At 72.8% G+C, this 115,343-nt stretch carries 93 protein-coding genes and 5 pseudogenes; 47 read left to right on the forward strand and 51 right to left on the reverse strand.

Annotated elements, in window-relative coordinates:
- On the forward strand, positions 1 to 943 hold a 943-nt coding region (locus FYW95_RS27630), incomplete at its 5' end, for a peptidoglycan-binding protein (protein ID WP_201294762.1).
- Between the two features lie 528 nt (positions 944 to 1,471).
- Here the strand turns inward: FYW95_RS27630 and FYW95_RS08045 are convergent.
- Both FYW95_RS08045 and FYW95_RS08050 read right to left on the reverse strand, forming a co-directional pair.
- Positions 1,472 to 1,726 carry a DUF397 domain-containing protein gene (locus FYW95_RS08045; RefSeq protein WP_159942914.1) on the reverse strand — a complete coding sequence of 85 codons (255 nt, stop codon included), beginning with the start codon at positions 1,724 to 1,726 and terminating at the stop codon, positions 1,472 to 1,474.
- Positions 1,723 to 2,583: a helix-turn-helix domain-containing protein gene (locus FYW95_RS08050; RefSeq protein WP_201294763.1), complete on the reverse strand. Its 861-nt coding sequence runs from the start codon at positions 2,581 to 2,583 to the stop codon at positions 1,723 to 1,725. Before FYW95_RS08050 ends, FYW95_RS08045 begins: the two co-directional genes overlap by 4 nt.
- A 223-nt stretch (positions 2,584 to 2,806) precedes the next feature.
- On the opposite strand from FYW95_RS08050, the gene FYW95_RS08055 reads away from it, so the two are divergent.
- Positions 2,807 to 3,361 carry an ATP-binding protein gene (locus FYW95_RS08055; RefSeq protein WP_236567812.1) on the forward strand — a complete coding sequence of 185 codons (555 nt, stop codon included), beginning with the start codon at positions 2,807 to 2,809 and terminating at the stop codon, positions 3,359 to 3,361.
- 131 nt (positions 3,362 to 3,492) lie between these two features.
- Entirely contained in the window at positions 3,493 to 3,789 is a 297-nt protein-coding gene (locus FYW95_RS08060) for a hypothetical protein (protein WP_370462992.1), read from the forward strand.
- A gap of 107 nt (positions 3,790 to 3,896) precedes the next feature.
- On the opposite strand, the gene FYW95_RS08065 is transcribed toward FYW95_RS08060, so the two are convergent.
- Positions 3,897 to 4,817 (reverse strand): ketopantoate reductase family protein, encoded by a 921-nt coding sequence (locus FYW95_RS08065; RefSeq protein ID WP_201294764.1) that lies wholly within the window; start codon positions 4,815 to 4,817, stop codon positions 3,897 to 3,899.
- Between the two features lie 139 nt (positions 4,818 to 4,956).
- Between FYW95_RS08065 and FYW95_RS08070 the strand changes: the two genes are divergently transcribed.
- A complete protein-coding gene (locus FYW95_RS08070) occupies positions 4,957 to 6,486 on the forward strand; it encodes an acyl-CoA synthetase (RefSeq protein ID WP_160050232.1) in 1,530 nt (509 codons plus the stop codon).
- A gap of 54 nt (positions 6,487 to 6,540) precedes the next feature.
- Here FYW95_RS08070 and FYW95_RS08075 read toward each other — a convergent pair whose 3' ends face one another.
- Positions 6,541 to 7,713: an MFS transporter gene (locus FYW95_RS08075; RefSeq protein ID WP_159942912.1), complete on the reverse strand. Its 1,173-nt coding sequence runs from the start codon at positions 7,711 to 7,713 to the stop codon at positions 6,541 to 6,543.
- Between the two features lie 151 nt (positions 7,714 to 7,864).
- Between FYW95_RS08075 and FYW95_RS08080 the strand changes: the two genes are divergently transcribed.
- Entirely contained in the window at positions 7,865 to 8,605 is a 741-nt protein-coding gene (locus tag FYW95_RS08080) for a class I SAM-dependent DNA methyltransferase (RefSeq protein WP_159942911.1), read from the forward strand.
- A gap of 19 nt (positions 8,606 to 8,624) precedes the next feature.
- Here FYW95_RS08080 and FYW95_RS08085 read toward each other — a convergent pair whose 3' ends face one another.
- Both FYW95_RS08085 and FYW95_RS08090 read right to left on the reverse strand, forming a co-directional pair.
- On the reverse strand, positions 8,625 to 8,855 hold the full coding sequence (locus FYW95_RS08085) for a hypothetical protein (RefSeq protein ID WP_159942910.1): 231 nt from the start codon (positions 8,853 to 8,855) through the stop codon (positions 8,625 to 8,627).
- 23 nt (positions 8,856 to 8,878) lie between these two features.
- Positions 8,879 to 9,013, reverse strand: a pseudogene (locus FYW95_RS08090) (RNA ligase (ATP)); the annotation flags it as partial.
- A gap of 257 nt (positions 9,014 to 9,270) precedes the next feature.
- On the opposite strand from FYW95_RS08090, the gene FYW95_RS08095 reads away from it, so the two are divergent.
- Together FYW95_RS08095 and FYW95_RS08100 are read left to right on the forward strand one after the other, a co-directional pair.
- Entirely contained in the window at positions 9,271 to 10,449 is a 1,179-nt protein-coding gene (locus tag FYW95_RS08095) for an anhydro-N-acetylmuramic acid kinase (RefSeq protein WP_159942909.1), read from the forward strand.
- 36 nt (positions 10,450 to 10,485) lie between these two features.
- On the forward strand, positions 10,486 to 11,988 hold the full coding sequence (locus tag FYW95_RS08100; protein ID WP_159942908.1) for a sodium:solute symporter: 1,503 nt from the start codon (positions 10,486 to 10,488) through the stop codon (positions 11,986 to 11,988).
- Positions 11,989 to 12,006: 18 nt separating this feature from the next.
- On the opposite strand, the gene FYW95_RS08105 is transcribed toward FYW95_RS08100, so the two are convergent.
- Both FYW95_RS08105 and FYW95_RS08110 read right to left on the reverse strand, forming a co-directional pair.
- Entirely contained in the window at positions 12,007 to 12,483 is a 477-nt protein-coding gene (locus tag FYW95_RS08105) for a VOC family protein (protein ID WP_159942907.1), read from the reverse strand.
- A 35-nt stretch (positions 12,484 to 12,518) separates the two neighbouring features.
- Positions 12,519 to 12,917, reverse strand: coding sequence for a helix-turn-helix domain-containing protein (locus tag FYW95_RS08110; RefSeq protein ID WP_159942906.1), 399 nt, complete (start codon positions 12,915 to 12,917; stop codon positions 12,519 to 12,521).
- A gap of 205 nt (positions 12,918 to 13,122) precedes the next feature.
- Between FYW95_RS08110 and FYW95_RS08115 the strand changes: the two genes are divergently transcribed.
- Positions 13,123 to 13,773, forward strand: coding sequence for a response regulator transcription factor (locus tag FYW95_RS08115; protein ID WP_201294779.1), 651 nt, complete (start codon positions 13,123 to 13,125; stop codon positions 13,771 to 13,773).
- A 20-nt stretch (positions 13,774 to 13,793) separates the two neighbouring features.
- Here FYW95_RS08115 and FYW95_RS08120 read toward each other — a convergent pair whose 3' ends face one another.
- Positions 13,794 to 14,657 (reverse strand): universal stress protein, encoded by an 864-nt coding sequence (locus FYW95_RS08120; RefSeq protein ID WP_159942904.1) that lies wholly within the window; start codon positions 14,655 to 14,657, stop codon positions 13,794 to 13,796.
- A 299-nt stretch (positions 14,658 to 14,956) separates the two neighbouring features.
- Between FYW95_RS08120 and FYW95_RS08125 the strand changes: the two genes are divergently transcribed.
- Complete coding sequence (locus FYW95_RS08125) at positions 14,957 to 16,684, forward strand: sensor histidine kinase (RefSeq protein WP_160050233.1); 1,728 nt, start codon at positions 14,957 to 14,959, stop codon at positions 16,682 to 16,684.
- A 114-nt stretch (positions 16,685 to 16,798) separates the two neighbouring features.
- Positions 16,799 to 17,175, forward strand: a pseudogene (locus FYW95_RS08130) (pyridoxamine 5'-phosphate oxidase family protein).
- 24 nt (positions 17,176 to 17,199) lie between these two features.
- Here FYW95_RS08130 and FYW95_RS08135 read toward each other — a convergent pair.
- The 3 genes from FYW95_RS08135 to FYW95_RS08145 form a co-directional block, all read right to left on the reverse strand.
- Positions 17,200 to 17,379: a hypothetical protein gene (locus FYW95_RS08135; protein ID WP_159942901.1), complete on the reverse strand. Its 180-nt coding sequence runs from the start codon at positions 17,377 to 17,379 to the stop codon at positions 17,200 to 17,202.
- A 331-nt stretch (positions 17,380 to 17,710) separates the two neighbouring features.
- Positions 17,711 to 17,929 (reverse strand): hypothetical protein, encoded by a 219-nt coding sequence (locus tag FYW95_RS08140; protein WP_159942900.1) that lies wholly within the window; start codon positions 17,927 to 17,929, stop codon positions 17,711 to 17,713.
- A gap of 276 nt (positions 17,930 to 18,205) precedes the next feature.
- The gene (locus FYW95_RS08145) at positions 18,206 to 19,594 is read right to left on the reverse strand and encodes an MFS transporter (protein ID WP_236567811.1); all 1,389 of its coding nucleotides are present in this window, start codon (positions 19,592 to 19,594) and stop codon (positions 18,206 to 18,208) included.
- 103 nt (positions 19,595 to 19,697) lie between these two features.
- Here FYW95_RS08145 and FYW95_RS08150 point away from each other — a divergent pair, with 103 nt between their 5' ends.
- The gene (locus FYW95_RS08150) at positions 19,698 to 20,357 is read left to right on the forward strand and encodes a TetR/AcrR family transcriptional regulator (RefSeq protein ID WP_159942899.1); all 660 of its coding nucleotides are present in this window, start codon (positions 19,698 to 19,700) and stop codon (positions 20,355 to 20,357) included.
- Here the strand turns inward: FYW95_RS08150 and FYW95_RS08155 are convergent.
- A complete protein-coding gene (locus FYW95_RS08155) occupies positions 20,276 to 21,097 on the reverse strand; it encodes a helix-turn-helix transcriptional regulator (RefSeq protein ID WP_159942898.1) in 822 nt (273 codons plus the stop codon). The genes FYW95_RS08150 and FYW95_RS08155 overlap by 82 nt on opposite strands.
- Positions 21,098 to 21,225: 128 nt before the next feature.
- Here FYW95_RS08155 and FYW95_RS08160 point away from each other — a divergent pair, with 128 nt between their 5' ends.
- Positions 21,226 to 21,972: an SDR family oxidoreductase gene (locus FYW95_RS08160; RefSeq protein ID WP_159942897.1), complete on the forward strand. Its 747-nt coding sequence runs from the start codon at positions 21,226 to 21,228 to the stop codon at positions 21,970 to 21,972.
- A 12-nt stretch (positions 21,973 to 21,984) separates the two neighbouring features.
- On the opposite strand, the gene FYW95_RS08165 is transcribed toward FYW95_RS08160, so the two are convergent.
- The 4 genes from FYW95_RS08165 to FYW95_RS08180 form a co-directional block, all read right to left on the reverse strand.
- On the reverse strand, positions 21,985 to 22,911 hold the full coding sequence (locus FYW95_RS08165) for an MSMEG_6728 family protein (protein WP_160050234.1): 927 nt from the start codon (positions 22,909 to 22,911) through the stop codon (positions 21,985 to 21,987).
- A gap of 113 nt (positions 22,912 to 23,024) precedes the next feature.
- Positions 23,025 to 23,243 carry a hypothetical protein gene (locus FYW95_RS08170; protein WP_159942895.1) on the reverse strand — a complete coding sequence of 73 codons (219 nt, stop codon included), beginning with the start codon at positions 23,241 to 23,243 and terminating at the stop codon, positions 23,025 to 23,027.
- A gap of 105 nt (positions 23,244 to 23,348) precedes the next feature.
- On the reverse strand, positions 23,349 to 23,861 hold the full coding sequence (locus FYW95_RS08175) for a pyridoxamine 5'-phosphate oxidase family protein (protein ID WP_159942894.1): 513 nt from the start codon (positions 23,859 to 23,861) through the stop codon (positions 23,349 to 23,351).
- A gap of 89 nt (positions 23,862 to 23,950) precedes the next feature.
- A complete protein-coding gene (locus tag FYW95_RS08180) occupies positions 23,951 to 25,333 on the reverse strand; it encodes a multidrug effflux MFS transporter (protein WP_159942893.1) in 1,383 nt (460 codons plus the stop codon).
- 963 nt (positions 25,334 to 26,296) lie between these two features.
- Between FYW95_RS08180 and FYW95_RS08185 the strand changes: the two genes are divergently transcribed.
- The 3 genes from FYW95_RS08185 to FYW95_RS08195 all read left to right on the forward strand — a co-directional run bounded on the left by FYW95_RS08185 (position 26,297) and on the right by FYW95_RS08195 (position 28,618).
- Positions 26,297 to 26,800, forward strand: a complete 504-nt coding sequence (locus FYW95_RS08185; RefSeq protein ID WP_236567819.1) for an MFS transporter — start codon at positions 26,297 to 26,299, stop codon at positions 26,798 to 26,800.
- Entirely contained in the window at positions 26,779 to 27,360 is a 582-nt protein-coding gene (locus FYW95_RS08190) for an MFS transporter (RefSeq protein ID WP_159942892.1), read from the forward strand. The genes FYW95_RS08185 and FYW95_RS08190 overlap by 22 nt, the downstream gene beginning before the upstream one ends.
- Before the next feature lie 229 nt (positions 27,361 to 27,589).
- The gene (locus FYW95_RS08195) at positions 27,590 to 28,618 is read left to right on the forward strand and encodes a hypothetical protein (protein WP_236572143.1); all 1,029 of its coding nucleotides are present in this window, start codon (positions 27,590 to 27,592) and stop codon (positions 28,616 to 28,618) included.
- Between the two features lie 12 nt (positions 28,619 to 28,630).
- Here FYW95_RS08195 and FYW95_RS08200 read toward each other — a convergent pair whose 3' ends face one another.
- From FYW95_RS08200 to FYW95_RS08210, 3 genes are all read right to left on the reverse strand, one after another.
- A complete protein-coding gene (locus FYW95_RS08200; RefSeq protein ID WP_159942890.1) occupies positions 28,631 to 29,263 on the reverse strand; it encodes an MBL fold metallo-hydrolase in 633 nt (210 codons plus the stop codon).
- Positions 29,260 to 30,345, reverse strand: a complete 1,086-nt coding sequence (locus tag FYW95_RS08205) for an S-(hydroxymethyl)mycothiol dehydrogenase (RefSeq protein WP_159942889.1) — start codon at positions 30,343 to 30,345, stop codon at positions 29,260 to 29,262. The genes FYW95_RS08200 and FYW95_RS08205 overlap by 4 nt, the downstream gene beginning before the upstream one ends.
- A 106-nt stretch (positions 30,346 to 30,451) precedes the next feature.
- Positions 30,452 to 31,213: an SDR family oxidoreductase gene (locus FYW95_RS08210; RefSeq protein WP_159942888.1), complete on the reverse strand. Its 762-nt coding sequence runs from the start codon at positions 31,211 to 31,213 to the stop codon at positions 30,452 to 30,454.
- Between the two features lie 105 nt (positions 31,214 to 31,318).
- Here FYW95_RS08210 and FYW95_RS08215 point away from each other — a divergent pair, with 105 nt between their 5' ends.
- Complete coding sequence (locus FYW95_RS08215) at positions 31,319 to 34,402, forward strand: ATP-binding protein (RefSeq protein WP_159942887.1); 3,084 nt, start codon at positions 31,319 to 31,321, stop codon at positions 34,400 to 34,402.
- A gap of 207 nt (positions 34,403 to 34,609) precedes the next feature.
- On the opposite strand, the gene FYW95_RS08220 is transcribed toward FYW95_RS08215, so the two are convergent.
- The 4 genes from FYW95_RS08220 to bla all read right to left on the reverse strand — a co-directional run bounded on the left by FYW95_RS08220 (position 34,610) and on the right by bla (position 38,270).
- Positions 34,610 to 35,419, reverse strand: coding sequence for a peptidoglycan recognition protein family protein (locus FYW95_RS08220; RefSeq protein WP_159942886.1), 810 nt, complete (start codon positions 35,417 to 35,419; stop codon positions 34,610 to 34,612).
- Positions 35,420 to 35,692: 273 nt separating this feature from the next.
- Complete coding sequence (locus FYW95_RS08225; RefSeq protein WP_159942885.1) at positions 35,693 to 36,724, reverse strand: phosphatidylinositol-specific phospholipase C domain-containing protein; 1,032 nt, start codon at positions 36,722 to 36,724, stop codon at positions 35,693 to 35,695.
- Between the two features lie 134 nt (positions 36,725 to 36,858).
- Positions 36,859 to 37,209 carry a DUF3817 domain-containing protein gene (locus tag FYW95_RS08230; protein WP_159942884.1) on the reverse strand — a complete coding sequence of 117 codons (351 nt, stop codon included), beginning with the start codon at positions 37,207 to 37,209 and terminating at the stop codon, positions 36,859 to 36,861.
- 143 nt (positions 37,210 to 37,352) lie between these two features.
- Positions 37,353 to 38,270 (reverse strand): class A beta-lactamase, encoded by a 918-nt coding sequence (bla, locus tag FYW95_RS08235; protein WP_159942883.1) that lies wholly within the window; start codon positions 38,268 to 38,270, stop codon positions 37,353 to 37,355.
- A gap of 135 nt (positions 38,271 to 38,405) precedes the next feature.
- On the opposite strand from bla, the gene FYW95_RS08240 reads away from it, so the two are divergent.
- Both FYW95_RS08240 and FYW95_RS08245 read left to right on the forward strand, forming a co-directional pair.
- Complete coding sequence (locus FYW95_RS08240; protein ID WP_159942882.1) at positions 38,406 to 39,296, forward strand: LysR family transcriptional regulator; 891 nt, start codon at positions 38,406 to 38,408, stop codon at positions 39,294 to 39,296.
- Positions 39,293 to 40,195 carry a serine hydrolase gene (locus FYW95_RS08245; protein ID WP_159942881.1) on the forward strand — a complete coding sequence of 301 codons (903 nt, stop codon included), beginning with the start codon at positions 39,293 to 39,295 and terminating at the stop codon, positions 40,193 to 40,195. The genes FYW95_RS08240 and FYW95_RS08245 overlap by 4 nt, the downstream gene beginning before the upstream one ends.
- Before the next feature lie 34 nt (positions 40,196 to 40,229).
- On the opposite strand, the gene FYW95_RS08250 is transcribed toward FYW95_RS08245, so the two are convergent.
- Entirely contained in the window at positions 40,230 to 41,126 is an 897-nt protein-coding gene (locus FYW95_RS08250; RefSeq protein ID WP_159942880.1) for a LysR family transcriptional regulator ArgP, read from the reverse strand.
- A 73-nt stretch (positions 41,127 to 41,199) separates the two neighbouring features.
- On the opposite strand from FYW95_RS08250, the gene FYW95_RS08255 reads away from it, so the two are divergent.
- From FYW95_RS08255 to FYW95_RS08280, 6 genes are all read left to right on the forward strand, one after another.
- A complete protein-coding gene (locus FYW95_RS08255) occupies positions 41,200 to 41,817 on the forward strand; it encodes a LysE/ArgO family amino acid transporter (RefSeq protein ID WP_201294765.1) in 618 nt (205 codons plus the stop codon).
- 251 nt (positions 41,818 to 42,068) lie between these two features.
- Positions 42,069 to 43,247 (forward strand): L-rhamnose isomerase, encoded by a 1,179-nt coding sequence (rhaI, locus tag FYW95_RS08260; protein WP_159942879.1) that lies wholly within the window; start codon positions 42,069 to 42,071, stop codon positions 43,245 to 43,247.
- Positions 43,235 to 45,334 carry a bifunctional aldolase/short-chain dehydrogenase gene (locus FYW95_RS08265; RefSeq protein WP_201294766.1) on the forward strand — a complete coding sequence of 700 codons (2,100 nt, stop codon included), beginning with the start codon at positions 43,235 to 43,237 and terminating at the stop codon, positions 45,332 to 45,334. The genes rhaI and FYW95_RS08265 overlap by 13 nt, the downstream gene beginning before the upstream one ends.
- Positions 45,331 to 46,824, forward strand: a complete 1,494-nt coding sequence (locus FYW95_RS08270; protein WP_159942878.1) for a rhamnulokinase — start codon at positions 45,331 to 45,333, stop codon at positions 46,822 to 46,824. Before FYW95_RS08265 ends, FYW95_RS08270 begins: the two co-directional genes overlap by 4 nt.
- A 201-nt stretch (positions 46,825 to 47,025) precedes the next feature.
- On the forward strand, positions 47,026 to 48,654 hold the full coding sequence (locus FYW95_RS08275) for a LuxR C-terminal-related transcriptional regulator (RefSeq protein WP_159942877.1): 1,629 nt from the start codon (positions 47,026 to 47,028) through the stop codon (positions 48,652 to 48,654).
- A 146-nt stretch (positions 48,655 to 48,800) separates the two neighbouring features.
- Positions 48,801 to 49,511 (forward strand): hypothetical protein, encoded by a 711-nt coding sequence (locus FYW95_RS08280; protein WP_159942876.1) that lies wholly within the window; start codon positions 48,801 to 48,803, stop codon positions 49,509 to 49,511.
- A 45-nt stretch (positions 49,512 to 49,556) separates the two neighbouring features.
- On the opposite strand, the gene FYW95_RS08285 is transcribed toward FYW95_RS08280, so the two are convergent.
- Positions 49,557 to 50,360: an SAM-dependent methyltransferase gene (locus FYW95_RS08285; RefSeq protein ID WP_159942875.1), complete on the reverse strand. Its 804-nt coding sequence runs from the start codon at positions 50,358 to 50,360 to the stop codon at positions 49,557 to 49,559.
- A gap of 243 nt (positions 50,361 to 50,603) precedes the next feature.
- Positions 50,604 to 52,133 carry an MFS transporter gene (locus FYW95_RS08290; protein ID WP_236567817.1) on the reverse strand — a complete coding sequence of 510 codons (1,530 nt, stop codon included), beginning with the start codon at positions 52,131 to 52,133 and terminating at the stop codon, positions 50,604 to 50,606.
- A 319-nt stretch (positions 52,134 to 52,452) separates the two neighbouring features.
- Here FYW95_RS08290 and FYW95_RS08295 point away from each other — a divergent pair.
- Positions 52,453 to 53,156: pseudogene (locus FYW95_RS08295) on the forward strand (creatininase family protein); the annotation flags it as partial.
- Here the strand turns inward: FYW95_RS08295 and FYW95_RS08300 are convergent.
- From FYW95_RS08300 to FYW95_RS08345, 10 genes and pseudogenes are all read right to left on the reverse strand, one after another.
- Positions 53,039 to 54,199: a lysylphosphatidylglycerol synthase domain-containing protein gene (locus FYW95_RS08300; protein ID WP_236567810.1), complete on the reverse strand. Its 1,161-nt coding sequence runs from the start codon at positions 54,197 to 54,199 to the stop codon at positions 53,039 to 53,041. The pseudogene FYW95_RS08295 and the gene FYW95_RS08300 sit on opposite strands and share 118 nt — an antisense overlap.
- Positions 54,196 to 55,140 (reverse strand): class I SAM-dependent methyltransferase, encoded by a 945-nt coding sequence (locus FYW95_RS08305; RefSeq protein WP_370462388.1) that lies wholly within the window; start codon positions 55,138 to 55,140, stop codon positions 54,196 to 54,198. The genes FYW95_RS08300 and FYW95_RS08305 overlap by 4 nt, the downstream gene beginning before the upstream one ends.
- Entirely contained in the window at positions 55,137 to 56,210 is a 1,074-nt protein-coding gene (locus tag FYW95_RS08310) for a glycosyltransferase family 4 protein (RefSeq protein WP_159942872.1), read from the reverse strand. The genes FYW95_RS08305 and FYW95_RS08310 overlap by 4 nt, the downstream gene beginning before the upstream one ends.
- Before the next feature lie 43 nt (positions 56,211 to 56,253).
- Entirely contained in the window at positions 56,254 to 56,637 is a 384-nt protein-coding gene (locus FYW95_RS08315) for a 6-pyruvoyl trahydropterin synthase family protein (RefSeq protein ID WP_159942871.1), read from the reverse strand.
- Positions 56,638 to 56,689: 52 nt separating this feature from the next.
- Positions 56,690 to 57,670: a zinc-dependent alcohol dehydrogenase gene (locus FYW95_RS08320; RefSeq protein WP_159942870.1), complete on the reverse strand. Its 981-nt coding sequence runs from the start codon at positions 57,668 to 57,670 to the stop codon at positions 56,690 to 56,692.
- Between the two features lie 15 nt (positions 57,671 to 57,685).
- Positions 57,686 to 58,417: a CDP-alcohol phosphatidyltransferase family protein gene (locus FYW95_RS08325; protein WP_236567809.1), complete on the reverse strand. Its 732-nt coding sequence runs from the start codon at positions 58,415 to 58,417 to the stop codon at positions 57,686 to 57,688.
- Positions 58,401 to 59,043: pseudogene (locus FYW95_RS08330) on the reverse strand (GTP cyclohydrolase II). The gene FYW95_RS08325 and the pseudogene FYW95_RS08330 overlap by 17 nt, the downstream one beginning before the upstream one ends.
- Positions 59,044 to 59,170: 127 nt before the next feature.
- Positions 59,171 to 60,082, reverse strand: a complete 912-nt coding sequence (locus FYW95_RS08335; RefSeq protein WP_370462387.1) for a carbohydrate ABC transporter permease — start codon at positions 60,080 to 60,082, stop codon at positions 59,171 to 59,173.
- Positions 60,079 to 61,095, reverse strand: a complete 1,017-nt coding sequence (locus FYW95_RS08340) for a carbohydrate ABC transporter permease (RefSeq protein WP_159942869.1) — start codon at positions 61,093 to 61,095, stop codon at positions 60,079 to 60,081. The genes FYW95_RS08335 and FYW95_RS08340 overlap by 4 nt, the downstream gene beginning before the upstream one ends.
- Entirely contained in the window at positions 61,092 to 62,378 is a 1,287-nt protein-coding gene (locus FYW95_RS08345) for an extracellular solute-binding protein (RefSeq protein WP_159942868.1), read from the reverse strand. Before FYW95_RS08345 ends, FYW95_RS08340 begins: the two co-directional genes overlap by 4 nt.
- 175 nt (positions 62,379 to 62,553) lie before the next feature.
- On the opposite strand from FYW95_RS08345, the gene FYW95_RS08350 reads away from it, so the two are divergent.
- Together FYW95_RS08350 and FYW95_RS08355 are read left to right on the forward strand one after the other, a co-directional pair.
- Entirely contained in the window at positions 62,554 to 63,570 is a 1,017-nt protein-coding gene (locus FYW95_RS08350) for a LacI family DNA-binding transcriptional regulator (RefSeq protein ID WP_255459399.1), read from the forward strand.
- Positions 63,571 to 63,738: 168 nt separating this feature from the next.
- On the forward strand, positions 63,739 to 65,964 hold the full coding sequence (locus FYW95_RS08355) for a rhamnogalacturonan lyase (protein ID WP_236567816.1): 2,226 nt from the start codon (positions 63,739 to 63,741) through the stop codon (positions 65,962 to 65,964).
- 35 nt (positions 65,965 to 65,999) lie between these two features.
- On the opposite strand, the gene FYW95_RS28860 is transcribed toward FYW95_RS08355, so the two are convergent.
- Both FYW95_RS28860 and FYW95_RS08365 read right to left on the reverse strand, forming a co-directional pair.
- The gene (locus tag FYW95_RS28860) at positions 66,000 to 66,308 is read right to left on the reverse strand and encodes a VOC family protein (RefSeq protein ID WP_201294780.1); all 309 of its coding nucleotides are present in this window, start codon (positions 66,306 to 66,308) and stop codon (positions 66,000 to 66,002) included.
- A gap of 52 nt (positions 66,309 to 66,360) precedes the next feature.
- The gene (locus FYW95_RS08365) at positions 66,361 to 67,251 is read right to left on the reverse strand and encodes an NAD(P)H-binding protein (RefSeq protein WP_159942866.1); all 891 of its coding nucleotides are present in this window, start codon (positions 67,249 to 67,251) and stop codon (positions 66,361 to 66,363) included.
- Positions 67,252 to 67,344: 93 nt separating this feature from the next.
- Here FYW95_RS08365 and FYW95_RS08370 point away from each other — a divergent pair, with 93 nt between their 5' ends.
- Positions 67,345 to 67,938, forward strand: coding sequence for a TetR/AcrR family transcriptional regulator (locus FYW95_RS08370; protein ID WP_159942865.1), 594 nt, complete (start codon positions 67,345 to 67,347; stop codon positions 67,936 to 67,938).
- A 116-nt stretch (positions 67,939 to 68,054) separates the two neighbouring features.
- Entirely contained in the window at positions 68,055 to 68,681 is a 627-nt protein-coding gene (locus FYW95_RS08375) for a hypothetical protein (protein ID WP_201294768.1), read from the forward strand.
- On the opposite strand, the gene FYW95_RS08380 is transcribed toward FYW95_RS08375, so the two are convergent.
- On the reverse strand, positions 68,651 to 69,862 hold the full coding sequence (locus tag FYW95_RS08380; RefSeq protein ID WP_159942864.1) for a cation:proton antiporter domain-containing protein: 1,212 nt from the start codon (positions 69,860 to 69,862) through the stop codon (positions 68,651 to 68,653). The genes FYW95_RS08375 and FYW95_RS08380 overlap by 31 nt on opposite strands.
- A gap of 398 nt (positions 69,863 to 70,260) precedes the next feature.
- Positions 70,261 to 70,932 (reverse strand): zinc ABC transporter ATP-binding protein AztA, encoded by a 672-nt coding sequence (gene aztA / locus FYW95_RS08385; RefSeq protein ID WP_160050235.1) that lies wholly within the window; start codon positions 70,930 to 70,932, stop codon positions 70,261 to 70,263.
- Between the two features lie 64 nt (positions 70,933 to 70,996).
- Here aztA and aztB point away from each other — a divergent pair, with 64 nt between their 5' ends.
- From aztB to FYW95_RS08440, 11 genes are all read left to right on the forward strand, one after another.
- Complete coding sequence (gene aztB, locus FYW95_RS08390; RefSeq protein WP_159942863.1) at positions 70,997 to 71,884, forward strand: zinc ABC transporter permease AztB; 888 nt, start codon at positions 70,997 to 70,999, stop codon at positions 71,882 to 71,884.
- Complete coding sequence (locus tag FYW95_RS08395; protein WP_159942862.1) at positions 71,881 to 73,071, forward strand: ABC transporter; 1,191 nt, start codon at positions 71,881 to 71,883, stop codon at positions 73,069 to 73,071. Before aztB ends, FYW95_RS08395 begins: the two co-directional genes overlap by 4 nt.
- A 5-nt stretch (positions 73,072 to 73,076) precedes the next feature.
- The gene (aztC, locus tag FYW95_RS08400) at positions 73,077 to 74,207 is read left to right on the forward strand and encodes a zinc ABC transporter substrate-binding protein AztC (RefSeq protein WP_159942861.1); all 1,131 of its coding nucleotides are present in this window, start codon (positions 73,077 to 73,079) and stop codon (positions 74,205 to 74,207) included.
- Positions 74,174 to 75,463, forward strand: a complete 1,290-nt coding sequence (gene aztD, locus FYW95_RS08405) for a zinc metallochaperone AztD (protein ID WP_236567815.1) — start codon at positions 74,174 to 74,176, stop codon at positions 75,461 to 75,463. Before aztC ends, aztD begins: the two co-directional genes overlap by 34 nt.
- A gap of 57 nt (positions 75,464 to 75,520) precedes the next feature.
- Entirely contained in the window at positions 75,521 to 76,072 is a 552-nt protein-coding gene (locus FYW95_RS08410) for a hypothetical protein (protein WP_159942860.1), read from the forward strand.
- Between the two features lie 756 nt (positions 76,073 to 76,828).
- A complete protein-coding gene (locus tag FYW95_RS08415) occupies positions 76,829 to 77,293 on the forward strand; it encodes a hypothetical protein (protein ID WP_160050236.1) in 465 nt (154 codons plus the stop codon).
- On the forward strand, positions 77,260 to 78,099 hold the full coding sequence (locus tag FYW95_RS08420) for an ATP-binding cassette domain-containing protein (protein ID WP_159942858.1): 840 nt from the start codon (positions 77,260 to 77,262) through the stop codon (positions 78,097 to 78,099). The genes FYW95_RS08415 and FYW95_RS08420 overlap by 34 nt, the downstream gene beginning before the upstream one ends.
- Positions 78,096 to 79,376: a DUF7224 domain-containing protein gene (locus tag FYW95_RS08425; RefSeq protein WP_159942857.1), complete on the forward strand. Its 1,281-nt coding sequence runs from the start codon at positions 78,096 to 78,098 to the stop codon at positions 79,374 to 79,376. The genes FYW95_RS08420 and FYW95_RS08425 overlap by 4 nt, the downstream gene beginning before the upstream one ends.
- Entirely contained in the window at positions 79,373 to 79,969 is a 597-nt protein-coding gene (locus FYW95_RS08430) for a hypothetical protein (RefSeq protein WP_159942856.1), read from the forward strand. Before FYW95_RS08425 ends, FYW95_RS08430 begins: the two co-directional genes overlap by 4 nt.
- Positions 79,970 to 80,240: 271 nt before the next feature.
- Complete coding sequence (locus FYW95_RS08435) at positions 80,241 to 82,208, forward strand: M3 family metallopeptidase (RefSeq protein WP_160050237.1); 1,968 nt, start codon at positions 80,241 to 80,243, stop codon at positions 82,206 to 82,208.
- Between the two features lie 295 nt (positions 82,209 to 82,503).
- The gene (locus tag FYW95_RS08440) at positions 82,504 to 84,360 is read left to right on the forward strand and encodes a DNA/RNA non-specific endonuclease (protein ID WP_159942854.1); all 1,857 of its coding nucleotides are present in this window, start codon (positions 82,504 to 82,506) and stop codon (positions 84,358 to 84,360) included.
- A 119-nt stretch (positions 84,361 to 84,479) separates the two neighbouring features.
- Here FYW95_RS08440 and FYW95_RS08445 read toward each other — a convergent pair whose 3' ends face one another.
- The 10 genes from FYW95_RS08445 to FYW95_RS08490 form a co-directional block, all read right to left on the reverse strand.
- Positions 84,480 to 85,010, reverse strand: a complete 531-nt coding sequence (locus FYW95_RS08445) for a hypothetical protein (RefSeq protein WP_159942853.1) — start codon at positions 85,008 to 85,010, stop codon at positions 84,480 to 84,482.
- Positions 85,011 to 85,167: 157 nt separating this feature from the next.
- Positions 85,168 to 86,580, reverse strand: a complete 1,413-nt coding sequence (locus tag FYW95_RS08450; RefSeq protein ID WP_159942852.1) for an alkaline phosphatase family protein — start codon at positions 86,578 to 86,580, stop codon at positions 85,168 to 85,170.
- A 29-nt stretch (positions 86,581 to 86,609) separates the two neighbouring features.
- The gene (eboE, locus tag FYW95_RS08455) at positions 86,610 to 87,776 is read right to left on the reverse strand and encodes a metabolite traffic protein EboE (RefSeq protein ID WP_159942851.1); all 1,167 of its coding nucleotides are present in this window, start codon (positions 87,774 to 87,776) and stop codon (positions 86,610 to 86,612) included.
- On the reverse strand, positions 87,773 to 88,648 hold the full coding sequence (locus FYW95_RS08460) for a TatD family hydrolase (RefSeq protein ID WP_159942850.1): 876 nt from the start codon (positions 88,646 to 88,648) through the stop codon (positions 87,773 to 87,775). The genes eboE and FYW95_RS08460 overlap by 4 nt, the downstream gene beginning before the upstream one ends.
- Positions 88,649 to 89,317, reverse strand: a complete 669-nt coding sequence (locus tag FYW95_RS08465) for an EboA domain-containing protein (RefSeq protein ID WP_159942849.1) — start codon at positions 89,315 to 89,317, stop codon at positions 88,649 to 88,651.
- Entirely contained in the window at positions 89,314 to 90,168 is an 855-nt protein-coding gene (locus FYW95_RS08470) for a sugar phosphate isomerase/epimerase family protein (protein ID WP_159942848.1), read from the reverse strand. Before FYW95_RS08470 ends, FYW95_RS08465 begins: the two co-directional genes overlap by 4 nt.
- On the reverse strand, positions 90,165 to 91,043 hold the full coding sequence (locus tag FYW95_RS08475; RefSeq protein ID WP_159942847.1) for an SCO3242 family prenyltransferase: 879 nt from the start codon (positions 91,041 to 91,043) through the stop codon (positions 90,165 to 90,167). The genes FYW95_RS08470 and FYW95_RS08475 overlap by 4 nt, the downstream gene beginning before the upstream one ends.
- Entirely contained in the window at positions 91,040 to 92,197 is a 1,158-nt protein-coding gene (locus tag FYW95_RS08480; RefSeq protein ID WP_159942846.1) for an inositol-3-phosphate synthase, read from the reverse strand. The genes FYW95_RS08475 and FYW95_RS08480 overlap by 4 nt, the downstream gene beginning before the upstream one ends.
- A 46-nt stretch (positions 92,198 to 92,243) precedes the next feature.
- Positions 92,244 to 92,966: a hypothetical protein gene (locus FYW95_RS08485; protein WP_159942845.1), complete on the reverse strand. Its 723-nt coding sequence runs from the start codon at positions 92,964 to 92,966 to the stop codon at positions 92,244 to 92,246.
- Positions 92,967 to 93,135: 169 nt separating this feature from the next.
- Complete coding sequence (locus FYW95_RS08490; RefSeq protein ID WP_159942844.1) at positions 93,136 to 97,467, reverse strand: ThuA domain-containing protein; 4,332 nt, start codon at positions 97,465 to 97,467, stop codon at positions 93,136 to 93,138.
- A gap of 1,644 nt (positions 97,468 to 99,111) precedes the next feature.
- On the opposite strand from FYW95_RS08490, the gene FYW95_RS08495 reads away from it, so the two are divergent.
- From FYW95_RS08495 to FYW95_RS08525, 7 genes and pseudogenes are all read left to right on the forward strand, one after another.
- Entirely contained in the window at positions 99,112 to 100,917 is a 1,806-nt protein-coding gene (locus tag FYW95_RS08495; RefSeq protein WP_160050238.1) for a LamG domain-containing protein, read from the forward strand.
- Positions 100,918 to 101,195: 278 nt separating this feature from the next.
- Positions 101,196 to 101,633 (forward strand): annotated as a pseudogene (locus FYW95_RS08500) (ATP-binding cassette domain-containing protein); the annotation flags it as partial.
- A 92-nt stretch (positions 101,634 to 101,725) separates the two neighbouring features.
- Positions 101,726 to 102,166, forward strand: a complete 441-nt coding sequence (locus FYW95_RS08505) for a hypothetical protein (RefSeq protein WP_160050239.1) — start codon at positions 101,726 to 101,728, stop codon at positions 102,164 to 102,166.
- 507 nt (positions 102,167 to 102,673) lie between these two features.
- Positions 102,674 to 106,189 carry a LamG-like jellyroll fold domain-containing protein gene (locus tag FYW95_RS08510; protein ID WP_160050240.1) on the forward strand — a complete coding sequence of 1,172 codons (3,516 nt, stop codon included), beginning with the start codon at positions 102,674 to 102,676 and terminating at the stop codon, positions 106,187 to 106,189.
- Positions 106,190 to 106,267: 78 nt separating this feature from the next.
- Positions 106,268 to 113,383, forward strand: coding sequence for an RHS repeat-associated core domain-containing protein (locus FYW95_RS08515; RefSeq protein ID WP_160050241.1), 7,116 nt, complete (start codon positions 106,268 to 106,270; stop codon positions 113,381 to 113,383).
- Positions 113,349 to 113,972, forward strand: coding sequence for a hypothetical protein (locus FYW95_RS08520; RefSeq protein WP_160050242.1), 624 nt, complete (start codon positions 113,349 to 113,351; stop codon positions 113,970 to 113,972). The genes FYW95_RS08515 and FYW95_RS08520 overlap by 35 nt, the downstream gene beginning before the upstream one ends.
- Before the next feature lie 288 nt (positions 113,973 to 114,260).
- Positions 114,261 to 115,057 (forward strand): IS5 family transposase gene (locus FYW95_RS08525; RefSeq protein ID WP_160050268.1). Its coding sequence is split into 2 segments (ribosomal slippage): positions 114,261 to 114,603 and positions 114,603 to 115,057, totalling 798 coding nucleotides; the frame shifts between segments, so codons are not numbered across the junction.
- The last annotated feature ends 286 nt before the right edge of the window (positions 115,058 to 115,343 follow it).

The raw sequence follows: 115,343 nt of genomic DNA on the forward strand, positions 1-115,343 counted from the left end.
GCCCGGCGACCAGTGGTCGGACGTCGACCAGGACGCGTACGCGATGTGGCAGAGGAAGCTGGGCTTCACCGGCGCGGACGCCGACGGCTGGCCCGGGCGCACGACCTGGGACCGGCTCCGCGTCCCCGCCGAGGGCGGCGTCTCGGCCGGCGCGACCAGCTACGAGCCCTTCCCCGGAGCCGACTGGTTCCGGTCCAACCCGGACAGCCCGATCGTGACGGCGATGGGCGTACGCCTGGTCGCCGAGGGATGCAGCGCCTACCTGTCGGGGCCGGGTCCGCGGTGGAGCGAGGCGGACCGGCAGTCGTACGCGAACTGGCAGCGCAAGCTGGGGTTCGGCGGCGCGGACGCCGACGGCTGGCCCGGCAAGACCTCCTGGGACCGGCTGAAGGTCCCGCGCCAGGGCTCCGGCCCCTACGAGCAGGGAGGCGCCTCCGGCGGTACCTACGAGACCTTCCCCGGTGCCGACTGGTTCAAGACGAGCCCCAACAGCTCGATCGTCACCGAGATGGGCCGCCGCCTCATCACGGAGGGCTGCGGCAGGTACACCTCCGGCGCCGGACCCCAGTGGACGGAAGCGGACCGCGCCTCCTACGCCGCCTGGCAGGAGAAGCTCGGCTTCACCGGGGCGGACGCCGACGGCTGGCCGGGCCAGTCCTCCTGGGACCAGCTCAGGGTGCCGAGGTACTCGGCCGAGTACGAGCCGTACCCGGGGCTGGCCTGGTTCCAGAACAACCCCGACAGCCCGATCGTGACCAACATGGGCCGACGCCTGGTGGCCGAGGGCTGCGGGCTGTACCAGGTGGGGCCGGGCCCGCAGTGGTCAAATGTGGACCAGCGGTCCTACGCCAAGTGGCAGGAGAAGCTGGGCTACTCCGGCTCGGACGCCGACGGCTGGCCCGGCAAGACCTCCTGGGACCGGCTCCGCGTTCCCAAGAGCTAGGCCGGGGCGGCACAGGACGCTGTGACGGTCACACACGGCGAGCTGCCGCGTGTGACCGTCACGGGTCTCGACACCTGGTCCTTGGCGGGTTCATCCCCTGCGCCTGGTTCTTCGACAGGACCGGCTGATGGGGAGACACGGGTGGGGTATGAAGGACCCAGTTGGCCCAGTCTGGATTCGCGGGTGAAACGTCCGTTTCTCAAGAAGTTGGAAAAATGACTGCTTGCCGCTGGTAAGTTCCCAGGTCAGTGACTGTGCTCCCCGCGCACGCGGGATGGTCCCGGTGGGGATGGCGGACCTGGCCAACAAGATGTGCTCCCCGCGTACGCGGGGATGGTCTCAGCGCAGCGGTTGTTGAGGTCTGGTTGGTTTATGGTGAGTCCACTGTGGTTCAGCGGCCGGAAATTGCGCCTGACGAATTCATGAGGGATGGGCGAGGCCTGAGCTGGACCCCCATCCCGCAAGGAAAGCCGAGTGCCCGGGCGCTGGCGTAAGGAAGCAGCGGCCGGGCACCTGCGTTTGCTGGGGCTACTGGGAGAGGGCCGTTCTCAGGAAGCCGCTCCACTCGGTGGCGGGGAAGGGGAGGTGTCCGGCGTCGGGGTGCTTGGAGTCGCGGATGGCCGCGCCGTTGTCGCTGCTGGTGAGGAGGCGAGCCACCTCTATGCAGTTCTGGCCCCGGCCACTGTAGCTGCTCTTCCGGAATCTCGCGGGGAATTGAGCAACTTCGACGCAGTCTTCACCGGTGCCGCTGTAACTGCTCTTCTTGAAGCTGAGAACGGTCATGTAGTGCCCTTCAGCGATGCGATCACGTCTCTGATGAAGCTCACGCTCTGAGCTGCGGTGAGTGCGGCATTGTGGGCCTCGCGCCACAAGGTCTCATAGCGACGTATCTCTCCATCCTCTTCTGAGAAGATTTTACAGGTTGGTGTCTCCATGTAGCCAATGGTGGGGTCCGTTGGTTCTGGGAAATCCAGGATCTGGAAGCTTCCAAGGTTTGCTGCATGCATCCCTGAAGAGAAGGGCAAGACGTGGATGGACATCTTTGGGCGCTTCGCCATGTCTATGAGATGGTCCAGCTGCTCTCTCATGACCTCCTCTCCTCCTGCGGACCGGCGCAGTGCGGCTTCGTCGATGATCGCTACGTACTCCGGCGGGTGGAGACGTTCGAGGATCTCCTGCCGTTTCATGCGGCCATCGACATGGCGTTGGATCTGCTCCTCTTGGACCATGCTGGTGCCCGTGAAGACGGCTCGTGTGTAGGCGGTGGTTTGGAGAAGGCCAGGGATCACCTGAGTCTGATAGGTCCGAATGCATGAGGCCTCAACCTCGAAGGATGGCAAGCCATCGGCGCTGAAGACATCCTTGTACTTGGACCACCAGCCTCGCTCTCCCGCGTCCTTGGCCAGCTGGTGAAGGCTCTTCCAGGACGCTTCATCCATGTTGTACAGCCTGGCCAATGCGTCCAGGTGAGCTGTCTGGATGCGTTTGCCTTCGGGGCCCTCAAGTCTCCCGATGGTGCTTCTGGGGACGCCTGACTCCTTTGATGCTGTATCTAGCGTATGTCCGGATTCTTCGCGGAATTCACGAAGTATGCGCGCAAGGCGTCGTCGGCGGATTGTGGGGCTGAAGCTGGGTTTCATGGGGCAAGTCTAGCAAAAACTCTGGGATTCTAAGGAAGCGCTTGACTTTTGGGATTCTAAGAATTCACCATGGAGGCGTGGCCAGTGATCGATTGATCACGGAAGGTTCATGCCGGTCAGGCTACGTCGTGCCCGTTCCGCGCATCACGTCAACCGTGAACCTCTCCCAACGGGACCACGTCACCCCTGTTCTCGTCCTGCTCATGCAAGGAGTGTGTCCGTCATGCCCGCAACCGCCGCTGTCCCGCTGTCCGCGTTGGGTGAGGCCACGATGCCGCTGTCCAGCTTCGTCCGGCCGGTGCACCGCCACTACTTCACCCGCTGTGCCGAGCGTCCGAACTACCGGCTGCGCCGTTACGACTTCGCCGGAACCCTGGCCGTCATGCCGCTGGTCCGGGCGTTCCTGGACACCTGCGCGGCCACCCAGTCCGCCGACTACCGCTACCTGTTCACCCTGCTGGGCAGCGAGCTGGCGAACAACGCCCTCCGCCACTCGCTGTCGGGCCAGCCAGGGGGCACCTACACCCTGCTGGTGCACCGCCACCGCACCGGGCTGCACCTGACCTGCCGCGACTGGGGCGGCCTGCGCGAGAGGGACGGCCGCCTCAAGCCCAGGGCGGACGGGCTCAACCTGGCCGCCGAGTCCGGGCGGGGTCTGGCGATGGTGGACGCCTTCGCCACCGAGTGGGGCGACAACGGCCAGGCGGAGTTCCGCAGCGTGTGGTTCTTCCTGTCCTGCGACCTGGCCGGAAGCCGCTGGAACACCACCGGCGACTGATGCTCACGCGCTGACATGTCCGTGACATGAGACGGGCCCAGGAGGCGCTGCGACGCCTTCCGGGTCCTGAATCCCCAGAAACCAAACAGCTCATATGTAAGGAAAGAGGATCTGATGCCAAACCTATCCCCTTGCCCCGTCGCGCTGACGACGTTCGCCCCAATCACCCGCTGCTGCCCCGCCGCACCCCGCTCATCGGCTCCGTTTGCCCGGTGTGCGACCACCCCTCCTGCCGGGCCCGCCGCGCCCAGCGGCTGCCCCGCCTGGGCGGGCACCGCTCGGAGCTCGCCCGGGAACACGCCCAGGCCGCCGCGATCCAGGCCCGGCACCGCCACCTGACCGTCTACTTCGGCGAGGCCACGCAGTCGTTCTGGATCGTCACCCGACCGGACTGGTCGAGGCCCCCGACGTCGACACCCTGCTGCTGAGGTTGTGGCCACACGCAGACCTGCCCGCCGCCCGGCCCCGGAACCTCGTCGCGGCCTGACCGCGCGGGAGCGGATGCTCTCCGGGCGCACCCGGAGAGCGCCCGGCCCTACTCCCGGCTGGCCTCGTACACGCACAGGTGGGTGTACGCCAGCGAGAACAGCGGGGTGGGCACGCCCAGCTCCCGGCCGCGGGCGACCAGGTCACCGATGATGTGTTCGGCCTCCACCGGGTTGCCGTGGGTCAGGTCCCAGTACATCGAGGTCGTCGTCGAGGCCGTGGTGTTGGCGATGACGGCGTCGGCCCGCTCCCGGGTCGCCTGGTCCGGCGGGAAACCGGAGGCGGCGGCCACCGCGATGGCCTCCTCGAACACGGCGGCGGTGAACTCCTGGCCGCCGGGAGCGCTGTTGACCCGTCCGATGGGGCCGCGCATCAGGCACGTGCACGCCCCCAGGGTGGCCAGGAACACCCACTTGTTCCACAGCTCCTGGCGGATGTCCTCACTGGGCGTGGCGGTGTGGCCTCCGCTGTCCAGCGCGGCGTGGACGTCGGCCAGGGGCAGCACCGGCTGTTCGGTCAGCGGACCGTAGACGAGCTGGCCCAGCTTGCCCACCTCGACGATCTCCCCCTGTTCGCCCAGCCGGGTCATCACCATGGCCACCCCGCCGTAGACCCGGTCGGCGCCGAACCGCTCGACCAGGGTGTCCACGTGCCGCATGCCGTTGAGGAAGGGCAGAACCACGGTCCGCGGCCCCACGGCGGAGGACAGGTCCTTGACCGCCGCCTCGAAGCCGTAGGACTTCACGGCCACGATCACCAGGTCGTAGTCGGCCCGCAGCTGGTCGGCGGTCACGGCCGACACCGGCACCGTTTCGGTCCGTCCCTCCACGTCCCGCAGTACCAGCCCGCGCTCGCGCAGCAGCTCGGCCCGCGCGGGGCGGACCAGGAAGTCGACGTTCCGTCCCGCCCGGGCCAGGTGCGCTCCGAAGTAGCCGCCGACGGCCCCGGCTCCCACGATGAGGATTCTCATGACTCTCCCGACCCGTAGTGCGTGAACACCGGACAAAGTAGGGCCACCGGATGACCGCCCGCAAGACCGGGGCGTTGCCAACGGGACCGCCCCGCAACAGGATGGGTGCCGGTAGCGGCGGACGGGAAGCAGGGAGAGCATGACCGGTTCGATCACATCCAGCACCGTCGACGGAGTCCTGCGGCGCAGCGCGGCGCGCACTCCCGGCCGTACCGCCCTGGTCTTCGGCGACCGCGGTTGGACCTACGCCGACCTGGACGCCGCCGTCACCCGGGCCGCCGCACGCCTGCTCGGCCTGGGGGCCGCTCCGGGAGACCGGGTGGCCGCCTACGGCCGCAACTCCGACGCCTACCTCATCGGCTTCCTGGCCTGCGCCCGCGCCGGCCTGGTGCACGTTCCCGTCAACTACGCCCTGCGCGGTGAGGAGCTGTCCTACCTGCTGGAGCAGTCCGGCAGCACACTGGTGCTGACCGACCCGGACCTGCGCCCGGCGGTGGACGCCCTGCGCGCAGAGGTCGGGGTGGAACAGGTCCTGGAACTGCGCGAGGGCCCCGGATCCCTGCTGGCCGACAGCCGCGAGGGGCCCGTGCCGGTGCTGGACGTCGCGGTGGCCGACACCGATCTGGTGCAGCTGCTGTACACCTCCGGAACCACATCCCGGCCCAAGGGCGCGATGATGACCCACCGCTCGCTCGTGCACGAGTACCTGTCCTGCGTGGTGGGCCTGGACCTGGCCGCCGACGACGAGCCGCTGCACGCCATGCCCCTGTACCACAGCGCGCAGATGCACGTCTTCCTCATGCCGTGGCTGGCGGTGGGCGCCCGCAACACCCTCGTGGAGGCGCCCGACCCCGCCGACCTGCTGGCCCGGATCGAGGGCGGACGGCACGGCGCCTTCTTCGCCGCGCCCACGCTGTGGGTGGCCATGACCCAGCACCCCGACTTCGCCCGGCGCGACCTGGGCAGCCTGCGCAAGGCCTACTACGGCGCCTCCGTCATGCCCGGACCCGTGCTGGAGCGGCTGGGCTCGGCCCTGCCCGACCTGGGCCTGTACAACTGCTTCGGGCAGAGCGAGATCGGTCCGCTGGCGACCGTGCTGCGCCCGGAGGAACACGCCGGGCGCCCGCGGTCGGCGGGCCGGGCCGCGCTGTTCGTGGAACTGCGGGTGGTCGACGAACAGGGGCAGGAGGTCGGCCCCGGCGGGCTGGGGGAGGTGGTCTACCGGTCGCCGCAGCTGTGCCAGGGTTACTGGGACAAGCCCGAGGAGACCGAGGAGGCCTTCCGGGGCGGTTGGTTCCACTCCGGGGACCTGGTGCGGATCGACGATGAGGGCTACATCGAGGTGGTCGACCGGATCAAGGACGCCATCAACACCGGGGGCGTGCTCGTGGCCTCCCGGGAGGTGGAGGACGTCCTGTACACCCATCCCGGGGTGGCCGAGGCGGCCGTGGTCGGGGTGCCCGACGAGCGGTGGATCGAGGCGGTGGCCGCCTTCGTGGTGCCCAGTGAGGAGGCCGATCCCGAGACCCTGCCGGATGACCTGCTCAAGCACGTGCGCGAACGCCTGGCGCCCTTCAAGGCGCCCAAGGAGGTACGGGTGGTCGCCGACCTGCCGCGCAACGCCTCGGGCAAGATCCTCAAGCGCGAACTGCGCGACCGCGCCTCCTGAACCGGCCCTGTGGAAGCCCGTCCCGGCCGTGTCTACGCGCCCGTCCGCGGGGTGCTACCGGGCGGTGAAGGACGCCGCCAGCAGCACCGCCGCGGAGAACAGCAGTGCCCCCGGGGCGCCGACGGCACCGGCCACGCCCGAGGCCGCCGCCGGGATGGCCACCTGGCCGAACCGGTTGCCCCAGATGCGCAGGGCCAGCGCGGCGCCGCGCGCCTCGCTCGGCGCCGCGGTCACCACCTCCGCCATGGTCAGGGGCTGGCCCAGGCCGAGCAGGAACCCTCCCGCGGTCAGCACCACCGCGAGCGCCACCGGGCCGCTCCAGGGCAGGGCCACCAGGGCCAGTGACAGTCCCGCCACCGCGGTGCTCGCCACGGTGAGCCTGCGGCGCGACCAGCGCCTGAGCAGCTGGGGCAGGACCAGGCGCGAGAGCAGGGAGCTGCCCGCGCGCAGGCTCAGCAGTACCCCGACGAGCATGGGTGAGATGCCGCGGTTCTCCGCGATCAGCGGCAGGTACGCGGTGAGGATGTCCACGGCCGACAACAGGGCGAGACTGGTCAGCAGCGCCGAGGGCATCCGGGGCCTGCGCAGCAGGTCCCAGGTCGGCACGGCGGGGGAGGAGCCGCGTCCGCCGGGCGCCGCGGAGCGCAGTCGCAGCAGCGGCAGGATCGGCAGCACCCCCAGCGCGCCGGTCAGGCAGGCGACCACCAGGGCCGTGGAGGTGGCCGTGACCAGCTGCGGACCGGAGGCGTGGGCGAGCATGGCACCGGAGACCAGCGGACCGGCGAGCTGGCCCAGGGAGGCGGCGGCGGTGAACCACCCGAAGTCGCGGTCCAGGTTCTCGGGCGGGGAGAAGCGGGCGATCAGGCCCTGCCCGGCGACCATGCACAGCAGGTGGCCCACGCCGACCACCGTGCTGGCCAGCGCGATGGCGGCCAGGCCGGTGGAGCCCGCCAGGAACAGGCACCCCGCCGCGAGCACCGCCGCGCCCAGCCCCACGATCCAGGCAGTGCGCCCGGAGCGGTCGGTGGCCCGGCCCAGCGGCACGGCGATGAGCAGGGGAAGCAGCGCGTAGGCGGCGGTGATCAGGCCGACCGCGACGGCGTCCCCGCCCACCGCGATGGTCCGGTAGGAGATGAGCGGCCGGGCGATGTTGAGGCAGGTGTGGGTGAGGACCACACTCAGCAGGAGCGTGCCCAACCATGCCCGTCCCGACGACCTGGCGCCCATGCCGACCCCCTCCGTTGACCGCCTACCCCGTGTCCGGCGGGCGACAGGGGATCATCCCATGACGGCGGTGGAGGCCCGTGTTCCGCCCCGTCCGTACGGGGCGGCCGGAAAACCAGAGGCGCGACGGCGGTCCCCGGGTTAGCGTCCCGCTATGGGAACCAAGGAGAACCATTTCGGAGAGAGCGTCGCGGCCACCTACGACGCCTCCTCGGCGGACATGTTCGCGCCGGAGGCGGTGGAGCCGGCCGTGGACCTCCTGGCGGAGCTGGCGGGCACCGGCCGGGCCCTGGAAATGGGGGTGGGAACGGGGCGCATCGCGCTGCCGCTGGCCCGCAGGGGGGTCCCGGTGCACGGCATCGACCTGTCCGAGGCGATGGTCGGCCGCATGCGCGCCAAACCGGGCGGCGACGCCGTCGGGGTGAGTATCGGCGACTTCGCCACGACCCGGGTGGAGGGCGCCTTCTCCGTCGTCTACCTGGTCTTCAACACCATCGGCAACCTGACCGCCCAGGACGAGCAGGTGGCCTGCTTCCAGAACGCCGCCGCCCACCTCGAACCGGGCGGGTGCTTCGTCATCGAGGTCGGCGTCCCCGAGCTGCGCAGGCTCCCCGAGGGACAGGAGGCCGTGCCCTTCCGCGTCGGCCCGAACGAGTGGGCCTACGACCTCTACGACGTCGCCACCCAGGCGATGAGCTCCAACTACGTCAGCGTGGTCGACGGGCGGGGAAGCCACCGGTCCATCCCCTTCCGGTACGTGTGGCCCGCCGAGCTCGACCTCATGGCCCGCATCGCCGGGATGCGTCTGCGGCACCGGTGGGAGGGCTGGACCCGGGAGCCCTTCACCAGCGCCAGCCGCCAGCACGTCTCGGTCTGGGAGAAACCCGCCGACTGAAGGTCCGGGGCGGGCGGGGTCAGCGACCGCGGTGGCGGGCCAGCGCGCCCGGCTCCAGCAGGTGCCCCAGTTGGGCCCGCGCCAGCCGGTCCCGCAGCTCCGCCTGGTCGGTCTCCAGCGCCCGGGCGGCCCGGTCCAGGTTCCACCCCGCGCCGCGCAGCGCCCGCAGCAGGCGCCCGCGGCGGACCTGGGCGGCGGAGAGCCGGAAGCTCTTGAGGTAGGCGACGTGTCCGGTGTCGGTGCTGATCACCTCGCCGACGTGGTTGTCCTCCCCGCGCTGTCGCCGGTGCGGTAGGCGCCCCTGGCCACGACGGCGTGGAACAGGCCGACCCGGGCCAGCTCCAGCGCGTCGGCGTCGGGGTGGGGGCGGACCGTCAGCCGCTCCGCGGTGACCCGGAGGGTGGACATGGAACGTCCTTCCTGGAGGGGAGGCGCTCTCGGACGGCGCCTCGGGGGCCGGTCCACTATGTCCGAACTCTCCCGGTGCCGCCAACGCCTTTTCCGCCGGGTGCCATGGGGCGGGGAGGCACCCGGGCGCGGAGGGTTGACCGGGCCGCCGCGCGCGGTGTACCGGTGTTGGGCGGCCGGAGAGCGGAGGTGCGGATGGGTGCCGTGTGCGTCGGCGGCGAGTGTTCCGCGGGCCCCGGACCGGGCCGGGACACGCCATGATCGTCCTGGGCCTGTCCTCGGGAACCTCGGCCGACGGGATCGACGTCGCCGCCGCCCGCCTGGACCTGGACGGCGACCTCGTGTACCTGGCCCCGCTGGGCCACCGCACCGTGCCCTACCCCGACGACCTGCGCCGGGAGCTCCGCGCCGCCCTGCCGCCCGCCGCCACCACCCTGGAGGCGGTGTGCCGCCTGGACACCGGTATCGGCCGCGCCTTCGCCGACGCGGCGCGGCGGGCCGACGAGGACCTGGCCGGGGGAGCGGCCGACCTGGTCGCCTCGCACGGCCAGACCCTCTTCCACTGGGTGGAGGGCGCCACCGCGCACGGCACCCTGCAACTGGGCCAGCCCGCCTGGATCGCCGAGGCCACCGGTCTGCCCGTGGTCTCCGACCCGCGCGCCGCCGACGTGGCCGCGGGCGGACACGGTGCGCCCCTGGCCAGCCTGTTGGACGCCCTCCTGCTCGCCGACCGCCCCGCACCGGTCGCGGCCCTCAACCTCGGCGGCATCGCCAACGCCACCGTCGTGCGCCCGGGCGCCGCGCCGGTGGCCTTCGACACCGGCCCGGGCAACGCGCTCCTGGACACGGCGGCGCGCCGGGTGAGCGGCGGCCGGGCGGACTTCGACGCCGACGGCGCGCTCGCCCGCTCCGGCCGTCCCGACCCCGTCCTCCTGGACCTCCTGCTGTCCGAGCCGTACTACCGCCTGGACCCGCCCAAGTCCACGGGACCGGAACTGTTCGGCCCCCGCCACCTCGACGCGGCCCTGGCCCGGGCGTCCGTCCCCGACCCCGCCGACCTTCTGGCCACCCTGACCGAGCTCACCGCCCTGACCGCCGCGCGGGCGCTGCGCCCGTACCGCGTGGCCGAGGTGTTCGCCTCCGGCGGCGGCACCCGCAACCCGGCCCTGATGGAACGCCTCGCCGCCCGCCTCCACCCGGCCCGCCTGGACACCGCCGACGCCCTCGGCCTGGACGGCGACGCCAAGGAGGCCTACCTGTTCGCCCTGATCGGCTTCTTCACCTGGCACGGCCTGCCCGCGACCCTGCCCGGGTGCACCGGCGCCCGCCGGGCGACGGTGTCCGGACGCCTCACCCCGGGAGCCGGGCCGCTCCGGCTGCCAGACCCGGCCCCCGCCGTCCCCCGGCGCCTGCTCGTACGGGCGCCGGAGCGGTGACCCCGCCCGCACACCCCCACCCCGGAAAGGCCCGCCGTGCAACCCATCGACCTCGTGGTCATCGCGGTGTACCTGCTGTGCTCCGCCTGGCTGGGCCTGCGGCTGTCCGGCCGCCAGCGCGACGCCAGGGACTACTTCGTCGGTAGCCGCCAGCTGCCCTGGTGGGCGGTGTGCCTGTCGGTGGTGGCCACCGAGACCAGCGCCCTGACGGTGATCAGCGTCCCGGGGGTGGCCTACCTGGGCGACGTCACGTTCCTCCAGGTGGCGGTCGGCTACCTCCTCGGGCGCGTGGTCGTCGCCTTCCTCCTGCTGCCCCGCTACTTCCGGGGCGGGATGACCACCGCCTACACCTACCTCGGGCTGCGCTTCGGCCGCGCCATGCAGGGCACCGCCTCGGTGGCCTTCCTGGGCACCCGGCTGCTCGCCGACGGGGTGCGCCTGTTCGCGGCGGCCATCCCGGTGAAGATCGTGCTGGGCGCCTACGGCCTGGACCTGTCCTACTTCGCGATCATCGCGGTGCTGGGCGCCGTGACGGCCCTGTACACCCTCGTCGGCGGCATCCGGGCCGTGGTCTGGGTGGACGTGCTCCAGATGGGCCTGTACGCGGTGGGCGGCGCGGTCGCGCTCGCGGTCCTCACCGCCGGCCTGGACGTGAACTTCCTGGCGGTGGCCGCGGAGGAGGGCAAGACCCGCTTCCTGGACCTGACCTCCGACCCGGTCTCCTCGCCCTACGCGACGGTGACCGCGGTGCTGGGCGGCGCCGTGCTCTCCACCGCCTCCCACGGAGCCGACCAGATCATCGTGCAGCGGCTGCTGGGCTGCCGCAGCCTGCGGGACGCGCAGAAGGCGGTGATCGGCAGCGCCGTGGTGGTCTTCCTCCAGTTCGCCCTCTTCCTCACCCTGGGGCTGGCCCTGTACTCCTACTTCGGCGGCGCACCGGTGGCGGAGCTGGGCCTGGACAGCTCCGACGAGCTCTTCCCGACCTTCGTGGTCGAGGGCCTGCCCGCCGGGCTGTCCGGTCTGCTGCTCGCCGGGGTGATGGCCAGCGCGATGAGCACCCTGTCGTCCTCGCTGTCGGCCCTGTCCTCCTCGACCATGACGGACCTGTACGAGCGCCTCACCCGCCGCCCGCCCGACCCCGCCCGGGGGCTGCGGCTCAGCCGCCTGTTCACCCTGGGCTGGGCGCTGGTGTTCGTGGGCGCGGCGGCGCTGTTCACCGGGACCGACAACCCCGTCGTCGAACTCGGGCTGTCCGTGGCGAGCCTGACCTACGGCGGCCTGCTCGGCGCCTTCCTCCTGGGCCTGTGGGTGCCCCGGGCCCGCCAGGCCGACGCCGTGCTGGCGTTCGCCGCCGCCGTGGCGACCATGGCCTGGCTGTTCCTCTTCCGACCCGGGCTGGTCGGGTTCACCTGGTACACCGCGATCGGCGCGTCGGTCGTGCTGGCACTGGGCTTCACGCTCTCGCTGCGCCACCGCGGGCCGGGCCCCGCAGCGGACACCGCCGCGGAGCCCTCACCCCGGGAGGGCGAGCGGACCTGAGGTCCGCCCGCGGGGATTTCAGCACCGGTCCTCCTCGGCCGCGCGCTTCCAGCGCTCCGCGTCCGCGTCGGAGACCTCGACGGGCACCTCGGCGGGCTGGGTGATCCGGATGTGGTTGCCGAACGGGTCGCGCAGCGCGCAGTCCACGCCGTAGGGCTGCTCCACCGGCTCCTGGGTGAACTCCACGCCCCGCGCGCGGAGCTTGTCGTAGGCGGCCCGGCAGTCATCCGTGGTGAGGATGCAGGCCACGCCCAGGGCGCCCTTGGTCAGCAGGTCGCGCAGCTGGGCCGCGGTCTCCTCGCTGTGCACGGGCGGCCCGGGGACCTCCAGGAGCAGCTGGCGCGCGGGGTCCTCGGGCAGCGCCACGGTCAGCCAGCGCATGAAGCCCATGTCGACGTCGTTGGTGACCTGGAAGCCGAGCTTGCCGACGTAGAAGTCGAGCGCCTCGTCCTGGTCCAGGACGGTGACCGAGGTGATGTTGATCGCGTTGAACATGGTGTCCACGCTAGTGCGCGGGTCTTCCGGCGGGCTTATCCGAAACTGCTCGGCCGCACCCAGGCCTTGACGAAGCACACCGGCGCCTCCGGTGCCCCGGCCGCCTCGGCGCGGTAGCGCGTGGGGGAGGAGCCCACCACCGACTGGAAGGTGCGGCTGAAGGTGCCGAAGCTGTCGTAGCCGACCGCGAGCGCGATCTCGGTGACGGTGCGGTCGGTCTGGCGCAGCAGCGCCATCGCCCGCTCGATCCGGCGGCGCTGGAGGTAGCGGTGGGGGGTCTCGCCGAACACGGCGCGGAAGGAACGGGTGAAGTGCGCGGGCGACATCAGCGCCACCCGCGCCAGCGCGGGGACGTCCAGCGGCTCGGCGAAGCTCCGGTCCATGGCGTCCCGGGCGCGCAGCAGCCGCCGGTTGCGGTCCTCGTTCGGTTCCATGACGTCAACCTAGGCCCCTGGTCGGACAGAGCGCCGGGGCCCGCCCGGGCCTTCCTGCGGGGACGGCGGACGGGACGCCGCTGCGAGGGGTGCCCGGTGTGGTGTATCCAGGAGGGAACCACCGGCTGACGGCGGTCCCCCGGCGCCCGGCACCGGCCGGCGGGGAGCGTAGGGGAGGAGGGCCGTGTCGGACAGGCAAGGTCGTATCCGTGTGTTCTTGCTCGACGACCACGACATCGTGCGCCGCGGTATCACGGCGCTGCTGTCGGAGGAGGAGGACATCGAGGTCGTCGGTGAGGCGGCGAGCGCGGGCGAGGCGGTCGCCCGCATCCGCGCCGTGCGCCCCGACGTGGCGGTCCTGGACGTGCGGCTGCCCGACGGCAGCGGCGTCGAGGTCTGCCGGGAGGTCCGTTCGCTCATGCCGGAGCTGCGCTGCCTCATGCTCACCTCCTACGCCGACGACGACGCCCTCTACGACGCGGTCATGGCCGGGGCGTCCGGGTACGTGCTCAAGCAGATCCACGGCTCGGATTTGGTGGGGGCCGTGCGCACCCTGCACGCGGGCGGCTCCCTGCTCGACCCGCGCAGCACCGACCTGATGATGCGGCGGATCCGCGAGCAGGCCACCCGCGAGGACCCCCTCTCCGCGCTCACCGAGAAGGAGCGGCGCGTCTTCGAGCTGATCGGCGAGGGGCTCACCAACCGGCAGATCGGCGAGCGCATGTACCTGGCCGAGAAGACGGTCAAGAACTACGTCTCCTCGGTGCCGTCCAAGCTGGAGATGCGGCGCCGCACCCAGGCGGCGGCCTTCGCCGCCCGGATCCGGGCCGAGTCGGCCCGCCCGCCCCGGGAGTGACGCCGCCTCCCGGGCCCCGCTCAGCCCGGGTGGACCACCATGACGGGGCAGTGCGCGTGGTGCAGCAGGCCGTGCGCCGTGGAGCCGAGGGCGAAGCGGGTCAGGCCGTGCAGGCCGCTCGCCCCGACCACGGCCAGGCGGGAGTTCCTCGTCGCCCCTTCCAGGACCTCGGCGGCGCGGCCCTCGACCACCTCGGTGTGCACGTGCACCGACGGGTACCGCCTCCGCCACGGAGCGAGCGCCTCCTCCAGGTCCCGCCCCTCGGCGGCGTTGGTCTCCTCGGGGGTGGCCGTCCTGGGGACCAGCGGCGACACCGCCGCCAGCGGCCACTCCCACACGCGTACGACCCGCAGCTGCTGCGAGCTGGCGGCGGCGGCCTCGAAGGCCTCGGCCAGCGGCCGCTCGCCGTGGACCGAGCCGCCCTGGCCCACGACCACCTCCGTGCGCTCCCGCGCCTGCGGTTCCCCGCCCATCACCACGACCGGCGTCGGAGAGTGCGCGGCCACCCGGTAGGCCACCGAACCCAGCTTCAGGCCCGGGAAGCCGCCGCGTCCGCGCGGGCCGACCACCACCAGGGCGGTCGACTCCTCCCTGGCCTTCTGGAGCAGGGCGTGCGTGGGCGCCTCCCTGACCACGAGCCTGTCCACGCCCAGGTCCGGGGCGGTGGCCGAGACCCGCTCCTCCGCCTGGTCCAGGGCCTGGAGCGCGATCTTGTCGATCTCCCGCTGGGACCAGACGAAGGCCGACTCCTCCGGCGAGGGGGCGGGGAAGGCCATGAGCAGGCACAGGCGCAGGCCCCGCCGCCGGGCCTCCGCCGCCGCCCACTCCGCCGCTCCGAGACTGGCCTCGGAACCGTCCACACCCGCGACGACCGATCGCTCCATCACGCCACCTCCGTTGCTGTCGGGTTCACCGTTCTGCCCACCATCGTGGCTGGCGGGCCACGAGGGGACGTCCCGCGCGGGTCCTCGATCCACCCGCCAAGGTCCCGTGGAACGCCCCTACCCGCGGGACGGAGGGCCCACCACGCCGCGGACCAAGGTCCTGTCCGACCCGGTGCTGACGCGGCCGTCGCGGCGGGGAGCACCGTCCGGGGACTGGGTCCCGGGGTCCCGTTACACTCGGTTCCGGGCGGTTTCGTTCCCACCCCGCAGCGGTGCACGCAGGAATGACGGAGATACCCATGTCCGAGACCGATCCCGCCGCCGCGTGTGAGCGCCCGCTGGTGCCCCGTATGCGGCTCGACGAACTCCTCCTGGAACTGCAGTCGCACATCGACACGGTCATGCTCACCAGGGACAGGATGCGCTCCCTGCTGGAGGCCGTGGTCACCATCGGCACGGGCCTGGACCTGGAGACCATGCTGCGCCGCGTCGTCGAGGCGGCGATGGCCCTGGTCGACGCGCGCTACGGGGCGCTCGGGATCCTCGACGACGCCGGGGGCCTACAGCAGTTCATCCCCGTCGGGCTGACCGAGGAGGAGGTCGCCGCGATCGAGCACTGGCCCGAGGGCAGGGGGCTGCTGGGCCTGCTGCTCAAGAACCCCCAGCCCCTGCGCCTGGCCGACCTGTCCGAGCACCCCGAGTCGCACGGCTTCCCCGCGGGCCACCCGCCCATGCGCGCCTTCCTCGGCGTGCCGATCCTGGTCCGCGACGAGGTGTTCGGCAACCTCTACCTGACCGAGAAGGTCGGGGGCGGAACCTTCGACGAGGACGACGAGACGGTCGTCACGGCCCTGGCCACCGCCGCCGGTGTGGCCATCGAGAACGCCCGGCTCTACGACGAGACCCGGCGCCGCGAGGTCTGGCTGGAGGCCTCCGACCAGATCACCACCCAGCTGCTCACCGGAAGCGACACCGCCGAGGTCCTGCACCTCATCGCGCGCCGGGCGCGCGACATGTCCGGCGCGGACCTGGCCGCCATCCTCACCGGGGAGGAAGGGAACCAGCGGCTGACCGTGCGGGTCGCCGACGGCGGCGGTGAGGAGGCGATCACGGGCCGGACGGTGCCCGTGGAGGGCTCGCTCACCGGCCGGGTCTTCCGGGACGGCGACCCCCTCATCACCGACATCGGCCGCTCCGGCGTGGAGGTCAGCCCCCCGCTGGACGGACTCGGCCTCGGACCGGTCCTGGCCGTACCGCTGGGAGCGCAGGGGAGCGCGCAGGGCGTCCTCCTGCTCGGCCGCAGAGTGGGCACACCCCCCTTCACCCCCGCCCACCTGCACCTGCTGCACACCTTCACCGGGCACGCGGCCGTGGCGCTGGAGCTGGCCGAGGCCCGGGTGGGCTCCGAGCGCCTGTCCCTGCTGGAGGACCGCGACCGCATCGCCAAGGACCTGCACGACGTGGTGATCCAGCGGCTCTTCAGCGTCGGGATGTCGCTGATGAGCTCCGTGCGCCAGGTGGGGGAACCGCGTTCGGCCCAGCGCATCCGCCAGGCCGTCGACGACATCGACGACACCATCCGCCAGATCCGGACCACCGTCTTCGCGCTCCAGGACCTGGGCGGGGAGGACTCCCCCTGGCTGCGCAACCAGGTCCTGGAGGTGGTCAACGCCGCGACCGGCTCCCTCGGCTTCAGCGCGGGACTGCGGCTGGACGGCCCCATCGACGGCCTGGTCCCCGACGAGGTCGCCGAGCACGTCCTCGCGGTTCTGCGTGAGGCCCTGTCCAACGCGGCCCGCCACGCGCGTGCCTCACGCGTGGACGTGCGCGTGGACGCGGGCGCGCGGGTGACGGTCGAGGTGGAGGACGACGGGACCGGCCTCCCCGAGGAGGGACGCCGCAGCGGTCTGCGCAACCTGGCCGACCGGGCCTCGGCTCTGGGCGGGACCTTCGAGGCCGGCCCGGGGCCGCTCGGCGGGACCAGGCTGCACTGGAGCGTGCCGTTGGAGCAGGAGCCGACCGGCTGAGCCGGGCCGTTCAGACCGCCGCGGCCGCGTGAGCCCACCACGATCAGGTCGGCGCCCCCCGCCTCCACCGCCGAGCCGGAACCGCGGGTGCGCGGACTCGACCCGGACGAGTGCATGGCGCCCATCAGGCCCGGGGGAGTGGGAAGGGCCGCCTTCGCGGAGGAGGGCCGGGCCCCGGTCGTCCTTCCGGTGAACTACGCCGTTCTCCGGGGGACGTCGTCATCCTGACCGCGCCCGGCGGACGGACCGCCGACCACACCGGCGGCCCCCTCGCCTTCGAGGTCGACCGGCTCGACGAAACCCTGAGCGAGGGGTGGAGCGTGCTGGTCTGCGGCCCCGCGAGCGTGGTGGACGACCCCGGGGAGGCCGAGGCCCTCAGGAACGCGGTTCCGCTGCGGCCCTGGGCGGGGGGAGCGCGGGGACTCCCCGTCCGCATCACGCCGACGAGTGTGGGCGGGCGCCGGGCCGAGTCCGGCAGACTCCTGCGTTGAGTCCTCCCCGGGGGCCGGGCCGCGTCAGCGCGGGAGCAGGTCCAGCAGGGCGGACAGCGAGGTGATCTCGGCGTCGGCCACCCGGCCGGGGCCCAGGGGAGTGCCGGTGCGGTTGAGGTAGACCGTGCGCATCCCGGCGCGGGCGGCCATGTAGGTGTCATAGACCCCCGCGACCAGGGCCTCCTCGCCTCCGCAGCGCCGCACGCGTGAACGACTCCAGGCGGATCCTTTCCGTGGAGGCGCACGCGAACCCGGGCTCGGCGGCGACCTCCTCCCGCAGCCGCGCCAGCCACGCGGGCGACACCCGCCCCGGTGGGGCGCCGGGTCGGTGGGCCCCTTCCGGCCGCCGGCGGGGGTGCACGGACGCGCGGCGGGGCGGTCCGTGCAGGTTGGAGCCCCGGACCGCGGGCGGTCGGTACGCTCCGCGGTCCGGGGCCTTGGTCGAGCTCGGGTACGGCCGCTCCGGTCTCCGCTCTCACCGCACCGGTGCGGCCGTACCGGCCCCGCGCGCCCCGCGGTCACCCGCGGGGCGCGCTCACAGACGCGGCTTGCGGGGCCGGGTCAGGGAGTCCAGCCAGTGCAGGGGGTTCCTGCGGGCCCCGGCTCCCCGGCCGGACGGGGAGGGGCGCCGGGCCGCGCGGCTCAGCGGGTTGCGCCCCTTGGACTGGCCGGCGGACCTGGCCAGCCCCTTGAGCCGGGCCAGGGGGTCGTGTCCTCCGGTCCGTCCGCCGGCGGCCGGGCTCCTCTTCGGCATCAGATGACGCTTGACGTTACTGAGGGGGTTCCTCATCTTCGTTCTCCTCCTCCCGCCCTGACCGACCCCGCCCCCGCGAAGGTCCGTCAGTACGAGATGGTCTAAACATTACGAATGGGGAACTTTTTTGCCTCTGCTCTTGTGCTACCCAGTCCGGAAGCGTTGATGCACTTTTCCCCGGCTATTCCTCGGGAGGGAACGCCTGGAACGGGGAAAGGAGCGGGTCAACGCAGGTCACCGGCTGCCCGGCCGATTCCCCGGCGGCCGGATCCGTACTCACGGGCGGCGCCGCGCGGAGGGGGGAAGGGCCATGGCCAGCGCGGCCATGGCCAGCTGGACGGCCGCGAGTCCCGCGAAGACCACCGCGTAGGGGTGGTCGGGCAGGGGGTGCTCGGAGGCCGCCGCGGTGCCGAGCAGGGCCAGGCCCAGCGCGCCGCCCGCCTGTTTGGCCGCGTTCATCAGCCCGGAGGCGGCCCCGGCGTCCCCGGCGGTCGCGGAGGAGGTCACCACGCTGGTCAGCGGGGTGGTGAGCAGGCCCGCGCCCACGGACAGGACCACGGCCGGCCCCAGGACGGCCGCGGCGTAGGAGTGCGCGGAGACCGCCGCCGCCTGCCACGCGAAGCCCGCGGCGGCGGTCAGGCAGCCCGCCGTGATCAGCGTCGCCGGAGCCCGGTGCCGTATGAGCCACGGGGTGAGGAGCCAGCCCACGGCCATGGTGACCAGGGTGTGCGGCAGGAACCCCAGCCCCGTCCGCAACGGGTCCAACCCCAGGTCGTCCTGCATGTACAGGGTCAGGAAGTACCACATGGGCACTTGGAAGCAGGCCCCGGCGAGCAGGGTCAGGGCGTTGCCCACCGAGACGGAGCGGTCGCGCAGCAGCCGGGGCGGGAGTAGGGGGACCGGAGCGCGCGACTCGACGAGGGCGAAGGCGGCCAGGGCCCCGGCGCCCCCGGCCAGCACCGCCGCCGTGACCGGGTCGCCCCAGCCGTGCTCCCGGACCCGGGTGAGGCCGTAGGCGAGCGCGACCAGCCCGGCGGTGGCCGTCGCGGCCCCGGGAAGGTCGAGCCGTCCGGCGTCCCCGCCCGCACGCCGCCGGTCCAGGGCGTACAGGCCCAGGACCAGCGCGGCCGCGCCCGGGGGCACGTTGACCAGCAGGACCGCGCGCCAGGACAGCGCCTCGGTGAGCAGGCCGCCGACGAGGTTGCCCGCGGCTCCTCCCGCCACGCTCACCGCGGTCCACGCGGCCAGGGCCCGGGTCCGGGCGGGGCCCTGGGGAAAGGCGGTGGTCAGGGCGGCCAGGGTCGCCGGGGCCAGGACCGCCGCGCCCGCGCCCTGGAGGGCGCGGGCGAGGACCAGAGCGGCGGGGGAGGCCGCCAGGCCGCCGAGCAGGCTGGCCCCGGAGAACAGGGCCAGGCCGAGCGCGAACGCCCTCCGGTGTCCGTGCACGTCCGCCAGCCGCCCGCCCAGCAGCAGGAGGCCGCCGAAGGCCAGGGTGTAGGCGTGGGCCACCCAGGGCAGCCCCGCGGCGGAGAACCCCAGCGACTCCCGGATCGACGGAAGCGCGACGTTGACCACCGACACGTCGAGCACCACCAGCAGCTGGGCCGCGCACACGGCGGGAAGCACCGTACGGGAGGCCGGGGCCCGGTGTCCGGTTCCGTGCACGTGTCCGCCTCTCTCCTCAAAGCAATGTGGTTACATTGCTCTGAGGGAACGGTAGCTTCTTCGCCCCCGCAAAGCAATGCGATCACATCGGAAAGGCGGCGGGATGGACACGCCGAAGCGCGGCCCCGGAGCCGAGCACGAACAGCGCCGTCAGCAGATCGCCGACGCGGTCCTGGCCGTCACGGCCGAGCACGGACTGGCCGCCGTGACGCAGACCAGCGTGGCCGCGCGCGCCGGGGTCTCCCCCGGCCGGGTCCAGCACTACTTCCCGGCCAAACGGCAGATGATCGAGGCCGCCTTCGACCGCGCCAACGCCCTCAGCTCCGCGCGCATCGCCTCCGCGACGGGCACCGGGGCCTCCCCGCGCCGGGTGCTGACCACGGTGCTCACCGAGCTCATCCCCTACGACACCGCCACCCGCGTCCACATGCGCGTCCGACAGGCCTTCACCGCGCTCGCCCTCTCCGACGAGGACATCGCCGAGCGGATGCGCCGCGAGTACGCGCGCTTCCACGGCCAGGTCGCCGACCTGCTGCCCGGCGGCGCCGACCGCCGGGACAGGGCGGTCGCGCTCGTGGCCCTGGCCGAGGGGCTGGCCTACTACGTGCTGGTGGGCGTCGACTCCGCCGCCGCGGCCCGCGAACGCGTGCTCGCCGCGATCGCCGCCGCCCACGGGGAGGCTCAGGAACCGGTCGGGTCCGCCGCCAGCGTGCCGAGGAGGGACAGCGACTCCGCGGACCGCGAACCCGGCTCGGCCAGGTAGACGACGAGCTCCTGCCCGGGGGCCGACCTGACGTCGAAGGCGTGCAGCCCCAGCTCCAGCGGGCCCACGTCCGGGTGGTCGAACCGCTTGGCCTCCAGACTCTTGCCGCGCACGCCGTTGCGCCGCCAGAGCCGCGCGAAGTCGGGGCTGCGCTCCTCCAGCTCCGCCACGACGGAGCGCAGCCGCGGGTGTTCCGGCCGGGCGCCCTCCGCCAGGCGCAGACCGTCCGCCGTGTTCGCGGCGACGGTCTCCCAGTCGGGGTAGAACGAGCGCGCGGCCGGGTCCAGGAACACCGCCAGCGCCAGGTTTCGGGAGAAGGGGAAGCGGCGGAAGAGCGCTTCGGCCAGCGGGTTGCACGCCAGCACGTCATAGGCGCGCCCCAGCACCAGGGCCGGGGTCTCGTGCCAGCGGCCCATCAGGTCCACGAGCGAGGGGTCGGCCCGCTCGGCGCGGACCTCCAGGGCCGGGGCCAGACCCGCCAGCCGGTACAGGTGGCGGCGGCCGTCGTCGTCCAGGCACAGCGCCCGGCCCAGCGCGTCCAGGACCTGCGAAGAGGGGCGGGTCTCCCTGCCCTGCTCAAGCCGCGTGTAGTAGTCGGCGCTCATCCCGGCCAGCATCGCCACCTCCTCGCGCCGCAGCCCGGCCACGCGGCGGCGCCCGTGCACGGGCAGGCCCAGCTCCCGAGGGGTGAGCCGCGCCCGCGCGGCGCGCAGGTAGTCGCCCAGTGATGGGGAAGTCATGGCCTCCAGCCTAGGGATCCCGCGCCCTCCTGTCCTGGGTGCGGTGCACCCAGGAAGGGCGCGTCCTTCCCGGGACCGCCCCGGTACCCGAGACTCGGACCCGTCCGACACCGGGGAAGGGAACGCCCATGAACGAACAGACCCAGCGCACCGACCGCAAGGTCGTCCTCGTCACCGGCGCCAGCAGCGGCATCGGCGCGGCCACGGCCCTGCGCTTGGCCCGGGAGGGCCACCACGTCGTCCTCGGCGCGCGGCGCGCGGACCGCATGGCGGACCTGGTCCGGCGCGTCCGCGAGGACGGGGGCAGCGCCGAACACCGCCGCCTCGACGTCACCGACCCCGGCGCCGTACGGGAGGCGGTCGACGGCACGGTGCGCGACCACGGGCGCCTGGACGCCCTGGTCAGCAACGCCGGGGTGATGCTGCTGTCCCGGATGGACGCGCTGCTGGCCGAGGAGTGGCACCGGATGGTCGACGTCAACGTCAAGGGCCTGCTCAACGGCGTGGCCGCCGCCCTCCCGCACTTCCGGCGCCAGGGAACGGGGCACTTCGTCACGGTCGCCTCGATCGGCGCCCACGAGGTCGTCCCCACCTCGGCGGTCTACTCCGGCACCAAGTACGCGGTGTGGGCGATCACCGAGGGCCTGCGGCTGGAGCTCGACCCCGGGATCAGGGTCACGACCGTTTCCCCGGGTGTGGTCGAGAGCGAACTCGCCGAGCACATCACCGACCCGTTCGCGCGGGAGACGATGGTCTCCTACCGCAGGCACGCGCTGTCCGCCGACGCCATCGCCCGAACGGTCTCCTTCGCCCTGGCCCAGCCTCCCGAGGTCGATGTCAACGAGGTCATCGTGCGCCCCGCGGCCCAGCGCTGAGCGCACACCCGTTCAGCCGTCCGGCAGCAGGCGCAGCACGGCCGGGGCGCCGGGCGGCTCGGGCAGATCCGGTCCCTCCAGCACGACCAGTCCCACCGAGGGCGGCACGTCCACGCGGCCCGGCCGGGCGGGGTCCACCCGGCGGAAGCGGAACTCCGGATCCCGGGCCTCCGCACGCATCGCCGCCTCGTCCTCGGGGCCGGGCGGGCGCGCGGTGGAGCGACCGGTCCGGCCCACCGACGCCACGGAACCGGGGGCGGCGACCGACTCCGGCCGCGGCGGCGGTGTACCCGGCACCAGCCACAGCGTCTCCCCGGGCGTGCACAGGCCCGCCGCCAGCGCGGGCAGGGTGTCGCCAGCCGTGTGCAGGACGGCGCTCCGACCGCCGCGCACGCGCTCGAACACCTCCACGCACCCCCCGTCGGCACCCGCCAGCCGACCGGCCTCCTCGGGGGTCAGGGGTTCGGGGCGCCCCCGGCGAAGCGGCCAGCGCGGGAAGGCCGGCCGGGGCCAGACGTAGGGCAGCCCGCCGGGCACGTCCGGGAAGAGCGGCCGGTAGTGCGCCCCGTCCTTGTCCACCAGGGACGACCGGTGCGAGGCGTGCAGGTCCTCGGCGCCCAGCCACGGCGGCAGCATGTCCCGTTCCCACAGCCACGCCTCCTCCGGGACCCGCCCCCCGGTGAAGGCCGTCAGCGAGGCCAGGACGGAGTCGGCGTACCCGCGTCGGCGCCACTCCCGGCACACCGCGACCCCGTACCCGGCGAGCGCGGGCACGAAGCCGCGCCACATCGCCACGGCGGGGTGGTTCTTCCACCCGTAGCGCGGCCACACCAGGGCCCGCAGGATCTGCAGTGTCTCCACCCGCTGCTTGCCCAGCCGACGGTCGTCCAGGGTCCGCGCGCACGCGGAGAACGCGGGGTACGGCAAGAAGGTCTGCATCGTCTCCCGTCCTGGTCGGCGGCGGTGTTCACCGGGTCATACCCGCGATCCGGCCCGAACGGCACCGAACACGCACCCCGCGGCACGGCCGCGCGGGCCGAGGCGGAGAACCGTCACTCGGAGGGCTCCGGCAACTCGGGCAGCTCCGGGCAGCCGATGGTCGGGTTCACCCCCATGTAGTTCAGCGGTCCGACCGCGACGGTGCCGAGGGTGTGCCACAGGGTCGAGCACGAGGTCTCGTCAGGGGTGAACAGGCCGCGCTGGAACGCGGCGACCAGTCCGATGATCAGCCACAGGGCGATGAGGCCCGACAGGATAGTCCCGAAACGCACTTTCGACCTCCAAGAGGTGGGACGTGCGGAGGTGGTGATTGCCCTCAGACCTACCCCCCGCACGCGGCCTCTCACCCGAACACGCGCCTTCGTGCGTCAGAGACCTCAGGGGCGGGGGCCGAACCGCCAGCGCGTGGGGCCGTGCGGCAGTTCGCCGACCGGGAAGGCGTACACCGTCGACGGCCGGACCGTGAAGACCCGGTACGGCGGGGGACCGGCGGTGGGAGCCCCATCGGGGCCGGTCAGCCCGCCCTCACCGGCGGTCGGGGCCCACCCGTGGCGCTCGGCGTAGGCCGCGGCGACCCGTTCCAGGCGCTCGGGATCGCGCACCCGCTCGACCGTGCCCTCCACCACCGCGTCCACGCGTCCGGTGGTGAACGCCAGGCTCACCCGGGGGTCGGCGGCCAGCAGGCGGGACTTGGCGGTGCCCTCACCCGAGGCGAAGCACGGCTGCTCGTCCACCCACACCGCCAGCAGCGGCCGGGTGTGCGGGCGGCCGTCCCCGTGGGTGGCGGTCAGCCAGCACGTCCCGCCCTCCTCGGCCAGGTGGGGGAGCACGTCCTCCCACGAGCCGGGGGGCTGGCTCGTCAGGGGGTCGGCCTGCGGATCCGCAACCACGTCACACTCCTCGGGCTCGCCGTCGCGGCCACCCTAGCGACGCGCGGGCCGGGGTTCAACGCCCCGCCCGGCGCCCCGTGCGGGGCGCCTCAGGCGGCGACGAGCGTGCGGCGCACCCGGGCGGTGAAGCCCACGAACACCACCGCGGCGGCGACGGCCGTGGCGAGCATGACCCCGGTCATGCTGGACAGGGTGACCGGACCGCTCAGGCCGGCGGTCGCGGCCAGGCCGGAGCCGATGCCGAACTGCAGGGTGCCCAGCAGGGCCGAGCCGCTTCCGGCGATCTTGGGCGGCTGCCCGTCCAGGGCCAGCGCGGTGGCGTTGGGCGAGACCAGGCCGGTGAAGACCATCATCGCGAACAGCGCGGCGGTCACCGTCACCAGGTCCGCTCCGCCGGAGGCGCCCAGCGCCGCCAGCACGGCCACGGACAGGATCGATCCGACCAGCCCCAGGAACAGGCGGCGGTGGATCTCCATGCGGCTGATGAGGAAGGCGTTGACCTGGTTGCCGATGATCATCCCGAGCGTGGTCACCGCGAACACCAGGCTGAACTCCTGGGCGCTGGCCCCGAAGCGGGACTGGGACACGAACGAGAAGGTCGAGATGTAGGTGAAGCTCATGCCGAAGCTCAGGGCGAGCGTGAGCGTGGGACCGATGAAGCGGACGTCGCGCAGCAGGCCGCCGAACACCCGCATCTGCTCACGGGGGCTGACCGGCTCGCGCTGCTCGGCCGGCAGGCTCTCGGGCAGGCCGAACAGGACCAGGGCGAAGGTCACCAGGCCCATCGCGCCGAGCACGGCGAAGAGCAGCTGCCAGGGACCGAGGAAGAGCAGCTGACCGCCCAGCACAGGGCCGAGCATGGGCGCCAGCCCGGACAGCAGTACCAGTCGGGAGAAGAACGTGGCCGCGGCGTCGCCGTCGAACACGTCGCGCACGATCGCGCGGGAGACCACCAGCCCGGCGGCGGCGGACAGCCCCTGCACGAAGCGCAGCAGGCTGAACATCTCCACGCTGGACGCCATCGCGATGCCCACGGTGGAGACCGTGAACACGCCGATGCCGGTGAGCAGCGGCAGGCGGCGCCCCCAGCGGTCGCTGAGCGGGCCGAGAACGAGCTGGCCCAGGGCCAGCCCGGCCATCACCGAGGTCAGGGTGAGCTTGACGCTGGCCTCGCTGGTGCCCAGGTCCGAGGCGATCTGGGGCAGCGCGGGCAGGTACAGGTCCGTGGCGAGCGGGCCGAGCGCGGAGAGTACGCCGAGCACGACCACCAGCAGCATGGCGCGGCGGCGCGTCCGGGACGCGTGCGCGCGGCCGGCGGCCGGGTTCTGCTCGGGAGCGTTCGCCTGCTGCGGTACGTCGCCGTTGCGGACCCGGGGGTTGTGGTCGGTCGCGGCGTTCGGGGCGTCCGGGACGGCCTGAACGCCGGCGATGGTCTGGGCACGACGATCCGGGCGTGCGAAGGCAAGGGTCACCTAGGGCTCCAACACAGGAGAGGTATCAACAAGAGGTGTGCGGGGGCGCCGTGAACCGCCTTCGGGCAGAGGCGCCTGCAGAAAGTCCCGTGCCGGGATCACATGGTCCGGTGTGGGGAACACTTCCGCCAACACGAGGCTAGGACCAGCCCATCCCCGCTTTACCCGTTTGTCCGCGTGATCCGAATTACGGTGCGGGATCGCCCTGCGCACAGGGACTTCGGCGGGCGTGTGACGACGCCCATGCGCGGAGCTCCCCGGCCCGGTCCGGGCGGGCTCGTAAACCGCGCGGCACGGGGCCGGCGCGCGGGTCCTCCCCGGTGACGGGGGCGCGAGGGCCGGGGCCGTCCCGGCGCCCGACCCCTCCCTCCGCGGGTGGTTGCCCCGGGCCGCGGGGGTTTCCCGGAAACGGAGGGTTCCCGGGCGTGTCCTTGCGCAACTGTTTGTCCGTCCCTGCCCCGCGCCCGCGCGTGTATGCGTGACCCTGGAAGACAGGAGCGGTACCGCGTTCCGCCGCGGGGACGGGGACAGGTGTGTCCCGGCCCCGGGAGGACCGGGAGCGGGCCGCTCGGACCGACGGCCCTCGGAAGCCTCAGGACGGGAGGCGTCCGGGGCCGTCTCCCGTGTCGCCGGGGCGACAGCCGTCCGGCGGCCCTCTCGCAGGCGGTCCGGCCCCGTTGACCGCTGGGGCGGGCCCGGCTCGGACGGAGGCGAACCCGGTTGCCCTGGGGCGTGGAAACCCGTGCCGCCGCCCGACCCCGGAGCAGAATTTCGCCACCGGTAGGTTAGTGCCTATGACTGGCACAATGGGCCCGCAGGGCCGGACCGCACTGGGAGTGCTCCTGCTCTCCTCGACCCTGGGGTGATGGCCGGAGCCACCGTCGCCCCCGTCCTGGCCCTCATCCAGAACACCTCGGCATCTCGGGTACGGCCGCCGGGTTCGTCATCACCACCACCCACGGCCTGACCATCGCCGTGGTCAGCCCCGTGGTCGGAAGAGCCATCGACCGCTGGGGCGTGCGTATCCCGCTCGCCGCCGGACTGGTGCTCTACGGCTTCGGCGGAGGCGCAGGGCTGGTGGTCCCCGGGTACGCATGGCTCATCGCCAGCCGCTTCGTTCTGGGACTGGGCGCGGCGGTGGTGTTCACCGGAACCACCGTCGCGGTGCTCACCCTCTACCAGGGACGGACGCGTGACCGGGTGATGGGCTGGCGCACCACGGCCGCCACCGTCGGCGGGGTGCTGTGGCCCCTGCTGGCGGGGGCACTCGGCGGGGTCTCCTGGCACGCCGCCTTCGGGGTCTACCTGATCGGAGTCCCGCTCGGCGCCGCGGTGCTGGTGGCGCTCCCGAAGGCCGCCACTCCCGGGTCCGGCACCGGTCGCGCCCAGGGCAGCCTCCTCCGGCTCCTACGTGCCAGCCCGGTCCTGTTCGTCTGGCGGGCATCGTGCTGGCCAGCGGCGCGATGATGTACGTGCCAGCCGTCTTCCTCCCCACACGGCTGGAGGAGATCGGCATCACCGCACCGCTGCTGGTCGCCGTCTACGGAGTCACCCTCGGAGCCGTCACCGCCAGTGCGGCCGGTCTCGCCTACGCCCGGCTGCGGGCCCGTTTCAGCCACGCCGCGATCCTGCGCTGCGCCGCCTCCTGCTGGCTGGTCGCCTACCTGGTCTACGGCACGGTGAGCCAACCGGTCGTGCTCCTGCTGGCACCTGCCCTCGTCGGAGTCGGCAACTCCCTGGCCATGCCCGCCCTGACCGTGCTGATCGCCGACCGCGCGCCCGAGCACCTGCGCGGGCGCGCCACCTCCCTGCAGGGCACCGCCATGTTCACCGGCCAGTTCGTCTCGCCCCTGTTGGCCGGTCCGCTCATCGCCGCGACCTCCCACACCGTGGGCTTCCTCGCGGCCAGCGGGGTGGCCGCCGCCGTGCTCGCCGCGGTGCTCCTCACCCGGGTCGCCGCAGAACCACCCGCACCCGCCGAGGCGGGCAGGTCCTCTGCCGCGCCGGACCGTGAAGACGAAGGCTGAGCGGACGACGGCCGTCCCGGGGCCCGGCTCCGGGCGGCGGGCCCCGGGCAGGGCGTCAACCGAGCATTCCGCCACCGCACCCCTTTTCTTTCTGGAAAATGGACCACGGAGGGGAAGCGTGTTATTCTGGCCGGGTGGGGATTTTTCTGGAATTGTTTTCCGAGCCTTTTCTGCCTAGGCTGCGGATATGCCAGACCCCCTTTCTCCCGTGGTGCTTTCCGCCTCCGTCATGACCCACCCCCGCCGGGGCGCGTCCGCCCGCCGGGTCCTGGACTCCCTGGGGATTCCCGGCGCCGCGCTGGCCGTGGACCCCGAGCCCGGCGGTCCGCCCAGCACCCTGCGCGCCTCGTGCCTGGCCTTCTCCCGGGCCGAACGCGCTGAATCCACCCACCACCTGGTCGTACAGGACGACGTGCGGGTGTGCGCGGACTTTCCCGCGTCGGTGCGCCGAATGGTGGAAAAACACCCCCGGGCCGCGATCGCCTTCTTCGTGGAATGGGGGTCGCGCACCGCCCACCTGGCCCGCTGGGCGGTCTTCACCGGACACGGCGCGGTACCGGTCGTCAACCCGTACATGCCGACCCTGGCGCTGGTGCTGCCGCGGGACCTGGCCGTCGGCATGGGCCGTTTCATGGCCTCGGCCGGGGGCCGCTCCGACGACCGAGCCGCACTGCGCTTCCTGCGCGCGCGGGGAGTGCCGACCCTGGCCGCGGTGCCCAACCTGGTCGAGCACGAGGACTCACCCAGCCTCAAGGGCAACGGCGACCACGGGATCCGGCGGTCGGTCTGCTTCGCCCCGACCGGGGCGGACTTCGGCGGAACGGTCCTCGACCCGCCCCCACTGCTGCCGTTCCTGCGTTGGAACACCGGTAGCGCCGTAGCCATCGACACCGACCACGACGTCCCCGAGGCGCACCGGCCCGTGCTGGAGGTCCTCAAGGAGTGGGGCGCCCGCCCGGAGTGGCTGCGCCGGGACTGCGCGGCGCACCTGGGCGCCGACTCCGGCCCGCTGTTCGCGCTCTGGCTCACCGCCGTCGCCCTGGGCGCCGTCCAGGAACGGCACTGGCCCGGGACCGTGGCCCCGCTGCGCCCGCGCCTGGACGACCCCCTGGTGTACACCGCGCTGGCCACCCTGGCCCCGGGCGCGCTGCGCCTGTTCCTGGACCCGGACCGGCTGGTCGCGCGCTCCGACCATCTGGTTCCGGTGCTGCTCACCGCCATGGAGCACGGTGCCGCGCTCGCGGGCGGGCGCGCCTGAGCGGGACGGCCGTCAGTACCCCCTGTCGATCCACTCCTGCAGGTGCGGCGCCTCGGCGCCGATCGTGGTCGACTCCCCGTGACCGGGGTGGACCACCGTCTCGTCCGGAAGGCCGAACAGCCGGTACCGGACGGAGTCGATGATGGTCGGGAAGTCGGAGTAGGACCGGCCCGTGGCGCCCGGCCCGCCCCGGAACAGGGTGTCGCCGCTGAACAGCGCGCCCAGCGAGGGCGCGTACAGGCACACCGCGCCCGGTGCGTGCCCCGGGGTGTGCAGCACGGTCAGCCCGGTCCCGGCGATCGGAACGGTCTGCCCCTGGGACAGTTCGGCGTCCGGCGCCCGGCCCGGATGGGTCATGTCCCACAGCACCCGGTCGGCCGGGTGCAGCAGGATCGGCGCGCCGGTGGCCTCGGCCAGCGCCGGGGCGGCGTTGACGTGGTCGTTGTGCCCGTGGGTGCACACCACCGCCACCAGTTCGCGGTCGCCCACCACGCCCAGGATCGCCTTCGGGTCGTGCGCCGCGTCGATCACCAGGGCCTGGTCGCGGTCGCCCACCACCCAGACGTTGTTGTCCACCTCCCACTCCCCGCCGTCCAGGGCGAAGGTGCCCGAGGTGGTCAGGTGCTCCACCTGTACACCGCTCACAGGATCACCACCGATCGCAGTACGTCGCCGCGTTCCATGCTGGCGAAGGCCTCCTCCACGTCGCCCAGGCCGATCTCCTCGCTGACGAACCCGTCCAGGTCCAGGCGTCCCCGCAGGTACAGGTCGATCAGCACGGGGAAGTCGCGGGAGGGCAGGCAGTCGCCGTACCAGGAGGACTTCAGGGCGCCGCCCCGGCCGAACACGTCCAGCAGGGGCAGGTCCAGGCGCATGTCGGGGGTGGGCACGCCCACCAGGACCACGGTCCCGGCCAGGTCGCGGGCGTAGAAGGCCTGCTCGTAGGTCTGCGGGGCCCCGACCGCGTCGATGACCACGTCCGCGCCGAAGCCGCCGGTGAGGTCGCGGATGGTCTCGACCGGGTCGGTGAAGGAGGAGTTGACGGTGTGGGTGGCGCCGAAGCCCAGCGCCCGCTCCAGCTTGCGGTCCTCCAGGTCCACCGCGATGATCCGGTTGGCCCCGGCCAGGCGGGCACCGGCCACCGCGGCGCAGCCCACGCCGCCGCAGCCGATCACGGCCACCGAGTCCCCCGGGCCCACGTTCCCGGTGTTGAGGGCCGCGCCGATCCCGGCCATGACACCGCAGCCGAGCAGTCCGGCCGCGGCGGGCGAGGCCTGCGGGTCGACCTTGGTGCACTGGCCGGCCGCCACCAGGGTCTTCTCGGCGAAGGCGCCGATGCCCAGTGCCGGGGTGAGCGCGGTGCCGTCCTCCAGGGTCATGGGCTGCTCGGCGTTGCGGGTGTCGAAACAGTACTGGGGGCGGCCCCGGCGGCAGGCGCGGCACCGCCCGCACACCGCCCGCCAGTTGAGGACCACGTGGTCCCCGGGTGCCACCTCCGTCACCCCGGGCCCGACCGACTCCACGATCCCGGCGGCCTCGTGGCCGAGCAGGAAGGGGAACTCGTCGTTGATGCCGCCCTCCCGGTAGTGCAGGTCGGTGTGGCACACCCCGCACGCCTGGACTCGCACCACGGCCTCTCCCGGCCCCGGATCGGGGACCACGACCGCGGCCAGTTCGACGGGTGCTCCCTTGGCCCGGGAGATCACCCCTTGTACCCGTTGAGACATCCTCGGCTCCCCACCCGTGACGGAGGCGGTGCCGCGCGGCACCGCCTCCGTCACCATGCCCCGTCGGGCGCGCGCCTATCCCTCACCCGCCCGCGCGGGACCCGGATCAGATGCTCGTGCTCAGGCCGATGCCCATGCCGCCGTCCACGAGCAACTCCGCGCCGGAGGTGAAGGTCGCCTCGAAGCCGAGGAAGAGCACGGCCCGGGCGACCTCGGCCACCGTGCCGTGGCGGCCCATCGGCGTGGCCTCGTTGCCGATCCGCATGAACTCCTCGCGCTGGCCCTGGGTGATCCCCGCGACCCCCATGCTGGGGGTTTCGACGAACCCCGGCGCGACCGTGTTCACCCGGATGCCGCGCGGCAGCAGCTCCGAGGCGAGCACCCGGCTGAAGCCGAGCACCGCCATCTTGGTGCCCGTGTACACGCTCATCCCCGGGGTCCCGGTCACGTTGGTGACGGCGGTGGTGAACACGACCGCTCCGCCGTCGGCCAGCAGCGGCGCCAGCCGCCGCACGGTGAAGAAGGCCCCCTTGGTGTTGACCGCGAACATCCGGTCGTAGGACTCCTCGGTGACCTCCTCGAACGGCGCGATCTCGGAGGTGCCCGCGTTGACGTGCAGCAGGTCGATTCCGCCCAGCTCCGCGCCCACCTCCTCGGCGAGCGCGTCGGTGTCGGCCGGGTCGGTCACGTCGGCGCGCACCGCGCGGACCGCCGTGCCCAGGCGCCCGCGCACCTCCTCCAGGTTCTTCTCGTTGCTCCCGGTCAGCACCACCCGGGCGCCCCCGTCCACCAGTGCCTCGACCACGCCCAGGCCCATGCCGTGCGTGCCGCCGACCACCACGGCCCGCTTTCCCTCGTACGCGCTCATGCCCGTCACCCCGTTCGGTCCCGGTGGGCGGCCCGTCGCCGCCCCGACTCCCTCACGGTGGCGGCTGCCGCCACGGGTGTCCTACGGGAGCGCTACGGTTGCGCCATGCGTTTCGGGGTGCTGGGTCCGCTGGCGGTGTGGACCGGGGGCGGTGCGCCCGTGCGGGTGCGCGACACCAAGGTCCGCGCCCTGCTGGCGTCGCTGCTCCTGGCCCGGGGGCGGGTGGTGCCCGCCGACCGGCTGGTGGAGGACCTGTGGGGGCAGGAGCCGCCCGCGCGTCCGGCCGCCGTCCTGCAGGCGCGGGTGTCCCAGCTGCGCGGTGACCTGGACCGGGCCGAACCCGGAGCCCGGGCCCTGGTCCGCCACCGCGCGCCCGGCTACCTGCTGGCGGCGGAGGACGTGGACGCCGTCCGGTTCGAGGACCTGCTGCGCCGAGCCGGTGCGGCGGCCGACCCGCGCGGACGCGCCGACCTGCTCGCCCGGGCCCTGGACCTGTGGCGCGGCCCCGTGCTGGCCGAGTTCGCCGACACCGAACCGGCGCGGTCCGCGGCGGCCCGCTGGGAGGAGCTGCGGGTGACCGCGGTCGAGGACCGGGCCGAGGCCCGCCTGGCCCTGGGCGAGCACGCCGCGCTCGCCGCCGACCTGGCCGAGGAGGCCGAGCGCCACCCCTACCGCGAGCGCCTGCACGCCGCCCGGATCCGCGCCCTGTACGGTGCGGGCCGCCAGCGGGAGGCGCTGGCCGCCTACGAGCGGCTGCGCTCCCGGCTGGCCGAGGAGATGGGCGTGGACCCCGGCCCCGCGCTGGCGGACCTGCACCGGAGGCTGTTGGCCCAGGACCCCTCCCTGGACCCGGTACCGGTCCCCGCGGCCGCGCCGGTCGGCCACCGGGGCCTGCCCGCGCCGGTCGGCGCTCTGGTCGGGCGCGAGGACCACCTGCGGGCGCTGCGCTCCCTGGCGGGCACGCGCCGTCTGGTCACCCTGACCGGACCGGGCGGGGTGGGCAAGACCCGCCTGGCCCTGGAAGCGGCCCGCGACCTGGCCGCTGACACCGCGCTGCTGGTGGAGCTGGCCGGGCTGGCCCCGGGCGGCGACCCCGGCCCCCTCCTGGCGGCCGCGGTCGGGGCCCGCGACGAGGGTCCCGACCGGGGGCCGCTCGCACGGGTGGCCGACCTGCTGCGCGGCCGGGGAGCCCTGTTGGTCCTGGACAACTGCGAACACGCGGTGGCCCCCGTGGCCGCGGCGGTCGCCGAACTGGTGCGGGAGGTGCCCGACCTGCGCGTGCTGGCCACCAGCCAGGTCCCCCTGGACGTGACCGGCGAGCACCTGTACGCGGTGCCGCCGCTGGACGTGCCCGGACCCGAGGACGCCGATCCCGCGCTGCTGGCCGGGATCGGGGCGGTCCGGCTCTTCACCGAGCGGGCCCGGGCGGCGTCGTCCGCCTTCGTCCTCGACGCCGCCACGGCCGGGCCCGTGGCCACGATCTGCCGACGCCTGGACGGCATCCCCCTCGCCCTGGAGCTGGCCGCCACCCGGCTGCGGCACATGGGGGCGGCCGACCTCGCCGCCCGCCTGGACGACCGCTTCGCCCTGCTCGGGGTCGGCCGCCGCGACGCCCCCGCCCGCCAGCGCACCCTGCGGGCGATGATCGACTGGAGCTGGGAGCCCCTCTCCGCCGCCGAGCGCGCGGTGCTCTGCCGCCTGGCGGTGCACGCGGGCGGCTGCGACCTGGCCACCGCCGAGGCGGTGTGCTCCGATCCCGGGTCGGTCCCCGCCGAGGAGGTCCTGGGCGTGGTCGCCGCGCTCGTGGACCGCTCCCTGGTCGTGGCCGCGGACCACCCCGACGGAACCCGGTACCACCTGCTGGAGTCGGTCGCCGCCTACGCCGTCGAACGCCTGGAGGAGAGCGGCCGGGCCCGTGCCGCCCGGGCCCGGCACGCCGCCCACTTCGCCGACCTGGCCGAGCGGGCCGACGCGCGGCTGCGCGGCCCCGGGCAGGGCCGCTGGCTGCGGCGCCTGGACGCCGAGGCGGCCAACCTGCGCGCGGCTCTGGACGCCGCGGTGCACGAGGGGGACGCCCGCCTGGCGCTGCGCCTGGCCCTGGCCACGACCTGGTACCGCTACCTGCGCGGGCACGCGGGCCAGGCGCGCGACGCGCTGGGGCGGGCGCTGTCGGTGCCGGGCGGCCCCGCCGGGGACGCGGCCCGGGCGCGGGTGTGGCGGGCCGCCCTGGCCGCGCCCGGGTCCGACGGTGGGGAGGCCGGCCCCGACGCGGACCTGGAGCGGGTGACCGACCCGGCGGTACGCGCCCGGCTGGCCTGGTTCGCCGAGTTCGCCCGGTGCGGCCTGGGTGACCCGCTCCGGGCGGTCGAGCGGGTCGAGCGCGCCCGCGAGGCCGCGCTGCGGGCCGGGGACGCCTGGGGGGCCGCGCTGGCCCTGGTCAGCCTGGCGCAGGCGGCGTTCACCCGGGGCGACCTGGCCGGGGCGCGCGAGCGGGCGCACGAGGCCGAACGGGCGCTGCGTGACATCGGCGACCGCTGGGCGCTCCTGCACGCCTCCGACATCCTGGCCCAGGTAGCGGAGGCGCGCGGCGACCTGGCGGAGACGGCCCGGCGCCACGAGGAGGGCCTGCGCATCGCCGAGGAGCTGAGGCTGTGGCGCACGGTCTCCCTGAAGCTGTCCGGTCTGGGGCGGGTGGCGCTGCTGCGCGGCGACCTGGACCGCGCCGACGCCCTGCACGAGCGGGCCCTGCGGGTGGCCGAGGAGCAGGCGGACGCGGTGGGGGAGCAGTTCGCCGACGCCGGGATCGCCCTGGCCGCCCGCCGCCGGGGCGACCTGGAGCGGGCCGAGCGGACGCTGTGCCGCCGCCTGGAGTGGAACCGGTGCGCGGACGGGCGGATCGGCACCGCTTTCATCCTCAGCCAGCTGGGGTTCGTCGCCGAGCAGCGCGGCCAGGCCGACCGGGCCCTGGAGCTGCACGGGCGGGCGCGGCGCGAGGCCGAGCGCGGCGGGGACCCCCGCGCGGTGGCCCTGGCCCTGGAGGGGATGGCCGGGGCCCACGCGCTGGCGGGGGAGCGCGACCGGGCGCGGGAGCTGCTGGAGCGGGCCGGAGGGCTGCGGGAGGAGGCGGGTGCGCCGCTGGTGGGGGCCGAACGCTGGGACCTGGAGCGGATCACCGCGAGACTGGGCTGAGCGGGGCGCGGCACCCGCCGGGGCGGGCACCGCGCCGGGAGGCCGTCCCCTCCGGTTCCCGGCTCGGGGGCCCCGAAGGGGTGCGCCGACTCGACGCGGTGTGCGCGACCACGCGGGGAGGGTTCCCCTTCCCGGCCGGGCCGACGGTGCGCGCCGGGCCTACGGGGACGGGGCCCGGCCCCCCGGGCGGTGTCCGCGACGGGTTCGCTAACGAGTCACGTCGTCCGGGCCCCGGGCGGGACCGTGGTAGAACTCCTCCTCCTTCTCGTCCTCGGGCACGGGCGGGTAGGTGGGGGCGAACTCGTCCGGTACGGGTTCGTCGGCCAGCGCCACGCGTTGGGCCAGCATCACCTCGGCCACCGCGGCGCGCAGGTCGGGCAGCATCTTGTACAGCGTCTCCCCGGGGCAGGCGGTGGCGTTGAAGTCCCGGTGGCCCTTGATCGCGGTGTCCGGGTTGAGCCCGTAGGCCTGGCACAGCCAGGCCAGGGTCGCCACCAGGGAGTCGACCAGGGCCTTGGGCGGTCGCTCGCTGGTGTACAGGCCCTCGTTCTCGATGCCGATACAGGTGCTGTTGTTGTTGGCGACGTGGGCGCCCAGGACGTGCTGGCCCGCCCGGATGGCTGCCAGGGAGCGGTCGCGCCCCTCCATGATGTGGCCGCCGCGGCTGATGGTCAGCTGCTGTCCGGTGTCGGACCAGCCGTTGTGGTCCATGTGGTAGTTCTGGATCCCCCGTGACAGGGAGAGGGCGTGGCTGAGCGAGTAGTCCGTGCTGTTGGCCGTCGCGGTGTGGTGGACGACGATGTGGCGCGGTGCGGAGCTCAGGACCTGGATGCGGTTCGCCGGCGGGCGCGCCCTCCAGTCGGCCCGCGTGTAGAGCTTCGGCTCGGCCGCCTGGGCCAGGGCGCCCGTGGGACCGAGCGTGCTGAGGGCCCCGCCGAGGATGAGGGCGCCCGAGGCCGTGGCCGTCGCGCGCAGAACGGTACGTCTGTCCGGACCCGACCGGTGGGTGTTGGTCATGGGACGTCCTTTGCGGCTCGCGTGTGACTCGCCGGTCCGCACGGGGACGCGGACCGCTCGCGGTGCGCGCGGGGCGCTGTGCGAGGCGGTCCGTGCCCGCTGCCGACGGGAAAGCCCGTCCCGGGCCCGCGAGGCGGGCCCGGTTGGTGGTTTATGGGCAGTCAGGAAACGATAGGAGCCGAAAGTCCGGATCGCGGGGTATTTGTCGGTCGTTCTTGTGGTGCCTTTCCACGGTCCTGGGGCATTTTTTCCCGTCTGCCCCCCGTGGGCGGCTCAGCCCAGGTCGGATCCGTGCGGAACGACCAGGGACAGCACCTCGGGAAGCCCAGCCCAGTCGCTGGTGACGGTGGTGGCGCCCGCTCCGGCGAGTTCGCGGACCCGGGCGGCGGCCGCCTCCGGGGAGGGCCGGCGGGAGTCGATGGCAGGGGAGACCGCGTGCGCGTCGGTCATCACCAGCAGGTAGTTGTTGCGGCCGTACCAGGAGGTGTCGATCCCCCCGGCGTAGGACGGGGCGCTGCCGTCGAAGACGACGAACCAGGGGCGCAGGTCCGCGGCGTAGCGCTCACGCGGGTCGCCGCCCCGGGCGCCGAGCACGGCCGGGAACGCGGCCGCCCGGTCCAGCTCGCCCCGGGCGGCCAGGTCGCGCAGGTGGGTGGCCTGTTCCCGGTCGGTCCACAGCGTGTCGAAGGGGTTGCCCTGCTCGAAGGTGCCCGGGATCAGGTAGACGATCACCTTTCCGGCCAGGGCGTCGCGGGAGGGCCAGCCGTCGGCGCGCACCGCCTCGTCCAGGGTGGCGTGCCCGCCGCCGAGCAGGTCCGCGGGCCGGAACAGGGCGTCGCCGAGGATGTCGGCGGTGAGCGCGTCGAAGTCGGCGGGACCCAGGCCCGAGACGGCGTGGTAGCCCTTCTTCAGCTCGACCTTGAGCAGCAGCGGCCGGTGGCCGGGGTTGGCCTCGTGCCACACGCGCACGTCGCGCAGGCAGGCGGCGAGGTTGCCGTTGCCGCCCCGGCGCAGCCCGTCGGGGCTGGTGGCTCCGGCGCAGTTGTTGCTCTGCCCGACGAGTTCGTGGTTGACCCGCCAGGAGCGGGTCCACTCGTCGGCCCACACGTCCAGCTCCAGGAGCCCGGCACCGGAGTCCAGGGCGTCGGCGAGGTAGGGGAACGTGCTCTTCTGGTAGGCGTTGTGCACGCCCACGGAGGTGGTCTGGGAGAGGGTCCCCTCGGCGGCGGAGGCGCTGGCGGGGACGGCGGCCAGGGCGAGGGCGAGCGCGGCGCAGGCGGCCGCGGCGGCGCGGGCGGGGAGCATGGGGGAGCCTTTCGCACGGGGGTTACTGACTGGTTGCAAACCAACCACAGGTCACCTTTCGTGCGCAAAGGGTGATATGACACGACATGGCGTACGGCCCAACGGGAGGGGAACTTCCGGCGGGCCGGGCGGGGTCAGGCCACGGGTTCGGTCGCGCGGTCCCGGTCGCCGGTACGCGGCCCGGTACGCCCGGTGCGGTACAGCCACCAGTCCGCCAGCAGCGTGCACAGGGGCGGCACGGACGCGGCCAGGGCCAGCAGCGTGGCCCGGGGGCCCCAGCGCAGGTGCAGCGCGGCGGCCACGGCGAGCGCCACGTAGACCAGGAACGCCCCGCCGTGCAGCGGGCCGAAGACCTGCACGCCCAGCTCGCTGCCGCTGCCCAGGTACTTGACGTACATGCCGCCCAGCAGGCCGACCCAGGTCAGGGCCTCCACGAACGCCACCAGACGGAAGGCGGCGGCGGTGACACGGGGACTGATGTTCACGTTGTTGTTCCTCGGGGTCGTTCCGGTCGAAGGACTGGCAGATACCGCTTTTCCGACACAGGCCGCCCCCAGGCTAGAAGACCTCTCCCGGTACCCGTGCCGAGGGGTGCGGGCGCGGCGGGGAGGACCGCGCCCGCCGACCCTCAGTCCAGCGCCGCCACGACCACCTCGGCGGCTCCGGCCACCAGCGCGTCGTCGTACTCGGCGTCCTCCCGATCGCGGCTGGACATGATCGCGATCACCAGGGGGTCCGCCTCCGGCGGCCAGACCACGGCGATGACGTTGCGCGTCCCGTAGCCCCCCGCGCCCGTGCGGTCGCCGACCTCCCAGCCCTCGGGGACCACGGCGCGCACCAGGGTGTCGCCCGTGGTGTTGCCCCTGAGCATGGTGGTGAACACGTCGCGCCGGTCCTCGGGCAGGACGTCGCCCAGCGCGAACTCCCGCAGGCTCGTGGCCATCGCCCGGGGCGTGCTCGTGTCCCGCGTGTCCCCGGGCACGCCCTCGTTCAGCTCGGTCTCCATCCGCTCCGGGTCGGTGACGTCGTCGCCGATCGCCTCCAGGGCCTCCTCGAACCCGTCCGGGCCGCCCAGTTCCTCCATGAGGAGGTTGGCGGCGGTGTTGTCGCTGTAGCGGACGGCGGCGTCGGCCACCTCCATCAGCGTCATACCGGTCTCCACGTGCCGCTCGGTGACGGGGGAGTGGCTGACCAGGTCGTCCTCGGTGTAGGCGACGACCTCCTCCATCTCCTCCAGGCTGTTGCGCCGCAGCACCGCCCCCGCGGAGAGGGCCTTGTGGGTGGAGGCGTAGGCGAAGCGCTCGTCGGGCCGGTGGGAGACCTCCTCGCCGGTGCCGGTGTCCACCGCGTAGACCCCCAGCCGCGCGTCGAACTCCTCCTCCAGCCGCTCGAAGTCGCGGAACGCCCCGGAGGGGGCCTCGGAGGCCGCCGACCCCTCCGCCGCCGGCTCCGCGCTCCCGGACGGGCCCGCGCATCCGACGACCGGGATGAGGGTGAGCGCCGCCAGGGCCGCGAGCCCCGTGCGCCGCGTGGGTGAGAGCACCATGGTGTTCCTGTTCCTTCTGTGTGGACGTGTGCCGCACCCCCGTCGGGTGGCACGCCCAGCAGTCTGGTCGCGCGCGATGATGCCGTCCAAGACGCGAAGGGACGCTTCCATGCGGAAACGGCATAGGATCCGGCCATGGACCTCGTCGGCGCCTGCCGGGCGTTCGTGTACGTCAGTGACCGCGGCAGCTTCACCCTCGGCGCCGCGGCGGCCCGCATCCCCCAACCGGTCGCCAGCAGGCGCGTCGCCGCCCTGGAACACCACCTGGGCGCGCGCCTGTTCGACCGCTCCACCCGCCGGGCCACGCTCACCCGGTTCGGCCGCGACATGCTGCCCTCGGCCCGGCGCCTGGTCCAGCTGGCCGAGGAGATGGAGCACGACGCCGAGCGCGCCGTGCTGCGCCCCCTGCTGCTGGCCGTCCCCGACACCTGCGCCGTGCGCGACCTGGCGCTGCTGTGCGCCGAGGCCCGTGAGGAGGGCCTGCGCCTGCAGACCCGGCCCGCCGCGCCCGCGGCGCGCGCCGAACTCCTCGCCCACCGGGAGGTGCGTGCCGCCCTGGTGGGCACGCCCCCGGACGAGGCGGCCTGGTCGGTCCCGCTGGGGCTGGCGGTCGCCGGGGAGCCCCCCGTCGGCACCGTCCACCTGGAGACACTGCGGGTGGGCCGCAGTGATCCGTCCGCGCGCGGGCGCCGGATCTGGATCCAGCCCGAGGACGACGTCCCGCACGTCCGCGACCGGCTGACCCGCCTGCGCGACGCCGTGGGCCTGCGGCCCGCGCAGGTCGCCGTGGCCCCCACCCTGGCCACGGCCGCCGCCGAGGTCCTCGGCTCCCGCGACCTGCTGCTGTGCTCACCCGCCCAGGCCGGTGAGCTGGGGCTGTCCTGGCGGCCCCTGGGCGGGATCCGCCTGGCCCGCGGGTACGCCGTCGCCGCCGACACCGGCGAGGAGGCCGAGCGTCTGCGCGCGCTCCTGGCCGGGGCGATCGCCCGCTGCCTGGGGGCTCGGGCCGAGGAGGGGGACGCGTGAGCACCACCGCGCTGCTGCGCGCGCTGCGCGAGGAACTGGAGGAGGCGGGCCTGCGCGGCGCCTTCCTGGTGCGGGACCTGGACACCGGTCGCGAGCTGGGCATCGAACCGGACCTGGCGTACCCCACCGCCTCGCTGGTCAAGGTCCCGCTCGCGGTGGCCACCCTGGAACGGATCCGCGCCGGGGAGCTCGACGGCGCCGAACGGCTGCTCGTGCCCCCGGGGGCGGAGGTCTCACCCGGTCCCACGGGGCTGAGCATGTTCCGCCACCCGGCCGCGGTGAGCCTGGAGGACCTGCTCTACCTGAGCCTGTGCCTGAGCGACAACGCGGCCACCGACACCCTGTTCGGCCTCACCCCGCCCGCCCGGGTGGCCGCGTCGCTGCGCGCCGCCGGGCTGCACGGCATCACCGTCCGGCACCTGATGCGCGATATCAACGAGACCCCCGCCGACCGGCTCGCCCCCGAGGAGGTCCACCTGGCGCACTCCCTGGCCATCGGCGCGGGCACCGCCGGGCGCGGGCACCCCGTGCGCCAGCTCGACGTCACCCGCGCCAACTCCGGTTCGGCCCGGGCCTTCGCCGACCTGCTGCGGGAGCTGTGGCGTCCCACCCGGATCCACTCGGACGTGGCGGCCCGGGTGCGCGAGCTCATGGGCGCCAACCAGGCGCGCCACCGCCTGGCCCCCGACTTCACCTCCGACCTGTCCCGGTGGTCCTCCAAGACCGGGACCATGCTCAACCTGCGCCACGAGGTCGGGGTGGTCGAGCACGACGACGGCCAGGCCTTCGCCGTGGCGGTCCTCACCGAGTCCCGCGTCGCGGCCCAGCACCAGCCGGGGGCCGAGGCGGTCATGGCCCGGGTGGCGCGCGCCCTGCGCGACCACCTGCGCTCGGGGTAGGGCAGTCTCCCCCTCCGGCACGCGGCGGTCCTGTTCAGAGCGGGTGCAGGGCGGCCGCGGCGCCCGCGCGCACGGCCTCGGAGACCGCGTCCAGCACCGGGGTGCGCAGGTTCCACCGCTGCCAGTGCAGGCGCACGTCCACCGGGCGGTCCGGGGCCAGCGCCACCAGCTCCCCGGAGGCGATCCGCTCCGCGCACTGCGTCTCGGGGACCACGCCCCAGCCCAGGCCGAGCAGCACCGCGCGGGCGAAGTCCTCCGAGGCCGGGACGTAGTGCCGCGGCCCCGAGGAGCCGGCGCCGAAGGTGTCGCGCAGGAAGCGGTCCTGGAGGTCGTCGCGGCGGTCGAAGTTGACCACGGGGGCCCGGGCCAGCAGCTCCGGGTCGGCCCGACCGCCCAGGTGGCGCCCGGCGAAGCCGGGGCTGCACACGGCGTGGTAGCGCATCGCGCCGAGACCGACCGCGGTGCATCCCTGCACCGCCTCGGGGGTGGAGGTGACGGCGGCCATCACCGTTCCCGAGCGCAGCAGGGAGGTGGTGTGCTCCTCGTCCTCGCGGTGGATCTCGAAGACCGGGCGCAGCTCCTCGGGCAGGTCGGCCAGGGCCTCCAGGAACCAGGTGGAGAGGCTGTCGGCGTTGACGGCCAGCGGTACCGACACCCGGCCCCGGTCCCGCTCGCCCAGGCGCAGCTCGGCGGCGGTGTCCTCGTCCAGGAGCAGGACCTGGCGGGCGTAGCGCAGCACGGTGTCCCCGGCGGCGGTGGTGCGCACGGGGTTGGTGCGCCGCACCAGGACCCTGCCCGCGGTCTGCTCCATCGCCCGGACCCGCTGCGAGACCGCCGATGCGGTCACGTGCAGGCGCCGCGCGGCGGCCTCGAAGGTGCCCTCGTCCACCAGGACGGTCAGGGTGCGCAGGTGGTCGAACTGGAAGGGCATCCTAAGCCTCTCTTAGGGGTTCTAAGAAAGTTTAGCTTTACTGCACGGAGGAGGCGGCCCTAGCGTTCGTCGGGTGAACACCACCCTTCTCCCCGCCCTGCTCGGCTTCGGTACCGGGCTGGCGCTCATCGTGGCCATCGGCGCCCAGAACGCCTACGTCCTGCGGATCGGGATCGAGGGCCGCACCGGCACCGTCCTGCCGGTGGTGCTGGTCTGCGCCCTGTCCGACGCCGTGCTCATCACGTGCGGTGTCCTGGGCGTGGGCGCCGTCGTCGAGGCCGCTCCACTGGCCGTGCACGCGGTCCGCCTGCTCGGCGCCGGGTTCCTCATCGTCTACGGCCTGCTCGCCGCGCGCCGGGTCCTGCGCCCGGGCGCGCTCGTGGTCTCCGGGCCCCTGCGCGACGGCCGCCGCACCGCCATGGTCACGGCGCTGGTGCTGACCTGGCTCAACCCGCACGTGTACCTGGACACCCTGGTCTTCCTCGGCTCACTGGCCAACCAGCAGGGCGACGCACGCTGGTGGTGGGCGTCGGGCGCGGTGGCGGCCAGCTTCACGTGGTTCGCGGGCCTGGGCTTCGGCGCCCGGCTGCTGCGCCCGTTCTTCGCCCGCCCCGGCGCCTGGCGGGTGCTGGACGCGCTCATCGCCCTGGTCATGCTCACCCTGGGCGTGCGCCTGGCCCTGGGCGCCTGACCTCCCGTCGCCGTCTCCGCCCCCGGGCCCGCGCCCGGGGGCGACGTGTGTGCTGTTTTTCTCCGGCTGTGTACGCACCGTTCATAAAACGATTCAAGATGGCAAATGTGCCCTGACCAGGGGGTTGCTTGAGTGAGCCTTGACACACGCGGCCCGGTGGCGGTAGTTTCACCGAAACTCTTGTGAAACGATTCAATCGCTCTTCCGCCGGTCCCGGCGGCACCCGCGCCCTCCCGAACGGAGCTACCACCGTGGCAGCATCGCCCGACCGCCGCGCGCAGGCCCTGGAGGTCCTGCGGCGCCAGCACATCGAACTCCCCTCCTGGGCCTTCGGCAACTCCGGCACCCGGTTCAAGGTTTTCGCGCAGCCCGGCGTCCCCCGCGACCCCTGGGAGAAGGTGGCCGACTCCGCCGAGGTCCACCGCCTCACCGGAGTGGCCCCCACGGTCGCCCTGCACATCCCCTGGGACCGGGTCGACGACTACGCCGCGCTGGCCGCGCACGCCCGCGACCTGGGCATCGGGATCGGCACCATCAACGCCAACGTCTTCCAGGACGACGACTACAAGCTCGGCAGCGTCACCAACCCCGACCCGGCCGTGCGCCGCAAGGCCCTGGACCACCTGCTGGAGTGCGTGGACGTCATGGACGCCACCGGCTCGCGCGACCTCAAGCTGTGGTTCGCCGACGGCACCAACTACCCCGGCCAGGACGACCTGCGCGCCCGCCAGGACCGCCTGGCCGAGGCCCTGGCCGCGGTCTACGAGCGCCTGGGCCCCGACCAGCGCCTGCTGCTGGAGTACAAGCTCTTCGAGCCCGCCTTCTACGCCACCGACGTCCCCGACTGGGGCACCGCCTACGCCCACTGCCTGGAACTGGGCGAGAAGGCCGTGGTGTGCGTGGACACCGGCCACCACGCGGCGCACACCAACATCGAGTTCATCGTCGCGTTCCTGCTGCGGGCCGGAAAGCTCGGCGCCTTCGACTTCAACTCGCGCTTCTACGCCGACGACGACCTCATGGTCGGCGCCGCCGACCCCTTCCAGCTCTTCCGCATCATGTACGAGGTCGTGCGCGGCGGCGGCCTGGCCGCCGACACCGAGGTCGCGTTCATGCTCGACCAGTGCCACAACATCGAGCCCAAGATCGCCGGACAGATCCGCTCGGTGATGAACGTGCAGGAGGCCACCGCCAAGGCCCTGCTCGTGGACGCCGACGCGCTCGCCGACGCCCAGCGCCAGGGCGACGTGCTGGCCGCCAACGCCGTGCTCATGGACGCCTACAACACCGACGTGCGCCCCCTGCTGGCCGACCTGCGCGCCGACCAGGGCCTGGACCCCGACCCCATGGCCGCGCACGCCCGCTCCGGCTACGTCGAGCGGGTCGTCGAGGAGCGCAAGGGCGGCACCCAGGCCGGGTGGGGCGCGTGAGCCAGACCCCGACCCCGCCCCAGGACCCCAGCAACGAACAGGGAGAGACCGTGTCCGACTCCGTCGTCGAGCAGCTCATCGCCCGCAGCAACACCCTCGGCGCCGACCCGCGCAACACCAACTTCGCCGGGGGCAACACCTCCGCCGCCGGAACCCGCACCGACCCCGTCACCGGCCAGCCCGTCGACCTGCTGTGGGTCAAGGGCTCCGGAGGTGACCTGGGCACCCTCACCGAGGACGGCCTGGCCGTGCTGCGCCTGGACCGCCTGCGCGCCCTGGTGGACGTCTACCCGGGCGAGGAGCGCGAGGACGAGATGGTCGCCGCCTTCGACCACTGCCTGTTCGGCAAGGGCGGCGCCGCACCCTCCATCGACACCGCCATGCACGGCCTGGTGCGCGCCGCGCACGTGGACCACCTGCACCCCGACTCCGGCATCGCCCTGGCCACCGCCGCCGACGGCGAACGCCTGACCCGCGAGTGCTTCGGCGACCGCGTGGTCTGGGTGCCCTGGCGCCGCCCCGGCTTCCAGCTCGGCCTGGACATCGCCAGGATCGCCGAGGAGAACCCGAACGCCATCGGTGCGATCCTGGGCGGCCACGGCATCACCGCCTGGGCCGAGACCAGCGAGCAGTGCCAGGCCAACTCGCTGGAGATCATCCGCACCGCCGAGCGCTTCCTGGAGGAGAGGGGCCGCCCCGAGCCCTTCGGCCCCGCCCTGGACGGCTACGGCGCCCTGCCCGAGGCCGAGCGCCGCGAGCGCGCCGCCGCCCTGGCCCCCGTCATCCGCGGCCTGGCCTCCACCGACCACCCGCAGGTCGGCCACTTCACCGACAGCGACGTGGTCCTGGACTTCCTCGCCGCCGCCGAGCACCCCCGCCTGGCCGCGCTGGGCACCTCCTGCCCCGACCACTTCCTGCGCACCAAGGTCCGCCCCATGGTGCTCGACCTGCCCGCCGACGCCCCGCTGGAGCGGGCCGTGGAGCGGCTGCGCGAGCTGCACGAGGAGTACCGGGCCGAGTACCGCGCCTACTACGAGCGCCACGCCCTGCCCGACAGCCCCGCCATGCGCGGCGCCGACCCGGCCATCGTCCTGGTCCCCGGCGTGGGCATGTTCTCCTTCGGCAAGGACGCCAAGACCGCGCGCGTGGCGGGCGAGTTCTACGTCAACGCCATCAACGTGATGCGCGGTGCCGAGGCGGTCTCCACCTACCGGCCCATCGAGGAGTCGGAGAAGTTCCGCATCGAGTACTGGGCGCTGGAGGAGGCCAAGCTCGCCCGCATGCCCAAGCCCAAGCCGCTCGCCACCCGCGTCGCCCTGGTCACCGGCGCCGCCAGCGGCATCGGCAAGGCCATCGCCGCCCGCCTGGCCGCCGAGGGCGCCTGCGTGGTCGTGGCCGACCTGGACGCGGAGAAGGCCGCCGAGGCCGCGGCCGAACTCGGCAACGCGGACGTGGCCGTGGGCGTGGCCTGCGACGTCAGCGACGGCGAGGCGGTCGCCCGGGCCTTCCGCGAGGCCGCCCTGGCCTTCGGCGGGGTGGACCTGGTGGTCAACAACGCCGGACTGTCCATCTCCAAGCCGCTGCTGGAGACCACCGAGCGCGACTGGGACCTGCAGCACGACGTCATGGCCAAGGGGTCCTTCCTGGTCTCCCGCGAGGGCGCCCGGGTGATGACCGCCCAGGGCATGGGCGGCGACATCGTCTACATCGCCTCCAAGAACGCCGTGTTCGCCGGGCCCAACAACGTCGCCTACTCCGCGGTCAAGGCCGACCAGGCCCACCAGGTGCGGCTGCTGGCAGCCGAGCTGGGCTCGGAGGGCATCCGGGTCAACGGCGTCAACCCCGACGGGGTCGTGCGCGGCTCGGGCATCTTCGCCGGCGGCTGGGGCGCCCAGCGCGCCAAGGTCTACGGGGTCAAGGAGGAGGAGCTGGGCGCGTTCTACGCCAAGCGCACCATCCTGGGCCGCGAGGTGCTGCCCGAGCACGTGGCCAACGCGGTGTTCGCGCTGACCGCCGGGGAGCTGTCGCACACCACCGGCCTGCACATCCCCGTGGACAGCGGCGTGGCCGCCGCGTTCCTGCGATGAGCGCCGCCGAGGCCCGGGTCCACGCCGCCGTGGACCTGGGCGCCTCCAGCGGACGGGTCATCACCGGCCGGGTCCGGGACGGGAGGCTGCGCACCGAGGAGGTCGCCCGCTTCCCCAACGGCCCGGTCACCGTGCCCGCGGGGGGCCGCGCCACCCTGCACTGGGACGTGCTCTCCCTGTACGCGGGCGTGCTGGGCGGCCTGCGCCGGGCCGCCGCCCACGACGGCCTGGCCTCGGTCGGCGTGGACTCCTGGGCGGTGGACTACGGGCTGCTGGACGCCGACGGCGGCCTGCTCGGCAACCCCGTCCACTACCGCGACGCGCGCACCGACGGGGTACCCGAGCGGGTGTTCGCGCACCTGCCCGCCGAGGAGATGTACGCGGTCAACGGCCTGCAGGTGCAGCCGTTCAACACGGTCTTCCAGCTCGCCGCCGCCTCCGGGAGCGCCCAGCTGGCGGCCGCCCGCGACCTGCTGCTGGTGCCCGACCTGCTCGGGTACTGGCTGACGGGGGAGCGGGTGGCCGAGCTGACCAACGCCTCCACCACCGGCCTGGTGGACGTGCGCTCGCGCCAGTGGGCCGGGGTCTGCCTGGACCTGCTGGAGAGGTGCTACGGCGTGGCCGCCCGGGAGCTGCTGCCCCCGCTGGTCGAGCCGGGGACCGTGGTGGGCGCCCTGCGCGGGGACGCCGGCCTCGGCCCGGCCGCCGGGGCGCCGCTGGTGGCGGTGGGCTCGCACGACACCGCATCGGCCGTGGTCGCCGTGCCCGCCGACACCCCCCGCTTCGCCTACGTCTCCTCGGGGACGTGGTCGCTGGTCGGTGTGGAGCTGACGGCGCCCGTGCGCACCGAGGCCGGTCGCGTGGCCAACTTCACCAACGAGCTGGGCGTGGACGGCACGGTCCGCTACCTGCGCAACGTCATGGGCCTGTGGCTGCTCCAGGAGTCGCTGCGCACCTGGCGTGAACAGGGGAGCGAGGTGGACCTGGCCGACCTGCTGGCGCGGGCCGCCCGCGTGCCCGCGCTCGGGTGCGTCGTGGACGTGGACGACCCCCGGTTCCTGCCCCCGGGCGACATGCCCGCGCGGATCGCCGCGTTCGCGGCCGAGACCGGCCAGCGCCCGCCCGAGGGCGAGGCGGAGGTGGCCCGCTGCGTCGTGGACTCCCTGGCCCTGGCCTACCGCCGCGCTGTCCGCCGGGCCGCCGAACTGGGCGGGACCGACGTGGACGTGGTGCACGTGGTCGGAGGCGGATCGCGCAACGCCCTGCTGTGCCAGCTCACCGCGGACGCCGTGGGCCTGCCGGTCGTGGCCGGGCCCGCCGAGGGCGCGGCCATGGGCAACCTGCTGGTGCAGGCCCGCGCGGTCGGCGCTGTGGAGGGGGAGCTGGCGGACCTGCGCCGGATCGTGGCCGCCTCCGCCGAGCTGCGCCGCTACGAGCCCGGGGGCGACCGGGCCCCGTGGGAGGCCGCCGAGCGCCGGCTGTGGGGCTGACCCGCCGCCGGAGCCGCTGAGGGCCCGGACCCGCCGGGTCCGGGCCCTTCGCGACCGCCGGCGTTCGGTGTCCGCGCGGGTGGATCTGCGGCGCCCCGGCCTCGCCGGAGCCTTTCCCGGGCGCGGGCCGCGGTGGATAATGGGACATGCGCCGGTCCCCGCTCACCCGGGGCGGTCGGCGCGCGCACCCCCGGGGGCCATATGACCGACGGCCACGCACCCGACCAGGAGACCTCCGCCTGGCGCGGCTGGGGCGAGACGTTCCAGCGGCTGCGCGAGGAGGACCGGCGCGCGCCCCTGGACGCGGCGGACCTGGAGGTCCTCGCGGTCTCCGCCTTCCTCACCGGCCGCGATGGCGCGTGCGCGGACCAGCTGGCCCGCGCGCACCGCGCCTTCCTGGACCGCTCCGAGGTCGCCCCGGCCGTCAGGTGCGCGTTCTGGCTCGCCATGGTGCTGATGAACCGGGGCGAGCAGGCCCAGGCCTCGGGATGGTTCTCCCGCGCGCACGCGCTCCTGGACCGGCACGGCCTGGACGTGGTGGAGCGGGGCTACCTGCTGGTCCCGGCGGCGATGCGCGCCCTGCGCGAGGGCGACCCGGCGGAGGCCGGCGCCCGCGGGGAGCGGGCGGCCGCGATCGCCGAGCGGTTCGGGGACACCGACCTGGCCGCGCTCGCCCTGCTGTGCCGGGGCACGGCGATGGTGCGCCTGAGCGGCACCGGGCGGGGCGCCGACCTGCTGGACCAGGCCATGGTCTCCGTTCTGGCGGGGGAGGTGTCCGCGGTGGTCACCGGCATCGTCTACTGCGGGGTCATCGACACCTGCCGACAGGTCTTCGACCTGGGCCGCGCCCGGGAGTGGACGGCCGAGCTCACCCGCTGGTGCGACTCCCAGCCCGGGCTGGTGACCTTCCACGACGAGTGCCTCGTGCACCGCTCCGCGGTCCTGCGGGAATCGGGGCACTGGCCGCAGGCGCTGGAGGCGGCCCGGCAGGCGTGCGAGCAGGGCCCCGGCCCCCGGCCGAAACTGCTCGGCATGGCCCGCTACCAGCAGGCCGAGCTGTACCGGCTGCTCGGTTCCTCCGCCCGCGCCGAGCGCGCCTACCTGGACGCCGACCGGGCCGGGCACTCCCCGCAGCCGGGGCTGGCGCTGCTGCGCACGGGCCAGGGACGGGTCGCCGAGGCCGCCGCCTCCCTCGGCCGGGCCCTGGCGGAGGAGCGCGATCCCCTGGCCCGGCTGGGCCTGCTGCCGCCGTACGTGGAGGTCATGCTCGCCGCCCGGGAGCACGGCCGGGCCCGGGAGGCGGCCGGGGAGCTGGCGCGGTCCGCCGCCGAACGGGGCACGCCCGTGCTGGCGGCCATGGCAGCCCGGGCACGCGGCTCGGTCCTGCTCGCCGAGGACGAGGCCGACGCCTGCCTGGTCCCGCTGCGCCTGGCCCGGGACGCCTGGCGCGAGGCCGGGCACCCCTACGAGGAGGCGCGGACCGCCGTCCTGCTGGGGCTGGCCTGCCGCCGCCTCGGGGACGAGGAGGGGGCGCGCATGTGCCTGTCCTCCGCGCGGACGGTCTTCACCGGCCTCGGGGCGGCGCCCGACCTGGAGCGCACGCGCGACCTCCTGCCCCCGCCGGAGCGCGCGGGGAGCACACGGCTCACCCCGCGCGAGGAGGAGGTGCTGCGCCTGGTGGCGGGAGGGCTGTCCAACCGGGCGATCGCCGGGGAGCTGGTGATCAGCGAGCGGACCGCCGCCCACCACGTGAGCAGCATCCTGGCCAAACTCGGCCTGCCCTCGCGCGCCGCGGCCACCGCCTACGCCCACCGGAGCGGCCGGGCCTGAGCCCATGGGCACGAATGCCCACGTCGGCCCGCCCGCGAACGGGAACTTCGGCCGATGCGGTGCGCGGCCCGCCGCCGTAGCGTCGAAGTGTCCCCGAAGAGCCCTCGGCGCGGCAGCGCCGGGGCCCCGTACCGGAGGTGGGCACGATGTCCGCTGTCACGCACGCCCGGATCCAGGCCGCCGTCATGGCCGTGGCCCCCGCGGTCCTGCTGGCCACGTTCCTGTACCACCCGCACCTGGAGGGGAGGATGCCCGACCCGGACGTGGTCACCGCCGCGGCGGAGGCCGACCCCGCCCACTGGGGCGCCGTGCACCTGCTGACGGTGTGGGCGTTCGCACTCCTGGTCCTGGCCTTCCTGGCCCTGCGCGCCCGGATGCGGGACGCGGGCGAGAACCGGTGGAGCGCCGCCGCCTTCCCGCTGGTGGTCCTGAGCGGGGTGCTGACCGGTGCCGTGGCCGCGCTCGAACTCGCGGTCTCGGCGGCGGCCACCGCGGGCCTGGACGTCAGGGCGCTGGTGGAGGCCGTCGACCCCTGGTTCCAGTCCCTGCTCATGAGCGGGTCGGTGGCCTTCCTCCTGGGGGCGCTGGCCTTCGCGGTGGGGGTCGCGCGGGCCCGGTTGCTCGGTCCGGCCATGACGGTACTGGTGGTGGCCGCGCTGGTGGTGATGGCCCTGTCCCGGATGGTCCCCGTGTTCTCGGCCTTCTACGTGGGCTCGGCCGCCGCCGTGCTCGTGTTCTGGCCGGTGGCCGCGGCGGCCCTGCGGCGCGGGGGCGGGACCGCGGCGCCGCGGCCACGGACCGCCCCGGACGCGTCCGGGCGACCGGCCGGACGGCGGGCCGCGCACGTGCACCGCTGAGGCCGTCGGAGCCCGGGGCGCGGGCCGCCGCTCCCCGGGCTCCGCTCAGAGCTTGCGGGCCAAGCCGCAGTACTGCGGGACGTCGACCAGGGGAACCGCGTCGTCGGGTTCGGGCCGCCAGCGGGTGACGGAGACGATCCCCGGCTCGGCCAGTTCCAGTCCGTCGAAGAACCGGCCGAACTCCCCGACCGAGCGCATGTGGTACGGCTGGGCGACCGCCTCCCGCCAGTGCCTGAGGGCCCGGGCCGTGCGCTCGTCGGCGATGTCCTCCATGTCGGCGTAGACGCCGTCGCACACGGCCAGGAAGCTGCCCGGCGCCAGGGCGTCCATGTACGCGCGCACGACGCCCATGGCCTCCTCGGCGTCGCCGATGTGGCCCAGGGTGCCCAGCAGTGTCAGGGCGACGGGCCGGTCCAGGTCCAGGGTCCTTCGGGCCGACGACAGAACCGCGCCGGTGTCGCGCAAATCCGCACCCACGAACCGGGTGCGGCCCCCGTCGGTGTCCCCGAGGAGCCGCCGCGCGTGCGCCAGCACCGAGGGGTCGTTGTCCACGTACACCACCCGCGCCTCCGGGGCGTGGGCCCGGGCCACCTCGTGGGTGTTGCCGGCGGTGGGCAGTCCCGCGCCGATGTCGAGGAACTGGCGGACCCCCTCCTCCCGGACCAGGTGGGTGACCACGCGGCGCAGGAAGCCGCGGTCGCCCCGGGCCACCTCGACGATCTGCGGCATCAGCTCCCGGATGGCGTCACCCACCTCGCGGTCGGCGGGGTAGTTGTCCGTGCCGCCGAGCCAGTAGTTCCACACCCGGGCGGTGTGCGCGACGCTGGTGTCGATGGGGGTGTCCGCCATGGGGCCTCTCGTTCGGGGACGATCCACGCAAAGCGTTAGGGGAAGTCTTGTGGGATCGCCAGCTGTCCCGCAAAGGCCGAAAGGCCTTTCTGTATGGGCTTTCGCGCACCTCGGGCCGGCAGTGCCCCGCTGGGGGAGGCCTCCCCCGCACCGGGAGTGCCCCCACGTGTCGTCCTCGGCGCACAGGGGGAGGGGCCCTCCCCGGGGGCGATGCCGGAGAGGGCCCCTCCCGTACGGGGCCGGTCAGTCGGCGGAGGATCCCGCCCCGCCGCTCGGGGACGGAGCGGGCCCCGCCCCGGAGGCCTCCGGGGCCCGGGTCCGCGCGGCCCCTTCGGGCAGGTCGATGCTGTCGCGCAGGCGTACCCGGGGCAGGAACAGCGCCACGAACAGGCCGAAGACGGCGATCCCGGTGGCGACGAGGAACAGGTCCCCGGTGGCCCCGCCGTAGGCGCCCTCGACGATCTCGCGCAGGAACGGCGGCATGGCCGCCAGGTCCAGGGTGCCGGCGTCACCGCCCCGCGCGGAGGGGTCGATCCCGGCCGCGGCCACGCCCTCGGTGATGTTGGCGGCGACCCGGTTGGCCAGGAAGGCGCCCAGCACGGAGACGCCGACGGTGCCGCCCAGGGTGCGGAAGAAGGTCACCGTCCCGCTGGCCGCGCCCAGCTCGCGCAGCGGCACGGAGTTCTGCACCATCAGGACCAGGTTCTGCATGGACATGCCGACCCCCAGGCCCATGAGGAGCATGCCCCCGCCGACGATGAGCAGGGACGTGTCCACGTCGATGACGGACAGCACGAGGAAGCCCAGCGTCAGCAGCACCATGCCGGTGACCACGTAGGACTTCACCCGCCCCGACCGCGACACCATGCGCCCGGACACGGTCGCGGAGACCATGGTGCCCAGCATGAGCGGCGTGGTCAGCAGGCCCGCCTCGGTGGGCGAGTACCCGCGGGCCAGCTGGAAGTACTGGCCGAGGAAGACCGCGCCGCCGAACATCGCCATGCCGACCGCCGAGCTGGCGAGGATGGCGATGGCCGTCTCGCGCCGCAGGACCAGGTGCAGCGGCACGACCGGCTGGGACACGCGCGACTCCACCCACACGGCCAGTGCAAGCAGGGCGGCGCTGCCGCCGACCATGGCGCCGGACTCCCACGAGACCCACGCGAAGTCACCGCCCACGAAGGTCACCCACAGCAGCAGCAGGCTCACGCCCGCCGCGATGAGCGCGGCGCCCGCGTAGTCCACCCTGGTCTCGGGCCGTCGCACGTCCACCAGCGTGAGCGTGCGGCTGAGCACCACCAGGGCCACGAGCATGAACGGCACCCCGACGAGGAAGCACCAGCGCCAGCCCAGGCCCGGCAGGTCGGTCAGCAGGCCGCCGATCAGCGGACCGCCCACGGTCGCCACGGCCATGACCGCCCCGAGGTAGCCGTTGAGGCGGCCGCGCTCCTTGGGGCTGACCATCGCGGCGATGGTGACCTGCACCAGCACCTGTGAGGCGCCCATGCCCAGCCCCTGCACGGCGCGGAACGCGATCAGCTGGCCCGTGGTCTGGGCGAACCCGCACAGCAGCGAGGAGACGACGAAAAGCACGATCGACAGCTGCAGCAGCCTCTTCTTGTCGAACAGGTCGGCGAGCCTGCCCCAGACGGGCGTGGAGGCGGTGGAGGCCAGCAGCGTCGCGGTCACCACCCAGGTGTACTGCGACTGCGTGCCCTCCAGGGCGCCCACGATCTGCGGCAGGGCCACGGACACGATCGTGCTGCTGAGCATGGTCACGCCGAGCACGGTGAGCAGCCCGGCCAGGGAGCGCGTGACGGGTGGTCGCTCAGTGTCGGGTAGGGCGCGCGAACTCACGTGATGACCTCTACGGGAAGAAGGGTGGCCCCGGCGGGCCGCTGGTCGGCCAGAAAAATGCAGTATCAGCATTTTTGCACTCACTGTAGAATAACACCGGGGGCACGACCCGGACGCCGGGCTTCCCCGAACACGGGGCGGGGCCGCTCCGCGCGCGGGCCCGAGCGCCCGGACCGGCGGGAAGGAGGTCCCCTCCCCCGGACCCGGCCCCGGGCAGGGTGGGGATACTGGCCCCATGGACGACCTCACACTGTCCCTGCTGCCCCTGACCACCAGCGCCGAGGAGGGGAGCGGGCACACCGGGTGGCGCTGCTGCCGGTCGGCAGCCTCGAACAGCACGGACCCCACCTTCCCCTGGTCACCGACACCGTCATCGCCTGCGACCTGGCCCGGGCCCTGGCCGGGGCCCACCCGCTGCGCCTGCTGCCCCCGGTCACCGTCGGCTGCTCCCACGAGCACGCCGCCTGGCCCGGCACGGTGAGCGTCTCCGCGCCCACCCTGTACGCCCTGGTCCGCGACATCGCCGCCTCCCTGGGCCAGACCAGGCTGGTGGTGGTCAGCGGCCACGGCGGCAACCACGTCCTGGCCAACCTCGTCCAGGAGTCCGGCGGGCGCATGGCCCTCTTCCCCGGCTTCCACGACTGGCAGGCGGCCAGGGCCGCCGCCGGAATGGCCACCGACAACGACGCGGACATGCACGCCGGGGAACTGGAGACCTCCGTGCTCCTGCACACCCACCCGGACCTGGTCCGGCCGGGGTACGCCGCCGCCGACCACACCACCGGCGGCCGCGACCACATGCTCACCGTGGGGCTGGCGCCCTACACCTCCTCGGGGGTGGTCGGCCGACCCTCCCTGGCCACGGCCGCCAAGGGGCGCGCCCTGCTCGCCGCGCTCGTGGACTCCTTCGCCGGGTACCTGGCAGCCCTGGGCGAACCCCACCGCCCCCGCTCCGGGTGACCGACCGCCCAGTTCCCGGACGGGCGCGATACGGCGAGGAACACCGACCACCAGCGCACCAGCAGCACCGCCCCGCCCGGCAGGGCGGCGACCAGGACGAGCAGGCCGTAGACCACCGAGACCGTCAGCCCGGCCTGTGCGCCCAGCCCCGCCGCCCCGAAGGCCAGGGCGGTGACCGCCTCGCGCGGCCCCCACCCGCCGACGCCGACCGGAACGCTCATCGCCAGCAGGGACAGCACCAGCAGCGGCACCAGCTGGAGCACGGGCGCGCCGACCCCGGCCGCGCGCGCGGCGACCAGGAACAGCGCCACGTGTCCGGTCAGCGCCGCCGCCGACAGCGCCAGCAGCAGGGGAGCGCGCGCCACCAGTCCGGCCCGCACCTCGGACCGGAACCCGGCCAGGGCCCGCCACCACCGGGGCCGCCGGGCCCGGCCCGCCCGCAGGGCGAGTGCGCAGCCCAGGCCGATCGCCGCGACCGCCCCGGCCGCGGTCCCGGCCGCGCGCAGACCGGGACCGAGCAGGGCGGCGGGCAGCGCGAACAGCAGCGCCGCCCCCGTGACGGCGAGCACCACCTGTCCGACCACCCGCTCCAGCACCACCGCGCGAACACCGCGCCCCGGGTCGCCGCAGGAGCGGCCGTGGTCGACCGCGCGGTGCGCGTCGCCCAGGACACCCGCCGGGAGCACCGCGTTGAGGAACAGCGCCAGGTAGTAGGCGGCGACCGCCCGCCCCCACGGCAACCGCAGCCCCACCCCGAGCGCCACCGCCCGCCAGCGGGCCGCCGACAGCACGGTGGTCACCGCGCCGATGCCCAGGGCGGCCAGCACGGCGGGGGCGTCGACCGCGGCCGCGGCCCCGGTGAGGGCCCCGGCCGGGGAGCACCACACGACCGACGCCAGGAGCGCGACCCCGGCCAGCGTGCGCGCCCACACCGACCAGGAGCGGTGCGGGCGCGTCCCGGGCGCGGCGTCCCCGGGAGCCCGCGTCCCGCCCCCGGCCAACCGCTCGCCGGCGGCGGTCACCGCCGGGACCCTCCGTCCCGGGGGTCGTGTTCCGTCCCGGGGCGGGACGCCGCCCGCGGGCGCGCTCCCGCGGCCGCCGTGCCCGCTGGTCCGCGGGTTCCGGTGCGTTCCGGGGGCGGGGGGCCGGTGCCCTCCTCGGCGGGGCGCCCGTGCGCGTGGTCCGGTACGGTCCGGGGCAGCGCCAGCAGGTCCGTGTGGTGCACCGTGATCCGCGCCCCCTCCCGCGCGCAGGCCCGCAGACGGCGCTCCAGGTAGTCCGCGCCGGGCAGAGACGGCTCCTGTTCCACGGCCGCGCCCACCCAGCCGCGCAGCCAGGTCCGCGCCAGCTCCGCGTCCTCCGGGCCCAGCAGCCACGGGCTCGGGTAGGTGCGCACCTCGTACCCCAGGTCCGCGAAGGCCGCGGCGGCCGCCCCGGCGGCGTCGGGGCCCAGACGCCCCTCCCGCCGCTGGTGGGCGTTGAAGGCCAAGGTGAAGGCGGCGTCGAGCGGGTCCGCGGGGAGGAACTCCACCCGGCCCGCCACCGACAGGGTCAGCAGCGCCGGACACCCCCGCGCGACCACCGCCCCCGCCAGCGTCTCCACCTCCGCCCGGGTGCACAGGTCCAGCAGCGCCGAGGCCGCCACCAGCGTGGCCCCGTCCAGGTCGGCGGCCCGCAGCGCGCCCAGGTCCACCCGCCGGGTGACCACCTCGGCGGCGGGCACCCCCTCGCGGGCCAGGGCCAGCAGCGCCGGATCGCGGTCCAGCAGCACCCACCGCTGCGGCCGGGGCAGGCGCGGCGCCAGCCAGCGCCCCAGCGAACCCGTCCCGCACCCCAGGTCGGCCACCACCCGCCCGTGCCCGTACAGCAGGGCGGGCGGCCGTGCGGCCCGGGCCCGGGCGTCGGCGCCCTCCCGCAGCGCCAGCCACTCCGGCGCGAAGGCCGGAACCCCGGTGGTACTCAACGCGGCCCCTCCCGGTCCAGCAGCGCGGCCGTCTCCCGCGCCGCGCTCTCCCATCCTCGCAGGTCCTCCCGCCGCAGGCGGGCCGCCTCCCGCAGCCGCGCGCGCAGGCCCGGCTCGGTCAGCCAGCGGCGCAGCGCCCCGCCCAGCGCCTCGGCGTCCCCCGGCGCCACCAGCAGCCCGGGCCGCTCCCCCCGCCGGTCGCGGCCCAGCGCCTCGGGCACCCCGCCCACCGCGCCGGCCACCACGGGGACGCCGCGCGCCAGCGCCTCGGTCACCACCATCCCGTAGGTCTCCGCGCGCGAGGGCAGCACCAGCAGGTCGGCGCGGGCGTAGGCGGCGGCCAGCTCCGCGCCCTCCACCGGACCGGGGAAGGACACCCGCCCCTCCAACCGGTGGTCGCGGCACAGGGCGCGCAGGCGTTCGGCGTAGGCGGCCGAGTCACCGGCCCGGGCCGACAGGTCGCCCAGCGGTCCCACGCACGCGCACTCCCAGTCCAGTGCGCGCAGACCGCCCAGGGCGGACAGCAGCAGGTCGTGCCCCTTCCTCGGGATCACCGACGCCACGCACAGCAGCCGCGTGCCGTCCCCGCCGGGGGCCGGGGGCGCCGCGTCCACCCCCGGTTCGACCACCTCCACCCGCGCCAGCCCGTGGCGCCCGGCCACCCGCCGCGCCGCCCACCGACTGGTGGCCACCACGGTCCCGGCCGCGTGCAGCACCCGGCGCTCCCGGGCGTCGAGGTCGCGCTCCTCCCCGGGGGTCAGGCCGCCGCCCTCGGCCAGCGGCAGGTGGACGACCACGACCAGCCGCAACCGGTCCGCGTGCGGCAGCACCGCCTCTGGCACCCCGCAGGCCACGAGGCCGTCCAGGACGGCCGTCGCGCCGTCGGGCAGGCGGGAGAGCACCCGCGCGAGCCCGGCCCGGGCCCCGGCGTCCGGGCGGGGCCACGCACCCGGAACGACCGTCCGGCGTACCGGCACGCCCAGGTCGGCGAGCGCCTCGGCCAGGCGCCGGTCGTAGGTGTTGCCTCCGCTGGGCACCGAGTCCGGCGGGACGACGAGGACCACGGGCACGCGGGTTCTCCTTCCTGGCGTCGCGCCGACGCGGTGTCCGCTGTCACAGTTCGCGCTCGTGGCTGGCCCAGGCCACGTGGGACTCGTGCAGGGTCACGGTGATCCCGTCCAGGCCGCGCGCGCGGGCGTCGAGCCGCTCCACCAGGCGGTCGGCGACCACCCCGGCCAGGAACTCGGTGCTGGTGTTGACCCCCGCGAACTCCGGCAGCTCGTCCAGGTTGCGGTAGTCCAGTTCGGCGAGCACGGCCTTGAGCTCACGCGCGGCCAGACCGATGTCCACCACGATGTCGTCCCCGTCCAGGGCACGGCGGCGGAAGGTGGCGTCCACGGTGAACGTGGCCCCGTGCAGCCGCTGGGCGGGGCCGAACACCTCGCCCCGGAAGCTGTGGGCGACCATCATGTGGTCCCGGACGGTGACGCTGTACACGGATCGTGCTCCTCTGTGGTCGACTGTCATGGCTGTCCCGCGCACCCGGCGCTCACGGCGGCGGGTAGGCGATCCGGTGGCACAGGGCGGGCAGGGTGCCCTCCGCCAGGCGCGGCAGCACCGACGGCATCTCCTCGAAGGGGCTCTCGCCGCTGACCAGCGCGTCGAAGGCGGGGTCGGCGAGCAGCCGCAGCGCCAGGCCGAGCCGCTCGGCGAGGGTGCGCCCCGCCCGCCGGGCGGGCGCGATCGCGCCGACCTGGCTGGAGCGCACGGTCAGCCGGCGCGAGTGGAAGTACTCGCCCAGCGGTACGCCGACCCGCCGGTCGCCGTACCAGCTCAGCTCCACCACCTCGCCCTCGGCCGCCACCAGCTCCAGCGACCGCTCCAGACCGGCCTCGGTGGCGCTGGTGTGGAAGACGCGGTCGCGACCGGCCTCGGCCTCCCCCGGGAGGGCGAAGCCCACCCCGAGCCGCTCGGCGACCCGCGCCCGCCCCGGGTCCACGTCCACCAGCTGCACCCGCGTGCCCGGGACCCCGGCGGCCAGCCGCGCCACGCAGCAGCCCACCATCCCCGCGCCGACCACCGTCAGGCGGTCGCCGAGCAGCGGCGGGGCGTCCCACAGCGCGTTCACCGCCGTCTCCACCGTCCCCGCCAGCACCGCGCGCCGCGCCGGAACCTCCTCGGGCACGCACCGCACCGCCTCCGCCGGGACCACGAACCGCGTCTGGTGCGGGTACAGCGTGAACACCGTGCGCCCCACCAGTTCCGCTGATCCCTGCTCCACCACACCGACGTTGAGGTAGCCGTACTTGACCGCGCCGTCGAAGTCCCCCTCCTGGAAGGGCGCCCGCATCAGGCCGTGCTGGCTCGGCGGCACCCCGCCCCGGAAGACCAGGGCCTCGGTGGCCCGGCTCACCCCCGAGTACAGCGTGCGCACCAGCACCTGCCCCGGTCCGGGCTCGGGCAGCGCCTCCTCGCGAATCTCCCCGTGCCCCGGACGGCTCACCCAGAACGCCCGTGCCGTAGCGGCCATGCTCCTCCTCGTCGCTCACCCTCGCGGATACGGCCCTACCCACGGCTCCTCCGGTGCACCGGTCCCCGCCCGGCGGCGCCACAGGCCGAGGACGTCACGGCCGAAGGACCAGACCAGCGCGGCCAGGGCGCCGACCGCCACGGCCGCCGCCACCTCGTGGGGGAGCACCCGCGCCGCGACCGCAACCAGGGCCGCGCCCTGGACGGCGGCCACCGCCTTGCGCGCCCGGCTCGGCGGCAGCGGGGCCCGCAGCCAGGGGAGCACCAGCCCTGCGAGCCAGAACGCGTACCGCATTCCACCCACGGCCACCACCCAGGGGCCCAGCAGCAGCGCCGCGTGCACGCTCAGCACCAGGATCAGGAACGCGTCGGCCTCCATGTCGAAGCGGGCCCCGAAGGCGGACTGCGTACCCGTGGCCCGGGCCACCGCCCCGTCCGCCAGGTCCAGCACCAGTGCCGCCGAGGCCAGAGCCACCACCGGCCACACGGGCCCGTCCACGGCCACCAGCGCGACCACCGCGCCGACGAGCACGCACCGGGTCAGCGTCACCAGCCCGGCGGGGCCCAGCGCCCGCCACCCCGACCGGTGCGCCGCCCGCGCCAGCACCGCGGTCCCCAGCACCAGGTAGGCGATCCCGGCCGCCCAACCCGCCGGGTCCAGGCCCACCGTCAGCGCGAGCGCCCCCAGCAGTGCCGCCTGCGCGCACGCCGCCGCGGCCAGGATCCACCGGTCATCCGCGACGGTCACGGGCCCACCCGTCCAGGTGCGGCAGGTCGTGGCCCAGGCGGTCGCGTTTGGCGGTCAGGTAGGCGGCGTTCTCGGCGCGGGCGGGCATGAGCAGCGGCACGCGTCCGGCGACCTCGATCCCGTGCTCCTCCAACGCACGCGCCTTGTCGGGGTTGTTGGGCATCAGCCGGACGGAGCGCACCCCCAGGCGCAGCAGCGCCCGCGCGGCGGGGCCGTAGTCGCGCACGTCCACCGGCAGGCCCAGCTCGGTGGCCGAGTCCACGGTGTCCAGGCCGAGCCGGTCCTGCAAAAGCCAGCGTGCGCACCTTGGCCATCAGTCCGATGCCCCGACCCTCGTGCCCGCGTAAGCAGACCAGCACGCCCCGGCCCTCGCGCGCGATCGCGTCCAGGGCGGCCTCCAGCTGGTCGCCGCACTCACAGCGCAGCGCGCCGAACACGTCTCCGGTCAGGCACTCCGAGTGGGTGCGTACCAGTACCTCCTCGGCTCCCCCGACCTCGCCCAGGGTGAGCGCCACGTGTTCCTGCGCGTCCACCGGGTCCCGGAAGGCCACGAGGCGGAACGTCCCCCGCCGCGTGGCCAGCTCCGACTCCGCGACGGCGGCCGGCTCCATGCTCTGTTCGCTCATACGTCCTCTCGCTTCGCCCCGTGGCCGGGACCATAGACGCCCGGTGCCCCGCCCTTCGGGGATCGAAACCGTGACGAAGGGTGAGCACCGGGCGGGAGGGGAAGCGGAGGTGCGGTCGGGTGAGCGGCTACTTGCCGCCCATCCCCATCATTCCGCGCACCAGCGAGCGGCGGGCGAACAGGTACACCAGGAACAGCGGCACGGTGGAGAGCACGACCGCGGCCAGCAGACCGGGCACGTTCACCCGGTACTCGCCCTGGAACTCGAACAGGCCCATGGTGATCAGCCGTTTGTCGGGCGACTGGGTCAGGATCAGCGGGAACAGGAAACCGTTCCAGGCCTGCAGCGCCGCGTACACGGCGATGGTGCTCAGTCCGGAGCGCGACATGGGCACCACCAGTTGCAGGAAGGTGCGCACCGAACCCGCGCCGTCCAGGGCCATGGCCTCGTACAGCTCCTCGGAGATGTCGCGCATCGACCCCACCAGGATCAGCACGCACACCGGCAGCGCGAAGGCGGCCGTGGGCAGCACGATCGCGGTCAGCGTGTCGTACAGCCCCAGCTCCACGATGATCAGGTACACCGGCACGATTACCGCCTGGGACGGGATCGCCAGCCCCAGCAGGAACATCCGGAACACACCCGTGGTCCAGCGGGTCCGCGAGCGCACGATGGCGAACCCCGTCATGGCGGCCAGCGTCACCACGATCGCTACCACGGCCGCGGTGACGACCGCGGTGTTGAGCACGAACCCCAGCAGCCCGTTCTCCACCGCCAGCCAGTAGTTGTACAGGGTGGGGTCGGTCGGCGGGGTGAGCGGGCCCGAGGCGGTGTAGTCCTCGGCGGGCTGGACGGTGGCCACCAGCAGCGCGTACAGCGGAAGGGCCACGATCGCCAGCCACAGCAGCGCGCCCAGTCCGCCCAGGACGTTGGGCCTGCGGCGCCCCGGCCGCACGTTCAGCAGCCGGACGCGGGACGCGCCCGCGGTCCGCCGCCGGGCGGGCGGTGCGGGGGCTTTCTCGGGGAGACGGACGGTCACAGGCCCTCCCGGGTGCTGCGCATGGAGCCGAAACCGGTGAAGCGCACCATGAGCAGGGCGATCAGCGTCGCCACCACGACCAGGGTGAACGCGACGGCGCTGGCGTAGCCCAGCTCCCAGCTGCGGAAACCGGCCCGGTACATCAGGAACGGGACGATCGTGGTGTCGGTGCCGGGACCGCCGCCGGTCAGGATCAGCACCGTCTCGAAGTAGGTCAGCGCGCCCACCACCATCAGCACCGAGGAGGTGGTGATGGTGTGCCGCAGCTGCGGCAGGGTGATGTGCCAGAAGGAGCGCAGCCGACCCGCGCCGTCGATCTCGGCGGCCTGGTAGAGCGAGGCCGGGATCTGCCGCGCGCCGCCCTGGTAGAGCAGCATGTGCAGCGGGATGAACTGCCAGGCGCTGACGAAGACGATCACCAGGAACGCGCTGGTCGACCCGCCCAGCAGGTTCACCGACCGCAGACCCAGGACGGGGCCCAGCCAGGCCAGCGGTCCGAAGTTGGGGTCCAGCAGGGCCCGCCAGATGATCGCCACGGCGGCCGAGGACAGCAGCAGCGGCAGGAAGAAGATCGCCGACAGCACCGCCCGGCTGCGCTGCGGTCCGGCCGCCCACACGCCCAGCAGCAGGCTGATGGGCGTCTGCACGGCCCAGGTCAGGACGGTCAGCAGCAGGCTCAGCCAGATGGCCTGGCGCATGAGCGGGTCTCCCGCCAGCCGCGTCCAGTTCTCCAGGCCGATGAACTCCGGTGTGCCCAGCCCGCCCCAGGAGGTCAGGGACAGGTAGGCCACCAGAACCATCGGCAGCGCGGCGAAGATACCGAAGTACAGCAGCCCGGGGACCGCCCACACCGCGCCGGGCCGCCCGGTGCGGGGGCCGGCGGCCCGCGCGGAGGAGCCTCCGCGCGAGCCGCCGGGGGTTCCGGTCGCGGAACCGCGGGTGGCGGCGCCCACGGCCGAGGGGCCGATGGGCGCGGTGCCCGCGGTGACCGGGTTGCCGGTGCCGCCGGTCACAGGGCCGCCAGCGCGTCGACGAACTGCTCGGGCGTGGTCTGACCGTTGAACAGCGACTCGATCTCGGTCACCATCGGCGTGGCCACGTCCGGCGGCAGCGCCTGGTCCCAGGACAGCTGGAAGTGCGGCGCGTCGCGGACCATCTCGTACTGGAAGGTGGCGAAGTCCGGGTTGGGACTGTCGGCCACGGCCTCCTCGGCGTTGGCGGTGGTGGGCACCTCGCCGTTCGCCACCATGTCGGCCACGTACTCCTCCTGGGCTGTGTACTTGAGGAACTCCAGCGCCGCGTCCAGGTGGTCGCTCTCCGCCGTCACCGAGAAGAAGTTGGTCGGGTTGCCGACCACGTTGGCGGGGTCGCCCTCACCGCCGGGCAGCGGCGGGAACTCCACGTAGCCCAGGTCGTTCTCGGCGAACTCGCGTGCCTGGTCCAGGTGCGTGGAGTACTCCCACGACCCCATCAGGTGCATGGCCGCCCTCCCCTCCGAGAGCAGGGTGGAGGCGCCGCCCTCGGTGTAGCTCACCGAGGCGTAGGAGTCGCCGAAGGCGCCCCGGTCCACCAGGTCCTGGACCATCTCGGCGGCCTCCAGGACGGCCGGGTCGCGCCAGCCCTCGGAGTCGCCCTGCTGGATGCGGGCGAACACCCCGGGCCCGCCGATGCGGTCCACCAGGTACTGCATCCACATCTGCTCGGTCCAGGGGTCGGCGCCCGCGAGCGCGAAGGGGATGATCCCCTCCTCGTTGAAGGCGTCGACCAGGTCCAGGACGTCCTCCCAGGTCTCGGGGGGCTCCACGCCGACGTCCTCGAAGACCGCCTCGTTGTAGAAGAGGATGACCGGCTGCGTGCCGCGCAGCGGGATGCCGTACTGGACGCCGTCCACCTTGCCGGCCTCCAGGATGGAGGGGATGAAGGACTCGGCGAACTCCGGGTCCTCGGCGAGCAGGTCGTCCAGCGGCTGGAGCATGTCCTGTTCGACGTAGGGTGCGATACTGCCCGCGCCCCAGTTGAAGAACACGTCGGGCTGCTGGCTGGAGCCCATCGCGGTGCGCAGGCGCTCCTCGTAGTTGTCGCCGGGGACCTCGTCGATGACGGCCTCGGTCTCGGAGTCCTCGTTGAACCGTTCGACGGCGCCTTCCTGCACCACGACCAGCGTGTCCTGGTACATCCACACGTGCATGCGGTCGTCTCCGCCGCCACCTCCGCCACCGCCGCCGGAACAGGCGGTGGCGGCGAGCAGGCAGAGCGCCGCTGCTCCGGCCAGGGAGCTCAGGCGGGGGGTTCTCATGGCGACTCCTCTTTCGAAACTATCGGGAGGTATTTCGAAATATTTGCGCCCGAATGTACGCGGCGTGACGTGGGGCGTCAATAGTCAAGTGAGAGCTGGCTCACCTCGATTGTCACAACATCGCCGTGACCGCGTAGGATCAGGCACCGTGAGTGCAGACCCGACCCCCGACTCCATGCGCCCGACCGTCTCGGAGCCGGTAACGATCTCGAAAATTGCGGAAGCCGCAGGCGTATCGGTGCCCACGGTCTCCAAGGTGCTCAACGGGCGGGCCGACGTGGCCAGCGAGACCCGGGCGCGTGTGGAGGAACTGATCCGCCGCCACGGCTACCGGCGGCGCCGCGGCCCCGGCGGGGGCCGCTCCTCCATGATCGACCTGGTCTTTCACGAGCTCGACAGCGCCTGGGCGGTCGAGGTCATCCGCGGCGTGGAGAGCGTGGCCCGCTCCGAGGGCCTCAGCGTCGTGCTCACCGAGTCCGGGGGCGCCCAGACCCCGCGCGACGACTGGGTCGACGCCGTGCTCGCCCGCCAGTCCACCGCCGCGATCCTGGTCTTCTCCGACCTGGCGCCCGAACAGCGCACCCGCCTTACCGCGCGCGGCATCCCCTTCGTCGTGGTCGACCCCGCGGGCGACCCGGGGCCCGACATGCCCTCGGTGGGCTCGGCCAACTGGAACGGCGGCCTGATCGCCACCCGCCACTTACTCGAACTCGGCCACCGGCGGATCGGGGTGATCGGCGGCCCCCGCCACGTGCTGTGCAGCAAGGCCCGCATCGACGGCTACGCCTCGGCCCTGGACTCCGCCGGTCTGAGCACCGACCCCGCCCTGGTCCGCTACGGCGACTTCCACGTGGAGAGCGGCCGCGACCGCGGCCTCGAACTGCTGCGCCTGCCCGATCCGCCCACCGCCGTCTTCGCGGGCAACGACCTACAGGCCATGGGCCTGTACGAGGCCGCCCGCGAGTCGGGGGTGCGCATCCCCGAGGACCTCAGCGTGGTCGGCTACGACGACCTGCCGGTGGCCCGGTGGATGGGTCCGCCGCTGACCACCGTGCGCCAGCCGCTCACCGAGATGGCCGAGGAGGCCACCCGGATGGCGCTCACGCTGGCCCGCGGCGGCACCCCCGCCAACCTGCGCCTGGACCTGGCCACCGACCTGGTGGTGCGCCGCAGCAGCGCCCCGCCGCCCTGAGCGCGGCCTCTTCCGGGGGGAGCTCCCGGAGCTTTGGGGGCCTTGGATGGAAAGCGCTTGCCTTGTAGGCTGGCCGCTCCCGCTCTACGAGGAGGCGTGTCCATGCCAACCCCCCGGCGTTCCGTCCCGCGCACAAGTCCGCTGCTCGCGGGCGCGTGCGCGCTGATGATGGCGGCGAGCACCCCCGCCCTGGCCGAGCCGCGGTCCGACTCCGGAGTCCAGCTGGAACGGCTGGACCGGGGCCTGGTCGCGGTCCAGGCCCAGGAAGGCGTTTTCCTGAGCTGGCGGCTGCTGGCCTCCGAGGTCGGCGGCCACACCGACTCCGGGCTCCGGGGCCCCGCGTTCCGCGTCCACCGCGACGGCAGGGTGGTCGCCGTCGTCCGGGACAGCACCAACTTCCTGGACACCGGGGGGAACGCGGACTCCGAGTACCGGGTCGTCCCCGTTCCCCGCGGCAGGCCCGGGGTCGGCCCCGAGGGCGAGGCCGCCGTGTGGTCCGAGGGCCACCACGACCTGCCCCTCCGCAAACCCGAGGGCGGTACCACCCCGGCCGGCGAGGACTACGGGTACACCGCCAACGACGTCAGCGTCGGCGACGTGGACGGAGACGGACAGTACGAGTTCGTGGTCAAGTGGGACCCCACCAACTCCAAGGACGTCTCCCAGAAGGGCTACACCGGCACCACCTACGTCGACACCTACACCCTGGACGGCGAGCTGCTGCACCGCATCGACCTGGGCGTGAACGTGCGCGCGGGCGCGCACTACACCCAGTTCCTCGTCTACGACTTCGACGGCGACGGCCGCTCGGAGATCATGCTCAAGACCGCTCCGGGCACCCGAACCCTCGCCGCCGACGGCACCGCGTCGCACGTGACCATGCCCGCCGAGGACGTCGAGGCCGGCTACACCCATGACGACGACTACCGGATGAGCTCGCAGGACTACTACGAGCACCTCGTGGAGGTCTTCCTGGGCTGGCACGGGCACCCCGAGGTCACGGCCGGGAACTGGCCCGTCACCCTGGAGGAGGCCCTGGGCGAGGAGCCGCGCTACGACTACCCTCTCACCCGCGCCGACGCCGAGGCCCTCGCCGACTTCTTCATCGACGAGTACGCCCCCGCGCGCAGTGCCCGCAACGACCTGCGCGACTTCGAGGGCTTCGTGGTCCACGGCCCCGAGTACCTCACCGTGTTCGACGGCCTGACCGGCGCCGAACTGGACACCGTCCGCTACGAGCCCGGGCGCGGCGACGACGGCCTTCTGTGGGGCGACTACGCGATGGCCCGCATCGAACCGGGCAACCGGGTGGACCGGTTCCTGGCGGGCGTGGCCTACCTGGACGGCGAGCGCCCCTCGGCGGTCTTCGCCCGCGGCTACTACACCCGCTCGGCCGTGGTGGCCTACGACTTCGACGGCGAGTCCCTCCACAAGCGCTGGACGGCCGACAGCGGGCACGTGCCCATGGACAACCCCTTCGACGCCGCACCGCACGGGGGAGCGGGGACCGACCCCGAGACGGGCACCCTCGCCGGACAGGGCTTCCACTCCCTGGCCGCCGCCGACGTGGACGGCGACGGGCGCCAGGAGATCGTCTACGGCGCCGCGACCCTGGACGACGACGGGTCCCTGCTGTACTCCTCGCACGACCACGGGCCGCCGCAGAGCGCCGTACCGGGGGAGTACGTCAAGCTGGGCCACGGCGACGCGATGCACGTGGGCGATCTGGACCCCGCCCGCGAGGGCCTGGAGATCTGGTCCGTGCACGAGGGCGGCCGGTACGCGCCCTACGGGTTCGCCATGCGCGACGCCGCCACCGGCGAGGTGCTCTTCGGCGGATACACCGGTGTGGACACCGGCCGCGGCATGGTCGGCGACATCGACCCCGACGTCCCGGGTCTGGAGGCGTGGTCCTCGATGCCGCCCGGCGACGAGGTCCGGGCGGGACTGTGGAGCGCCGACGGCGACCACCTCGGCAACCGCACCCCCGGCACGAACATGAGCATCCGCTGGTCGGCGGACATGACCACGCAGATCATCGAGGGCGCCTCGGACCCGCGGGTGCAGGACTGGACCCGCGGCACCCTGCTCACCGCCGAGGGCACCCTCACCAACAACGGGACCAAGGGCAACCCGGGCCTGGTCGCGGACGTGTTCGGCGACTGGCGCGAGGAGTTGCTGCTGCGCACCGAGGACAGCACGGCGCTGCGCATCCTCACCAGCACCGAGGTCACCGACCGCAGGCTCTACACCCTGATGCACGACCCGCAGTACCGGGTGGGCGTGGCCTGGCAGCAGACCGCGTACAACCAGCCGACCTACCCGGCCTTCCACCTGGGCTCGGACACCGACTGGGCGAGTGTCCCGGTCCCCGACGCCGTCTACCCGAGGTGACCCGGCGGGTCCCCGGGCGGCGCCCGGGGACCCGTTCAGCCCCGGCCTGTGTCGATGACGCAGAACACGTTGCCCTCGGTGTCGGCGAGGACCACGAAGTCGGGGTCCGGCGGGTAGGAGTCCCAGGCCACCCGGCGCGCGCCCAGCGCCACCAGGCGTTCCACCTCGGCGGTCTGCTCGGCCGCGTCGCGGGCGTACAGGTCAGGTGCGCCCGGGGCCGCTCCCGCGCCGGGCTCCGGCTCACCTGGGGCGCGACACCGGGCCCGCCGCCGGGCGGGCAGAGGACGGTGAAGCGCTCGTCGACGCGGCCGTCGCGGGGAGCGTAACCGAGGGCGCGGCTCCAGAACCCGGCGGCGCGGTGGATATCCTCCACGCCCAGTACCGCCGTTCCGAAAGTCAGCATCCGTACTGTCTGGCGTCCCGCCCCCGGGCTCCCGTCCGGCGGCACGACGTCTCCCGTTCCACGACCGAGCGGAAGTCGCGCGCCCGTCGGCCGGTGACGCGCTGGACGGTGTCGGTGACGCGGTCCTCGGCGCCCCCGGCGATGGCGCGGTCCATGCCGGCGAGCATCGCGGCGAACTCGGAGGGCACGTCGGCGGTCAGGTGGTCGCGCACCTGCTCGTAGGTCAGCCGGTCGTGGGTGACGGGCCGACCGGTGACCTCGGTGAGGACGGCCGCGACGTCGTCGTGGCTCAGGGCCTGCGGCCCGGTGAGGACCAGGGCTGTGTTCGGAGCCTGCGTCCGGGTCAGGGCGTGCACGGCGACGGAGGCGATGTCCTCGGCGTCGACGAACCCGACACGGCCCTCTCCGGCCGCGGTCCGAATGACGCCCTCCGCCCTGATGGTCCGGGCGTGCGTGTGGTCGCCGGTGAAGTTCTGCATGAACCACGAGGGCCGCAGGACCGCCCACTCGGGGAACAGTCCGGGCAGGGCTTGGTGGACCCGTCCCACGGCGGGGCCCCCGGAGGGGATGGCCGACGAGCTGAGCAGGACCACGCGGTGGACCCCCGCGGCGCGGGCCTGGCGGAGGAAGGGCAGCATGGCGGACGCCGGGTCCAGGGAGCCGGGCGGCGGGACGAGGTAGGCCCGGTCCACGCCTTCGAGCGCGCCCCCGAAGGATGTGGGATCGTTCCAGTCGAACCACACGGGGGAGGCCCCCTCCACGGGGGCGGCGCGCCGGCTCGCGGCCCTGACGCGCTGGCCTGCCGCGATGAGACCGGCGGTGACGCGACTGCCGGTGGTACCGGTGGCCCCGATGACCAGGGTGGACTTCTCGGATGGGCTCATGGGTTTCTCCTGCCCGTACGATACGGACCGGGGGTCCGTTTTGCGTGATCGACGATACGGACCCGTGGTCCGCTTCGCAACCGGAGGAGTAGCATGCCCGAACGCAAGCCACGCACGGACGCCACCCGCAACCGGGAGGCCGTCCTCGCCGCCGCCGACGCGCTCTTTGCCCGCTGCGAGAGCCCCGCGGCGGTCACCATGGCCGACATCGCGGCGGCGGCGGGCGTTGGCAAGGCGACGCTCTTCCGTGGCTTCGGCGACCGCACCGGTCTGATCCACGCCCTGTACGAGACACGTCTGGCGCCTGTCAGGCTCGCCACCGAGAACGGGCCGCCGCCGCTGGGCCCCGCCACCCCACCGCTCCAGCGCGTCCCCGCCCTCCTCGACGCCGTCCTGTGCTTCAAACTCGACAACCGCCACCTCGCCCTGGCACTGGAGGGGACCGGCGGCGACAGCCCCTACGAGACGGAGCACTACGAACAGTGGCACGGCGTGCTCCAGGCCATGCTGGAACGGATCCCCGGCCTCACCGACTGCGGTTTCACCGCTCACGTCCTGCTCGCCGCCACCCGCGCCGACCTCGTCGAGCACCTCGTCGGCCACAAGCGGATGACGCGTGAGCGGATACGGGCCCACCTGAGGGCCTTCACCGCCAGGGTCCTGGACCCCCACTCGTCAACGGCATGAGGTCCGGTCACTCCGCCGGGGGGCGCACCCCCGTCCGGCGGTGGTGCGACCACGCCCCCGGTTCCGCCCGTTCGCACGCCCGACGGCGCGCGGAGGCGCGGCCTACCGTCGAGGGCATGACGACATCCCTCCGCACCGCGCTCGTGTGCGCCGTCCCCCTCCTGCTCGCCGCCGTGGGCCTGCTGCACCCCCACCACCTCACCGAGGGCACCGCCGACCTGTGGACCTGGATCCACATCGGCCTGCTGCCGGTCTTCCCCCTGCTCACCGTCGGCCTGCTCCTGCCCGTGTGGGGGCGCCCCGGCCGCGACGCCTCCGGCCCGGCCGTGGTCCTCGTCTGGATCTGCTCCTTCGTCTACGCGGTCTTCTACACCGCGCTGGACACCATCGCGGGCATCGCCACCGGCGCCCTGGTGCGGGCGGTCGAGGGCGACCACGAGCCGCTCGTCCGCCCGCTGTACGGCATCGGCAACGAACTCGGCTACGTCGGCACCTACGCCCTCCTGCTCGGCGTCCTGGCCCTGGGCGCAGCCCTCTACCTGAGGCACGGGCCGCATACGCTCTACGGTTCGGCCGTGCTGCTGGCCTCGGCGGTGTCCTTCCTGGACAGCCACATCTACTGGCCGCGCGGGGGGATCACCATGCTCGGCTTCGCCGCGGGCTTCGCCCTGCTCGTGTGGGCGGTGGACCGCCGCTCCCGGGTGCCCGCCGCTCAGGACCCCGGCTCCGCGGCGCGTGCGTAGAGCCGCCGGAAGGGCGAGGAGGTGACTCCGTGCGCCACCACGCTCGCCGCCACCGCCAGACTCACCGCGGCGAACAGGCGCGGATCGCGCACACCCTCGTGGGCGGAGTGCGCCGCGTAGAACAGGGCGCTGACCCCCATCGGGCCGAACCAGCCGAGGAAGGCGCCGCCGCGCGGCCGCAGGCCCAGGGGGCGGGTGAACGCCGCGGCCAGGGGCGGGCGGCGCAGCAGCAGGACGGCGAGCGCGAAGGCGGGCGCGGCCCACCCGAAGGCGACCCACTCCTCCCAGGGCAGGGTCGCGCCCAGCAGGACGAACACGGGCAGGGCCAGGTAGCGGTTGACCGCCTCGTCGACGTTCTGCTGGGGGGTGCGCTCCCCCTTGGCGACCGTCGCGTTGTAGGCCACCCCCGCCGTGAAGACGGCGAGCACCCCGCCCGCGCCGATCAGCCGCGCCGCACCGAGCACGGACACGGCGAGGAGCAGGGTGAACAGCAGGGAGGGCCCCTCCTCCAGTTCCCGCTCGCGGGTGGCCGCCTCCATGGCCTTGCCCGCCGCCGCGCCCAGGACCGCGCCCAGGGCCACGCCGCCCAGCACCTCCCACAGGATGCGCCCCACCGCGTCACCGGGTCCCGTGAGCGGCAGCGCGACGGCCACCGCGATCCCGACCAGGGGCAGGGCGAGCCCGTCGTTGGCCCCGCTCTCCCCGGTGAGCAGCGCCCGCACGCGTTCGGGCAGGTCGCGCTGGGCGGGCTTGCCGGTCACCACCGACGCGGCCAGCACCGGGTCCGTGGGGCACAGGCAGGCGCCCACCACCGCCGCCAGGGCCAGGGGCAGGCCCAGCAGGAGGGCGGCGGCGCCGCTCACCGCGGCCGCCAGCGGCATGACCACGCACAACAGGAGTACGAACTGGGGCACCAGCGCGCGCAGGTGGGTCGCGGGGAAGCGCAGGGCCGCCGTCATCACCGAGGCCGCCAGGAGGATGCGTGTGCCCTCCAACAGGAGGGAGTCGCGTGTGTCGACCGACATCGGGAGCAGGTCGAGGGCGAGGGGGCCCAGGGCCACGCCGAGCAGGAGGGCCACGAGCGGTTCGCTCAGCGGCAGGGTCCGGGTCCGGTTGCTGAACAGCGCCAGGAGCACGCTGAGAATGCCGATGGCCGCGTAGGCCAGGTGGAGGGAGTTCATGGCGGGTCCGCCTCCGCTGCCTCGGGTCCGTTGGGTCCGTCGGAGCAGGGTAGTCTTCCCGGCTTCGGCCGTCCCGTAGGCCGCCCGGCGGGCCGCGAACGGAGCCGGCTCAGGACCCGCCGACGGAGCCGCGCCGGCGGAGGAACCGTCCGGCCGGGCCGCTCTCTCCTCCGGCCCGGCGGGAGCGGGGCACCCGTCGCCGGGAACGCCCTGAGCTGCGGGAAGGCGCCATTCGGTGGTTTTTCCGTTTCGTCGGGAATCTTCCGCCGAGAAGACCGCGCGTCGCTTTCCCCGGAGAGCGCGTCCCACGTGTGACACTCCTCTCTCCGCGTCGGGAGGGCCGCCCCGCGGTCTCCGGTGCCGGGTTGGAACCAGCGGTGGCCTCCGCCGTCCCGCCCTCACACCGGGGACACGGTCCCGGCCGCGGACGCGGGCGTGCCCGAGGCGGCCACGCGGCCCGCCGCCAGGACGAGGCAGTGGTCGGCGTCGGCGGCCTCCCGCGGGTCATGGGTGGCGTGCACGACCGTCCTCCCCCCGGCCCGGAGGTCCTCCAGGGCCGCGCGGACGCGCAGCCGGGAGCGGTGGTCCAGGCCCGCGGAGGGCTCGTCGAGCAGGACCAGGTCCGCCTCCTGCGCCAGCCCCCGGGCCACCAGGGCGCGTTGGCGCTGACCCCCGGAGAGCTCTCCCAGGCGCCGGTCCGCCAGGGCCGTCACCTCCATCCGCTCCATGCACTCCGCGACGACCGCACGGTCCCGCCGGGTGAGGGGGCGCCACGCGCCCCGGTGTGACCACCGTCCCATCGCGACCGTCTCGCGCACGGTGACGGGCAGGGCGTCGGAGACCGCGCTGCGCTGGACCACGAAGGCCACCCTCCCGCTCCCGGGCAGGACCACGGATCCACGGCGCGGCCTGACCGTACGCGCCAGAACCCCCAGGAGCGTGGACTTCCCGGAGCCGTTGGGGCCCACGAGCGCGGTGACCGCGCCCGCCGGGATCCGGGCGTCGACGGCCCTGAGGACGTCCCGCCCCCGGTAACCCGCGTACACGCCGTCCAGCTCCGCGCCGTCCATACCCGCTCCTCTGCCAGCACCCCGGTGTGAAAACGATAATGATTATCATTATAGAGTGCTTCCCGTGGAAGCTCTGTTCGATCCGTTCGGGGTCGTGTTCGTGCAGCGCGCGCTGTGGGGCGGGGTCCTGGTCTCGCTCATCTGCGCGATCGCGGGCACCTGGGTGGTGCTGCGCGGCATGGCCTTCCTCGGTGACGCCATGTCGCACGGCATGCTGCCCGGGGTGGCGCTGGCCTCGCTACTCGGTCAGAGCCTGTTCCTCGGCGCGGCCCTGGCCGCGGCCGCGATGGCCGCGGGGGTGACCGCCCTGGGACGCTCCCGACGGCTCTCGCGGGACACCGGCATCGGCCTGCTCTTCGTGGGGATGCTGGCCGCGGGCGTGATCATCGTGTCCCACTCCGCCTCCTTCGCGGTGGACCTGACGGGCTTCCTCTTCGGGGACGTCCTGGCGGTGCGCGAGCGCGACCTGGTCCAGCTCGGACCCGCCCTGGCGGTGGCGGCGGCCGTGGCGCTCACCGGCCACCGCGCCTTCGTCGCGCTGGCCTTCGACCCGCGCAAGGCCCACACCCTGGGCCTGGCGCCCCGGCTGGCCCACGCGGCGCTGCTCGGCCTGGTCACGCTGGCCGTCGTGGCCTCGTTCCACGTCGTCGGCACCCTGCTGGTGTTCGGACTGCTCATCGCCCCGCCCGCGGCGGCGGCCCTGTGGGCCCGCAGCATCCCGGGGATCATGCTGGGCGCGGCACTGCTGGGCAGCGCGGCCACGTTCCTCGGCCTGCTCGTGTCCTGGCACTGGGAGACGGCGGCCGGAGCCACCATCGCGGCGGTGGCCGTGACCTCCTTCTTCGCCTCGGCGGCCGCGTCCGCGCTCACCCCACACGGTGGCTGGCGCCGGACCGCCGAGGACGACGCACCAGACCAGACCCCGTCCCCGGAGAGGCCGACGACGACATGAGATCCCCACGGCACGCCCCTCCCGGAGCGCTCGGCCTGTGCGCCGTGCTCCTGGCGGCCGGCTGCGCCACCGCCCCCGCGACCGAGGAGGGACAAGAGGAGGAGGTCCCGCACGGCTACGTCGAGGGCGCGGAGGAGACGGCCGAACCCCAGGCGCGCCTGGTCGTCGCGGACGCCGACAGCGGCGAGGTCCGGGTGCTCGACCCCATCACCGGGGAGGTCACCGACCTGGAACCCGTGGAGGGCGTCGACGGGATCGCCGGCGACGGCCGGTTCGCCTACCTCAGGTCATCCGGTCACCGGAAGACCCTCGTGGTGGACAGCGGCGTGTGGACCGCCGACCACGGCGACCACGACCACTACTACCGGACCGGTGTCCGCACGGTGGGCGCGGTCGACGGCCTGGCGGCCGGGCGGGCGGCCACGGACAGGGCGCTGACCGCGCCCACCGGCCCCGGCGGCACCGCGCTCCTGGACCGGGCCGCTCTGGAGGACGGCTCGGTCCAGGCCGCCGACGTACCCGGCGGCACCGGGGTGATCGTCCCCTTCGCGGGCCGCCTGGTCACGGCCGGAAGCGGACCCGGGCGAGCCGTCCGCGTCCACGACCGCGACGGGGGCCCGGGGGAGGCCCTCGACGCCACCTGCGCCGAACCCCGGGGCCAGGCCGTCACGCGGCGGGGACTGGTCATCGGCTGCGAGGACGGAGCCCTCCTGGTCACCGAGGACGACGGCGACCTCACCGGCGAGGCCATCCCTTACCCCGAGGGCACGGACGGCCGCGTCGAGGAGTTCCACCACCGCCCCGGCTCCGCCCCGCTGGCCTCCGTCTCCACCGAGGGGGACGTCTGGCTCCTCGACCTGGCCGAGGGCGGGTGGGCGCGCCTCGGCCTCCCCGGCGCCGTCGCGGTGTCGGCGGTCGGCGAGGGCGCCTCCGTCCTGGCCCTGGACTCCGACGGGACCCTGTACGCCCTGGACCCGGAGACGGGCGAGCCGAACTCCTCCCGCGAACTCCTGGACGGGGTGGACGCCGAGCGCGCCCCCGTCATCCAGGTGGACACCGGCCGCGCCTACGTCAACGACGCCGGGGCGGGCCTCATCCACGAGATCGACTACAACGACGACCTGCGCGTGGCCCGGACCTTCGATCCCGGGATCACCCCCCACCACATGGTCGAGACAGGACGGTGAACGACATGGCCACCCGTCCGCTGGATCCCACCAGGGCGGTCGCGCTCGCGCTCGCCTGCGCCACCGCCCTGGGCGCGGCGGCCTGCGCCCCCGGCGACGACGCACGCGAGGGCGTCGTGGTGACGACCAACATCCTGGGCGACCTGACCCGGGAGGTCGTCGGTGACCAGGCCGAGGTCACCGTCCTGATGAAACCCAACGCCGACCCCCACTCCTTCGGCCTCTCGGCACCGCAGGCCGCCGCCCTGGAGAACGCCGAACTCGTGGTCTACAACGGCCTGGGCCTGGAGGAGGGCGTGCTGCGCAACGTCACGGCGGCCGAGGAGGCGGGCGCGCCCGTCCTCGAGGTCGGCGCCGGGGTCGACCCGCGCGTCTACTCGTCCGGGCACGACCACGGACACGGGGAGGGGCGCGCGGAGGAGGCCGGGCACGGTGATGAGGGCGGGCCGGCCGGGAACGACAGCGCGGGCGAGCCCGACCCCCACTTCTGGACCGACCCCCGGCGGGCCGTCCTCGCGGTCGACCTCATCGCCGAGCACGTCATCGAGCACGTCGAGGGCGTGGACGCCGACGCGGTCCGGGCCAACGCCGAGGCCTACACGGCCGAGGTGGAGGCACTCGACGCGTGGATGGCCGAGGAGTTCGGGACGATCCCCGAGCGGCACCGCAAGCTGGTCACCAACCACCACGTCTTCGGCTACCTCGCCGAGCGCTACGGGTTCGAGGTCGTCGGAACGGTGATCCCCAGCGGCACCACGCTGGCCTCGCCGAGCACCTCGGACCTGAAGTCCCTGTCCGACGCGGTGCGCGACGCGGGCGTCGGCGCCGTGTTCGCCGACTCCTCCCAGCCCGACCGCCTCGCCACCGTCATGGCCGAGGAGGCGGGGGTGGACATCGAGGTCATCCCCCTGTTCTCCGAGTCCCTGAGTGAGGAGGGCGGGGGCGCCGCCACCTACCTGGAGATGATGCGCGCCAACACCGAGGCCGTCACGGACGGCCTCGACGGCGACTGGCCCCCTTGCCGCCCCGGGACGGAACCCCGACAAGAGAGCAGAGAAGACATCCCACGAGCACACCACGCAGACTCCCGGCCCGTGCGGCGCTGCCCGCCCTGCTGTCCGCCGGACTGCTCCTGACCGCATGCGGAACCGCGCCGCAGGAGGCCGTTGCCCCCGAGGACGCGGAGGAACGGCGGGAGGAGGCCGTCTCCGTCGCCAATCCCCTCGTGACCACCTACGACGGCGGCCTGTACGTCCTGGACGGCGACACCCTGGAGGTCGTCCGCGACATCGGGCTGGAGGGGTTCAACCGGGTCGACCCCGCCGGCGACGACCGGCACGTGTTCGTGGCCACCTCGGAGGGCTTCCGGCTCCTGGACGCCGCCGCGGGCGAGCTGACCGACGGCCTCGTCGCCGCCGACACCCCCGGGCACGTGGTCCGCCACGCGGGCCGGACCGTCCTGTTCGCCGACGGCAGCGGCGAGGTCACCCTGCTGGACGGCGACGCCCTCGCCGGGGGCCTGCCGGAGGACCCCGAGCGGTACACCGCCGAGGAGGCCCACCACGGTGTGGCCGTCGAGCTCAGTACCGGGGAGCTGCTGGTCACCCCCGGGAACGAGGAGGAGCGCGTCGGCGCGCTCGCGCTGGACGCCGACCGCGAGGAGACCGCGCGCAACGAGGACTGCCCCGGGGTCCACGGGGAGACCGTCGCGGCCGACGAGACCATCGTCATCGGCTGCCAGGACGGCGTGCTCCTCTACCGGGACGGCGGGTTCACCAAGGTCGAGAGCCCCGACGACTACGGGCGCATCGGCAACCAGGCCGGGACCGAGGAGTCCCCGATCGTCCTCGGCGACTACGAGACCGACCCCGACGCCGAACTGGAGCGTCCCGAGCGGGTCGCCCTCGTCGACACCGAGGACGCCGACCTGACCCTGGTGGAGCTGCCGAGCAGCTACACGTTCCGCTCCCTGGGACGCGGGCCGGAGGGCGAGGCCCTGGTCCTGGGCACCGACGGGAGCCTGCACGTGATCGACCCGGAGGCGGCGGAGGTCGTGGACAGCACCGAGCTGATGGACGCGTGGGAGGAGCCCCTGGAGTGGCAGCAGCCCCGCCCGGCGCTCTTCGTCCGCGGCACCACCGCCTACGTGAGCGACACCGCCACGAAGCAGGTCCACGCCGTGGACCTGGAGACCGGTGAGGTCACCGCCTCCGTCACCCTGGAGGAGACCCCCAACGAGCTCAGCGGGGTCGCGCACCAGGCGTATCGAGCGGCGGGGCCGGTGACACCGGCCCCGCCGGGAGAACACGCGGGAGCCTCCGGTGTGATCTCTGTGTGTGGGCGCGAGGGAGCTAAACGCAAATTTGTGGCTTTATGTGGCCGAAGCAACTGAAATTCTCCTGATTCGCGTGTTTCTGCATGTTGCACCCATGTGACGTCCAGTCCGTTGTTGTCCGCCCTGTCGTCACCCGCCCGCGCTGTGGAGGAGCCCCAGGTCACCTCCACCGGCTACCCTGCCTGGGACGATTTCCACGGTTCCCCCGGCCGGCCCGGCGAGTTCACCTTTCCCAGCAACGGGGTCGAGGACGTCCAGAGCTACTTCTACGCCCTCAACGACGACCCCTGCGTTCACCACGAGATCACACCCGAGGAGCCGGGCGAACCGGTGACGGCGACCCTCGCGCCGTGCCTGACGGGCCCCGACGGGGTCTACGCTCGCACCGTCGACACCTCCGGCAACTCCTCCGACTGCGTGCTCGTCCGCTCCTTCCTCATCGCCCCACCCGGCAAACCGGTGGTCCATCTCACCTTCGACGAGGGTCAGGGAAGCCGTGCCGCCGACACCGCCGAGGTCGGGGTGTGGACCCACCCGCCGGGCACCCACGACGAGCAAACGGGCGAGACCGCTCTCTGTGCCGCAGGGAACCGCCACCCACCCGGGTCCGTGGAACGCCCGGGAACCCCTCGCGGTCGGACCCGCCCCGGCCCAGGGCACGAGTGACGCCTACCGGTCCGGCGCGATCGACGACGTCCACGTCTGCCAGGGCGTCCTCAGCGAGACCCCGATCTCCCAGGTTGACACGGGGGTGCTCCCCGCCGCCCAGCGCTGACCGTGCTTTTCGGCTCTCCGCACGCCGCCCCTCCTGTTTCTCCGCGCGCACGCCAGGAACCTGAGGGGCGGCTGTGTCATCCCGGCCGCCTCAAACCGGGACACCCCCGCCAACTGCGGTGGCGGTCTGGTACGCGCCGTACGGCGATCAGTTCGCCCGGCCCCCCGGCCCACGGTAGGCAGGAGAGCTCTCCACCGAAACACGCGACCAACGCGGAGTCCGTGAGCGCGGGAGTCGCCGAGTTCCGTCCGGTTCGCCGGGTGAACATTCCTCTGACGGCGGGTGAACAGATCCAGCGGATGGCGGGGTTCCGGTCTCGGGCCCAGATGAAATCCAGTTCCTGAAATCGCTGGTCATAACGCCGGAGCACTTTGACGCGACCGTTGGAAAGCCAATCCGACTGTTGCCCGTATTCTTTACTCCCCCGGAAAACCACGGGATCTTCCCAGTTCAATCGGGTTGGAGTGGGTGGGGTTCTCGCCTGCTCGGTGGATGGGCTGTTTCGTTGACATCCCCCGTGGGTGTCTGTAGCGTTCCAGGCGCTTGGAGTTATTGGGATCGAATAAACCCCCTGTGGGGACGAGTTACTCCCCGGCTCCATGTATTCGTATTGACCCAATGCAGGCCTCTGTGAAACGGGTATGACCATGCTCAGGAAGAAGCACACCCAACTCGGACGCGCCGCTCTCGTGGGAGCGTTGGCCACCGCCCTGTTCGGCCTCTCCCCGGCCCCCGTCAGCGCCGCCGAGGCCGATCCCGTTATCGACATCACCGCTCTCGGTGGTAGCTTCAGCAGCTATATCAGCGGCTGGGCGCCGTCGTCCTCCCCGCAGTCCCGGGTTTGGTACGACTCGGACACCGGTAGCACCTCGGTCCGGCTCACCGGTTGCAGCACCAACGGCCCCGGCGGTTTCCAGAACGTCACCCTCCAGTTGGTGCGCACCACCGGAATCAATACCGTCATCGGCGAGAGAACCAACAGGTGCGCGCCGTCCACGAGTACGTGGCAGATCAGCCGGTCGGGTGACTACGCTTTCGGCAGTACCGAGATCAACGGATACAACTACTACAATGGTACATGGTCGGCGAACGCCGTCGTGGTGACCTACTAGAAGATAAGGATTCCCGCGGTGGGAAGCCCCCACCGCGGGATTCGAAGGCAGAGAAATTGAACCTCAGCGCAGACGGTGTCGTCTTCTCCTACGGGTGGTTCTCACCACCTGTGTTCGACGGCCTCTCCCTTGGCATTCCGGACGGTTGCACCGTCCTCCTGGGACCCAACGGGGCGGGAAAGAGCACCCTGATGTGCCTGCTCGCCTCTGTCAGTCCACCCAGACGCGGACATGTTCGGGTGGGCTCATGGCGCAGCGACCGCCGACGCGATCTCACGCCGATACGCAGGGCCGTGGGTTGGATGCCCCAGTCGATCGTTCCGGTCACCGGCCTGACCGTCCGTGAACAGGTCGCCTACCACGGCTGGCTCAAGGGCATGAGCCGTGCCCAGGCGTGGAAGGACTCCGGGGAGGCCCTGCGTCAGGCCAACCTGACCGACCTCGCCGACCGTCCCTCCGGCAAGCTCTCCGGAGGGCAACTGCGCAGGGTCGGACTGGCGCAGACCATCGTGCACCGACCCTCGGTCCTGCTGCTGGACGAACCGACCGCCGGGCTGGACCCCGCGCAACGATCGGCCTTCCGCGAGATCCTGAACGGCCTGGCCGTGGGCGACACCGTGCTGGTCTCCACGCACCAGACCAGCGACCTGTCCGGCCTCTTCGACTCCGTGGTGGTGCTGAACGAGGGGCGCAGCCCCTTCACCGGTTCCGCCGACGCCTTCCTCGCCCGCGCCACCGGCGGAGGGGACAGCCTCGAGCGGCGCGCCGAGTCCGCCTACGCCTCCGTGCTCGGGGAGGCGGCATGACCACGCGGAAACGCTGGATCACCAGCTTGTCCCTGTGGCTCGCGTTGCCGATGATCGCCTTCGTCGTCTCCATCAACATGGAGGACGGCCTACAGTTCGCCACACGCGGGTACTGGCTGACCGCCACGACCGTGGCGTCGGAGGCCGTGTCCGTCACCGGGGTGGTCGCCGCGCTCGGTGCCACCTGGGAGGCCTCGAGGCTGCGTCGGGCACGCGTACTCGCCATCACCTCCAGGAACCGTCTTCTGGTGGTGGCGGAGACGCTGGTCCCCACGGTCGTGGTCGTACTCATGGGGACCCTCGTCTCCTACGCGATGATGGCCACCATCGCCCTCGGCGCTCCCGGGGGGCCCGCCTGGCATGTCATCGCGGTCAACCTCGCCGCCCTGACGGGAATCCTCGGCTGGGGCCTCTTCCTCGGCTTCGCACTGCCACCGACCCTGGCCCTGGCCGTGTGCCTGGCCAGCACATACGTGTGGTACTTCGTTACCGCGGGCAGCGGTTCCTTCCCCCTGTGGGCGCGGTACCTGTCCGGCGGCTTCCTCGGCGATCCCTCGGTCTGGGGGGCCGTGGATCCGCGTGCCCTGGGCGCGGCACTGGTCAGTGCCCTCGGTCTGGCGGCCGCAGGGCTGTGCGCGGTCCTGCTCCGGGACCGGGGACGCGCTCTCCTCGCCGGTCCCCTCGCCGTCGTCATGGCCGTCGGTGTCGGCTGCTGGGTGGCGCGTCCTCTGGACCACCATCCCGTGGTGCCGCGTACCGGTATCGAGTGCGACGCTCCGGTGGGCGGGGTCACGGTCTGCCTGTGGCCCGAGCTGGCCGCGGACCACGAGGCGCTGGTCTCCGAGGTCGTGCGTCAGCACCGGACGTTCTCCGCGCTCGGCCTCGAACCACCCTCGACCGTCTCGGCGGCGATGGAGGAACCCGAGGGCAGCATGTGGATTCCGCTGGTCCCCAGGGCCGACCCGCGTCCGGTCGTCGCCGCCGGTTTCGTGGAGGCGTTCATGCCCGCCGCGCTTCCCGACTCCTGCGAGGATTTCCCGGAGAACACCGTTGTGACCGTCCTCGCCTGGTTGCGTACCGTGGCCCAGACCCCCGACCACGAGGAGTACCGCGCGTCCATCCCGGCTGAACCGGCCCGTTACCTGGACGGGGTGCTCGACCTCCCCCCGCGGGCACAGGGGGAGTGGTATCTGGCCAACCGGCCGGTCCTGGAGACCTGCTCTCCCGACCCCGACACCCTCGACCCCCGGCACTTCGAGGCCGGGGCCACGTCATGAGATGGTGGATGCGCGCCCGGGCCGTCCTTCCCGGACTCGCGGCCCTGGCGCTGGCGTGGACCGTGGGCCTCGCGTTCCAGGAACGGTTCTTCGCGTTCCCCACCGTGTTCGGGACCCGCGCTCCCGTGCCCACCTCACTCCTGGCGGTGACCGTCGGGTTGATCCTGATCAACCACGGTCTGGACCGTTCCCGTACGTCGGTGGAGCTCACCGCGAACCGTCCCGTGCGGATGTGGGACGCCGCCTGGACGGCGGCGACCGCCCTGGTCTCGGTCGGGGCGGGGCTCACCGCCGCCGTCACGGGCAATCCCGAGGGCCTGCTCATGGCACGTGCCGTCGTCGCCGGTCTCGGAGGGTACCTGATCGCCAGGTTGGTTCTGCGGACGGACCTCGCCTCACTGGCTCCCCTCGCGGTGCTGACCGCCAACATCGTCCTGTGGGATGTTCAGACCTTTCCGGAGTCGGGTCCGTGGCTGCTGTCCGATCCCGACAACGCCGTGGCCTGGGGGGCTAGTGTGCTCCTCCTCGTTGTGGGGTTGGCGGGTCTCACCTCCCGGGTTCAACGGGTGCACAGGTCGGCGGATGTTCCCTGACACGGGCCACCCTCCCGGTTCGCGGCCCGCCCGCGGATCGGGTCGGGGCCCGGTGCCGCGCGAACGGGGACGGGGGCGCGGCCGGTCGGGGGCCGCTCCGGAGGGCGGAGATGATCGGAGGGCGGTTGGCAGGGTAGAACGGCACGAGCAGGTGCCCGGACCCGTTCCGCCGAGGACCCCTCCGTGCCCGGGCACACCACCCGCCACCGGGCTCCACCGCGACACGACCGCGGGGAGCACGCGCGGTACCGACGAACCAGGAGCACGATTCTTGACCGGCAACCCGCTGCTGTCCCCCAGTGAACTCCCCTACCAGCTCCCCGACTTCGCGGCGATCAGGGAGGAGCACATCCTGCCCGCGTTCGAGGCGGGAGTGGCCGAGCACCTGGCCGAGGTGGAGGCGATCGTCCGCGACCCCGAGCCCGCGACCTTCGACAACACCATCGCGGCGCTCGAACGCTCCGGCGCCACCCTCAGAAGGGTGGAGGCCGTCCTGCACACCCTCGCCGGATCCGACGCCACCGACGCCGTCCAGGAGATCGAACAGCGGATCGCCCCCGAAGCCGCGCGGCACAGGGACGCCGTCACGCTCAACCGGGACCTGTGGGCGCGCGTCCGGCGGGTCACCACCTCCGATCCCCAGGAGTCCCGGCTCCTGGAGCGCTACCGCCTCGACTTCGTCAAGGCGGGCGCGGACCTGGACGAGGAGGGACAGGCCAGGCTGCGGGAGCTGAACACCGAACTCGCCGAACTCAGCACGGAGTTCGGCCGCAACGTGGTCCGGGCGACCAACGAGGCCGCCTTCGTCACCGACGACCCCTCCGACCTGGACGGGCTGGACGAGGACCGCCTGAGCGCGATCGAGCGGGACGGCAGGTACGTCCTCCCGCTGCTGAACACCACCGTGCAGCCCGTCCTGGCCCAGCTCACCAACCGCGCCACCCGTGAGCTGATCCACACCCTGAGCGCCGGACGCGCCCCGGAGAACCACGCGATCGCCGCGCGCATGGCGGCGCTGCGGGCCGAGCGCGCCGCGCTGCTGGGCTACCGGGACCACGCCGCGTACACGGTCGCCGACCAGACCGCCAAGACCGTCGAGGCGGTCGAGGAGCGGCTCGGCCAGCTGGTCGGACCCGCTCGGCGCAACGTCGAGGAGGAGGCCCGCGTGCTGGCCGAGCACGCCGGGCACGACCTGGAGCCGTGGGACTGGCCCTTCTACGCCGAGCGGGTGCGCAGGGAGCGGTACGACTTCGACGACGGCGTCCTGCGGCCCTACCTCGAGCTCGACCGGGTGTTCGAGGACGGCGTCTTCCACGCGGCGACCCTGCTGTACGGGGTCGCGTTCACCCCGCGCGGCGACCTGCGGGGCTACCACGCCGACGTGCGGGTGTGGGAGGTCTTCGACGCGGACGGCTCGCCCCTGGGACTGTTCCTGCTGGACCCCTACGCCAGGCCGACCAAGCGCGGCGGCGCGTGGATGCACAACCTGGTCGACCAGTCCCACCTGCTGGGCACGCGGCCCGTCGTGGTGAACAACCTCAACATCGCCAAGCCCGCGTCCGGTCCCACCCTGCTCACCTTCGACGAGCTGGAGACCGCCTTCCACGAGTTCGGCCACGCCCTGCACGGGCTGCTGTCGGCGGTGCGGTTCCCGCGCGTGCAGGGCACGAACGTGCCGCGGGACTTCGTGGAGTTCCCCTCCCAGGTCAATGAGATGTGGGCGACCCGGCCGGAGGTCCTGGCCAACTACGCCCGGCACCACGAGACGGGGGAGCCGGTACCGGGGGAGCTGGTGGAGCGCCTGACGGCCGCCCGTCAGTTCAACCAGGGCTTCGCGACCTTCGAGTACCTGGCCGCCGCGCTGCTGGACTGGGCGTGGCACCGCCTGGCGCCCGGTGAGACCGTGTCGGACCCGGCCGCGTTCGAGGAACGGGCCCTGGCGGCCGCGGGCGTCCTGCACCCCCTGGTCATGCCGCGCTACCGGACGGCGTACTTCCAGCACGTGTTCGCCAGCGGCTACAGCGCGGGCTACTACTCCTACGTCTGGAGCGAGGTCCTGGACGCCGAGAGCGTGGAGTGGTTCACCGAGAACGGCGGCCCCGTCCGGGAGGCCGGGGACCGCTTCCGGGAGCGGGTGCTGTCCGTGGGCGGGAGCATGGACCCGATGGAGGCCGTCCGGGACTTCCTGGGCCGCGAGCCCCGGATGGAACCGCTGCTGGCCCGCCGGGGCCTGGCCTGACCCCCGCCCGGCCACCGGGACGCGTCCCGGTGGCCGGGCGCCCGGCCGCGCCGGACCCCCGGAGGGGCGGTCCCGAGGGGCGTTCGGCCCGGGGCGCACCTCGCCCGCGCGACTCACGGAACCCGTCCGAACCGGGAGCGCGGAGTGCCGGGACGGGGCTGGACTGACCTGGTGAGACTCTGACCCACCGATGCCCTATATGGGTAGAATTTCAATTTTTGTCGGTATTAGCCTGGCGAGACGTGCAGGAGTTCCGGACAGATCCTGTGCCCCGGTGCCGTCAGGGGGTACTCCGATGCCTACCGACAAGAACACGTCGTCCAAGGGCACGCCCGAGCAGAGCGAACTCATAGCTTCCCTCAAGAAGTTCATCCGGACCCACGGAGAGGGCTACCTGAGGGATCCGAACGTGTCGTCCATCGGCATCGCCCGCAGGCGGGGGGACGGTGACCAGGAGGGCGGGATCGCGCTCCAGTTCACCGTGGACAGGAAGGCCCAGCCGGAGGAACTGGAGGCACTGGGAACGAGGAAGCTCCCGGAGTCGGTCGTCGTGAACGGTGTCGAGGTGCCCACGGAGGTGCTCGAACGCAGCTACGAGCCGCAGTTCCGGGTCCTGGCCGAGACCGAGAGCTCGGCCCGCGCGAAGCGCCTCGACCCGGCCCTCCCCGGTGTGAGCGTCGGGCACGTCCGGGCCACGGCGGGCACCATCGGCTGCGTCGTCTTCGACAGGCACGACGGGACCCCCTACGTCCTGAGCAACTGGCATGTGCTGCACGGGGCGGACGGTGAACTGGGCGAGGACGTCGTGCAACCGGGCCGGGCCGACGACCCCCACACCGACCGCAACCGCCTCGGCAGGGTGGAGCGCTCCCACCTGGGTTTCGCCGGGGACTGCGCGATCGCCACGGTCGAGGACCGGCGGTTCGACCCCGACATCTTCGAGCTCGGCGTCGCGCCGGAGGAACTGGGCGAGCCGGAGATCGGTGACACGGTGGTCAAGAGCGGCCGTACGACCGGTGTGACGCACGGCGTGGTCCGAAGCCCCTTCAAGCTCGCCCAGATCAACTACCCGGGGGCGGGGCCCCGCTCCGTGCTCTGCTTCGAGATCGGCGTGGACCCCGACAACCCGCCCCGGGACGGGGAGATCAGCCTGCCCGGCGACTCGGGGTCGGCGTGGATGTTCAAGAACCCCGACGGCCGACCGGGCAGGGTCCTGGCCGGCCTCCACTTCGCCGGGGAGCGCCCGGAGGACCCGGACGAGCACGCGCTCGCCTGCTTCCCCCTCATGGTCTTCGAGGAGCTGGGCATCACCCTGCGACCGCCCGTCCCCGAGGCTGTGGAGGTCCTGGAGGGGTACAACCCCAATTTCCTGGGGACGCGCGTGGCGGTCCCGCGGGCCGATCCCAGGATCAGGCACGACCTGTTCCTGCTCGGGGACACCGAGGTCATCCCCTACACGCATTTCTCACTGGCGCTGAGCGGGTCGCGCCGCTTCCCCCACTGGGTGGCCTGGAACATCGACGGCGGTGGGCTCAAGAAGCTCTCCCGCCGGGGAATCCCGTTCTCCAAGGACCCGCGGATCCCGGACGAGGTCCAGGTCGGCAACGAGCTGTACAAGGCCAACCGGCTCGACCGGGGGCACATCGCCCGCCGGGCCGACCTGCTCTGGGGCGGTCTGTCCGAGGCCGGGAAGGCCAACACGGACTCGTTCTTCTACACCAACATCACTCCGCAGATGGAGGACTTCAACCAGAGCAGCCAGAACGGGCTGTGGGGCCGGCTCGAGGACGCCGTGTTCGCCGACACCGAGGTCGACGACCTCAGGGTGAGTGTGTTCGCGGGGCCGGTCTTCCAGGACGACGACCGGGTGCACCGCGGGGTCCGCGTCCCGCGCGAGTACTGGAAGGTCATCGCTTTCCGCGAACACGGCGGGCTCAGGGCCACGGCGTTCCTGCTGACGCAGAACCTCGATCAGCTCGAGGCCCTGGAGCTGGACGAGTTCCGCGTGTACCAGGTGGCCCTGAGCGAGGTGGAGGAGCGCTGCCGCCTCCGGTTCCCGGCGGACCTGCACGAGGCGGAGGCGATCACCGTGCCCGAGACGCTGGCGGAGCGGGCTCCTCTGGGGAACCCGTCCGAGATCCGGTGGGGCTGATCCCTCAGGGGGCGGGGCCTGATCGCGGCGTGTGCCCACGGCGCCCCCGGGTCCACGCGGCCCCGGAGTCCCGGGACCCGGCGGCGGGAGACGCGGGGCGCACGACCCGGGGGACCCGGTCACCAGAGCTCCTCCACGATGATCTCGGCGTCGTCGGCCTGGTGCTGGTACCGGTCGGGGTAGGCCGAGCGCTGCACACCCTGTGCGACGTCGCCGATCGGCTCGTCGGCCCAGCTCCCGTCGGGGTAGACGAAGTCCATCTCGTCGTAGAAGGCGTCGGCGGCCCAGGTGGGGTCGAGCCGCTGCTCGTGTGAACCGTAGTGGTCGCGCTGCTGGAACAGGCCGACGCTGTCGCGGTCCCCCCACGGGTGGTTGTCCAGGTGGGTCTCGACGATGACGGTGGCGATCCCGATGGTGGCGGCGCGCTGGTCCATGCCGCGCTCCTGCGCCGCCTCGACCACCGCGCGGGCGTTGGAGACGCGGTCGGCGGTCATGTACCCGGCCATGTCGTCGTTCAACTCGCTGTTGAGGGCGTCGGCGACCGCCCCCTCCGTGTCCGCGGCGGCGGTGCCCGATCCGCCCAGGAGTAGTCCCGCGGTGAGGAGCAGGCCCGAGGTCGCGGTAAACGTGAAGTGAGGTATCGGTTTCATAAACTTCATGAGTGCAACGTATGCGATGACCAGCCCTTTAACAGTGTTTGACGCCACTCCGGGGAGGTGGGAAAGCCAACGCCCGGACGGAGCAACCGTCTGGGGCGACGGCCCGCGGCGCTCCGGCGCGGACGTGGCCGGGGCGGCCCGCACCCCCTCAACGTTCCGGGGAGGAGGGGGACGGCTCCGCCGGTGCCGGCACACCGGCGAGGCCGAGTATGAGGTCGCGGACCTCGGCGGCCGCGACGCGGTCCCTGGCCGAGCCGGGATCGCCGCACAGCACCAGGGGCCCGTCCTCGGAGTCCCCGTGCACGCGGCCGTGGGTGCCCCGCACGCAGCCCGGGTCGAGCGGGACCACGTTCATGGTGTAGCGCAGCCCGGCCTTCTTGCGGACGAGGTTGGCCGCCGCGCGCGCCCGGACGAACCGGTCGTCGGGGTCCAGGAAGAGTTCGGCGGGGTCGTAGCCCGGCTTGCGGTGGATGTCCACGCCGCGCGCGAAGTCCGGTGCCGCCCCGTCGCGCAGCCAGTAGTAGTAGGTGAACCAGGCGCCCGGACCGGCCACGAGGGTGAGCTCTCCGGAGCGCTCGTGGTCCAGTCCGTGCTCCGCCTGCCCGTCGCGGTCCAGGACGAGGTCCACCCCGTCCACCCCGGCGAGGAGGTCGGCGACCCGGGGCACGTCGGCGGGGTCGCGGACGTAGACGTGGGCGCACTGGTGGTCGGCGACCGCGAAGGCCCGCGACTCCCACGGGTCCAGGTACTCCATTCCGTGCTGGGTGTACACCTCCAGCAGCCCGGCCTCGCGCAGTACCCGGTTGACGTGCACGGGCCTGTCGGCGGGGGTGATGCCGTACTCGCTGAGGACCAGCACGGTGGTGCCCGAGGCCTCGGCGTCGTCCAGCAGGGGCGCCAGGGCGGCGTCCAGGTCGCCCACCGCCCGTCGGGCCCGTTCGGAGTCGGGGCCGTACCGCTGCAGGTCGTAGTCCAGGTGGGGGACGTAGCACAGCGTCAGGTCGGCCCGCGGCATCAGCCTGCGGGTCGCGGCCACGATCCACTCCGTGGAGCGGATCGAGGCGCCCGGTCCCCAGTAGTCGAAGAGGGGGAAGGGGCCCAGTTCGGAGGTCAGCTCGTCGTGGAGGGCGGGGGGACGCGTGTAGCAGTCGGGGGACTTGCGCCCGTCCGCGTGGTAGACGGGCCTGGGCGTGACGGTCCAGTCGGTGGTGGCGCCCATGGCGTACCACCAGCACACGTTCGCGGTCCGGAAACCCGGTCGGCGGCGCCGGGCGGTCTCCCACACCTTCTCACCCCGGACCAGGCGGTTGTGCTGGCGCCACAGGTACACCTCGCCCAGGTCCCGGAAGTACCAGCCGTTGCCGACGGCGCCGTGTTCCGCGGGGGACAGGCCGGTCAGGAACGTGGACTGGACGGTGCAGGTGACGGCGGGCAGGACGGTGTCCAGCGGCGCCCGCCAGCCCCTGTCGGCCACGGCGCGCAGCCGGGGCGCGTGCCGCAGCAGCCGGGGCGTGAGTCCGACCGCGTTGACCACGAGCAGGCGCGGTTCCTCCGTCGGCATACGGGTCTCCCTTCGGTTCGCGGGGTGGGTCACAGGGCGGTCAGGCCCAGACCGGTCAACCGGTCGCGGACCCAGGCCACCTCGGCGGCGATGCCCTCGACGAGTCCCTTGTCCCCGCCGGGGCGCAGGTCCTCGGGCAGTACCGACCAGGTGTAGGTCTCCACCTCCACGTGGTCGGTCCGCGCGCCGCCGGGCCCCAGGAGACGGCGCAGGGTGTCGGTGAGGTGGTCGGTGGTCCGGCGCAGCGGCGCGGTGGCGGGGGCGTGCAGGGGCACGTGGAAGTGCGTGCGCCAGGGCGCGTCCCGGGGCAGGGGGTCGGCGCCGTCCAGGGCCTCGTGCAGGTCGTCGCGGCCTTCACGGGCGCCGCCGTCACCGCGTGCGCGGGTCTGGTGCAGGAAGCGGTCCTCGGCGAAGGCGGCCAGGGCCTGCCGTGCGGCCGGGTCGGCGGGGTCGGGGAGTTCCACGGCCGCCGACGCCTGGGCCTTGACCACGGGCAGGCCCGCGGCGCGGAGCCTGTCCAGGGCCGGGGCCGGATCCTCGAAGGCGGTCGCGAGGTGGCAGGTGTCCAGGCACACGCCCAGGTGCGGCGGCGGGTCCGCGAGGAGGCGGGCCGCGTCCCGGGTGGTCTCCACGACGCACCCGGGCTCGGGCTCCAGCCCCACCCGCACCGGACGCCCCTCCCGTGCCAGGTCCTCCAGTGCCGCGGAGAGTTCGGCCAGATGGGCGCGGGCGGCGGCGAGGCGGTCGGGATCCCACGGTTCGCGCCAGGCCAGCGGCAGGGTGGAGACGCTGCCCCGGGCGGCGTCGTCGGGCATCAGCCGCGCCAGCACCCGGGCGCAGTCCACCGTGTAGTCCAGCCGGGCCCGGTCGGTCCAGTCGGGTGCGTACACGGCGTGCTTGACCACGGGCGCGTGGAACCCGGCGTAGGGGAAGGCGTTGAGGGTGACCGCCTCCAGCCCCGAGCCCTCCAGGCCCGCGCGCAGCCGGTCGGTCAGCGCCGGGTCCGCCGCCATCGCGCGGGCCAGCGGGGCGGGCAGCCACAGCCCCAGGCCGAGCCGGTCCGCGCCCAGGGCCTCCCGCACGCCGCCGCCGTGGACGCGGATCTGGCGCAGGACGCCGTCCAGGTCCTCGGCCGGATGCACGTTGGTGCAGTAGGCGAGGTGGACGACCGTGCCGTCCGGATGGCGCAGCCTCACGCGGCACCCCCGTTCGCGCGTTCGCCGCGCAGGACGGAGTTGCCGGAGTAGGTCGCGGTGCGGTCGGCCCCGGACACCTCGTCCAGCAGCAGGCGTCCGCTGCGGCCGTAGAACTCGACGGGGTTGTCCCACAGCACCCGTTCGACGTCGCGCCCGGTGAAGCCCGCGGCGAGCATGGCCTCCCCGGTGCGTAGGGTGGCGAGCGGGTCGCTGCGGCCCCAGTCGGCGGCCGAGTTGACCACCATCCGCTCCGGGCCCCACTCCGACAGGACGCGGACCATGCGCTCCGGACTCATCTTGGTGTCCGGGTAGATGGAGAAGCCCAGCGTGCACCCCGACTCGTGCACCATCGCCACGGTGGCCTCGTTGAGGTGGTCCACGAGCACCCGTTCGGCCGGGATGCCGGACTCGGCGACCAGTTGGAGGGTACGGCGGGTCCCCTCCGCCTTGTCGCGGTGCGGGGTGTGCACGAGGACGGGCAGACCGAACTCCTTGGCCAGTTCCAACTGGTGGCGGAAGGCCTTCTCCTCCTCGGCGGTCCGGGAGTCGAAGCCGACCTCGCCGACCGCCACCACGCCGTCCTTGGCCAGGTAGCGGGGGAGGATGTCCAGCACCTCCGTCAGGCGGGGGTCGTTGGCCTCCTTCGGGTTGAGGGCGATGGCGCAGTGGTGCCGGATCCCGAACCGCTCGGCCCGGAACCGCTCCCAGCCGACGAGGCCGTCGAAGTAGTCGCGGAACGAGCTCACACCGGTGCGGGGCTGCCCCAGCCAGAACGAGGGCTCCACCAGGGCGCGCACCCCGGCGCCGTACAACGCCTCGTAGTCGTCGGTGGTCCGCGAGGTCATGTGGATGTGCGGGTCGAAGATACGCAATCACGCCTCCGTTCGGTGGGTGCCCAGGCGGGCGGCCTGCTCGGGGAAGTGCCGCAGGACGAGGCGGACGTCGTCGGGGACCGGGCGCCCCGCCACGGCCCGCTCCAGGGCGTGGTCGGCGCACATCCGCGCCAGCTCGGCGTCGGCGCGGTCGGGTATCCCGGCCACCGACCCCAGCGGCACCCCGGTGAACAGGCACTTGAGGACGCCCTGCCGCCAGGAGTGCGCGTCGAGCAGGGCGGTCGTCCCGCTGGCGGACGCCGCCGCGACCAACCGGGTGTCGTTGGTGCGCACCGCGTCCGCCAGCAGCTCGCGGGCCACGGCGGCCAGCTCCTCCCGGCCGGTGTCGAGCACGTCGAGCCCGCGCAGGACGGCGCGCCGCTCACCCGCGTCACCGTGGCGGTACAGGTCGCCGACCTCGCGGGCCAGCTCCGCCGGGGCCAGCGCCCCGGCCAGCGCGGTCAGCAGCTCCACGCGTACCAGGTCCTCCAGGGTCGGCCCGGCCACCCCGTCGGGGTCTCCCGAGGGGCCGGGCCCCCGCGCCACGCTCCGCGCCGCCGCGGGGAAGAGCACCGCGATCCGGGCGGGCCGGGCGCGCACGTCCGCGACCTGGGCGGAGAGCGCCTCGCGTGCCTCGGCCGACCCCAGGAAGGCGTACTCCTCACTCACACGCCCACCCCCCGTGCGCGGGAGGCGGCCAGGGCCTCGGTGAGCGCGCGGATCGACCGCTCCGCCACCAGGGGAGCGGCGTGCCCGTGGCGGGGCAGTTCCACCGACGCCAGGCCCCGGTAACCGACCCCCTCCAGGGCGCCCAGGACCCCGGGGAGGTCGATCTCGCCCTCCCCGAACTCCAGGTGGTCGTGGACGCCCGGCCGCATGTCGTCCAACTGGACGTTGGCGATCAGGCCGCCGGCGCGCCGGACGGCGCCCTCGGGGCCGTCCGGCTCGTTGCACACGCCGTGTCCGACGTCGACCGTCACCCGCAGGCGCTCGGGGTCGCCGAGCCGCCGGCGCAGCTCCAGCACGTCGGCCACCCGTTCGGCGAACATGCCGGGCTCCGGTTCGAACGCGCAGTCCACCCCGAGGTCGTCGGCGGTGGCCAGGACCCGCTCCACACCGGAGGTCAGCCGGGACCAGCCCTCAGCCCTGCCCACCCCGGCGGGAAGGACCCCCGACCAGAAGGAGACCGCCTCGGCCCCCAGGTCGTCGGCGATGCGTACCGCGCGGCGCAGCAGGTCCACCCGCCGGTCGGCGCCCTCGTCCGAGACCAGGGTGGGCTCGTGCTTGCGGCGCGGGTCCAACAGGTAGCGGGCCCCGGTCTCCACGACCACCGACAGGTCCAGTTCGGCCAGCCGGCGGCCGATCCGGGCCGTGCGCGCGGAGGCGCCCGGTTCGAAGGGGTCCAGGTGCGGGTGGTCCAGCGTCAGGCCCACCCCCTCGTAGCCGAGGCCGGCGATGATGGCGAGCGCGTCGTCCAGGCGGTGGTCCCAGAAGCCGTTGGTGCCGTATCCGAACCTCACGTGACCGGCACCGCCTTGGACGCCCGGGCCGCCACGGGCGCGCCGACGGTGAGCGCGCACGCGGCTCCCACCGCGCCGTACCGGGCCAGCAGGGCCGCCTGGAGCGGGATCATCCCGCGTATCCCCGCGCCCGTGGCCGAGCGCGCCCGGTGCGCTCCGGGCTCGGTCAGCGCCCGGCCCTGGGCGGCTCCCACCCCCACCGCGAAGACCCCCGCGAGCGCTCCCGCCAGGATCCGTTCCGCGGTGCTCCGCGCCGTGCGGCCGGAGGCGGTCCGGGCGGGCACGGCGGCGAGGGCGGCACCGGCCAGGGTGCAGGACAGCGCCCCCGCCGCGACACAGGGCCGGGTCCCGTGCACCTCGCCCCGGCTCAGCGCGGTCACCCCGAGGGTGTGGGCGGCCAGTGCCAGCGCGGGCCTGGCCGCGTCGGCGGGGCGCTCGCCCGCGCCCATCAGCACGTCCAGCCCCCGGGCCGCCGCCATGCCGAGCGGAGCCAGCGGGGTCGGCTTGAGCAGCAGGTCGTAGCTCCACACGGTGACCGCCAGGGCCGCGGCGGTTCCCGCGGTCCGGGGTCCGCCCGCGACCGCGGCCACACCGACGCCCGCGGCGGTCAGCCCCGCCGCGACGGCCAGGGCCTCACCGGGACGGACCGCCCCGGAGGGGATGGGGCGCTCGGGGCGCTCGACCGCGTCCACCTCCCGATCGGCGTAGTCGTTGAGGGCCATGCCCGCCCAGTACAGGCAGACCGAGGCGGCGGGCAGCGCCCAGGCCCCGGGCCCGCCCAGGCGCCCCGCCGCCGCGGCCCCGGCCAGGGTGTCGCCGGGAACGCTGAGCGCCGCCGGCAGGCGCACCAGCCGTGCCAGGTCGCGTAGCCTCATTCCGCCTCCTCCTCCGGTGCCGCGCACCAGGACGTCAGGGTCCGCCACTGCTCGGCGAGACCGTGTTCGCCGGTGCCCGCGGGGTCCTTGAAGAAGAACGCCAGTTCCGGCAGGGGGCCGACCCGGCCCCGCCGGTGGGCGCGGGCGGTCAGCCGCGCCAGGTCCAGCACCAGGGGCGCCGCCAGCGCGGAGTCGTAGCCCGACCACGTGAACTGCAGGGTCATCCGCGCGCCCAGGAAACCCTCGAACGAGACGTGGTCCCACGCGGTCTTGGCGTCCCCCAGGTCGGGGACGTAGTCGATGTGCAGGGGCCCGTCCGTCTCGTGGCCGAGCATGTGCTCCAGGCCCCGGGCCTTGGACGCGATCTTGCTCTCGGCGTTGGCCGGGTCCGCCAGGGTGGCGCCGTCCCCGCCGCCGAGCAGGTTGACCGAGGACCACGAGCGCACGCGCAGCGCCCGCGCGGCGAACATCGGGGCGAGCACGCTCTTGACCAGCGTCTCCCCGGTCTTGCCGTCGGACCCGGCCCACGGCACGCCCGAGCGCTCCACCAGCGGCGCCAGGGCGGGAAGCCGGGGACCGGTGTTGGGGGTGAACTCCACGAACGGGCAGCCCGCGCGCAGGGCCGCGTACGCGTACGCGGAGCTGACCGGAATCCGCGCGGTCCCGGCGTCCAGGGCCGCCTCCAGCGCGTCGGGGTCGGTGTGTTCGGCGCGCACGCCGGGCCGGGACTCGGTGCTGGACAGGTCCACCACCACGACGCGTTCGAGCGCCTCGCGTTCGGCGAACTCGCGCAGGTCCGCCTCCAGACGGTCCACGTCCCGGCGCCGCACCCCCTCGGAGGCGTGGTCCAGGCCCCGGCGCAGGCCGTGCTCCGTCCGGTCCAGTTCGTCGGCGAAGGCCCGCGGGAGGTGCGCGGGCAGCACCCCCGCCCGGGCCAACCGCTCGGCGCTCTTGCCCAGGCGGACCTCGGAGACGTCGTGGCCGCCGAAGACCAGGTCGCCGATCTCGGGCAGGCGCGCCGGGGCGAACTCGGGGCGCTCGGTCACGCACCCCGTCCGCCCGGCGGCGCCCGACCGCACCGCGAGGGCTCCGAGGACGGCGGTGGTCGCCACCGACCCCCGCGCCCCGATCAGCCATACTCCGACCCGTGTCATGGCATGCTCCTTCTCGCGTGTGCCGTTGGGCGTTCTCCCAGCGGTGTCAGCCGTCGGCGGCCTCGCCCCCGGCCGCACCGCCCTCCTCGGCGCCGTCGGGTTCCAGGGCGCCGCTTCCGGGTGCCGCGGGCAGGTACAGGTGGACGTGGCCGTGGCCGGACTCGACGCTGGCCATGTCCAGCTGGGTCGCCGCCACGGACCAGGCGCGCACCGCCTGGGTGCGCAGGTCGCCGGCGAGCTCCAGCAGCTCCGTCCTCTGGACGCCCTCCGCCGTCCGCGCGTTCGCGTAGGCGACGACCGCGGACCCCAGCAGGTCCACGGCGTTGGACAAGCCCGCGTGCGTGACGTTGTAGCCGGTGTCGCCGGAGGGGGCGTCCTCGAAGCGGCGGGCCGCGTCGTGGACGGTCTCCAGCCAGGAGTCGACCTCCCCGGCGCCCGGGGCGTCCCCGGCGGGGGTGGAGCCGTCGGGCGGGACGGCCGCGTCGAGGCTCTCCACCACGGGCACCAGCTCCTCGTGCGCGGCCCTGGTCCGGTGGATCAGCGCCTCGACCTGTTCGAGGTCGCGCTCCCGCGCGGAGGCCTCCAGTTCGGCGACACGCGCCGGATCGGGGGCGGGGTGGTCGTTCCCGGTGAAGAGGAGGGCGATCGCGGCGACGAGGGCGCCGACCAGCAGGACGGATCCGGCGGTCAGCCACCAGACGGACGCGGACGCCGGGGCCGTCGTCCCCCCGGGTGTGTCGGGAGAGGAGTGGTCCTTCTTGGCGGGCACCGTGGCACCTTCTTCTCGTTGCGCGTGGGATGAGCCGAGCTCCCGCGGCGTCGCGTCCTCCGGGGAGCGCCACTGGGGGTGCGGGGCCGGAGCGGGCCGGTCCCGCCGTGGTCGGGGCCGTGCGGTGGACGCCCGTCCCGCGGGACGGGCGTCCACCGGACACGTCCCGCTACTCGTCGTCGACCAGGGGGCGGAGCCTGTCGGCCAGCTCCAGCAACTCCTCTCTGGCGCCGTCGTCGGCGACCGCCTCGGCCACCTCGACGAACCGGTTCAGCGCGCGCCCGGCCTGCGCGGGGCGGCCGACGTTGAGGTGGTGTTCGGCCAGGGTCAGCTGCGGGACCAGGCGGCGCGCCTCGGAGACGGTCAGCGCGCCGTCGGCCTCCAGGGCGTCGATCCGCTCGTGGACCTCGGCGAACGTGACCGGTTCGGCCGTCTCCAGTTCCTGGACCCGGATGTCGCGGAAGCGCACCTGGTCGGCCTCACCGTGGTTCTGCAGCCCCACGTGGCCCGAGGACAGGTCCCGGGCCGGATCGGTGCTCTCGAACTCGTTCACCAGCTCCCCGTTGATCCACACGCGGATCATCGGGGCGTCCACCTCGATCTCCATCTCGTTCCACGCCCCGACCTCGGCGGGGTGGGAGTCGGCCGCCCGGAATCCGTAGACGGCACCGGTCTGGTGGACCGGGTCCCCGGCGGGCGCGCCGTAGGGGTCGATCTGGATCTCGTACCCTTCCCCGACGGCGGCCCACGGGTCGTTCCCGGGGTCGGGGAAGCCGACGAAGACACCGGAGTTGTCCGACTCCTCGGGCGTGAGGAAGTCCAGCTTCAGCCGGTAGGACTCCATCTCCAGCTCGTGCCAGAGCAGCCCCATGCCGCCCCGGGTCTCCAGGGCGCAGCCGTCGCCGTCCTCGACGACGTCGAAGCCGCCCGGCCCCGCCATGGCCCATCCGTCGAGCGACGCGCCGTCCCACAGGGGGGTGTAGCCGTCCTCGGCGTCGGGCGGCGAGCACTCCGGCGGTTCGGTGCCGGCCTCCCCGACCGTGATGGTGGCGGTGGCCGAGGCGCCGGTGGCGCCGTTGCCGTCCGTGGCCACCGCGCTGACCTCGTGCTCGCCTTCGACGGCCTCCCAGGTGGCCTCGTAGTCGCCCTCGGCCACCGTGGCGACGACCTCGCCGTCCACGAGGAACTCCACCCGTTCGACACCGGCCTCCGCGTGGTCGGTGACCTCGGCGGCGAGGGCGACGTCCTCACCCTCCTCGAAGGTCGCGCCGTCCGCCGGACTGGTCAGCACGGTCTCGGGCCCGTGCCCGCCGTGGCCGCCGAGCACCGCGTCGAAGTAGTTGATGTTGAACAGGCCGTCCTCGACGGGCGGGCCCTCACCGGTGAAGACCAGGTACAGGGTGAAGGTCTCGCCCGGGTCGGTGACGTCCATGGTCACGTCGGTCCAGTCCTGCCAGCCGCCGGTGACGGGCACGTCGACGCTGCCGAGCAGCTCACCGTCGGGGGCGTTCATGCGCGCCTCGATGGTGCCGCCCGTCCCCGCGGAGGCGACCCGGAACCCCATCTCCCCGACCCCGGCCAGGTTGACCGTGTCGTAGGCCGTCCAGTCGCCGTGGCCGATCCAGCCGACGTTGACCAGGCCGCCCCGGGGGTCCGTGGTGGACTCCGTCTGGACCCCCCGGCTGTCGGTGAAGTACTGGGCCTGCGTCCGGGCCGGCCTGAGCGTGACCCCGGCGCTTCCCGAGAGGCCGGGCACGCCGTCCGCGCCGGAGTCGGTGTACTCCGCCTGCAGCACCCAGAAGATGTTCATGTCGTGTCCGTGGCCGCCGTCGGTCTCGGTGGCGCTGACACCCTCACAGCCGTCGTACTGGGTCCACGGGTGGGCGTGCCGGTCGTGGCCCAGGGACGCGGTGACCTCGACGTCGGCGCAGTCGATGCCGTCGCCGATCACACCGTCCTCGGCGTCCGCCACGTCCACGGTGAACGGGATCTCGTCACCCCAGTGGAAGAACTGGCCGTCCCTCGGGGTGTCGAAGGAGACCTGGGGCGCGGTGTTGCCCGCGGTGACGGTCGTGGTGGCCGTCCCCGTGCGTCCCGCGCTGTCGGTCACGGTCAGCACGACCGTGTACCGGCCGGGGTCCTCGAAGGTGTGGGTGGGCGCGATCTCGTCGGAGGCCGCGCCGTCACCGAAGGACCACGCGTACTCCATGGACAGGCCGCCGGGGTGGCGGGAGCCCTCCGCGGAGAACTCCACCTCCAGGGGCGCCGGACCCGAGGTCGGGGTGGCGCTGATGTCGGCGACGGGGGCGCGGCTGTGGCCGGTGTAGTCGATCCGGGACAGCGCCGAGTCCTCGGAGCCGCCGAACCAGCCGGACCCGTACTCCAGCACGTACAGGGACCCGTCCGGGCCGAACTCCATGTCCATGGGGTTGGCCAGGCCGATGTCCGGGACGGTCTCGGTGATGTCGAGGACGCCGCCGTCGTCGCCCAGGTGCACCTGCTTGATCCAGTCGCGGTCCCACTCGTAGAGCAGCGGGATGCCGTCGTAGTACTCGGGCCACTGGGTGTCCGACTCCAGTTCGGGGTCGAAGTGGTAGGCCGGGCCGCCCATCGGGGCGCCGCCGCCCGTGCCCAGGTGCGGGAACTCCTCCGACTCCTCGTAGCCGTACCAGATCGAGGCGGGGGTGGTCGGGGGGAGTTCCTCCAGACCGGTGTTGCGCGGGGAGTCGTTGACCGGCGCGTCGCAGTCGAACGCCTCCCCGGAGGTCCGTGATCCGAAGTCGTAGTCGACGTACGCGCTGTTGTCACCGATGCAGTAGGGCCAGCCGATGTTGGCCGGTTCGGTGATGGTGTGCCAGGAGACCGTGTTCTGGGGTCCCCGCTCCGGGTCGGGCTCGTTGGCGTCGGGCCCGTAGTCGGCCAGGTAGACGGTGCCGTCCCGCTGGTCCACCGAGAACCGGAACGGGTTGCGCAGGCCCATGGCGTAGATCTCCGGACGGGTCCGGTCCTCGCCGTACTCCTCGGGCGGGAAGAGGTTGCCCTCGGGGATGTCGTAGCCGCCGTCCGCGGTGGGCGTGATCCGCAGCAGCTTGCCGCGCAGATCGTTGGTGTTGGCCGAGCTGCGCTGGGCGTCGAAGGCCGGGTTGCGCGACTCCCGCTCGTCGATGGGCGTGTAGCCGTCCGACCCGAACGCGCTGGTGTCGTCGCCCGTGGACAGGTAGAGGTTGCCGTCGGCGTCGAAGTCGATGTCGCCGCCGACGTGGCAGCACATGCCCCGGGTGGTCCCGACCTCCAGCAGCACCTGCTCGCTGCCCAGGTCCAGGGTGGGGGAGTCGCCGTCCACGAACCGGAAGCGGGAGAGGTTGTTGTGCGCCTCGTAGGGCTCGAAGTCCTCCGGTGGGCCGTCCGAGGGCGCCCCACCCGGGGGGACGCCGTCGAGAACGGGCGCGTAGTAGACGTACACCCACCCGTTCTCCTCGAAGTCCGGGTCCAGGGCGATGCCCTGCAGCCCGTCCTCGTCGTGGTTGTACACCGGGATCTCGGTGATCACCTCGGTGGTACCGCTGTCCGGGGACCACAGGCGCACCTCGCCGTTGCGGGCGGTGTGCAGCGCGCGGCCGTCCGGCAGGACCGCCAGGCCCATGGGTTCGCCCATGGCCTCCGCGCCCCGCGCGAGGGTGACCTTCTCGAAGTTGTCCCACTGCGTGGCGCCGCAGTCGCCGTCGGCGGTTCCGGCCGCCCAGCGCAGGCCGCCGAGCAGGTGCTGGGCGAACTCCGGTTCGGAGTAGGACTCGACGGTGTGGCCGCCGCCGGTGTACCAGGACCGGCCGCCGTCGTAGGCCTGGCACCACGCGATCGGGTGGTCCCATCCCATCTGGCCCGCGGGATCGGCCTGGTCCTCGTAGGAGGCCTCGTTGAGCCCGGCCAGAACGTGCACGTCGCCGCGGGGGGACAGGTTGAAGTCGTACCACTCGTCCCTGCGCTCCCAGCTGCTCGGCAGGTGCGCGGTGGAGGGGTGGACCCTGTCGTTGACCATCACCTCGGCGGTCTGCGTGCCGGGCGGGTGGCTCGCGAAGTAGGCGCCGACGAGCCCGCCGTACCACTCCCAGTCGTAGTGGGTGTCCGATGCGGAGTGGACGCCGACGAAGCCGCCGCCGCCTCGCACGTACTCCTCGAAGGCGGCCCGCTCGTCCTCGTTGAGCACGTCGCCGGTGGTGGACATCCAGACCACCGCGTCGTAGGCGGCCAGGTCCTCGTCGTTGAACACCGAGGAGTCCTCGGTGTGGTCGGTCCGGAAGCCGTGCTCCTCGGCGAGCGCCTCGATGAGGGCGACGCCGTGGGGGATCGAGTCGTGCCGGTAACCGGTGGTCTTGGAGAAGATCAGCGCGTTGAACGAGTCCTCTCCGGCCTCGTCGGCGTGCGCGACCGGTGCGGTCAGGGAGAGCGCCGTCGTGAGACCGGCCGCCAGTGCGGCCAGTGTCAGCAGGGGTCTCTTCTTCATGCGGAAACCTCACTCGGGGGGTGGAAGTGAGTCGATGAGTCCGTGCGGCGTGCCGGCGCCGACGGCAGGGGCGGCCCGGCGGTCGCGGGTCCCGTCGGGGACCCGTGTGGCTGTGGCCGGCGGGCGGGGGGTTCCTGCTATCAGGTTCGGGAAGCGGGGAGGCCGCCTCATCGGTGTCTCAGCCCATACCGGCTCCTCTCCTCGGGAACACGATCCGCCCGCTGTCCGCCGGTGCCCTCACGCGGCGCCGACCGGACGGTTCTCCCGGGAGGACCGGGCCGTCCCCCGCGTCGGCGTCCACGCGGCGGGGACCCCCTCGCCGGAGCGGAGCCCGGGAGGGGGCGGCCCGGCGACCGGCGCTCCTACGGAGAGTGTGGCCTCGATCACTGGCATGCCCGGAACGGTACGCCGGACTTATGACGATGGTCAAGCATAAGTTGGCAGATCTAGACGCATTAGCCGGATGTCCGCCGGGCAATAGTGACTGTGCCTCGACGCCCGTAGGAGGGAAGACACACTGTCAGAAACGGGAGACGGACTGTGACGGAACCGCGTTCCTCCGTCGCGTCCAGCGGGGGCCTCCTCGTCATGTGGAGACCTCACCTGGGGCGGAAGCGAGTCGATGGGGCCGTGCGGTGTGCCGGTGTCGAGGGCGGCGGCGCTCCGGGGGCCGCGGGTCCCGCGCGGCCGTGGCCGGTGGGCGGGGGAGGGCCTTCCGTCGGGTTCGGGGGCGGGGCGCCGCCTCGTCGGCACCTACCGCCTCCTTTCCTCAGGGAAACGGTCCACCCGTTTTCCGTCGACACGAACACATGGTGCTGACGGCACGGAAATCGGGGGAGAGTCATACCGTTCGGAGTGCCCTGTTCTCAGCACTGGCATTGTCATCGGCGAACGGCGCGATAGCTAGGGGATGGGGAATAGTATTCGCCTGGAAGGGCGGCGGAGTTCGTCTGTTCCGAATGGACTGTGTCGCGGGTGCGCCGCCGGTGTCCGGAGCGGTGCGGTGCCGAGGAGCGGGTGGCGGCCGGGCTCCGGGATCAGTCGAGTGCCTGGTCGGAAGCGGTTCTCGCGGAACCTTCAAGTGCTCCGGACCCCCGTCCGCCACGAGGGGCGTGGCCCATTCCCAGTCCCGTGTTCGCCGTTTTTTCCGGCATGGTGACCTTGGCCGCTGGCGCAGTCATGGCGGTGCTGGGAAATCCCATGGGCGGCAAAGCAGAAGTTGACAGATATCTCCGCATTCCGCTAACAGCGGCCAGTCGATACGTCCTGTGCTTTTCCTGTGAATGGCCGGGGGTGCGGTCGCGGACAGGGAAGGCGGCTCACCACTCTTGGGAGTTCCGGGGAGGAGGGCGCGATGTCCCCGGCGGCCCAGGGCCGTGCTCCTCGCACCGCACCGCTGGTAACGCACGGCAAGGTTAAACGTGAAAGCTATGGCCATATGTGGCCAGGATGGCTCACGGTTCCACATGGATGTGCTTTTGGGCATGCCGTGCGCGCATGGGCTCTGTGTTGTGAAGTGGATCACTTGGAAGGTGTTCTCCCGGGCCTGCTAGCTTCACCTCGCATCCCAGGACGACCACCGGCCGTGTCCCGACGGCACGGACCCCACAGGTGATTCCCCACCCTGGGTTAGAAAGCCCTGCCATGCCCCGCCGTGCCCGGGTACGCGGCGCCGTCCTTCTGGCGCCGGTACTGCTGTTGCCCGCCCTGCCCGCACCCGCCCTCGCCGTGGAGGCGCCCCAGGTCACCTCCGCCGACTACCCCGCCGGGGACGAGTTCCACGGCTCCCCCGGCCAGCCTGGCGAGTTCACCTTCTCCAGCAACGGGGCTGAGGAGGTTGAGCGCTACCTCTACGCCCTCAACGACAGCTCCTGCGTCCACGAACTCATCCCCGAGGAACCGGACGGCTCGGTGACGGTCACCCTCACCCCGCGCCTGGGCGGCCCCAACCGGATCTACGCCCGCACCGTCGACACCTCCGGTAACTCCTCCGACTGCGTGCTCGTCTACTCCTTCCTCGTCGCCGAACCCAGCGACCCGGTGGTCCACCTCCCCTTCGACGAGGGCCAGGGGAACCGTGCCGCCGACCCCTCCAACCCCGGACAGGGTGCCGCCCTCTCCGAGGGCGTGGAGTGGGTCCGCGGCCGGGTCGGCACGAACGAGAACCCCAACACCAACCCCTCCCCGCGCATGGAGGGGACCGCGGTCCGCATCGACGGTGATCCCGGAGCCTACGACGAGATCACCCTCGACGACTCCGCCGTGGACACCTCCGGCACCTTCTCCGCCGCGGCCTGGGTGAAGCTGGACGGTCCCCACACCGACCACGTCGCGGTCGCCCAGGAGGGCGCCGGACAGAGCGCCTTCCACCTGGGGTACCAGGGCGACACCGGCCGGTGGGTGTTCAGGATGACGCCGGGAGAGGGGCACAGGGGCGGCTCCCCTGAGGGAACCTCGGTCGCCTCCACCGCCCCCGCCGAGGCCGGGGTGTGGACCCACCTGTTGGGTACCCACGACGAACGGACCGGTGAGATCACGCTCTACGTCGACGGCGTCGAGCAGGGCGGTGCCACACATTCGGAAGCCTGGGACGCCCAGGGGCCGCTGACCGTCGGGCGCGCCCTGGCCCAGGGCGCGGGCGACTCCCACTGGTCCGGTGCGATCGACGAGGTCCGGGTCTGGGACCGCCTCGTCCTGGACGAGACCGTGTCCGACACCGAGACCGCCTCCGAGGTGTGGCGCCTGGCCAACCGCCCGCTGGCCGCCGAGGGCCGGTGGATGCTCGACGAGTGGGACGGCACCTCAGTGGAGGACGCAACCGACCACGGCTTGGACGCCACCCTGCACGGTGATCCCCTCACCGCGTGGAACACTGCGGAGAACGGCGTCACCGCATCACCCGGTGTGCGGTTGAACGGCGGGGGCGAGTACGTCGAGGCCTCCGGCTCCGCCGTGCGTACCGACCGCAGTTTCAGCGTCGCGGCCTGGGTGCGTCTGGACGGGGCGGCTGACGGTGTCGACGCTAACGCCGTCAGTCAGGCCGGTGCCCACCGGAGCGGTTTCCGGTTGGGCTACCAGGGTTCCCAGGGCAAGTGGGTGTTCACGATGCCCTCCCACGACGAAGCGCACGGCACCGAGGCGTCTGGAGACGCCCACGCCTACTCCACCACGGCGGCCCGATTGGGGGAGTGGACCCACCTGGCGGGGGTCTACGACCACGCCGCCGGTGAGCTGGTGCTCTACGTCAACGGCTCCGAGGAGTCCCGAGCCAGTGTGGGCCACGCCTGGCACGCCGACGGTCCGCTCCGGATCGGCAGCGCCCAGCACGGAGGCTCCAACACCGGCCACTGGACCGGCGACATCGACGACGTCCACGCCTACCAGGGCGTCCTCACCGACAGGTCGGTCTCCTGGGTGTACACGGGCGAGTTCCCCAACGTGCACGGCTGACCGCACGCGCGGCCTTCGGCCCCCCTCCTGGTCTCCGGCGCTCGGCTGGAGGCCGGGAGGGGGTCGTGCCACAAGAAGTACCCGCCGGGTACCCCCGCCAGAGTGAAACCGGCCGCGGTCTCCCGTTTCCAGGACCGCATGAGCACCGCCGTGGCGTGAGGGGCGTCCTCTCCGGAGAAGGCGTGCAGAGGAACCGGAAGGCCGGCGGGGCCGGGGTGGGGCCGGTTCGGCCACCGCCGCCAGGTCCGCGCGCACCGTGGGCAGCACGTGAGCGCCCGCTGCAGGGGGTACTCGCTTCTTCGTGTGCCGGGGTGGGGCGGGTGACCGCGTTGGACTGTGTGCCGGTCCGGGTATCCCCCGGTGAGCTGGCCGCCGCGGTCTGCACCTCCGTGTCGGGCAAGTCGGGTCTGCTGGCGGTGACCGCGACCCTTGCAGAAGGTGGGGATCGTATTCCAACTGCCCAACCTGTTGGGAGTCCTGACAGCCGTCGAGCAGTCGCTGGTCGCCGAGCACATGCGCGGCCGTTCTCCACGCCGGGCGGGCGCCACCGCCCTGGAGACCTGGGCCGCGGTCGGGCTTCGTGTAAGGAGCACCGGCGTTCGCACCAGCTGTCGGGTTCCGAGCACCAACGGGTGAACATCGCGAGGGCGTTGGTGGGACGGCCGAGCGTCCTGCTGGTGGGCGGGCCGACGGCGGCGCTGGAACACGAACCGGGCCCCGTGAACCCTCCGTCGCCGTAGGCGATGATCCGTTGGGGGAACTCGTCTGGCGTCCCCGGCACAGCCGGTCTGATCGCGAGGAAGTGGACATGAACCGTAGTTCCGCGACGGTGCGGGGGTGGGCTGAGCACGTTCTCCTGGGCCTGGGAGAGGCCGACGGTTTCTCACTGGACGTCAGGAGAGTGGGAGATGTGTACCAGCTGCTCCTCCACGACGGTTTCCCCGCCGCTCCGGAGGAGACCCTGCACGCGGAATCCGGGGAGGGCGCCGAGCCGGGGGTGATCGCCGTGCTGTCCGTCGGCGGTGACGGGTCCTCCGTCACGGTGCAGCTGCCGGACTCCCTCCCGGACGCCGAGGCGGTGGCGATGCTCGCCGACGTGTTCCAGGACGAGGTCCTGGAACACCGCTTCGGTGCTCTTCTCCCGCGATGCCCGGGGCATGCCCACCCCGCGGTGGCGGAAGTGGTGGAGGGAGTGGCCTGCTGGGTCTGCCCGCGAGGTGGGGGAAGCGCCCGCCCGGTGCTCTCCTGAGACAGATCCCGGGCGGTAGCGGTGTCGCGCGCTCGCCGCAGCCCAGAGCGTGCCCGCACAACGTTTCTCCGGGCGTGGGCAGATGTTCATCTGACGCGGTCGCCCGCAGGACCCCGGTCACGGAAGTCGTTCGGCCCTCTGGGGGAGGGCTGCCGAACACCTCGTTCACGGGTACGCGTTCTCACCCCTCGGGGAGGGGAGTGAGGGGACCGCGAGGAGCCATCGCGTACTTCTTGGCCACACGGGGTGTTCGTACTGCTAGTAGGCATGTCAGCGCCAAACGTGAAAATTTTGGCCATATGTGGCCAGAGTGGGTCTTTATTCCAGATGGGCTGATGTTTGCCCATGTTGCAAACGCACATGCTTTGTGATGTGAAGTGAGTCACTCTTGGGGTGTTTCCCTGCGCCTGCTAACTTCACCTCTCGTCCCAGGACAACCACCGGCCGTGTCTGGATGGCACGGACCTCCAACAGGTGATCCCCCACCCTGGGTGAAAGAGCCCTGCCATGCTCCGCCGTGCTCGGGCACGCGTCGCCGCCCTGCTGGCGCCGGTGCTCCTGCTGTCCGCCCTGTCCGCACCCGCCCTCGCCGAGGAGGAGCCCGAGCCCGGCTCAGGCGCCCAGACCGACGGCACCGTCAACGAGCACACGGCCCTGGTGCTGGCCCAGGAGACGGGCGAACCCGTCGAGATCACCGCGGCCACCACTGAGACCACCCGGCACCTGGCCAACCCCGACGGCAGCTTCACCATGGAGCAGTCCGCCCTGCCCGTCAGGGTGCGGACGGACGAGGGCTGGACGCCGGTCGACACGGACCTGACCGTGGCCTCCGACGGCACGCTGCGGCCCAAGGCGGCCGTCGCCGACATCGCCTTCTCCGGCGGCGGGGACCGTGACCTGGCCAGCGTCGGCATCGGCTCCAACTCCGTGGGCCTGGGCTGGCCCGAGGACCTGCCCGCTCCCACCGTCGACGGCCCGCAAGCCACCTACGCCAACGTCCTGCCGGACGTGGACCTGGTCCTGACCGCCGGTGTGGACGGCTTCGGGCAGGTCCTGGTGGTGCACACCCCCGAGGCCGCACGGCACCCCGGCCTGGTGGAGCTGGAGATGCCCCTGTCCACCACGGGCGTGACCATGCGCCTGAGCGACAACGGAACCCTGGAGGCCCTGGGGGAGAAGGGCCTCGAGAGCGTCTTCACCGCGGTGGCCCCGGCCATGTGGGACTCGGCCGGTGCCGAGGAGACCGGTGAGGACCCCACGCTGATGGCCCCCATGGGCGCGCGCACCGAACTGCTCGACGTGGACCTCGCCCCCGAGAGCATCCGCCTGGTCCCCGACGCGGACATGCTCGACGACGCCGAGACCGAGTACCCCGTCTACATCGACCCCTCCGTTGCGGTCAGCCGGGTGGGGCGCACCTACGTCAACGCCAACTACCCGAGCCAGTCCTACTGGAACTACCCCACCTCCCATGAGCCCGGGGTCGGCTACGAGCCCAATGAGGGCAGCACCAAGCGCGCCTTCTGGCGGTTCAGCGTCGACTCGCGCACCAAGAGCGCCGACATCATCCGGGCCACGTTCCGCGCCAAGGTCACCCACGCCTACGGGTGCACCAACGCCCAGGTGCAGCTGTGGCGCACCGACGCCATCACGTCCTCCACCACCTGGAGCAAACAGAACACCACGGCGTTCTGGAACACCAAGCTGGACACCCGCACCATCAACGCCGGACGCGCCAACTGCCCCGGCGGCGCCTCCCCGACGGTGGAGTTCAACGCCACCACCGGGTACGTGTGGAGCCGGGACGCGGGACACGCCACCACCACCGTGGGCCTGCGCGGCAACGAGACCAAGTCCTCCAGCAACTGGGACTGGCGGCGCTTCGCTTCCAATCCCACCCTGCAGGTCGACTACAACAACCCGCCCGAGACCCCCACCAAGCTCTCGGAATCCCACGGCGGCACCTGCTCCACCGACCCGAACAATCCGCGCCTGATCAACGAGGCCCGGCCCACCTTCACCGCCTACGTCCGCGACCGCGACTCCACCTCCGCCAACCGGCAGAAGGTCAAGACCCGTTTCGGCTGGTGGGTCGACGGCACCCGTGTCGGCTACGTGGACACCTCCGCCACCAACGTGGCCGTGTGGTCCTCGGGCTCCTACCAGTCGGTGCGCTCGGCCGCCCTACCCGAGGACGTCCTGATCGGCTACCGGGCCAACGCCCACGACGGCACCTCCTGGTCGGGCTGGTCCGGCTACTGCTACCTCATGGTCAGCACCTCACGGCCCGCACAGGGGCCCGAGGTCACCTCCGCCGACTATCCCGCCGGGGACGAGTTCCACGGTTCACCCGGCCGGCCCGGCGAGTTTACCTTCTCCAACAACGGGGTCGAGGGAGCCCAGAAGTACTTCTACGCCCTCAACGACGACTCCTGCGTCCATGAGGCCACACCAGCGCAACCGGGCGGATCGGTGACACTCACCCTCACCCCGCGCCTGGGCGGCCCCAACTGGATCTACGCGCGCACCGTCGACGCCTTCGGCAACTCCTCCGACTGCGTCCTGGCCTACTCCTTCCTCGTCGCCCCGCCCAGCGACCCCGTGGCGCATTTCACCTTCGACGAGGGCGAGGGGAACCGTGCCGCCGACACCGCCAACCCCGACCAGGGAGCCACCCTCTCCGACGGCGTGGAGTGGGTCCGCGGTCGAATCGGCGCCACCGCCAACCCCGACACCAACCCCACCCCGCGCCTGGAGGGCACCGCCGTCCACACCAGCGGCTACACCGACGGTGACCCCGGCCCCTACGACGAGATCACCGCCGACCACTCCGCGGTGGACACCTCCGGCACCTTCTCCGTCTCGGCCTGGGTCAAGCTCGACCGCGCCTACGCCCACCACACCGCCGTCGCCCAGGAGGGCACCGAGCAGAGCGCCTTCCACCTGGGCTACCAGGGCAACACCGGCCAGTGGGTGTTCAAGATGTCACCCGAGGACGAGTACTGGGACGGTTCCCGTGAGTGGGCCGTGGTCACCTCTCCCCAACCCGCCGAGGTCGGGGTGTGGACCCACCTGCTGGGCACCCACGACGAGCAGAGCGGCGAGATCAAGCTCTACGTCGACGGGGTCGAACAGGGAACCGCCACCCACCCGGGACCGTGGAACGCCCAGGGCCCCCTCACGGTCGGGCGCGCCCTCTTCCAGGGCGCGGGCAACTACTACTGGCCCGGCGCGATCGACGACGTCCAGGTCTGGAACCGCCTCGTCCTGAACGAGACCGTGTCCGACACCGAGACCGCCTCCGAGGTGTGGCGCCTGGCCAACCGCCCGGTCGCCGCCGAGGGCCGGTGGATGCTCGACGAGTGGGACGGCACGCTCGTGGAGGACGCAACCGACCACGGCTTGGACGCCACCCTGCACGGCGACCCCCTCACCGCGTGGAACACCGCCGAGAACGGCATCACCGCCTCACCCGGTGTGCGGTTGAACGGCGACAGCGAGTACGTCGAGGCCCCCGGCCCGGCCCTGCGCACCGACCGCAGCTTCAGTGTCGCGGCCTGGGTGCGCCTGGACGAGACCGGTGCGGGTGTCAACACCACCGCCACCAGCCAGGCCGGCACCCACCAGAGCGGCTTCCACCTGGGCTACCAGGGGTCCCGGAGCGCGTGGGTGTTCAAGATGGCCCCCCACGACGACGAGCCCACCTCGGGTTCGACCGGATGGACCTACGCCTACTCCACCACGGCCGCCCAACTGGGGGAGTGGACCCACCTCGCCGGGGTCTACGACCACACCAGCGGTGAGCTGGTGCTCTACGTCAACGGTTTCGAGGAGTCACGGGTCAGCGTGGACCACGCCTGGCACGCCGACGGTCCCTTCCGGATCGGCAGCGCCCAGCACGCGGGCTCCAACACCTACCACTGGACCGGCGACATCGACGACGTCCACGCCTACCAGGGCGTACTCAACGATCACGGAATCTTCAACGCCCGCGACGGGGAGTTTCCCACCGCCCAGCGCTGAGCCCGCCGCCCAACTTTCCCCCACTCCGCCCCGTAACCGCGTTCCCCGTCCGCACGGACGGGGAACAGGAGGACGACTGTGACCCCGCGCAGTGACACCCCCGCCCGTCCCGGACTCCTTCGTCGAGGCCTCACCTACTCCCTGACCCTCGTACTGGCGGCCGGACTGCTGAACACGCTTCCGGCGTCCGCCAACGCCTACAACCCCCGGCCCGAGACGCAGGACTACTCGTCCGTGGAAGGGCAGGACCTGCTCTCCCCGGCCATGGGCGGAAAGGGCGAGGTCGCCCGGGCCGCCCTCACCGAGCCCGAGGAGGCCGAGTGGCCTGAGGCCGCCTCCAATGAGGTTTCTCTGGACGGCGGGCAGGTCCGGGCCCTGGAGACTCAGGAGGAGTCCCCGGTTACAGTCACCCCCGTCACGGACGAGGACCTGCAGGGGTGGGAGGTGCCCGAGCACTGGCAGGAGTGGGCACCGGAGATCCCCGAAGAGAAGGACGGACCGGGGGAGGAGAACGCCGAGCAGGAGGAGTCCGCGCCCGACGGGGAAACCGAAGCCGACGCCGAAGCTGCGACGGAGGTACCGCCTGCGGCCACGGAGGAGGTGCCGCAACACGAACCTTCGCCCGAGAGGAGCCCCGCTCCCCTCCGGGACGAGATGCGCCGCGAGCCCGTCACCTCCGAGAAGCCCGCGCCGGAGGTGGACGCCTTCGCCGATCCCGAGCCGGTCGAGTCGGTCCGGGTGGACGTGCTGGACCACGCCGCCGCCGAGGCCGCCGGGGTCAACGGTCTGCTGGTACAGGTCACCCGCACCGACGACTCGCCCACCCTCGCTCCGGTTCGGATGGAGGTCGACTACTCCGAGTTCGCCGCCTCCTTCGGCGGTGACTACGCCTCCCGGCTGCACGTGGTGGAACTCGACCCCTGTGTCCTGGAGGACTCCTGCGCGGACGGTGACACCGTCGCCTTCGACGCGCCCCAACTCCTCGACAACAGCGTCCAGGAGCAGAACCTGACCGCCGTCGTGGGCGCCGCACCCGCCCAGGGCTCCCTGTTCGCGGTCACCTCCGCCCCCTCCGGCGGCAACGGCGACTACAAGGCCACCACACTCTCCCCCTCCTCCAGTTGGAACGTCAACACCCAGTCCGGCGACTTCTCCTGGTCCTACGACCTCTCCGCCCCGCCCGCGCCCAGCGCACTCGCCCCCGCGGTCGGCCTGAGCTACTCCTCCGGCGGGGTGGACGGACGCGTCGCCACCTCCAACAACCAGACCTCCTGGATCGGCGACGGGTTCGCCTACGCCCCCGGATCGATCGAGCGCCGCTACGCCGCCTGTGCGGACTCCGGCCACCAGACCGGGGACATGTGCTGGAACACCGACAACGTCACCTTGTCGATGAGCGGGCACTCCGGCGCGCTGATCAAACACAGCGACGGCACCTACCGCCTGTCCAACGACGACGGCACCAAGGTCGAGCGCCTCACCGGCGCCACCAACGGAGCCCACAACGGTGAGTACTGGAAGGTCACCACCCCCGACGGCACCCAGTACTTCTTCGGCCGCAACCGCCTGCCCGGCTGGTCCAGCGGCGACCCCGAGACCAAGTCGGCGCAGACCATGCCCGTCTACGCCGCCAAGTCCGGCCAGCCCTGCTACAAGGCCACCTTCGCCGACTCCTGGTGCCAGCAGGCCTACAAGTGGAACCTCGACTACGTCGTGGACGTGCACGGCAACGTCATGACGTTCTACTACGACGCCGAGACCAACCACTACGGCCGCAACCTCACCAACACCGCCACCCCCTACGTGCGTGCGGCCAACGTCAAGCGCATCGAGTACGGCCTGCGCAGCGACGACGTCTACGCCACCGCCCCGGCACGGGTGGTCTTCTCCACCTCCGAGCGGTGCCTGACCACCGACTCCTTCGACTGCGCCCCCGAGAAGCGCACCTCGACCAACGCCAAGCACTGGCCCGACGTGCCCCTGGACCAGGACTGCAAGGCCGGTGCCTCCTGCGCCGGCCGACACTCGCCGACCTTCTGGTCCACCAAGAAGCTCGACGCCGTCACCACCCAGATCCGCCAGGACGGCGCGTACGCCAAGGTCGACACCTGGGCCTTCGACCACTCCTTCCCCGAGTCCGGAGACGGGACGGGGCCGACCCTGTGGCTGAACTCCATCGAGCACACCGGCCACGTCGGAGGAACCGAGACACTGCCCAAGGTCACCTTCGGCGGTACCCAGATGCCCAACCGGGTCGACTCGCCCACCGACGACATCGCGCCGATGCTGCGCTGGCGCATCACCGAGGTCAAGACCGAGTCCGGCGCCCAGCTCGACATCACCTACTCCCAGCCCGAGTGCGAACCGGGCAAGACCCCGCAGCCGCACAGCAACACCAAACGCTGCTACCCGGTCAAGTGGACCCCCGAGGGCGGGGTGGAGCTGACCGACTGGTTCCACAAGTACGTGGTCACCGAGGTCAACGAACTCGATCTCGTCACCGACCAGCCCACGCTCACCACCAGCTACGACTACGTGGGCACCCCGGCCTGGCGCTACACCGAGGCCGACGGCATGGTCAAGGACAAGTACCGCACCTGGGCCGACTGGCGCGGTTACGACCGGGTCATCGTCCGCACCGGTCACCCCAGCGAGGAGCGCACCGAGACCGAGTACCTGTACTTCCAGGGCATGGACGGAGACAAGCAGCCCACCGGAACCAGGAGCGTCTCGGTCACCGACTCACGCGGAGTCGAGCACACCGACCACAAGGAACTCAACGGAACCCTCCTCGAGGTCATCACGCGCAACGGGGAGGGCGGCGAGGAACTCTCCCGCGAGATCTCCACCCCGTGGCTGCGCAAGACCGCCGAGGTCAAGCACCCCTGGGGCAGCCAGACCGCGCACATGGTCCGGACCAAGCAGGTGAACAGCTTCACCCGTGTGGCCGACGGCACCTGGCGCCAGGTCCGAGTGGACCACACCCTCAACGACGACGGGGTCATCACACGCACGCGCGACCACGGCGACGTCGATGTGTCCGGTGACGAGAAGTGCATCCACACCACCCACGTCAGCAACACCAGCGCCTGGATCCTCAACCTGATCTCCCGGACCGAGACCCTCGCCGTGGACTGCGGGCAGACCCCCGACCGGCCCGAGGACGTCGTCACCGACGAACTGGTCCTCTACGACGGCCGCGGACACGGCGCCGCGCCGACCCGGGGCCTGCCCACCCGCACCGAGAAACTCGACTCCTACTCCGGTGGCCAGCCCGTCTACCAGAAGGTGCAGGAAGCCGAGTTCGACGCCTTCGGCAACACCGTCGCCGAGACCGACGCCAACGGCGGAGTGACCACCACCGACTACACCCAAACCTCCAGCGGACTGCCGGAGTCGGTCACCGAGACCAACCCGGTCGGACACACCACGACCACGGTCGTGGATCCGGCGCGCGGTATGCCCGTGGCCGAGACCGACGCCAACGGCCGCACGATGCACATGGCCTACGACCCCCTGGGCCGTCTCGTCAACGTGTGGCTTCCCGACCGGAACCCCGCAACCGACACCCCCACCGCGAAGTTCGAGTACCACATCCGCCAGGATGCGCCCACCTCGATCGTCACGCACACCCTGCGCACCTCGACCGAGTACGTCACCGGTTACGAGATCTTCGACGCCTTCCTGCGCCCCCGGCAGTCCCAGAGCCCGGCCCCAGGCGGGGGACGGCTGATCACCGACACCTTCCACGACACCCGCGGCCAGGTGATCAAGGAGCGGGAGGCCTACTTCAACGCCGACGAGCCGAGCGACACCCTGCTCGTCGTCGCCAACGACGCCTCCATTCCCCGTCAGACCGAGACCCTCTACGACGGGGCCGGACGTACCACCGACGTGCTGCACGTGGCGTTCGGCGAGGAGGGCTGGCGCACCAGCACCGAGCACCAGGGCGACCGCAACCTGGTCACCCCGCCCGCCGGGGGCGTGGCCACCACCTCCATCAGTGACGCTCAGGGCCGCCTGACCGAGGTGCGCACCCACCACGGCGCCACCCCCGAGGGCGACTACGACGCCATCACCTACACCTACGCCAAGAACGACCAGCTGGCCACGGTCACCGACCCCGAGGGCAACACCTGGACCTACACCTACGACCTGCGCGGTCGCCTGGTCCAGACCGAGGACCCCGTCGCGGGCACCACCACGATGACCTACAACCAGCTGGACCAGCTGGTGACCAGCACCGACGCCCGCGGTGAGACCCTCGCCTACTCCTACGACGCCATCGGCCGCAAGGTCGGGGTGCACGACGATTCCCCTGAGGGCCCCCTCCGCGCGAGCTGGGTCTACGACACCCTCGCCAAGGGCCGTCTGACCTCGGCTACCCGATACGTCAACGGCAGTGCCTACACCTCGCGGGTGGTGACCTACGACCAGTTCTACCGGCCCCTGGCCACCGAGGTCCTCATTCCCTCCAGTGAGCCGGGGCTCGCGGGCCGGTACCGGTTCACCACCGCCTACAACCGGGACGGCTCCGTGCAGTCCCAGACGCTGCCCGCCGCGGGCGGTCTGGGCCGGGAGTCCGTGACCCACTTCTACAACGAGCTGGGCATGCCCACCCAGATGTCGGGTTTCACTGGCTATGTCACGGAGACCGTCTACAACAAGCTGGGCCAGATCACCCAGCGCACGATGGACATCGGTGACTCCAGCGCCCACGCCACCCACCTGACGCGCAAATACGACAAGGCCACCGGGCGTATGTCCGAGACCAGCCTGGTCCCCGAGCGCGGGGTCACAGGGTCCCTGGTACACCAGCACTACGCCTACGACGACGCGGGCAACGTCCTGAACCTGCGTGACGAGCCCACCGCCGACCACCTCCAGGCGGACGTGCAGTGCTTCGCCTACGACCACATGCGCCGGATGACCGACGTGTGGACCCCGGACGCCACCGGTGAGCAGGCGTGTGAGGCGGCGCCGTCGGCCGACGCCCTGGGCGGGGCGGCCCCGTACTGGCACTCCTACGCCTACGACACCCTGGGCAACCGCACCACCGAGGTCCAGCACGGTCCCACGGGAGATGTCACCCGTACCTACACCCACGGTGATGCGGCCGGACTGCGTCCCCAGGCGCTGACCAAGGTCGAGCAGACCGGTCCCGCCGGTGACCGACTGGAGGAGTACTCCTACGACGAGGCCGGCAACATGACCGGCCGCACCACCGCCGCCCGCGACCAGGACCTGGAGTGGGACGCCGAGGGCAACCTGTCCCGGGTGACCGAGGAGGACGGGTCCGCCACCTCCTACGTCTACGACGCCGACGGACAGCGCCTGATCCGGCACGCTCCGGACTCCTCCACCCTGTACCTGCCGGGTATGGAGTTGCGCCTGGACAAGCAGAGCCTGGTCAAGGAGGCCACCCGGTTCTACTCCTTCGCGGGTGAGACCGTGGCGGTCCGTGAGAACGACGGCACCCTGTCCTGGATCCACTCCGACCGCCACGGCACCGGCCAGGTCGCGGTCAACGCCCGTACGGGTGAGGAGACCCGCCGGTACATGACGGCGTTCGGCACCGCTCGCGGTGACCAGGGGCAGTGGCCCTCCGAACGCGGGTTCGTGAACGGCACGATCGATGCCTCCACCGGGTTGACCCAGCTGGGAGCGCGTGCCTACGACTCGGGGCTGGGCCGGTTCATCTCGGTGGACCCGGTTATGGACGTGACCGATCACCAGCAGATGCACGGTTACGTCTACTCCAACAACAACCCGGTGACTTTCACCGACCCCGACGGTTTGAGCATCCTGTGCATCGACATCTGCGGCCCGGGGGGCTATGCGGTCAATGTCAATGTTCCCGGCGGCGGCAAGGGGATGTATGACTACAGCCGTAACGAGTACATCAGATACGGCTCTGCTCCCGATGACGATCGCCCCAAGGGACGGACATGGGGTTCTGGGGGGAGATCGTCAGTTTCCCGCGGCAGTTCCGGTGGTGGTTCTGCTGGCGGAACCACGTATCAGAGCCAGCAGCAGTCGCGGGCCTACCTGGAAGCCCAGAAAGAGAAGGAAGAGGCCAAGCGGAAGCTGATCGCCGCCGCGACCGGTCTGGCGAAGCTGGTCGCTGACGAGCTGGGCATCACGGCTGGCCTGGAGTGCTTCACCACGGGCGACCTGGGAGCCTGCGGCGAGACCGCTCTCAACGTCGCCTCCATGTTCGTGGGCGGCCTGGCCGGCAAGATCGCTGTCAAGTACGGCCTGAGATGGGGCAAGGCCGCAGAGCTAGGCCGTAAGATTGCTGATCTCGGCGGCGACCTCATCGACGGAGTCCGAGGTCTGGTCAGGTCCAACCGTAAGGTCGACAACCTTTCCTGTCCGCTCGACAACAGTTTCATACCCGGTACCCGGGTGATGATGGCCGATGGGTCGACCAAACCCATCGAAGAGGTCGAGGTCGGCGAGCGGGTGTTGGCCACTGACCCGGAGACCGGTGAGCGAACGGCTCGGAGGGTGCTGGCCACGATCGTCGGCTCGGGCACCAAGACGCTGGTAGAGATCACCGTGGACCCGACCACCGAGCGTGAAGCTCTCGGTGAGGCCACTGGGGCCGAAGCTCAGAGTGACCGGGCGGAGCAGTCGGAGATTTTTGGTCCGGTAACTGCGGGGGATGTGGTCATCGCGACCGACGGACACCCGTTCTGGGTCCCCGACCTGCAGTTGTGGATCGATGCGATCGACCTGACCCCTGGGACGTGGCTGCAGACCTCAGCGGGCACCTGGGTGCAGGTCTCTGCGGTCCAGTCCTGGACCCAGGCCGCGACAGTCCATAACCTGACCGTCCAGGGCGTCCACACATTTCACGCGACTGCCGGTTCGCTGGGTCTGCTCAACCACAACGTGGGAGGGATGGAGGGATGCTCTGATGCCGCATACCAGGGTGTTCTTCACATCCAGGATGAATTGGATCGAGAAATTAAGTCTGGGAAGCCGAGGAATCACGATTTGGGTATGCAGGAAGACGAGTTGGCTGATTATCTTGACGGTTATGCGGGTAGGTCCGATGGTGCTGAAATGAGAAATGGCGGAAGGGGATGGCATGACCAGGAGCGCGGTATTACAGTTATTCAAGCAAGTGAAATTTCAATGACGGCCTACCGGGATGATCTCGATGCTTTCAATAGAAGGAAGAGGTAAAGGAGGGGCTCGCCTGTATAGAATCGATGCGGGCGGCCGTGAGATACAGTCCTTGATGCTCTGTATTCTTGGGTTTGTTGAATCAAACTCAAGAAACGAGGTGTTCATCGCGACGGGTTGCTCTGCGGAGGATTTCTATGAAACGGTAGCCGCCATGGAGCAAGTTTCAGATTCGGGAGCAGGGGAGGTGCGGGCAGAAATTAATTTTAAAGGCCAAGGGGAAGGCTGGATAGCGAAGCCGAGGCCGGCTGTCATTCTAGATCTTGATATCGAAAATTTTAAGGCCTTTGTAGAGTCACTCTTTGAGTGCTTCGAGGGCGAGTCCGGGCAGCATGTTGTTGGTGATGTCGAACTCGATGTACGTAGAATGAAGCGGGTGCTTTCAGGCTTCCTCTCCATTGTTGGGTTGGGTGAAGTTCGGATTGACTTGCATGATAAGGAGTGTGGAATATCCTTGATGGACTCCCCTCGCGGAGTGAGGACTATTTTAAGCAGTGCGGCTGCCAAGGTTCTTGGCAATTGCGCCCTGGAGCATATTGAAAAGTTTCCCCAGGATGGCCGTCAATATATAATTGAAAGATTCGCGTAATGAAAGTTGCTCACTTTCTTTGAATCTTTCAAGCAGAAGGGCTGTTCGGCCCTGATCCACGTTCCGGTGTACTACACGGCGACACGGGTGACCAGTTCCCGTGCGGCTCTGTGCTCGCCCTGTCTTTCGGCGATCGAAGCGATCGTGATCGGGGGCATCACTCCTCTCCCTCTTCCTGGGACAGGTGTTCCTGAACGGGAGCGGGAAGGAGTTGGTTGGTCCGGAGCAGCTCACGTGGGGTGTAAGAGCTCATCTCATTTGGGTTCTCGGTAACCTGGTCGCGTGTCGATGGTGGAACGGCTGGTGCCGGACGAGCTGTGGGAACTGTTCCAACAGGTGGTGCCCGAGGCACCCACCCGCCCCCAGGGCGGCGGCCGACGCAGACACGGCGACCGCCAGGTCCTGGCCGCGATCATCTTCGTGACCACCACCGGCTGCACCTGGGCCCAGCTCCCGCCGGTGTTCGGACCCTCAGGGCCTACTGCGCACCGCCGCTTCACCGAGTGGACCCGGGCCCGGGTCTGGGTCAAGCTGCACCGCTTGGTGCTGGACGAGCTCGGCGCCCGCGGTGAGCTGGACTGGTCGCGGTGCGCGATCGACTCAGTCAACATGCGCGCCCTCAAAGGGGGGAGCTGACAGGTCCGAATCCTGTCGATCGGGGCAAGAAAGGGTTGAAGATCCACCTGATCACCGACCGGGCCGGTCTGCCCCTGTCGGTGGCGATCTCGGGAGCCAACACCCACGACAGCCAAGCCCTCCAACCCCTGGTGCGGGGGATCCCTCCGATCCGGTCCCGCCGTGGACCCCGCAGGCGCAAGCCTGCCAAGCTGCACGGCGACAAGGGCTATGACTACGCCCACCTGCGTCGATGGCTGCGCGAACGCGGGATCGTGCACCGCCTGGCCCGCAAGGGCGTGGAGTCCTCCAAGCGGTTGGGGCGATACCGGTGGCAGGTCGAGCGCACCATGGCCTGGCTGACCGGATGCCGACGCCTGCACCGCAGGTACGAACGCAAAGCCGACCACTTCCTCGCTTTCGCTGGTATCGCCTGCACGCTGATCTGCTACCGCAGACTCACCAAATGAGATGAGCTCTTAACCACAACTGTGGCGGAGATAAGTATGTTACTTACACGAAAACAAATCCAATGACTGGTGATGTTTGCACAGGGCGCACGAGTGGAAGTGGAGATCCAATCAGTATCGTAGTTAGCCGGGATAGAAGCCACCACATGAGTTCTGGGGGTTACGGTCCTGCGGCGCTAGATAGGTCTGTTGGTGCAACGTTGCCCCGTAGTCAGCGGCATAGCGATACTGCATATCAGATAATCCGAGGAAGGGGGTAAAGCTTGATTGGCTTCTTCGGTGGCGC

The organism is Nocardiopsis sp. FR4 (genome assembly GCF_009830945.1).
GTDB lineage: Bacteria > Actinomycetota > Actinomycetes > Streptosporangiales > Streptosporangiaceae > Nocardiopsis.

Bases quoted from the DNA above. Each gene is read 5' to 3' on its own strand.
- FYW95_RS08045 (WP_159942914.1), bottom strand. From the start codon at position 1,726: ATGACCGTTCTCAGCTTCAAGAAGAGCAGTTACAGCGGCACCGGTGAA.
- FYW95_RS08050 (WP_201294763.1), bottom strand. From the start codon at position 2,583: ATGAAACCCAGCTTCAGCCCCACAATCCGCCGACGACGCCTTGCGCGC.
- FYW95_RS08055 (WP_236567812.1), top strand. From the start codon at position 2,807: ATGCCCGCAACCGCCGCTGTCCCGCTGTCCGCGTTGGGTGAGGCCACG.
- FYW95_RS08065 (WP_201294764.1), bottom strand. From the start codon at position 4,817: ATGAGAATCCTCATCGTGGGAGCCGGGGCCGTCGGCGGCTACTTCGGA.
- FYW95_RS08070 (WP_160050232.1), top strand. From the start codon at position 4,957: ATGACCGGTTCGATCACATCCAGCACCGTCGACGGAGTCCTGCGGCGC.
- FYW95_RS08075 (WP_159942912.1), bottom strand. From the start codon at position 7,713: ATGGGCGCCAGGTCGTCGGGACGGGCATGGTTGGGCACGCTCCTGCTG.
- FYW95_RS08080 (WP_159942911.1), top strand. From the start codon at position 7,865: ATGGGAACCAAGGAGAACCATTTCGGAGAGAGCGTCGCGGCCACCTAC.
- FYW95_RS08095 (WP_159942909.1), top strand. From the start codon at position 9,271: ATGATCGTCCTGGGCCTGTCCTCGGGAACCTCGGCCGACGGGATCGAC.
- FYW95_RS08105 (WP_159942907.1), bottom strand. From the start codon at position 12,483: ATGTTCAACGCGATCAACATCACCTCGGTCACCGTCCTGGACCAGGAC.
- FYW95_RS08110 (WP_159942906.1), bottom strand. From the start codon at position 12,917: ATGGAACCGAACGAGGACCGCAACCGGCGGCTGCTGCGCGCCCGGGAC.
- FYW95_RS08120 (WP_159942904.1), bottom strand. From the start codon at position 14,657: ATGGAGCGATCGGTCGTCGCGGGTGTGGACGGTTCCGAGGCCAGTCTC.
- FYW95_RS08125 (WP_160050233.1), top strand. From the start codon at position 14,957: ATGTCCGAGACCGATCCCGCCGCCGCGTGTGAGCGCCCGCTGGTGCCC.
- FYW95_RS08140 (WP_159942900.1), bottom strand. From the start codon at position 17,929: ATGCCGAAGAGGAGCCCGGCCGCCGGCGGACGGACCGGAGGACACGAC.
- FYW95_RS08150 (WP_159942899.1), top strand. From the start codon at position 19,698: ATGGACACGCCGAAGCGCGGCCCCGGAGCCGAGCACGAACAGCGCCGT.
- FYW95_RS08155 (WP_159942898.1), bottom strand. From the start codon at position 21,097: ATGACTTCCCCATCACTGGGCGACTACCTGCGCGCCGCGCGGGCGCGG.
- FYW95_RS08160 (WP_159942897.1), top strand. From the start codon at position 21,226: ATGAACGAACAGACCCAGCGCACCGACCGCAAGGTCGTCCTCGTCACC.
- FYW95_RS08165 (WP_160050234.1), bottom strand. From the start codon at position 22,911: ATGCAGACCTTCTTGCCGTACCCCGCGTTCTCCGCGTGCGCGCGGACC.
- FYW95_RS08195 (WP_236572143.1), top strand. From the start codon at position 27,590: ATGACCCACCCCCGCCGGGGCGCGTCCGCCCGCCGGGTCCTGGACTCC.
- FYW95_RS08205 (WP_159942889.1), bottom strand. From the start codon at position 30,345: ATGTCTCAACGGGTACAAGGGGTGATCTCCCGGGCCAAGGGAGCACCC.
- FYW95_RS08210 (WP_159942888.1), bottom strand. From the start codon at position 31,213: ATGAGCGCGTACGAGGGAAAGCGGGCCGTGGTGGTCGGCGGCACGCAC.
- FYW95_RS08215 (WP_159942887.1), top strand. From the start codon at position 31,319: ATGCGTTTCGGGGTGCTGGGTCCGCTGGCGGTGTGGACCGGGGGCGGT.
- FYW95_RS08220 (WP_159942886.1), bottom strand. From the start codon at position 35,419: ATGACCAACACCCACCGGTCGGGTCCGGACAGACGTACCGTTCTGCGC.
- FYW95_RS08225 (WP_159942885.1), bottom strand. From the start codon at position 36,724: ATGCTCCCCGCCCGCGCCGCCGCGGCCGCCTGCGCCGCGCTCGCCCTC.
- bla (WP_159942883.1), bottom strand. From the start codon at position 38,270: ATGGTGCTCTCACCCACGCGGCGCACGGGGCTCGCGGCCCTGGCGGCG.
- FYW95_RS08240 (WP_159942882.1), top strand. From the start codon at position 38,406: ATGGACCTCGTCGGCGCCTGCCGGGCGTTCGTGTACGTCAGTGACCGC.
- FYW95_RS08250 (WP_159942880.1), bottom strand. From the start codon at position 41,126: ATGCCCTTCCAGTTCGACCACCTGCGCACCCTGACCGTCCTGGTGGAC.
- FYW95_RS08270 (WP_159942878.1), top strand. From the start codon at position 45,331: ATGAGCGCCGCCGAGGCCCGGGTCCACGCCGCCGTGGACCTGGGCGCC.
- FYW95_RS08275 (WP_159942877.1), top strand. From the start codon at position 47,026: ATGACCGACGGCCACGCACCCGACCAGGAGACCTCCGCCTGGCGCGGC.
- FYW95_RS08280 (WP_159942876.1), top strand. From the start codon at position 48,801: ATGTCCGCTGTCACGCACGCCCGGATCCAGGCCGCCGTCATGGCCGTG.
- FYW95_RS08285 (WP_159942875.1), bottom strand. From the start codon at position 50,360: ATGGCGGACACCCCCATCGACACCAGCGTCGCGCACACCGCCCGGGTG.
- FYW95_RS08290 (WP_236567817.1), bottom strand. From the start codon at position 52,133: ATGCTCAGCAGCACGATCGTGTCCGTGGCCCTGCCGCAGATCGTGGGC.
- FYW95_RS08320 (WP_159942870.1), bottom strand. From the start codon at position 57,670: ATGGCCGCTACGGCACGGGCGTTCTGGGTGAGCCGTCCGGGGCACGGG.
- FYW95_RS08345 (WP_159942868.1), bottom strand. From the start codon at position 62,378: ATGAGAACCCCCCGCCTGAGCTCCCTGGCCGGAGCAGCGGCGCTCTGC.
- FYW95_RS08350 (WP_255459399.1), top strand. From the start codon at position 62,554: ATGCGCCCGACCGTCTCGGAGCCGGTAACGATCTCGAAAATTGCGGAA.
- FYW95_RS08355 (WP_236567816.1), top strand. From the start codon at position 63,739: ATGGCGGCGAGCACCCCCGCCCTGGCCGAGCCGCGGTCCGACTCCGGA.
- FYW95_RS08365 (WP_159942866.1), bottom strand. From the start codon at position 67,251: ATGAGCCCATCCGAGAAGTCCACCCTGGTCATCGGGGCCACCGGTACC.
- FYW95_RS08370 (WP_159942865.1), top strand. From the start codon at position 67,345: ATGCCCGAACGCAAGCCACGCACGGACGCCACCCGCAACCGGGAGGCC.
- FYW95_RS08375 (WP_201294768.1), top strand. From the start codon at position 68,055: ATGACGACATCCCTCCGCACCGCGCTCGTGTGCGCCGTCCCCCTCCTG.
- FYW95_RS08380 (WP_159942864.1), bottom strand. From the start codon at position 69,862: ATGAACTCCCTCCACCTGGCCTACGCGGCCATCGGCATTCTCAGCGTG.
- aztA (WP_160050235.1), bottom strand. From the start codon at position 70,932: ATGGACGGCGCGGAGCTGGACGGCGTGTACGCGGGTTACCGGGGGCGG.
- FYW95_RS08395 (WP_159942862.1), top strand. From the start codon at position 71,881: ATGAGATCCCCACGGCACGCCCCTCCCGGAGCGCTCGGCCTGTGCGCC.
- aztC (WP_159942861.1), top strand. From the start codon at position 73,077: ATGGCCACCCGTCCGCTGGATCCCACCAGGGCGGTCGCGCTCGCGCTC.
- FYW95_RS08415 (WP_160050236.1), top strand. From the start codon at position 76,829: ATGCTCAGGAAGAAGCACACCCAACTCGGACGCGCCGCTCTCGTGGGA.
- FYW95_RS08420 (WP_159942858.1), top strand. From the start codon at position 77,260: ATGGTCGGCGAACGCCGTCGTGGTGACCTACTAGAAGATAAGGATTCC.
- FYW95_RS08425 (WP_159942857.1), top strand. From the start codon at position 78,096: ATGACCACGCGGAAACGCTGGATCACCAGCTTGTCCCTGTGGCTCGCG.
- FYW95_RS08430 (WP_159942856.1), top strand. From the start codon at position 79,373: ATGAGATGGTGGATGCGCGCCCGGGCCGTCCTTCCCGGACTCGCGGCC.
- FYW95_RS08440 (WP_159942854.1), top strand. From the start codon at position 82,504: ATGCCTACCGACAAGAACACGTCGTCCAAGGGCACGCCCGAGCAGAGC.
- FYW95_RS08445 (WP_159942853.1), bottom strand. From the start codon at position 85,010: ATGAAACCGATACCTCACTTCACGTTTACCGCGACCTCGGGCCTGCTC.
- FYW95_RS08450 (WP_159942852.1), bottom strand. From the start codon at position 86,580: ATGCCGACGGAGGAACCGCGCCTGCTCGTGGTCAACGCGGTCGGACTC.
- FYW95_RS08475 (WP_159942847.1), bottom strand. From the start codon at position 91,043: ATGAGGCTACGCGACCTGGCACGGCTGGTGCGCCTGCCGGCGGCGCTC.
- FYW95_RS08480 (WP_159942846.1), bottom strand. From the start codon at position 92,197: ATGACACGGGTCGGAGTATGGCTGATCGGGGCGCGGGGGTCGGTGGCG.
- FYW95_RS08490 (WP_159942844.1), bottom strand. From the start codon at position 97,467: ATGAAGAAGAGACCCCTGCTGACACTGGCCGCACTGGCGGCCGGTCTC.
- FYW95_RS08495 (WP_160050238.1), top strand. From the start codon at position 99,112: ATGCCCCGCCGTGCCCGGGTACGCGGCGCCGTCCTTCTGGCGCCGGTA.
- FYW95_RS08505 (WP_160050239.1), top strand. From the start codon at position 101,726: ATGAACCGTAGTTCCGCGACGGTGCGGGGGTGGGCTGAGCACGTTCTC.
- FYW95_RS08510 (WP_160050240.1), top strand. From the start codon at position 102,674: ATGCTCCGCCGTGCTCGGGCACGCGTCGCCGCCCTGCTGGCGCCGGTG.
- FYW95_RS08520 (WP_160050242.1), top strand. From the start codon at position 113,349: ATGATCTCGATGCTTTCAATAGAAGGAAGAGGTAAAGGAGGGGCTCGC.